This window comes from Variovorax sp. EL159, assembly GCF_900100965.1.
Classification (GTDB): Bacteria; Pseudomonadota; Gammaproteobacteria; order Burkholderiales; family Burkholderiaceae_C; genus Variovorax.
The window spans coordinates 222,025-333,279 of record NZ_FMUJ01000001.1 but is presented as its reverse complement, the minus strand read 5'-3'; the positions used below and the strand labels follow the sequence as shown (position 1 = coordinate 333,279).

Sequence of the window (111,255 nt, the reverse complement as noted above, 5' to 3'; positions counted from 1 at the left end):
TCAAGACCACGCTGCGCTCGAACGTGCAACGCGCTTCACAAGTCTGGAGCGGCATCGGCGCCCACGTCGTCACCATGACGCACGAAGAGCATGACGCCGCCTTCGCCGCCGTGAGCCACCTGCCGCACCTGCTGGCCTTCGCGTACACCAACGCCCTCAAGGCGCAGCCGCAGGGCGACCGCTTCCTGAGCCTCGCAGGGCCAGGCTTTCGCGATTTCTCTCGCATCGCGGCGAGCGATCCGGTCATGTGGCGCGACGTGCTGCTTGCCAATCGCGAACAGGTGCTGCTGCAATCGCGGGCCTTCCGCCAAGCGCTGGAAGACCTCGAAACCCTCATGACCGCTGGCGACCTGCAGGCACTGGAGCATTCCATCGCCGCCGCCAGCAAGGCCCGCGCCGCCTGGAAACCCAGCGCCGACGCAGCCTCGTCGCAGCAGGACGTCTGACATGTTCTCGACGGCCTTCCTCGACCTCCCTCCCCTCACGGGTGCCGCCGGCACGGTCCGGCTGCCTGGCTCCAAGAGCATTTCCAACCGCGTGCTGCTGCTGGCTGCGCTTGCCAGCGGCACCACCACCGTTCACGACCTGCTCGACTCCGACGACACCCGCGTGATGCTCGATGCCTTGCGCGCGCTCGGTTGCGGCATCGACCGCACCGGCGACACCCTGCGCGTGACCGGCCTCGGCGGACAGCTGAAACCCAATCCGGACGTGCTGCCGCTGTTCCTCGGCAACGCCGGCACCGCGATGCGTCCGCTGACGGCAGCCCTGTCGCTGCTCGGCGGCGAGTTCGAACTGAGCGGCGTGCCGCGCATGCACGAGCGGCCCATCGGCGACCTGGTCGATGCGCTGACCCAGCTCGGTTGTCAGATCGACTACCTCGGCAATCCCGGCTACCCGCCGCTGCGCATTCACCCCGTCGACCATGGCGACCTGGTGCTCGATACGCCGATCCGCGTGCGCGGCGACGTGTCGAGCCAGTTCCTGACCGCCCTGCTGCTGGCGCTGCCGCTCGCGGCCGGAGGTGCGGCCGCCGCTTCGCAGCCAAACGGCGTTGCAGCCGGGCGCGACATCGTGATCGAGGTGGTGGGCGAGCTGATCTCCAAACCCTACATCGAGATCACGCTGAACCTGCTGGCACGCTTCGGCATCGCCGTGCGACGCGATGGCTGGGAGCGCTTCACCATTCCCGCCGGGAGCCGCTACAGCTCGCCGGGCGACATCCACGTTGAAGCCGATGCATCTTCCGCTAGCTATTTCATAGCACTCGGCGCAGTGGCGACCGGTGTATCTGGCAAGAATGGCATCCGGATCGAAGGCGTGGGCGCCGACTCGATCCAGGGCGACATCCGCTTCGTCGATGCCGCACGGCAGATGGGTGCACAGGTCGACAGCGGCCCCAACTGGCTCGAAGTGCGTCGTGGCGCCTGGCCGCTCAAGGCCATCGACATCGACGCCAACCACATCCCCGATGCGGCCATGACGCTCGCCGTCATGGCGCTGTACGCCGACGGCCCGAGCACGTTGCGCAACATCGCCAGTTGGCGGGTCAAGGAAACCGACCGCATCGACGCGATGGCCAACGAGTTGAAGAAGCTGGGCGCCACGGTCGAGGCCGGCCCCGATTTCATCCGCGTGCACCCACTGGCGCAGGGCGACTGGCAACCCGCCAGCATCCGGACCTATGACGACCACCGCGTCGCCATGTGCTTCTCGCTCGCGGCCTTCAACGCCGCCGGGGTGCCAGTGCGCATCCTCGAGCCCCATTGCGTCGCCAAGACCTTCCCCGACTACTTCGAGACCCTGTTCTCGGTGGCCGAGGCCGCCGAGGTTCCGGTGATCTGCATCGACGGCCCGACCGCCTCGGGCAAGGGAACGCTCGCAGCCGAAGTGGGACGCCTGCTGGGCTACCACTACCTCGATTCGGGCTCGCTCTACCGCGTGACCGGCCTTGCCGCCCGGCGTGCCGGGCTGAACGCCGACGCCCAGCACGAGGCGCAGATCGCCGCGCTCGCCGCGGCCCTGCCCCTCCAGTTCACCGAAGGCAAGGTGCTGCTGGCCGGCGAAGACGTTAGCGACGAGATCCGCACCGAAGCCGCCGGCATGGACGCATCCCGCGTCTCCACGCTGCCGGCCGTGCGCGAGGCTCTTTTGGCCCTGCAGCAGCGGTTTCGCCAGCTGCCCGGCCTGGTGGCCGACGGGCGCGACATGGGCACCGTGATCTTTCCGGACGCCACCCTCAAGGTCTATCTCACCGCCAGCGCGGTCCAGCGCGCCGAACGGCGCCATAAGCAGTTGATTTCAAAGGGTATTTCGACTACACTCGACAGTCTTCGCTCCGACTTGGAAGCACGTGACGCCCGGGATTCATCCCGCAGCGTCGCCCCTCTCAAGCCAGCGCAGGATGCCCGCCACCTCGACAACTCCCAGCTGTCCATCGAGCAATCGATCGATCAGGTGTTGGACTGGTGGCAGCAAGTACAGCCCTTCAAGCTCGCTTGAAAGGCTCGCGCCAACCGGATGTTCCGGCTGGCGCATACCGCTCCAGCAGGCTCTTTTCGCGCGACAGCGCACCGGCCTTCTGGTTGTTCAACCAACCCGGGCACCAGCCCACAAAACCGCCGTCTCCAGACCCACAGCAGCCGCACGCAATTTCGCAAGAGCGCCTGCCAACCCTGCCTGACGGAAGGAACCATAAATGTCTGAATCTTTTGCCGACCTATTCGAAGAGTCCCTGAAGCGTTCCGAAATGCGCACCGGCGAGGTCATCACGGCCGAAGTCGTGCGCGTCGAGCACAACCACGTGGTGGTCAACGCCGGCCTGAAGTCCGAAGCGTATGTGCCGATCGAAGAGTTCAAGAACGACAAGGGCGAACTCGAAGTCCAGGCCGGCGATTTCGTTTCCGTTGCCATCGGCAGCGTTGAAAACGGCTACGGCGACACCATCCTCTCGCGCGACACCGCCAAGCGTCTGGCTTCGTGGCTCGCCCTCGAGAAGGCCCTGGAATCGGGCGACTTCGTCACCGGCACCACCAGCGGCAAGGTCAAGGGCGGCCTGACCGTCCTGGTCAACGGCATCCGCGCATTCCTGCCGGGCTCGCTGATCGACACGCGTCCGATCAAGGACCTGACCCCGTACGAGAACAAGACCCTCGAATTCAAGGTCATCAAGCTCGACCGCAAGCGCAACAACGTCGTGCTGTCGCGCCGTGCCGTGGTCGAAGCCAGCATGGGCGAAGAACGCGCCAAGCTGATGGAAACCCTGAAGGAAGGCGCTGTTGTCCGCGGCGTCGTCAAGAACATCACCGAATACGGTGCGTTCGTTGACCTCGGCGGCATCGACGGCCTGCTGCACATCACCGACATGGCATGGCGCCGTGTCCGCCACCCGAGCGAAGTCGTTCAGGCCGGCCAGGAAATCACCGCCAAGATCCTCAAGTTCGACACCGAAAAGAACCGTGTCTCGCTGGGTCTCAAGCAAATGGGCGACGACCCGTGGATGGGCGTTTCGCGCCGCTACCCGCAATCGACCCGCCTGTTCGGCAAGGTCACGAACATTGCCGACTACGGCGCGTTCGTCGAACTCGAACCCGGCATCGAAGGCCTGGTGCACGTCTCCGAAATGGACTGGACCAACAAGAACATCGCCCCGAACAAGATCGTCTCGCTGGGCGACGAAGTCGAAGTCATGGTCCTGGAAATCGACGAAGACAAGCGCCGCATCAGCCTGGGCATGAAGCAGTGCAAGGCCAACCCGTGGCAAGAGTTCGCTCAAAACACGAAGCGTGGCGACCGCGTCAAGGGCCCGATCAAGTCGATCACCGACTTCGGCGTGTTCGTGGGTCTGGCTGCCGGCATCGACGGCCTGGTTCACCTCTCGGACCTCTCGTGGAACGAAGCCGGCGAAACCGCCGTTCGCAACTACAAGAAGGGCCAGGAAGTCGAAGCGATCGTGCTGGCAGTCGACGTCGACCGCGAGCGCATCTCGCTGGGCATCAAGCAGCTCGACAGCGATCCGTTCACCACGTTCACCACCGTGAACGACAAGGGCCAGATCGTGACCGGCAAGGTCAAGACGGTTGACGCCCGCGGCGCTGAAATCGACCTGGGCGAAGACATCATCGGCTACCTGCGTGCTTCGGAAATCTCGCGCGACCGCGTCGAAGATGCCCGCAACGTGCTGAAGGAAGGCGACGAAGTCACCGCCATCGTCGTGAATGTGGATCGCAAGACCCGCAACATCCAGCTGTCGATCAAGCAGAAGGACATGGTCGACGAACAAGGCGCCATGGCCAGCCTGAGCCAGCAGTCGGCACGCGAAAACGCGGGCACGACGAGCCTGGGCGCCCTGCTGCGCGCCAAGCTCGACAACAACGACAGCAAGTAAGCTGAGTCCGAAGACAGAGCTGGCCTTGGGGCCGCTCTGTCTTTTTTTTCGTCTACGTTTTCTGCACTGGCCTCTTATGACCCGCTCTGACCTCGTCGAAGAACTCGCAGCGCGCTTTGCGCAACTCACGCACCGCGATGCCGAATACGCCGTCAAGACCATCCTCGACGCGATGAGCGACGCGCTGGTGCGCGGGCATCGCATCGAGATCCGTGGGTTCGGCAGCTTCTCGGTCAACCGGCGCCCGCCGCGCATCGGCCGCAATCCGCGGTCGGGCGAAAGCGTGCAGATTCCCGAGAAGCGAGTGCCCCACTTCAAGCCGGGCAAGGCCCTGCGCGAGGCCGTGGACGCAAAGACCGCCGAGCTCGACGCAGGCAAGGAAGCCAAGGCTCGCAAGGCCTGATCGACATGGGTACAAACGTAGAATGCTCCCGGCAACGGGAACGGCTATGAAATACCTCCTGTGGCTGCTCAAGGCAGCCATTTTTTTTACGCTCTTCGCTTTCGCGCTGAACAACCAGCACGACGCGACCGTCTATTTCTTCTTCGGTACCTACTGGCGTGCGCCGCTCGTGCTCGTCGTGCTCGCGGCCTTCGCCGGCGGGCTCGTGGTGGGCGCGCTCGGCATGCTGCCGGGCTGGTGGAAGCACCGCGCCGCAGCGGCGCAATTGCCTTCCGCATCCGAAGCCCCGACTCCCGCGGCACCGACGGCTGCTTCCGCCTCTGCGGCAGCGCCATCCATCACCGCCACCGACCTTCCCGCCGTACGTCAACATGGACTTTGATCCCAGCTGGCTGCTGATCGGCCTGCCCGTCGCCTTCGTGCTGGGCTGGCTCGCATCGCGCTTCGACATCCGCCAGCTCAAGCTCGAAAACAGGCAGGCGCCCAAGGCCTACTTCCGTGGCCTCAACTTCCTGCTCAACGAGCAGCAGGACCAGGCCATCGACGCCTTCATCGAGGCCGTGCAGAACGACCCCGACACGCAAGAGCTTCACTTCGCGCTCGGCAACCTGTTCCGCCGTCGTGGCGAGTACCAGCGTGCCGTGCGCGTGCACGAGCACCTGCTGGGCCGTGGCGACCTGAGCCGCAGCGACCGCGAGCGCGCCCAGCACGCACTGGCCCAGGACTTCTTGCGCGCCGGCCTGCTCGATCGCGCCGAAGCCGCACTGCAGAAGCTCGAAGGCACGCGCTACGAGAACGAGGCGCGCCTCTCGCTGCTGGCCATCTACGAACGTTCGCGCGAGTGGGCCCAGGCGGCCGACGTGGCACAGAAGCTCGATGAATCCGACCAGGCCAGCTACAGCACGCGACGCGCCCATCACCTGTGCGAACAGGCGACCGAGCGCGTGGCCGCCGGCGACGTTCCGGGCGCCACCAGGCTGCTCGCCCAGGCGGCCGAACTGGCACCGGAAGCCCCGCGCCCGGCCATCGACACCGCCACGCTTCAACTGCGCAACGGCGATGCCGCCGCGGCCTTCGACACCCTCGTCGCCCTGAGCGACACCGCCCCGCTCGCGTTGCCGCTGTACGCCGCCGCGCTGCAGCAGGCGGCCGTGGCCGCGCACCGCGAAGGCGAGGCACTCGCGCTGCTGCAGCGGCGCTATGTCGAGTCGCCATCGATCGACGTGCTCGAGGCCTTGATCGCCCTCGGCGGCACACCGACCGCCACCGCGCAAGACCCGGCCCCCACGCCGCGCGACGGCTACATCGCCCACCTGTCGCAGCAGCCGTCGCTGGTCGCGGCATCGCGCTGGCTGGCGGGCGAGCGCTTCGAGCACGAGCAGTTCCATCCGCAAGTGCAGCGCGCACTCGACCAGGCCACGCGGCCGCTGATGCGCTACCGCTGCGCGGCGTGCGGCTTCGAGGCGCACCAGTACTTCTGGCACTGCCCCGGCTGCCAGGCCTGGGACAGCTATCCGCCCCGCCGCGTCGAAGAACTCTGACCACGGTTCTGAACAATAGTCACGTGGGGGATCGTTCGCCTTTCAGGCGTCAACGCCCCGCTTCCCGAGCCCGTTGAGCCCGAGCCGACGCTTCTGTCGGCTATATCAACAATGAGGGAGTTCAAACAATGTTCAAGAAGATCCTGGCCGCCACGGCCCTGCTGTTCGCGGTCGCATCGTCGTTCGCTGCCGTCGACGTCAACAAGGGCACGGCCGCCGAGCTCGACGGCATCAAGGGCGTCGGCCCCGCGATGTCCAAGCGCATCCTCGATGCGCGCAAGGAAGGCGAATTCAAAGACTGGTCCGACTTCATGCAGCGCGTCAAGGGCGTGAAGGAAAAGAAGGCGGCCAAGCTGTCGACCGACGGCCTGACGGTCAATGGCCAGGCCTTCGGCGGCGCGCCCGCAGCAGCACCCGCCAAGGCGGCCAAGGCGCCTGCCAAGCAGTAAGGGCTCCCTCGGCCCGTCCAGTCATGGGGCGATGCCCGTGAAGGACACATGACCGGCTTGTTCAATCAAGCCAAACCCCAACGCCCGATGAGATCCATCGGGCGTTTTCAATGGTGGCCATGACTGACCGCCGTCGGGCAGGCAAGGCCATGGCGCGGAAGCCTAGTCCCCCTGGGTGAGCCACAACCTCTGGTTGGGATAGTCGACTATCAATCGGCAGCACGAGAAAAAATCCGTCCCGAGAATTCCATCGATGGATGTTCCTGCTGCGGTGCCGATGGAATCCATCGCATCCGAGATCGACACGAACTTCAATGCGCGACGGACGCCACCAAGCTCGACGGAGGCAGCACCCACGTCCACCTGCACAAGGCCCCCTGCCCCGCTCTGCACGCCCGCACCCGTCGCCGCGACCTGCGCACGCGCAGCGGCCGCGCGCGACAGCATGGTGCCGGAAGCGCCGGTATCGATCTCCAGCGTGAATGGCCCCGCGCCATTGACCATCGCCTCGACCAGAATCAGCGGCTTCTTCGCGGCAAGCATGAAGCGGATCGCTTCGGCATCGGGGCCCGCAGGCGCGGCCAGATCAATGGTTCGTGCCCGGTGGTCGATGGCGAACCTTCGCTCGCGCAGAAAGTGGTAGCCGACGATGGCATCGACACGTCGCCCCACGGCCATCCGGTCGATCATCGGGACGACGGCGATGTCGGTCGCGCCCAGCGTCACCAGGCCCAGTTCGAAGCGCGCGAGCTTCGCCGTCCGATAGCCTTGCCGGCGAGGCCCCACGGCGATGGAGTCCGCCGGCACGATCTCCTCCGACAAGGCCAGCGAGTGCCGCTTCGCCACGGCCTCGCTGACGAACACTGCGAAGGGGGCTGCAGCGCCCGTGTCCACGACCACCGCCATGTTGTCTCGACCGTCACCGCCCTTTGCCTGGACGACGATGAGCGGCGCTTGCGGCGAGGCGTAGTCGAAAGGGATGACGCTCGAAACACCCTGCGTTCCGGCATCGGCATTGCCGTGGACCCGAGCCCCCTGATCGCTAGCGCATGACGACAAGCCGACCACGGCAACCAGGGTCAGCGCAACAAGGCTCAGCCTTGGCGCAGTGCACTCGCTCACACGATTTTTCATCAACGTCGACGCCTCTCGGAATTTCGATTCAAGCAAGCAGCCCTTCAGGGCTTTCACCACGGACCACACGACCACCCGACATATTGACGCGCCGGAACCGATAGACAAATGCCGGCGGCAGATTCGCCACAACGAAGCCGATGCGCACCGCATGCAGCCCCATGCGCTCCAGCAGCGCCTGCGGCACCGGGCAACGCGGCAGATAGGTGAACTGATACAGCGCGCCATCTGCACGCAGATGCCGCAGGAACGCGCCCCGGATGATCGCCATCGCCTTCTCGACAGGCATGGCCAGCAAGGGGATGCCACTGACGATGGCGCTCGCCCTTTCGCGGCCGAAGAAAACGCCCGTCTGGCCCAGGTGTGCCGCGTCCATCTGAAGCACCCGCACGCCCGGAAACCGTTGCCCCAGCGATCTGGCGAATGCGGGGTCGGCCTCGACCAGCACCAGCCGCTCCCTGGGCACGCCGCGGGCCAGCAGCGCCTGGGTGAAGACGCCGGTGCCCGGCCCCAGTTCGATGACGGGCTCGTTCGACGACCGGATGTCCGAGGTGATGAGCGCCGCCAGTGCGCGGCTGGACGGCGCCACCGCCCCGACAAGCTGCGGGTCGCGCAACCAGGAACGCAGGAACAACATTTTTTCGGCAATCGACATGCTTGGACTTTCTTTCAGATGAATGTCACGGCGATTTCTTCCTGGCGCTCACTCGCGGCCGCCGGCGTCGTGCGTGCGAACCACACGACGCCACACCGCGAGCACCACGACCTCCGCAACCAATAAAACGATCAAGGTGCCGAAAGCCACGCCAGACGTGTTGCTGGCGCCGCTCCAGCGTGCCGCGACGTGGCCGGCGCAGATGAACAGCGCGTTCCAGAGCACGATGCCCGCCGCCGTTCCGGTGAAGAAGGGCAAGGGCTCGGCGCGGAACATGCCCGCGAGCCCCGGCGCGATCTCTCGCGCCAGCGGAACGAACTGCGCGGAGAACGCGAAGACGAACGCGCCTTCGCGGATGCGGCACTGCGCGACCATCCGCTCCCATCGCGCAGCCGGTATGCGCAAGAACGCCGACACGCGGCGCAGCCCCGCCAGCGACCGGCGAGGACCGACCCGAGACCCGGCCGCATGGATGCACAAGCAGCCGGCAAAACTCGCCAGCGCCGTGACGGCAATCGCTTGCGGCAACGGCCAGCGGCCCTGCGCGCAGGCCACGCCGATCGCAACCAGCAGGGCATGCGCCGGCACGATCGGCACCATGCGCTCGAACAGCGTCACGCCGACCAACCCCATCAACCCTTGCGTGGCAAGCCAGGCCATCGTCATGCCGAGTGGGTCCATGATGCGATCCCGTTCAGGCAGCATCGCGGCCGGAACGCGCACGCGGAAACGACAAGAAGACAGGGAGTTTGCGATCGGGGGTCATGGCGGTCCTTGTGTTGCCGGATGAGCACTGGCAAAAGGCATCTGCACATCCACGACCCGATTCTGTTGAGCGGCGGTTAAGAACTTTTTAATGGCCGTGCAGCATCCTTGCGGCTCCCGATCCGGGAGAAGAAAGAGTCACGATGCACATCCTGTTGGTGGAAGACGATGCAATGCTGGCCAGCGCCGTGGCCGCGGGCCTGAAGCAGAACGGCTGGAGCGTGGAATGCGCCGAAGATGCCGCCGCCGCGCGGCTGGCGCTGACCGATCACCACTTCACCGCGGTCCTGCTCGACCTGCAGTTGCCGGGCGCCTCGGGCCTGAGCGTGCTGACCTTCATGCGCGGCCGCTACGACGGCACCCCGGTGCTCATCGTCACCGCGCGCGACCAGCTCAGCGACCGCGTGCGCGGCCTGGATGCCGGCGCGGACGACTACCTCGTCAAGCCCTTTCAACTCGATGAGCTGTACGCGCGCCTGCGTGCGCTGACGCGCCGCAGCCAGGGCCGCGTGACCGAGGTGCTGACGGCCGGACAGGTCACGCTCGACCCCGCGCGGCGCGTGGTCACGCGGGCCAACGAGCCCGTGGCGCTCAGCGCCTACGAGTACCGCACGTTGCTGGCGCTGATGGAGCGCCAGCGCCGCGTCGTCACGCGCGACCAGCTCGAAGACATGATCTATGGCGACTCGGGAACCATCGAAAGCAACACCGTCGCGGTCTACGTCCACCAACTGCGGCGCAAGCTCGGCGAAGACCTCATCGCCACGGTGCACGGCTTCGGCTATCGCATCGGGGAGGCGCAGTCGTGAAGTCGTTGCGCACCCGTTTGCTGATCGCGCTGATGACTTCGATCCTGCTGTTCTGGTCCGGCTGGGGCCTGGTGATGTCGTGGACCATGTGGCGCGATCGCGTCGGCTTCGTCGACCGCACGCTGTCGGTCTCGGCGAACCTCGTGCTGTTGTCGATGCCGCCGAACATCGAGCTGCTGTTGGCCGCGCCGCCGGTCAAGCGCACGGTGGCGACGCCCCCGTCATTCGAGAGCGAGGTGGGCGTTGCATTCCAGGTCTGGGTGCGCGGGCGGAACGTGATGCGCAGCCCCGATGCGGCCGAGACACCGATGCGGGCCGACTTCACCGACGGCTATTCCCGCGAGCAGATCGGCGGAGAGAGCTTTCGCGTCTTTGCCGTCTCCGATCCCGCGCGCCACATCCATGTTCAAGTCAGTCGGCCGCTGACACGATGGCAGTCCGACCTGTGGAATGCCGTCCAGTTCGCCCTGCTCAATACGGCGGTGATGCTGACCCTGCTCGGCGCCACCATCTGGTGGGTCATCCGTTGGTCGTTCCGTCCGGTCATCGCGGTGCATGACGCGGTGCAGGCCAAGAAGGCGCTCGATTTCTCGCCACTGCCGCTGCAAGGGTTGCCGGTCGAGATGCGCCCGCTGATCGAGTCCTTCAACCGCCTGCTCGAGCGATTGCATCGCGCCGTCGAAGGCGAGCGCCGCTTCATCGCCGATGCCGCACACGAGCTGCGCACGCCGCTGGCGGCACTCGCCGCGCAGGCGCACGTCGCGCAGCGCGCGGGCAGCATCGCGGAGAAGAACGAGTCGCTGATGCAACTGGCCGCCGGCGTGGACCGCACCGCACGCCTGTCGGAGCAACTGCTCGCACTGGCACGGCTCGATGCCGCCACCGACACCGAGCGGCATGTGCCGCTGGAGCTGTCGCGACTGGTCGAGATCGTGGTGCGCGACTTCGAGAGTCTTGCGGCCCGCAAGGGCGTGCAGCTGTCGTTGATCGTCGAGCCCTGCACGGTCTGGGGCGATACCGACGAGATGGGCATCCTCTTGCGCAACCTCGTCGACAACGCGCTGCGCTTTACCTGCGACGGCGGAAGGATCGTCATCTCCTGCCGCCGCACGAACGCGAAGGGCGTGCGCGGCGTCTGCCTGCGCGTGGCCGACGACGGGCCCGGCATTCCCGCGTCCGAGCATGCGCGGATCTTCGAGCGCTTCTACCGGGTGCCGGGCGCGGGCCAGTCGGGCAGCGGCATCGGCCTTTCGCTGGTTGCGCGCATCGCCCAGACGCATGACGCGCGGATCGAGCTTGGCCAAGGCTTGCGCGGACGCGGCTTCGCCATCAGCGTCTGCTTTCCCGAATGGCTCGATCCGGCGGACGCGCTGGTCCGAAGCTGACAGCGCAGCCGCCCGCGCAGCCCGTGATGGAACTGCTGCTGGTCGCCGCGGCGGGTGCCCTGCAGACCATCGCTTTCGTGCACACGCAGGCCTGGTGGCTGCAGCTTGCGTGTTGCGGCTTTCTGGCGTGGCGTGTCTCGCGGCAGGCCAGCGCGGGCCGAGCTGGCCTGCTCGGTGCCGCCTATGGCGCTGCCTGGATGTGGGCGGGCGTGTGGTGGCTCCATGTCAGCATGCATCGCTACGGCGGCATGCCGGCGTGGCTGTCGGCGCTGTCCGTCGTGGCGTTCGGTGCTTTTCTATCGCTCTTCCTTGCGCTCGCGCTTGTGCTGTTTGCGCGCTGCCGAAGTGGCGAACCGCTACGCGACGCGCTGCGCTTCGGGGCGTTCTGGTTGCTCGCGGAACTGGGCCGGGGCGTGGCGCTCACCGGCTTCCCGTGGCTGGCCTCGGGCTACGCCCACGTGGACAGTCCCCTTGCCTCGCTCGCGCCGTGGGTGGGCGTGTATGGCGTCGGCGCCGTGGGCGCCACGCTCGCGGCGTGGAGCGTCTTTGCAACCATGCGGCGCCGGTCCCGCTGGCGTGGCGTGGCGACCGGCGCGCTCGTGCTCGGCGCGCTCGCGCTTCTCGGGCCTGCGCGTTTCACCGAGCCCACGGGCACATTGAGCGTGACCCTGCTTCAGGGCAACGTGGACCAGAGCGACAAGTTCTCCGCCAGAAAACAAGGCGGCGCACTCGCCTGGCACATGCATGCGTTGACGACGGCCCGCACCGACGTCGTGATCGCAGCCGAAACGGCGATCCCGTTCCTGCCGAAGGAGATGCCTGCCGACTTCTGGCCAGCGATCGACCAACGCTTCGCAACGGGCAGCACCCACGCCGTGTTCGGCCTGCCGCTGGGGGACGAAGGCACGGGCTATTCAAACTCGGCGATCGCATTGGCACCCGGCCGTCCGCACTACCGCTACGACAAGCACCACCTCGTGCCGCTGGGCGAGTTCACGCCGATCGGAATGCGCTGGTTCAAGCGCCTGCTCGACCTGCCCTTGGGTGAACTCAACGCAGGGCCCGCGCGTTCACCCGCCTTCGTCGTGCACGGCGAGCGCCTTGCCATGAGCATCTGCTACGAACAGCTGTTCGGCGAAGAACTCGCACTGCGCTTCGCCGATGCCGCCGATGAGCCGACGATGCTCGTCAACCTCGGCAACATCGCATGGTTTGGCGACACAGAGGCCATGCAGCAGGACCTGCAGATCGCCCGCATGCGGTCACTGGAGTTCGAGCGGCCGATGCTGCGCGCGGCCAACACGGGCGCCACCGTGGCCATCGATCACCGGGGCAAGGTTGCGTACGCGCTGCCCGCGCATGTGCAGGGGCAACTCGAAGCGAAGGTACAGGGGCGCACCGGAATAACGCCCTATGCGTGGTGGGCGAGCGCGTTCGGACTCTGGCCACTGTTCGCGCTGGCGTTGCTGCCAGTGCTGGCGCTGGTACCGTCGCTTCGGCCCGCGCGTGCGGCTGTCAGCGGCCGGTGAAGCCGAACACCCGCGCGATCCAGCATCTCTTCTTTCGAAAGAGCGTGATGCGCGGATGCAGGTCGGGCGGGTGCGGCGCGCCCGAAGCCGCCAGTGGCTGCTTCGCGTCGCGCCCGCCCACGGACGGCGATGTGCGGGTCCGGGTGCCGAGCCCTGCAAAAGGCATGGTCGGCGAAGGTATCTCTCGCATGGGGGTCTCCTGATGAGCCACTCGAGGCCCGTTGGTCCGGCCCGGTCGATCATCCGCTGTAGTTTTTATAAGTTCATTAAGGCGTCATGAAGCGCGCGGTGCCGCAGGCCGCCTCAAAAGCTGCGGCTGTACGTGAACAGCACCGCCGCGTTGCCGAGCGGCGCGATCTGTATCGAGTCCTGCTTCGTGATGCGGTAGCCCAGCGCCGGGATCACCAGCGGAGAGAAGCCGCCGAAGTTCAGCGGCACCTTTCTCTTGTACTGGCCCACGTAGCCATACATCAGGCCGGCGGTGAGCTTGGCGTAGAGCGACGGGTTGCCGAACAGGTTGTCCCAGCGATAGCCGTAGTAGGCATAGGCACTGGGCTGGCCGAAGGAGTTGCTGAAGAACCCGGCGCCCCAGAGCCAGTTGTCGGGCAGCCGGCGCTCGAGCCCGATCAGGTAGACGCTGCGGTGTTCCGGACTGCGGCTCCAGTGATAGGCATAGGGCGAGATCGTGAGCTCCCACTTGTCCGCGCTGTTGATGCCGCTCTCGGTGGGTGCGGGCGATGTCTGGGCGTGCACCTGCGAGGCCTGCAGCGCGATCAGGCCGATCAGCGCAAGCGAAGTCAGATGGCGGTGGCCCGCGGAAATTTTCATGTTGGGTTTCCTTGTTTCACCTCTCTCCCTGGTCGGCGGCCCACGCGTTTTTCTGGATCACGGCGCACCGAGGCGGCACCGTTCGAGGCCTGAAAGCGGAAGACCGCCCACAGCCACCCACAAACAGGAAAGCCCCTTTTCGGGGCTCTCGAACATGATCGGTAACCATGCCTTCTCGCACGGCGTGACGCGTTTGGCAGCCATGACTTTAGATGCCGAAGTGCGCGACTTCCTGAGTCGATCCTGAAGTTTTGCCCCGGAGTTTCTGCAACGGCGTTGCCACAAAAAGAAGCCACCGCCGCGGGCAAACCGGCATCGCGATGCGCGCGACCCTATGCCATCCGCCAACACCCAAGCACCTTTGCCGACCGGCGCGATGGCAGGGAAACACCTCAGCAAGTGGCCTGGAATTTGCTCTTACGCTTCCTTTCGTTTTGCTTTCAACACGTTCCGGAGCGCGCTCATGAATCACAAGTTCGGTATTGCCCTCGCGGGCCTCACCCTTGGTGCCGCGGCCTTCGCGCAGACCAAGTGGGACCTTCCCACCGCCTACCCGGCGACCAACTACCACACCGAAAACATCACGCAGTTCGCGAAAGACGTGGACGCCGCCACCGGCGGCAAAGTCAAGATCACGGTGCACGCCAACGCCTCGCTGTTCAAGGCGCCCGAGATCAAGCGCGCCGTGCAGAGCGGCCAGGCCCAGGCCGGCGAGATCCTCTTGGCCAACTACGCGAACGAGAACCCGATCTACGCGCTCGACGGCGTGCCCTTCCTGGCCACCACTTATCCCGAATCGAGAAAGCTCTACGACGCCTCGAAGCCCGCCATGGAAAAGCTGCTCGCGGCGCAGGGCATCAAGGTGCTGTTCGTGGTGCCATGGGCGCCGCAGGGCATCTATTCCAAGAAAGAGATCAGCTCGGTGGCCGACCTGCGCGGCATCAAGTGGCGCGCCTACAGTCCGGCCACCGCCAAGATCGCCGAACTCATCGGCGCGCAGCCGGTGCAGATCCAGCAGGCCGAACTCAGCGCGGCCATGGCCACCGGCGTGATCGAAAGCTACATGAGCTCGGGCTCGACCGGCTACGACACCAAGACCTACGAGCACATCAAGAACTTCTACGACACGCAGGCCTGGATTCCCAAGAACGCGATCCTGGTCAACGCCAAGGCCTTCGATGCGCTCGACGCCACCGCCAAGGCCGCCGTGACCAAGGCGGCCGCCGACGCCGAAGTGCGCGGCTGGAAGGTCGCGCAGGAAAAGAACGAAGAGTACAAGCGCCTCCTGGCCGAGCGCGGCATGAAGGTGCACAAGCCCTCGCCCAAGCTCGATGCCGACATGCGCCAGGTCGGCGGCATCATGCAGGTCGACTGGCTCAAGGCCGCCGGTGCCGATGGCGCAGCCATCGTCGACACCTACAAGAAAAAGTAGGCCATGCGCCGCTTCCTCGACCGCCTGTATGACGGTGCAGGCGCCTTGGGCGCGCTCTGCGTGTTCCTGATCTTCGTGCTGATGATCCTGGCCGGCGTGGGCCGGCAGATGAACTGGCATGTGAGCGGGCTCAACGACGTGGTGGCGTGGCTCTGCGCCGCCGCCGCGTTCTTCGCGATGGCGCATGCCTTCCGGCATGGCGACTTCGTGCGCGTGACGCTGCTGCTCGAAGCCGTGCCCCCCAAGACGCGGCGCGTGCTCGACGTGATGTGCCTGCTGGTCGCGGCGGTGTCGGTGTCGTACCTCACCTACTGGGCCACCAGCTTCACGTACGAGAGCTACGAGTTCGCCGAGATGGCGACGGGCCTGGTGGTCATTCCGATCTGGATTCCGCAGTCGACCTTCGTGATCGGCTGCTGGCTGCTGCTGATCGCCATGGTCGACGAGCTGGTCGGCGTGGTGCGCGGCGACAAGCCCAGCTACCAGCGCGCCATCGAGGAACGCCACGCAGCGGGCGACTTCTCCTCCGACGTCTGAGCCACGACCACCACTACAACAACAGCAACACAACAGCGACAAAGACACCCGATGTTCGAAAACCTCTGGATGGGCGCGCTGCTGCTCGGGATCATGCTGCTGCTCCTGGCGGGCGGCGTGTGGATCGCGATGACACTGGCCATCGTCGGCTGGGTCGGCCAGGCCTTCTTCACCAACACGCTGCCGGGCAAGAACCTGTTCTCTGCCTTCTGGGAAAGCAATGCGAGCTGGGAGCTCGCGGCGCTGCCGCTGTTCATCTGGATGGGCGAGATCCTTTTCAGGACCAAGCTCAGCGAGGAGATGTTCGAAGGTTTGCGCCCGTGGCTCAACCGCGTGCCGGGCCGGCTGATGCACACCACCATCCTCGGGTGCGGCGTGTTCGGCTCGGTCTCGGGCTCGTCGGCGGCCACCTGCGCGACCATCGCCAAGGTGGCGCTGCCCGAGCTCAAGCGCCGCGGCTACAACGAGAAGCTGGCCATCGGCTCGCTCGCTACGGCGGGCACGCTGGGCATCCTGATTCCGCCGTCGATCACGATGGTGGTGTACGCGGTGGCGGCCGACGCCTCGATCATCCGCATCTTCCTGGCCGGCTTCCTGCCGGGCTTTCTGCTGATGCTGCTGTTCTCGGGCTACATCGGCTGGTGGAGCCTGCGGCACCCCGACCAGGTGCCGCCGGCCGATCCGCCGACCACCTTCATGGAAAAGATCCGCCTCTCGGGCAACCTCATTCCGTGCGCGCTGCTGATCGTCTTCATCGTGTGGGTGCTGGTGGCGGGCTGGGCCACGGCCACCGAATGCGCGGCCTTCGGCGTGCTGGGCTCGCTGGCCATCGCGGCGTGGGGCCGCAGCCTCACGTGGAAGAACTTCAAGGACGGGATCATGGGCGCCACGCGCACCAGCTGCATGATCATGTTCATCCTGGCCGGCGCTGCGTTCCTCACCAAGACGATGGCCTTCACCGGCATTCCGCGCGAGCTGGCCGAGTGGGTCGACAGCATGCACCTGTCGCCCTATGCACTCATCGGCGCGCTGGTGCTGGTGTACCTGGTGCTGGGCACGGCGCTCGACGGTATCTCGATGATCGTGCTGACCAGCGCGGTGGTGCTGCCGATGATCCAGAAGGCGGGGTTCGACCTGATCTGGTTCGGCATCTTCATCGTGCTGCTGGTCGAGATCGCCGAGGTCACGCCGCCGGTGGGCTTCAACCTCTTCGTGCTGCAGAACATGACCGGGAAAGACAGCAACGTGATCGCCAGGGCGGCCATTCCGTTCTTCTTCTGCCTCGTGCTGTGCATTGCGCTCATCACGCTGTTCCCCAGCATCGTGACGATCCTGCCCGACCTCGTCATGGGCCGCGAGAAGTAGGCCCGGCGGGCTTCATCGGGCCGCTTGCGGATAATCGCGTCCCATGCTGCTGAACGCCCTCGTCATCTGCCTCGCCGCCTGCGTCGGCGCCCTCCTGCGCTGGGGTTTCGCGCTCTGGCTCAACCCGGGCAGCGTCATCCCCTGGGGCACGCTCGCGGTCAACCTGATCGGCGGCTACCTGATCGGGGTGGCCATCGGCTTCTTCAGCGGCCTGCCTGACATCAACCCTGCGTGGCGGCTCATGGTCATCACGGGCTTCCTGGGCACGCTCACCACCTTCTCCAGTTTCTCGGCGGAGGTGGTCGGCATGCTCGTCGGCGGCCGCTTCGGGCTGGCGCTGGGCACGATCGCGCTGCACCTGGGCGGCTCGCTCTGCATGACCTGGCTGGGCCTGCGCACCGTGCAGGCCTTCTCGGGTTGACCGCTTCATGAAAACCGCCTGATGTCCTGCGGTTATAGATAGAAGGCATATCAGGGTCGATCGATAGAATTAACCACAATGCCCCTGGTCTTTCTCGTCGCCCTCCCCTTCATTGCCAGCGTGCTGGCCGCGTTGATGCCGTCCAACGCGCGCAACAGGGAGTCGACCCTCGCGGGGCTCGTCGCACTCGGCTGCGCCATCCAGGCCGCATGGTTCTTTCCGCAGATCGCCCACGGCAAGGTGCTGCGGCAAGAGATCGAATGGCTGCCGGCCCTCGGCCTGAACCTCGTGTTCCGCATGGACGGCTTTGCATGGCTGTTCTGCATGCTGGTGCTGGGCATCGGCGCGCTGGTGGTGCTCTATGCGCGCTACTACATGTCGGCCTCCGACCCGGTGCCGCGCTTCTTCTCGTTCTTCCTCGCGTTCATGGGCGCGATGATGGGCGTGGTGCTCTCGGGCAACCTCATCCAGATGGTGCTGTTCTGGGAGCTCACCAGCCTGTTCTCCTTCTTGCTGATCGGCTACTGGCACCACCGGCGCGACGCGCGGCGCGGGGCGCGCATGGCGCTCACCGTCACCGGTGCGGGCGGGCTCTGCCTGCTGGCCGGCGTGCTGGTGCTGGGCCGCATCGTCGGCAGCTACGACCTCGACGTGGTGCTGGCCTCGGGCGACCTGATCCGCGCGCATGCGCTGTACCCGGTCGCGCTGGTGCTGGTGCTGCTCGGCGCCTTCACCAAGAGCGCGCAGTTCCCGTTCCACTTCTGGCTGCCGCGCGCCATGGCCGCGCCCACGCCGGTGTCGGCCTACCTGCACTCGGCCACCATGGTCAAGCTCGGCGTGTTCCTCATGGCGCGGCTGTGGCCCGTGCTGTCGGGCACCGAGCAGTGGTTCTGGATGGTCGGCGGCGCCGGCGCGATCACGCTGCTGCTCGGCGGCTTTGCCGCGATGTTCCAGCGCGACCTGAAAGCGCTGCTGGCCTACTCGACCATCTCGCACCTCGGGCTCATCACGCTGCTGCTGGGCCTGAACAGCCCGCTGGCGGCGGTGGCGGCGGTCTTCCACGTGATGAACCACGCGACCTTCAAGGCGTCGCTCTTCATGGCGGCCGGCATCATCGACCACGAGACCGGCACGCGCGACATCCGCAAGCTCAGCGGCCTGATGCGGCTCATGCCAATCACGGGCACGCTGGCCATCATCGCCAGCGCCTCGATGGCCGGCGTGCCCTTGCTCAACGGCTTTCTCTCGAAGGAAATGTTCTTCGCCGAAACGGTCTTCATCCAGGCCACGCCCTGGGTCGATTTCAGCCTGCCCGTCATCGCCACCCTCGCGGGCATCTTCAGCGTGGCGTATTCGGCGCGCTTCGTGTTCGACGTGTTCTTCGGCCCGCCCTGTGGCGACGACGTGCCCAAGCACCCGCACGAGCCGCCACACTGGATGCGCGTGCCGGTCGAGCTGCTGGTGCTGCTGTGCCTGGTGGTGGGCGTGGCGCCGGCCTGGTCCGTCGGCCCGATGCTGGCGGCCGCTGCCACGCCGGTGGTCGGCGGCACGCTGCCCGACTACAGCCTGGCCGTGTGGCACGGCTTCAACCTGCCGCTCCTGATGAGCTTCGTGGCGCTGGCGGGCGGCGCCGCGCTGTACCTGCTGCAGCGCCGCCGGCGCGCGGCGGGCGGCCTCGAGAACACGCCGCTGCTGCACCGCTTCGACGGCCAGGTGATCTTCGAGCACCTCATTGCGCTGCTGAGCGAGGCCGGCCGCCGCAGCCGCCGCCTCTTCGGCACCAAGCGCATGCAGTGGCAGTTGCTGCTGCTGGTGGTGGTGGCCATCGCGGGCGCGACCGCTTCCCTGTGGCTCACGCCCGCCGCGCCCGGCACGCGCGAGCTGCTGCCCTTCTCGCCGATGTTCGCCATGACCTGGCTCATCGGCGGCACCTGCGCGGTGGCGGCCGCGTGGCAGGCCAAGTTCCATCGGCTGGCGGCGCTGATGCTGGCGGCGGCCGCGGGCCTGGTCTCGTGCGTCACCTACATCTGGTTCTCGGCCCCCGACCTCGCGCTGACCCAACTGGTGGTCGAGGCCGTGACCACCGTGCTGATCCTGCTGGGCCTGCGCTGGCTGCCGATGCGCAGCAAGGACGTGGTGCAACCCGCTCGCGCACGGCTCAAGCCCTGGGGCCGCCGCGGCCGCGACCTGCTGATCGCCGCCATCGCAGGCAGCGGCATGGCCGCACTGGCCTGGGCCATGATGACGCGCACCTTCCCGCAAAGCATCTCGCCGTTCTTCCTCGAGCGCGCGCTCACCGAGGGCGGCGGCACCAACGTGGTCAACGTGATGCTGGTCGACTTCCGCGGCTTCGACACCTTCGGCGAGATCACCGTGCTGGGCATCGTGGCGCTCACGGTGTATGCGCTGCTGCGGCGCTTCCGCCCCGCCATCGAATCGATGGCGCTGCCGATCCAGCAGCGGCTGCAGGCCGACGACGGCAGCAGCGACCTGCTGAACCCGCGCCGCGCCAAGGACACGGCCGTCGGCTACCTGATGGTGCCGGCCGTGCTGGTGCGGCTGCTGCTGCCGATCTCGGTGCTGGTGTCGGTCTACTTCTTCATGCGCGGCCACAACGCGCCGGGCGGCGGCTTCGTCGCGGGGCTGGTGATGTCGGTCGCGCTGGTGCTGCAGTTCATCGTGTCGGGCACCGAATGGGTGGAAGAGCACCTTCGCATCTACCCGCGCCGCTGGATCGCCATCGGCCTGCTGCTGGCGCTGGCCACCGGTGGCGGGGCGGTGTTCTTCGGCTACCCGTTCCTCACCACGCACACCGCGCACCTGCACCTGCCATTGCTGGGCGACGTGCACGTGCCCAGCGCCCTCTTCTTCGACATCGGCGTGTTCGCGCTGGTGCTCGGCGCCACCATGCTGATCCTGACCGCGCTGGCTCACCAGTCGATCCGTAGCCACCGCTGGGCCGACGAGCAGGCCGAAAAAGAAGCCGAAGCCGCCGCCGCAGAGGGAGGAACCCGCTGATGGAAATCGTGCTCGCACTCGCCATCGGCGTGCTCACCGGCTCCGGCGTCTACATGCTGCTGCGCCCGCGCACCTTCCAGGTCATCATGGGCCTGACGCTGATCTCCTACGCGGTCAATCTCTTCATCTTCAGCATGGGGCGGCTCAAGGTCGACAGCGAGCCGGTGCTCATCAAGGGGCTGACCGCCACGCTGGCCAACACGGCCGACCCGATGCCGCAGGCACTGGTGCTCACCGCCATCGTGATCGGCTTCGCGATGACGGCGCTCTTCCTCGTCGTGATGCTCGCCTCGCGCGGCCTCACCGGCACCGACCACGTGGACGGTGAAGAACGGCAGGAGGCGGAGTGAAAGAAATCTTCCACCTGCTCGACCAGCTGCTCGAGTTCAGCATGCCGCATCTCGTGGCGGTGCCGATCCTCGTGCCCATGCTCACGGCCGCGCTCATGCTGCTGCTGGGCGAGAACCGCCGGCGCGCCAAGTCGGCCCTGAGCGTGGTCTCGGGCCTCGTCGGCCTGCTGGCCGCACTGGCGCTGCTGCGCTGGGTGAACGCGCCCGACACCGGCGGTGGCCCCGGCTCCATCGGCGTCTACCTGCCGGGCAACTGGCGCGCGCCCTTCGGCATCGTGCTGGTGGCCGACCGGCTCTCGACCATGATGGTGGCGCTCACCGGCGTGATCGCCTTTGCCGCATCGATCTACTCCACCTCGCGCTGGGACCGCGCGGGCGTGCATTTCCACCCGCTGCTGCAGCTGCAGCTCATGGGCCTGAACGGCGCCTTCCTCACAGGTGACCTGTTCAACCTGTTCGTGTTCTTCGAGGTGATGCTCGCGGCCTCCTACGGCCTGCTGCTGCACGGCTCGGGCCGGCTGCGCGTGCAGGCAGGGCTGCACTACATCGCGATCAACCTCGCGGCCTCCTCGCTGTTCCTGATCGGCGCGGCCATCCTGTACGGCGTGACCGGCACGCTCAACATGGCCGACCTGGGCATGCGCATCGCCGAGCTTGCGCCGGGCGACCGTGGCCTGGTGCACGCGGCCACGGCGATTCTCTTCACCGCCTTCTTCGCCAAGGCGGGCGCATGGCCGCTCAACTTCTGGCTGGTGCCGGCCTACAGCTCGGCGGTCTCGCCGGTCGGCGCGGTGTTCGCGCTGCTCACCAAGCTCGGCGTCTACACCGTGCTGCGACTGTGGACGGTGCTCTTCGCACCCGACACCGGCGCGTCGGCCGCCTTCGGCCAGCCGGTGCTGGTCGGCGCGGGCATCGCCACGCTGTTCGTGGCGGCCATGGGCATCGTCGGCACGCAGCGGCTGTCCAACCTCGCGGGCTTCAGCGTGCTGATCTCGGCCGGCACGCTGCTCGCCGCGGTGGGGCTGGGGCAGCCGGCCGTGTGGGCGGGCGCGCTCTTCTACATGCTGAGCTCCACCCTTGCGGTGAGCGCCTTCTTCCTGCTGATCGACATGATCGAGCGCTGGCGCAACGCCGGCATCAGCGTGGCGCCGCACGAGGCCGCGGGCAACGCGCCCTTCCTGGCCGAGGACCTGAGCGCGCTGAGCGACGTGAACCTCGACGACGATGCACAGGCGCTCTACGGCCGTGCGATCCCGGCCGGCGTCGCATTCCTCGGCCTGAGCTTCATGATCTGCACGCTGCTGCTGACCGGCCTGCCGCCGCTGTCGGGCTTCGTCGGCAAGTTCGCAATGCTCTCGGGCCTGATGGGCGGCAGCGGCGCGATCGGCGCGGCCGGCTGGACCTTCCTGGTGCTGCTGATCGCTTCCGGCTTCCTCGCCTTGATCGCACTGACCCGCACCGGCATCCGGCATTTCTGGACCCAGCCGCATGGCAACCTCCCTTCACTGCCCGCGCTCGAGGTGCTGCCGGTGGCCGGGCTGATCGTCGCCTGCATCGCGCTCACCGTCTGGGCCGAACCGGTGCTGCGCCACGCGATGGCCACGGCAGAGGGCCTGCGCACGCCCACAGCCTACCGTGCGGCAGTGATGGAGGCGCGGCAGGTGCCCAACCCTGCGCCTGCGGCCAAGACCGACGACAAGACCGAAGGAAAGGGCGGCACGCCATGAGACGCCTGATCCCCTCTCCGCCCCTGTCCCTGGCGCTGCTCGTCATCTGGCTGCTGCTCAACCAGTCGCTCGAGGCGAGCACGCTGCTGACGGGCGTGCTGCTCGCCATCGCCGTGCCGCTGCTGACCCAGAGCCTGCGGCCCGCCACGGTGCGCATGCGCCGCCCCGGCGTAGCGCTGCGGCTGGCGGCCGTCGTGCTCTACGACATGTCGGCGTCGGTGTTCGCGGTGGCGCGCGCGCTGCTCACGCGCCGCAGCGAACGCATCCAGGCGAGCTTCGTGCGCATACCGCTCGACATGCGCGACCCCAACGGGCTCGCGGTGCTCGCGATGATCATGTGCCTCACGCCCGGCACCGCCTGGGGCGAGCTGGCCTTCGACCGCAGCACCCTGCTGATCCACGTGTTCGACCTCGAGGACGAGGCGGCCTTCATCGCGCAGATCAAGACCCGCTACGAACGTCCGCTGATGGAGATCTTCGAATCATGACGCCCATCCTTTTCTGGTCGCTCAAGTTCGCGCTGTTCCTGCTGGCGGTGGCCATGCTCTGCGCCGTCGCGCGCCTGTTGATCGGCCCCTCGGCGCAAGACCGCGTGATGGCGCTGGACTGCCTCTACATCAACGGCATGCTGATGATGCTGGTGCTGGGCATCGTCTACGCGAGCGACGTGTACTTTGCCGCCGCCATGCTGATCGCGCTGTTCGGCTTCGTGAGCTCGACGGCCATGGCCAAGTTCCTGCTGCGCGGGGAGGTGATCGAATGAGCGCCGCGCCAGGCCGCCCCATGCGGGCTCGCACCGCGGTGCGAAGCACGGAGGTATTCCGATGAACGACTTCATCGCGGGCCCGCTGCCGCTGTGGGCCCAGATCGTCACCGCCGTCTTCGCGGTGCTGGGGGCGGCGTTCGCCGCCATCGGCTCCTTCGGCCTTGTGCGGCTGCCGACCTTCTTCAGCCGCATCCATGCGCCCACGCTGGGGGCCACCGGAGGCGTGTGGTCGATGACGGTCGCCACCATCGTGTACTTCTCGGCGCAGGGCCACAGCCTCTCGCTGCACGGGGTGCTGATCGTGCTGTTCGTGGCGCTCACCACGCCGGTCACCACCATCTTCCTGATGCGCGCCGCCTTGTTCCGCGAACGGCAGAAGAACAGCGACGTGCCGCCGCCCTCGCCTTCGGACCAGGGCCCGATCCCGCCCTACGAGGGCTGACCGAAAGAAGGCTGCCGCGAAATCACGCGGCCAGCAGCCGCGCCTTGGCCTGCGCCACTTCCACCTCGCGCGGCAGCGTCACCGCGTTCTTCACCGCCAGGATCTCGGCCATCACGCTCACCGCGATCTCCGGCGGCGTCTTGCTGCCGATGTAGATGCCGATCGGCCCGCGCAACCGTGCGAGCGACTCGTCGGTCTGGTCGAAGTGCTCGATCATCCGCTCGCGCCGTGCATCGGCATTGCGCCGCGAGCCGATGGCACCGACGTAGAAGGCCTCGCTCTGCAACGCTTCGAGCAGTGCCAGATCGTCGAGCTTCGGGTCGTGCGTGAGCGCGACCACGCAGCTGCGGCGGTCGGGCTTGAAGGCCAGCACCGCGTCGTCGGGCATCTCGGTCGTGATGTGCACGCCGGACAACGACCATGCGGTGCGGTACTCGGCGCGCGGGTCGCACAGCGTCACGGCAAAGCCGCTGAACTTGGCCATGGTCGCGAGGTACTCGGCGAGCTGGCCGGCACCGATCAGCAGCATGCGGTACTCGGGGCCGAAGGTGTTGGTCAGTTCGGTGTCGTTCACCGTGAGTTCGTCGGGTGCCGTCGCTTCCGCGAGTTCGACGACCCCGCTGGCCAACGCGACCGTGCGCCGCATGAGCCGGCCCTGTTCGAGCTGCGTCACCAGCGTGTCGAGCGCATCGGCGTCGGGCGCGTATTCGAGCAGCAGCTCCAGCGTGCCGCCGCAGGGCAGGCCGAAGCGGTGCGCCTCGTCGGCCGTGATGCCGTACTTCACGAGCGCGGGCGGCGCGCCCAGCGGCACGTCTTCGCCCTTGCCATGGGCATGGCTGTAGCGCGCGATCAGGTCGTCTTCGATGCAACCGCCCGAGACCGAGCCGACCACCGCGCCGTCTTCGGCCAGCGCCATGATCGAGCCGACCGGCCGCGGCGACGAGCCCCAGGTGCGCACCACGGTGGCCAGCAGCGCACGCTTGCCGGCGCGCCGCCAGTCGCGCAGCGTGCGCAGCACCATGACGTCGAGGTTTTCCATGGCGCGACCTGTGCGGCTAGCTGGCGTCGCCCGGCGTGGCGGGCGCGTCCTTGTCGTCTTTCTTGCCCAGGCCGATCTTCTTCATCAGGCCCGACATGACGCCGGTTTTTTCCGCCGGTGCCTCGGCCGCTTCTGCGGCAGGCGCGGGTGGCGGGCCGTAGCGGCTTTGCATCTCGGCCTCGAAGCGCTTGAAGAAGTCGTCGGCCGTGGACTTGGCCGCACCGTCGATCAGGCGCTGGCCGAGCTGGGCGATCTTGCCGCCGACCTGGGCCTGCACGGTGTAGTCGAGCTCGCAACCGGCCGGGGGCGAAGCGGCCCCGGCTTCATGGGCGATGGCGGCGTCGGCCTGCACGTCAGCCGCGACGGCCGCAGGAGCGGCTGCACCGGCCAGCGGCTTCAGCGTGACGCTCGACGAGCCCTTGGCAAAGCCGGCCACGCCGCCCTGCCCCTCGAAGGTGAGCTTGTAGCCATCGGGCGCCACGATGTCCGACAGCATCACCTTGCCGTTGAATTTGGCCGACACCGGGCCGATCTTGACCGCGAGCGCGACGCTGTAGGTGTTGTCGCCCGTCAGTTCGAACTTGTCGCAGCCGGGAATGCACTTCTTCAGCGTTTCAGGGTCGTTGAGCGCTTCCCAGGCCTGTTGTTGCGTGACGCCGAGATGGCGGTTTCCGAGCATTTCCATCGTGTCTTCCTTGGTTCTTTCTGGCTGGCGTTGCGGGTGTGGCTGGCCTGGCTGGCCCGGCTATCGGCCAGACCGCATGAGGGCCGCGAGGCTGGCGGCCAGCTGTTCGAGCGCACTGAGATTGTGGACCGCCAGCATCGCGTCCGCTTGCCGGTGCAGCACGCTGGCCCCACGCGCCAGAGGGGCGTAGCCCTCGAAGCGCAGCAGCGGGTTGAGCCACAGCAGGCGGCGCGAATGGCGCTTGAGCCACAGCAGTTCGTCTTCGAGCATGGCGGGCTCGCCGGTGTCCAGCCCGTCGCTGATCACCAGCACCAGCGTGCGGCGGCCGATCAGGCGGCGGGCGTGAGAACGGCGCAGCTCGGCCAGCGAACTGCCCAGCCGCGTGCCACCCGCGAAATCGTCGATGGCGAGGCTCGCGGCACCGAGCATGGCGTCGGTGTCGGCCAGCCGGAAGGCCGGCGTCAGGTCGGTCAGCCGGGTGCCGAAGGCGAACACGTCGCGCCGACCAGCCCGCCGCGTGGCCGCGTGAAGAAACGCGAGCAGCAGCCGCGCATAGCGCTCCATCGAGCCCGACACATCGACCAGCACCAGCAGCGGCAAGGGCTGCTCGCGCCGGGCCAGCCGTGGCAGGCGCAGGATCTCGCCGCCGGTGCGCGCGGCTTCGTGCAGCACGCCGGGCCAGTGCATGCGCGCATGCTGCTGGCCCGCATCGCTGGCCACGCGCAGGCGGCGCGAAGGCAGCGCGGGAATGGGTAGGCGGATGTCGCGCGCCAGCCGCTCGACCAGCCGGTACTCGGAAGCGCCGAGCGCGTTGAAGTCCGCATGCTGCAGGCGCTGGCGGTCGCTCGATGTCATGGCGGCATCGAACTCGACCTCCTTGTCGGGCTTGGCCGCGAGCGCGGGCCTGGCCGGGTCGCGCGGTGCGGTGAGGGCCTCGCGCACGCGCGGCCGCCGCTTCGAAGGCTCGGCCTTGCCCTCGGCGCTGGGCAGCATCTGGGCGAGCAGCTTGTTGGCCAGTTCGGGGTCGCGAAACCACGCGTCGAACAGCTCGCGGAACACCATGCGGTCTTGCTCGCGGCTCACCATGACGGCTTCCATCGCAGCACTCAAATCGAGCTTGTCTTCGACGCCGATCAGCGTGGCGGCCTCGGCGGCGAGCGCGATGCGCATGGCGTCGGTGCGCACGCCCGCGCGGCGCAAGGCACGGCCGAAGGCGGTGATGTTGCCGGCGAGCTTGCCGCTGCGGACGTCGCCGAGTTGCTGGATGCCGGTCATGCGATGGATGGCGCCGCCGCGGTTCAGCGCGCGGCGGGCTCCTCGGGTCGCAGCAGGTCGGACGCCAGCTCTTGCGTGAGCGCGGCCACGTCGTCGCGCTGCTTGAACAGGATGCCAGCGGTGTCGACCACCACTTCGGGGTCGAGCTCGACGGTGTCGAGCGCGATCAGCGCCCTCGCCCACTCGACGCTTTCGGCAATGCCCGGCGCGCGCTGGAAGGCATTGACGAACGGCGCCTCGCGCAGCCGGGCGACAAAGGCCGACACCTGGGCCGAGAGCTTCTCGCCGGCCTGCGGCACCTGGGCGCGCACGATGGCCAGCTCGCGTTCGCGTTCGGGGTAGTCGAGCCAGTGATAGAGGCAGCGCCGCTTGACCGCATCGTTGAGCTCGCGCGTGCGGTTGCTGGTGAGGATGGTGACGGGTGGCACCACCGCGCGCACCGTGCCCAGCTCGGGAATGCTGACCTGGTACTCGCCGAGGTATTCGAGCAGGAAGGCCTCGAAAGGCTCGTCGGCACGGTCCACTTCGTCGATCAGCAGCACGGCGCCGGGTGCTGGCGTCTGCAAGGCTTGCAGCAGCGGGCGGCGGATCAGGTAGTGCGGCTGGTAGACCTCGGCTTCCACATCGCGCGCCGCGCCCGTGGCCTCGGCCGCACGCATGTGCAGCAACTGCGCCGCGTAGTTCCACTCATAGAGGGCTTCGCGCTGCTCCAGGCCGTCGTAGCACTGAAGGCGCAGCAACTCGCGGTTGAGCGCCTTCGACAGCGCCTTGGCCAGCTCGGTCTTGCCGACGCCGGGCTCGCCTTCGAGCAGCAGCGGGCGCTGCAGCTTGAGCGCCAGGAACACGGCCGTGGCCAGGCGGCGGTCGGCGAAGTAGCCGGCCTGCACCAACCCGTCGGAGAGGGAATCGATGGTCGGAAAGATCATGGCGAAGCGTAGCGGAAGACGCGAGCTTTTCGCGCCTTCCGGCTCCTGTAGGGCCGCCCTGGCTTCTTCAGCCCAGCGCCTTGGTCACTGCCCGTTGCGTGAGCACGCTGATCAGGTTGGCGCGGTACGCCGCCGAGGCATGCAGGTCGCTGTTGAGGTCGCTGGCGTCGATCTTCACCGCCGCGGCCGCAGCCGCCGTGAAGCTCTTGTTCAGCGCGTCTTCGAGCCCCGTGTGGCGGAACACGCCGTTGCCCGCGCCGGTGACGGCCACGCGCACGCCGCCGTCGTACTGCGCAAGGAAGATGCCCACGAGCGGAAAGTTCGATGCCTTCTGGCGCAGCTTTTCATACACGGCGCGCTTGGGGATCGGAAAGCGGATCGCGGTGATCAGCTCGTCTTCTTCGAGTGCCGTGGTGAACAGGCCCTGGAAGAAATCGTCGGCGGCGATCTCGCGCTTCGACGTGACAACGGTGGCACCCGACCCCAGCACCGCGCTCGGGTAGCACGCGGCCGGATCGTTGTTGGCGACCGAGCCGCCGATGGTGCCCATCGCACGCACCTGCCGGTCGCCGATGCGCGAAGCAAGGTCGGCCAGCGCCGGGTAGGCGGCCTTGACGTCGGCGTTGTTCGCCACGTCGAGGTGACGCGACATCGCGCCGATGGTGATGTTGCCGCCGTCTTTCTTGATGCCTGTGAGTTCCTTGATGCCGCTCAGGTCCACGAGCTTTTCGGGCGCCGAGAGCCGCAGCTTCATCGACGCCAGCAGCGTCTGCCCGCCCGCCAGCGGCTTGGCACCGGCGGCGATGAGTTTGGCCGCATCGGCCACGGTGGAAGGCCGTTCGAGTGTGAAGGCATACATGGTGTGATTCCTTCTTTGTTTTAGTGAGTGGCGGCCGCCTGCATCGCTTCCCAGACGCGGCTGGGCGATGCAGGCATATCGAAATCCTTGACGCCCAGCGGCGCCAGCGCGTCGAGCACGGCATTGATGACGGCCGGCGGCGAGCCGATGGCCCCCGCTTCGCCGCAGCCCTTGGTGCCCAGCGGGTTGTGCGTGCACGGGGTGCACACGGTGTCGAGCTTGAACTGGGGAAAGTCGCCTGCCCTTGGCATGGCGTAGTCCATGAAGCTGCCGGTGAGCAGCTGGCCGGTTTCGTTGTCGTACACGCAGTTCTCGAGCAGCGCCTGGCCGATGCCCTGCACCAGCCCGCCGTGCACCTGGCCCTCGACGATCATCGGGTTGATGATGGTGCCGAAGTCGTCCACGGCGGTGAAGCGGTCGATCTTGACCTCGCCGGTCTGCTTGTCGACCTCGACCTCGCAGATGTAGGTGCCTCCCGGAAAGGTGAAGTTGGTCGGGTCGTAGAAGGCGGTTTCGTTCAGGCCCGGTTCGAGCTTGTCGAGCGGGTAGTTGTGCGGCACGTAGGCCGTGAGCGCCACCTGCCCGAACGGGATCTTCTTGTCGGTGCCCTTGACAGTGAATTCGCCGTTGGCGAACTCGATGTCGGCGTCGCTCGCCTCCATCAGGTGCGCGGCGATCTTCTTGGCCTTGGTCTCGATCTTGTCGAGCGCCTTCATGATGGCCGCGCCGCCCACCGAGATGGAGCGCGAGCCGTAGGTGCCCATGCCGAAGGGCACGCGGCCGGTGTCGCCGTGCACCACGTCGACGTTCTCGACCGGAATGCCCAGCCGCGCCGCCACGACCTGCGCGAAGGTGGTTTCATGGCCCTGGCCGTGGCTGTGCGAGCCGGTGAACACCGTCACGCTGCCGGTCGGGTGCACGCGGATCTCGCCACACTCGAACAGGCCGGCCCGCGCGCCGAGCGCACCCGCGATGTTCGACGGCGCGATGCCGCAGGCCTCGATGTAGCTCGAATAGCCCATGCCGCGCAGCTTGCCCTTGGCTTCGGTCGCGGCCTTGCGTTGCGCGTAACCATCGACCTCGGCCAGCACGCGCGCCTTGTCCATGCATGCATGGAAGTCGCCCGTGTCGTACTGCAGCGCCACTGGCGTCTGGTACGGAAAGCTGGTGATGAAGTTGCGCTTGCGGATCTCGTCCTGGCCCAGCTTCATGTCCCACGCGCAGCGCGACACCAGCCGCTCCAGCAGGTAGGTGGCCTCGGGCCGCCCGGCCCCGCGGTAGGCATCGACGGGCGAGGTGTTGGTGAACCACGCATCGACCTCGACGTAGATCTGCGGCGTGGTGTACTGGCCCGCGAGCAGCGTGGCGTAGAGGATGGTCGGTACCGCCGTCGAGAAGGTCGAGAGGTACGCGCCGAGGTTGGCGTCGGTGTGCACCCGCATGGCCAGGAACTTGCCGTCCTTGTCCATGGCCATTTCGGCGTGGCTCACGTGGTCGCGGCCGTGCGCATCGGACAGGAAGCACTCCGAACGCTCCGCCGTCCACTTGATGTTGCGGTTGAGCTGCTTGGCGGCCCAGGTCAGGCACACGTCTTCGGCGTACAGGAAGATCTTGGAGCCGAAGCCGCCGCCCACGTCGGGCGCGATCACGCGCACCTTGTGCTCGGGCAGGCCCAGCACGAAGGCCGTCATGAGCAGGCGTTCGACGTGCGGGTTCTGGTTCGACACATAGAGCGTGTAGTCGTCGGTGCCCCGGCTGTAGCTGCCGATGGCCACGCGCGGCTCGATCGGGTTGGGAATCAGCCGGTTGTTGACGAGGTCGAGCTTGGTCACGTGCGCGGCGGTGGCAAACACCGCATCGACCGCCGCCTTGTCGCCCAGCGCCCACTTGTAGCACTGGTTGTCGGGCGCCTCGTCGTGCAGGGTGACGGCGCCGGCCTTCTTTGCCGCATCGGCCACGCTCACGAGCGCGGGCAGCACGTCGTAGTCGACCACCACCGCCTCGGCGGCGTTCTTGGCCTGCTCGACCGTTTCGGCCACCACCATGGCCACGTGGTCGCCCACGTAGCGCACCTTCTTGATCGCCAGGATCGGGTGCATCGGCTCCTTCATGGGGGTGCCGTCGGGGTTGTTGATGAGCCAGCCGCAGGGCAGCCCACCCATTTTTCCTTCGATGTCCTTGCCGCTGAAGATGCCGACCACGCCGGGCATCTTCATGGCCTCGGCGATGTCGATGGACTTGATGACGGCGTGCGCGTGCGGCGAGCGAACGAAGACGGCGTGGCTCTGGTTGGCCAGCGTGATGTCGTCGGTGTAGTTGCCGGCACCGGTCAGAAAACGATAGTCTTCCTTGCGTCGCAGGGCTTCGCCGATGTGCGGCAGGTTGGAGAAGTCGGAAGCACCCATGATGCGGCTCCCTTCAGGCGGTGACGGCGGCTTTGACCGGGGTGCCCGAGGCCATCGCCTCGCCGCCCATCTTCACGGCCTTCACGATGTTCTGGTAGCCGGTGCAGCGGCACAGGTTGCCGTCGAGCAGCTCGCGGATCTCGGCTTCGCTCGACTTCGGGTGATGGGTGCACAGGTCGATGGCGCTCATGACCATGCCCGGCGTGCAGAAACCGCACTGCAGGCCGTGGCACTCCTTGAAGGCCGCCTGCATGGGGTGCATGGTGCCGTCGGCTTCGGCAATGCCCTCGATGGTGGTGATGTCGGCACCGGCCGCCTGGGCGACCAAAACATTGCATGATTTGATGGCTCGGCCGTTGACATGGACGGTGCATGCGCCGCATTGGGCGGTGTCGCAGCCGACGTGGGTGCCAGTCAGGTGAAGGTGCTCGCGGATCGCGTGCACAAGAAAGGTGTTGGGAGGAGCGTCGACCGTGACCGGGCGGCCGTTGACCTTGAAAGCGACCTGCATGTGGCTGTCTCCGTGAAAGGTGATGGCTGATTCAGCAAAAAGCATCTTGGATGCCCACCTTTCGCACTATCCTAGGCAAAACCCTTGACACTTGCACAGACCGCGTGAAATTCTCAAAATGAAACAACTTGCCATTCGGCAAGCCGGGAAAAGACGCCCCACACGCGCGAATTCACACGATGCCTTCCCCTATCGTTTCGCCACTGCCTGAGCGCTCCCTGGCCATCGCCCAAGCGCGCCGCGAGCTGATCCACGGCGAGGCCTCCCGTGCGCGCAGCAACGCCTGCGTCGATTCATGGATCACCCGTTCGTGGCAGCGCTGCCTCGAATCCGGCCGGCGCCCCCAGCAACGCGTGAGCTTCGACCCGGTGAGCCAGTCCATCAGCCGCGATACCGCCGAGTGCAACCGGGCATTGGTGTCGGCGGCCCGCCCCGTCATCGAACGGCTGTCGCGCGCCATCGCCGACACCCGTTATTTCGCGATCCTGACCAACGCCGACGGCATCGTGGTCGACGTGGGCACGCTGCCCGACGGCACCGATGCCGCCAGCCGCTATGCGCGCGACATCGGGCGCATCGGCGTCGACCTGTCCGAGCGCGCCATCGGCACCTCGGCCATCGGCACGGCGCTGGCCGAGCAGGAATCGGTGTGGCTGCACCGGGGCGAGCACTTCTTCGACGACACCAGCGTCTACAGCTGCGCCGGCGCACCGCTCTTCGGTCCCCGGGGCGACTGCATCGGCATGCTCGACCTGACGGGCGTCCAGGTGGTCGAGCGGCCCGAGCTGCGGCACCTGGCCACGCTGTCGGCGCGCAGCATCGAGAACATGCTGGTGATGCGCGAACCCTGCGAACTGCTGCTGCATCTTGCGTGGCCCGGCAGCGCGGGCAGCGAAGCTACGGAGGGCCTGCTGTGCATCGATGCCGGCGGCAGCGTCACCGGCGCCAATGCCGCCGCGCGGCAGATGCTGCACCAGCCGTTGGCGCGCAGCCAGCATGCGCTGAATTTCAACGACCTGTTCGCCCTGCCCCTGCACATGATGTTCGACGCTGCCCGACGGGGCGATGCGGTGCTCGAAGTGCCGCTCTGGTCGGGCCTGCGGGTGCAGGTGCGGCCCCAGCGCGGTGGCAACGGCGACACGGGCGCCCCGGTTCCCGATGCCCGGCCAAGGCTGCGCGATGTGGAAACCGCGCTCATCCGCAAAGCGGTGGCCGATGCCCGCGGCAACGTCGCCGAGGCGGCGCGTGCGTTGGGCATCAGCCGGGCGACGGTCTATCGCAAGCTATGGCGCGGGCGGCCGGCAGGCGCGCCAGACTGAATACCTGAAACACCACGGAACCGGTTTCGCCGGCCCGCTGGTGTTGCCCCCGGCAAGGGACGGTACGCAGTGCGTAAAGCCGGGGAGCACACATGCTCAAGCGCCAACCGGCACCTTGTCGAGAAAGCCCGTCACCGAGCGCAGCTTGCCCGCATCGAGCTGGACGAAATCGGTCCCCTGGATCAGGTCTTCGGCACCGCTCGGGCCCAGCGTCCACGAAAAGCGCAGGTGATCGCCATGCGCGTCGGCCTTGCCCAGCAGGTTGAAGCGAAAGCCCGGGTAACGCTGGTGCACCGCACCGACCAGCGCGCTGATCTGCTCGCGGCCGCTGGCCTGCGCCAGTGGATCGACGTAGTGCGCGTTGGCGGTCCAGCCGGCCTCGATCAGTTCGGCGCGGCGTGCAGCGTCGGTTTCGTTCCAGACGGCAATGTAGCCATGGGCAATGGTGGTGGCATCGTGTGCGGCGGTGTTCATGGTGACGATTCCTTTCGGGGGTTGAACCCGCAACATCGCGGGGTGAAGGAATGGTCGCGTCGCACGCGCCGAACGTCGATGACGTCTCAGGTCATGGAATCCGGCTGCCGTAGCGGATGCTCTTGAGCGCGCCGTTCTGGAACAGCAGCATGGTCTCGAACTGGCCCGAGCCCGGCCGGTAGGTCCACTCCTCGCTCTGGTCGCAGGTGCTGTTGTTGTTCACGATGACGGTCCTGTCCCCCGTCGAGGACGAGGGCGGCACGATCACCTGCGGATTCGGATCGGGCTTGGCGCAGAAGCTGTCCTTGAACACCGGCTCGCCGCACTTCTGCAGGATGGTGAACTTGGAATCGCCCCTCTGCGCGAAGTCGCGGTTGCAGTTGAGGGTCTGTGCCTGCGCCGGCGCAACGAACGACAGCGCCAGCAAGGCGGCGGGAATGAACAGAGATCGCTTCACGGTGTTTCCTGTGTTTGGCGCAAGCGATGGTAGTGACATTCCAGCCCCGAAGCTGAAGCCGGAATCCGATCAGACCGCGTCGAGCGGATACACCGGCCGGCGCACCTTGCTGAACGGAAACAGGCTGTAGTCCGAACTGGTGACACCCGGGCTGTCGCACTCCACCAGCGCCGCCGACAGCGGCTCGAACACCGGCCGGCAGTACATGCGCGACTTGAGCAGAAGAAAGCGCTCCTTTCGCGGATCGAGCCCCGCGCACTCGAACACGCCGATGTCCCACGGCTCCTGCGTGCGCTCGGTCACCACGATGCGCGCCGTGCCGATGTCGAACAGCACCGTGCGGCCCATGCTGCTGCGCTGGCCGGTGTAGGTGGGGCCGGTGATCACGTACTCGCCGTCGCTGATGGTGCGCACCGTGCCGGTCAGCCGCACCGGTGTCTTCGCAAGGCCGATGCCTTCGAGCGAGACCTTGTTGCCGAGCGCGACCGTCACCTGCGCGCCCTCGCCCGCCGCGATCATCTCGCGCACCGCCTCGGGGTCGCACAGCGGGCCCACGCCAATGCCGTGCAGCCCTTGCGCCAGCGCCTCCTGCAGCACGTCCATGGTGTCGCAGCTGCCGCCCGACATGCAGTTGTCGCCATGGTCGAGCAGCAGCACCGGGCGCGTAGCGCCGCTGGCGATGAGCTTCGCACGCGCAACCGATTCGGCCAGCGGCTCGCTGCGGTAGATGAAGGCCTCGCGCTCGCTCCACATCTGGCCAGCGATGCGGTCGGCCGTGGCCTGTGCGCGCTCGGGCGATTGCGCATCGACCACGATCACGCTCATGCACGGCGCCTCGATGTCCGAGAGCGAGAAACCCGCGAGGATCGACACCGCCAGCGACTCCGATTTCTCGGCCTCGCGCGCGGCTTCGATGGCCCGCTGCATCGCACCGGTGAACGACGCGCTGCGCAGCGTGTGCGCCATCAACGGCAACCGGTGCCAGCGCATCGCGGGCTTGCTGCGGCCGGCCAGCATGTCGAACAGCAGGCGGCCGGCGTGCTCGCCGGTCTCGTACATGTCGATGTGCGGATAGGTCTTGAAGCCGACGACCACGTCGGCGTTCTGCACCATGGCCGGCGTGACGTTGGCATGCAGGTCGAGCGCCACGCCAATGGGCACGCCGGGCGCCGCGGCACGCAGCCGCACCAGCAGGTCGCCTTCGCCATCGACGCTGTTCTGCGCCACCATCGCGCCGTGCAGGTCGAGCAGGATCGCGTCGCAGCCCGGCGCCGCATCGACGATGCATTGCGTGAGCGTGGTGTAGGCCTGCGCATCGACCGGCCCGCTCGGGTTGGCCGAGGCCGACACCGGCGTGACCAGCGTGGCACCGGCCTGCTCGGCCAGGTCGATGAAGGCCGACATCGCGGTGCGCATGCCCTTGTTGTCCTTGTAGGCCTGCGCGCCGAAGGTCGGGCCATCGGGCCCGAAGGCCGCGAGCGGCGTGGGCACGGGCGAGAAGGTGTTGGTCTCGTGGTTGAGACGGGCGATCAGAACTTTCATTGTGCAAACCTTCCACCGCTTGCCAGCATCGTGATGTCACCGAAATTCGAACCGTTGCGGTTGTCGGGCTTGAACGCCAGCATGTAGCCACCCAGGTTCATGGGCGGCGAATTCTCGATGCTTCGCCTGAGCGATTCCGTGGTGATCGGCCCCTTGACGCGCTGCAGCGCTTCCGCAAAGGCCTTGGCCGTGATGTAGCCCTCGAGCCCGAGGTAAGAGCCTTCGCCCTCGCTGCCCGCACTCTTTCGCGCACGCTGGTACTCGTCGACGATCGGAAAGCGGGTCTTCCAGAACGGCGGCATCACCTGCGACAGCACGATGCCCCGGCTCTTCTCGCCAAGCTCCTTGTAAAGCAGGAAAGAGCTGGCCACCGAGTTCGTGTAGATCTGCGGATGGATCGGCGCGGCGACCAGCGCCCGGATCATGTTGATCGCCGGCATGCCCGCCGCGATGACGTAGACGGCCTGCGCACCGCTGGCAATGACCTGCTGCGCCGCGCGCGAAGGCTCCTTGTCCTGCGGATCGAAGCGCAGCGCCAGCACCTGGGACAGTCCGTTCTTGCGCAGCGCGTCCACGGCGTCTTTCTCGATGCCCTTGCCGTACGCGTCGTCGCTCGAGACGATGGCGATGCGCGTCAGGCCCACCGTCGTCAGGTGGGTCATCACGCGCAGCACTTCGTCGGCATACGACTCCCGCACGTGGTAGATCGGCACCTTCGGCCCGTGCAGCACCGCCGCACCGGTCAATCCGCCGAAGATGAAGCTGTCGTACTTCACCGCCACGGGCACCATGGCCGCGCCGATGCCCGTGCCCATGGTGCCGAAGAGGCAGACCACGTGGTCGGTGCCGAGCAGTTTCTCCGCATTGGCCGCGGCCTTGTCGGGGACGTACACATCGTCGTACGTGATCATCTTGACGGGTCGCCCGCCGATGCCGCCAGCCTTGTTCAACTGGTCGAACAGCAACGTCTGGCCTTCCATGAACGCGAGGCTGTTGGGCGCCAGCGGCCCCGTGAGCACAGCGGACTGGCCCACCAGGATCGGATCGGCGGCACTCGCCGGCACGGCGGCCCACGCCAGGGCCAGCGCCATCAGGGCGCCGCGCCACGCCTTCACGACACGACTCCCGCGCTTTGCAGCATGGCCTGCAGCAGCACATTGCAACCTGCCTCCAGGTGCTCGGGCTGCGCGTCTTCGATCTCGTTGTGGCTGATGCCGTCGAGGCAGGGCACGAAGATCATCGCGGTGGGGCACACGCGCGCGAGGTACACCGCGTCGTGGCCAGCGCCGCTGATCACGTTCATCCACGTCAGGCCCTGTGCCTGCGCCGCCTCCCGCACCGCAGACACCAGCTTCGGCGTGAAGGGTTGCGGCGGGAAGTACACGACCTGCTCCACCGTCATCTCGACCTTGCTCCTGGCGGCGATGCGTTGCACCGCTTCCTTCAGCGCCGCGTCCATGGCCGACAGCACCACGTCGTCCGCCGCGCGCAGATCGACGCTGAGCCGCACGCGGCCCGGAATCACGTTGCGCGAGTTCGGGTAGTTCTCGATCCAGCCGACCGTGCCGCGCGCGTGCGGCGCATGGGCCAGTGCGATGCGGTTCACCTCGATCACCAGTTCGGAGGCCGGCAGCAGCGCGTCTTTTCGCAACTCCATCGGCGTCGGGCCGGCATGCGCTTCCATGCCCTGCACCACCACGTCGTACCAGCGCTGGCCGAGCGCGCCTTCGACCACGCCGATCACGCGCTCGTTGGCTTCGAGCACCGGGCCTTGTTCGATGTGCGCTTCAAAGTACGCGCCCACCGGCGACATCGCGGCAGACGCCGGCGTGCTGCCGGCATAGCCGATGGCCGCAAGTGCTTCGGACACGCTGATGCCGTCGTTGTCGCGCTGCGCCAGCGCATGCTCGAGCGTGAAGGCGTCGACGAAGACGCCCGAGCCCATCATCACGGGCACGAAGCGCGAGCCTTCCTCGTTGGTCCACACCGCCACTTCGATCGGTGCCTCGGTGACGACGCCCGCATCGTTCAGCGCGCGCACCACTTCGAGCCCCGCGAGCACACCGTAGTTGCCGTCGAACTTGCCGCCGGTCGGTTGCGTGTCGATGTGGCTGCCGGTCGTGACGGGCGGTAGCGCGTTGTTGCGGCCCGCGCGGCGCGCAAAGATGTTGCCGATGGCGTCCACGCGCAGTGCGCAGCCGGCCTCGCGCGCCCAGCGCGAAAACAGGTCGCGGCCCTGGCGGTCGAGATCGGTCAACGCCAGGCGGCAGACGCCGCCCTTCTCGGTGCCGCCGACCTGGGCCAGCTGCATCAGCGAATCCCAGAGGCGCTGGCCGTCGATGCGAAGGCCGCGCACGTCGGGTGCGGAAGAGATTTCGATGGTTGTCGTCATGGTTCTGCGAATGAGATTTGGGGGGTGCGCATGCCCGCGTTCAGGCAAGACCGACGCCGAGGTAGCGGTCTTTCACTTCGTGGTCGGCCATGAAGGCGGCGTTGTCGGCCTCGTGCACGATCACGCCCTGCTCCACGATGTAGTGGCGGTCGGCGAGCTGCACGCACACCTCGAGGTTCTGTTCGACCAGCAGGATGGCGACGCCGGCGGCCTTGATGGTCTTGAGCTGCGCGACGATCTCTTCGACGATCACCGGCGCAAGGCCCTCCACCGGCTCGTCGAGGATCAGCAGGCGCGGGTGGTTCATGAGCGCGCGGCCGATGGCCAGCATCTGCTGCTCGCCACCCGAGAGTTGCCCGCCGCCGTTGCGGTGCCGCTCCTTCAGGCGCGGGAAGATGCGGTAGATGTCTTCGAGCTGCCAGGGCGATTCGCGGCGCTGGCCGAGCAGCAGGTTTTCTTCCACCGTCAGCAGCTTGAAGATGCCGCGATGCTCGGGCACCAGGCACACGCCGCGCGTGGCGATGCGGTGCGGCGGCAGGCCGGCGATGTCGGCCCCCTGAAAGCGCACGCGGCCGCCAGTCGGCGTGACGGCACCGGCAATGCTTTTCAGCGTCGTCGACTTGCCCGCGCCGTTGCGCCCCAGCAGCGTGACCAGCTCGGCCTCGCCCACGGTCATCGACACGCCCTGCAGCACGTGGCTCTTGCCGTAGTGCGCGTGCAGCGCCTCGACTTCGAGGATGTTCCTTGTCCCGCTCATGCCTTGCCTCCGGTGATCATGTTCCCCAGGTAGGCCGTTCGCACGCGCGCATCGGCGCGGATGTCGCCCGGCAGGCCTTCAGCCAGCACGCGCCCCAGTTGCATGACGGTCACGGTGTCGGAGATGTCCATCACGATGTTCATGTTGTGTTCGATCAGCACCACGGTGTGCCGGTCGCGCAGGCTGCGGATGAGCTGCTTCATGTCGTCGAGGTCGTCGATGCCCATGCCCGAGGTCGGCTCGTCCAGGAAGATGGCCTTGGGCTTCGCGGCCAGCGCCATGCCCACTTCGAGCCGGCGTTGCTGGCCGTGCGACAGCACGTTGGCCGGCGTGTCGGCCAGCCGTTCGAGGCCGACGCGTGCCAGCACTTCGGCCACCGTCTCGGCGCAGGCGCGGTCGCCGACGGGTGCGCGCCAGCAGTTCATGGCCTGCCGCGGCGCGATGCCCTGCGCCGCCACGCGCAGGTTCTCGCGCACCGACAGGCTCGCGAACAGGCTCGTGACCTGGAACGAGCGCGCCATGCCGCGCTGCACGCGCTTGTAGTCGGGCTCGGCCGTCACGTCGTGGCCGTCGAACAGAATGCGCCCGCCGGTGGTGGTGCCGGTGCCCGTGAGCATGTGGAACAGCGTGGTCTTGCCGGCGCCGTTCGGGCCGATCACCGAGTGCACGGTGTTGGGCTTGATCTTCAGGTCCACGCCGCCGAGCGCCGCGAACTTGCCGTAGTGCTTGGTGACGCCGATGGCTTCGATGAGGACGGGTTGCGTCATGCTTTTTCTCCCTGCGCTTCGGGCGCCTTGCCCACGGGCAGTGCCTGCGTCTTGCGGAACACGCGCCGCCATGCGGCTTCGCCCAGGCCCCACAGGCCGCGCTGCATGCCGATGCTCACGCCGATCAGCAGCAGGCCCAGCAACAGCAGCCATCGCGGCCACAAGGTGGAGAGCCAGTCGGCCAGCAGCACATAGAAGGCCGAGCCCAGCACCGAGGCGAAGAGGTTGCCGGTGCCACCGATCACGGTGATGACCAGGATCATCTCGCTCGTGTGGTACTCGGCATTCGACAGCGGCGCGATGCCGGTCATCATCGCGTGCAGCCCGCCGGCCAGGCCGGTGACGGCACCCGAAATGACGAAGGCCAGCAGCTTGAAGCGCTTGAGGTTGTAGCCCACGGCGGCGGCGCGGTCCTCGTTGTCGCGGATGGCGAGCAGCGTGCGGCCGAAGACCGAATCGGTCACCTTCAGCAGCAGTGCGAACGCGATCAGGAAGATCACCGCCACGAAGGCGTAGTACTTCCAGGGCGTGTCCATGAAGGCGGGGCGCGGCACGTCGAGCAGGCCGTTGTCGCCGCCGGTGAGGCCCGACGCGGTGTAGGCCACGAAATAGAACATCTGCGCAAAGGCCAGCGTGAGCATCACGAAGTAGGTGCCGCGCTGGCGGATGGCGACCCAGCCGACCAGCGCCGCGCCCAGCGCGCCCATGGCGATGGCCGCGAGCAATGCGAGCGGCATCGGCAGTTGCAGGCGCGTGAGCAGAATGGCGATGGTGTAGCTGCCCAGCCCGAAGAAGATGCCCTGCCCGAACGACAGCAGGCCCGTGTAGCCCAGCAGCAGGTTGCAGCCCAGGGCGGCCAGCGCATAGATCAGCACCTCGCTCGCAAGCGAGCCCGAGCGCAGCACCAGCGGCAGGCCCAGCGCGACGATCAGCGCCAGCAGGAATGTGTATTTTCTCGGCATGGCCATCATCCTTTGCGGCCGAGCAGGCCATGCGGGCGCAACAGCAGCACGGCCGCCATCGCGATGTAGATCATCAGGCTCGCCCCCGGCGGCCAGATGGTGCTCATGAGGCTTTGCACGATGCCGATGAGCAGCCCGCCGACCAGCGCGCCGCCGAAGCTGCCGAGCCCGCCGATCACCACCACCACGAAGGCCACGCCGAGCGCCTCGACGCCCATGAAGGGCTCCGCGCCGCGGATCGGTGCGGCCAGCACGCCGGCCAGCGCGGCCGTGGCCGCGCCGAGCGCGAACACCAGGCTGAACACGCGGAACACGTTGATGCCGAGCAGCGAGACCATCTCGGTCGATTCGCTGCCCGCGCGCACCGCGCTGCCCAGGCGCGTGCCTTCGAGCACCCACCACAGCAGCACCGCGAGCACGGCGGTGAAGCCGATCACGAAGAGCCGGTACTTGGGATAGACGAAGGCGCCCCACATGACCACGCCCTGCAGCAGGTCGGGCGTGGGCACGCTGTTGCCCAGCGGGCCCCAGAACACGATGACGATCTCTTGCACCGCGAGCGCAAGGCCCACCGTCACGAGGATGTGGAACTCGTGCGCCTTGGCGTACACGCGGCGCAGCAGCAGCTTTTCAGCCAGCCAGCCGAGTGCGCCGACGAACAGCGGCACCAGCACCAGCGCGGCCCAGAAATCGAGGCCCCATTGCATGGCCTGATAGCAGAGGTAAGCGCCCAGCAGATAGAAAGCGCCGTGCGCGAAGTTCACGAAGCGCAGCAGGCCGAACACGATGGACAAGCCAACGGCCAGCAGGAAATACAGCATGCCGATGCCGATTCCGTTGATGGTCTGGAGCAGGTAGACGGTCATAGGGGTGAGTGGTGGTGGCGCGGCCCTCTTCCTTTCCAGGAACACCGCGGAACCGGCTTTGCCGGGCCGCTGGTGTTGCCCCCTGCAAGGGGGTTGGAGGCCACACGAAGTGGGCAAGCCTGGGGGTTAGCCCAATTTGCAGCCGGTCTTGTCGACGGGCAGGAACGACTTGCCGGAACTCACGACGTCGACATAGTCGGCCGGGTTCTTCATCTTCGACTTGGCCTTGCCCTTGAGCAGGTAGTAGTCCTTGATGACCTGGTGGTCGGCCTTGCGGATTTCTTCGGTGCCGGTGAGCCCGTCGAACTTCATGCCTTCGAGCGCCGCGATCACGGCCTTCTGGTCGACCGAGCCCGCCTTGACGATGCCGTCGATCAGGATCTTGGTGCAGATGTACGAGCCCGCCAGGCTGTAGTTGGGCACGATCTTCAGCTTGTCGGCCGTGCGCTTGACCAGGTCCTTGTTGAGCGGCGTGTCGGCCGTGTGCCAGTACTGCGCACCGAAGTAGACGCCGTCGCACAGGTCGGCGCCCAGTTCGTCGAACTGCTCCAGGCCCGAGGCCCAGGCCATGAGGATCGTCATGTTCTTGTGCATGCCGAAGCTCACGGCCTGCCGCAGCGCGGCCGATGACTGCGCGCCGAAGTTCAGCAGCAGCAGCACGTCGGGCTTGGCAGCCATGGCGTTGGTGAGGTAGCCGCTGAACTCCTTCTCGTTGAGCGAGTGGTAGCTGTTGCCCACGTGCTCGATGCCTTTCTCCTGGAAGATGTTCTTGGCCGCGCTCAGCAGGCCGTCGCCGAACACGTACTGCGGCGTGATGGTGTACCAGCGCTTGGCCTTGGGCATGCTGGCGATCAGCGGGCGCACCGTCTGCTCGATCGCACCGAAGGTGGGCACCGACCAGCGGAAGGTGGCGGGGTTGCAGTCCTTGCCGGTGATCTCGTCGGCGCCGGCGGTGGTGATGAACAGGCCGCCGGCCTTCTCGGCCTCCTTGCCCATGGCCAGCGCTTCCGACGACAGAATGCCGCCGGCGAAGAACTTCGCGCCCTGCTGCTGCGAGGCTTCCTGCACCTTGCGCACGGCCGTGGCCGGCTTGCCTTCGGTGTCGAGCACCGTGTAGGCCAGCGGGCGCTTCAGCACGCTGCCGTACTGCTCGATGGCCAGCTTCATGCCCAGGTCGGCGTACTTGCCGTTGGCCGCGAACGCACCCGACATCGGGACCGGGCAGCCGAAGCGGATCGCCTCGGCCGACTGGGCAAAGGCGGCGCGGCCGGCCAGCAGGGAAGCGGGGGCGGCCGACAGGGCGGCAAGCTGAAGGAGGTGTCTGCGATGCATGGGAATCTCCGGTCGTGGTGTGGAAGTAAGTGAAAGGGGTGCCTGCGATTGCCGGCGAATTTAAGCGGATAAATAGGATTAATATGCTGGTAAAAACCCGCTAGCAATCCTTGTGCCCAAAACCAACCAGGCCCTCTTCATGACGCCGTTTAAGATCGCGCGCTGTTGCGCATCCCGCGCATCTCCCGATGGGCATGGAGCGTGTGCATGACAGTGGGGCAACACCGCCCAAGGCGGCAAAAGCTCTCGGACGTCATCGTCGAAGACGTCAAGCGATGGATCGTGGCGGAGCGCAAGCAGCCCGGCGACCGGCTACCGAACGAGAAAGAACTGATCGAGCTTTTCGGCTACTCGAAGAGCACGGTGCGCGAGGCATTGAAGGCGCTGGAAGTGCGCGGCCTCATCGCCATCCGCACCGGCCCCGGCGGCGGGGCGTACCTGCAGCAGGTGTCGGTCGACCATGCGTCGGAGCCGCTGCGCAACTTCCTGCACTTCCATCACCTGGACGGGCACCACATCTACCAGCTGCGCAAGGCGCTCGAACCCGAGCTGGCCGTGAGCGTGGTCGGCCGGCTCACGCCCGAGCAGTTCGAGCGGCTCGAAGACAACGTGCGCCTGTGCACCCACGAGCCCACGAACGAGGACGAGTTGCGCATGCAGCGCGAGGCCGAACTCGCTTTTCACACCATGTTGGCCGAAGCCTGCCCCAATCCGGTGCTGTCCTTCATGTGCCGCTTTCTCAACGACCTGTTGCGCGACCTCGTGGTCTACAAGAAGGCGCTGGACCATCACCACTTCGGCGAGACCAACGTCGACTACCACACGCAGCTGCTGGCGGCCTACCGCAAGGAAGACGCGGACGAGGTGCGCCGGCTGATGGCCGAGCACATGGTCGATGCCGAGGCGCACATGCACGAGATGGAAGCGCACATCGGGGCCAAGCACCTGCTGCTGCCCAGCGGACAGCGCTAGCGCCACCCGGGTCTAAAAGACCCTGCGAAACCGCTCGGCCCTGCCGAAGCGCACAGCAACGGTGCCGTTCGCCTCGAATCCGCAGCGAAGGTAGAACGACCCGGCGTGCGGGTTGCCCGTGACATGGAGTGCCGACGCACCCTGGCGCCGCGAAAGCTCGACACAGTGCGCGACCAATGCCTTGCCGATGCCCCGACGCCACGCCTCAGGCTCGATGAACAATCCATCGAGTTCGGCGCTGCCGTCGTCGTTGGGCAGCACGACAGCGAATCCGGCCACCGCGCCATGGATCTCCGCCACGAACACCCGGCCATCGACGATCTGGGCAAGCGGCAGCTCGATGGCGCCCGGGTCGGCCTGGATCGCCTCGCGATCGCCAGGGTTCGCGAGCGACGCGCGCCGCTGCAAGTCTTCGAGTGCCCGGTGTTCCGACGCACATGCCGCACGAATAAGAAGTGGTGTTTCAGTCATCTGGGGTAGCTCCAGTGCCGTCAGGGCTTCTTTGCGGCGCCATGCGCCTGCTCCAGGCACGCCTGAAACGCCAGCACCGCGCGTGAAGGCTTCGGCGACCGCCGCAACAGGCTCACGAACCGGCACGCATAGTTGAAGCGCGCGGGCAGCACCGCCTTCATCAGGCCGCGCTGCTCGAACACCTGCGCGTAGTGGTCGGGCAGAAAGCCCAAAAAGCGCCCCGAAAGAATCAGCGTGGCAATCGCCTCCTGGTCGAAGCCCGTCGCCTTGCGCGACAGCCTCGCGCGGTGGCTCAGCTCCATGTTGGGCGAGTGATAGCCCAGGCCCGCGAAGTGATGTTCGCCCAGCTTCGACCACGTGAGCTTGGCGTGCGGGCTGTCGAACAGCGGATGCCCCTTGCCGCAGTACAGCAGCATCGTCTCGTCGAACAGGTCGGCGTACACCAGGCTCTTCGAGGCGCGGTGCGCCGGGATGATGCCGATCTGGAAGTTGCCCTCCAGCACGCCCTGCTCGATGGCGTTGATCGAGCCCACGTGCACCGCCAGGTTCACCTCGGGCGCCATCTCGGTGAAGCGCGCGATGGCCTCGCCGATGCGCGCCTTCGGGTTGGTCGCCGTCTTGTCGAAGAGCGCCACCTCGAGCTGCCCGCCCATCCGGTTGTGGATGTCGTCGATGCTGCCGCGAAAGGCATCGACCGAGGCCAGCAGCCGCAGCGTCTCGTCGTACACGCGCTGGCCTTCGGTGGTGAGCGCAAAGCCGGCCCGGCCGCGCCGGCACAGCACGAGGCCCAGCCGCGTTTCCAGATCCTTGACGTGCCGGCTCACGGTGGAGGTGCCGATGTTCAGCTCCAGCTCGGCCGCCGCCATGCCGCCGCAGTCGACCACGCTCTTGAACACCTTGAGCAGGCGCAGGTCCATGTCGCTGAGCTGCCCCAGCACGGCGCGGTTGCGGGTGCCCAGGGCGGTGTTTTCGGCTTCGGCCTTTACTTGCATGAATCGTCAAGTGAACATTGATATTGCGCCATTCTCCACACTGAAGGGTCTGCGAACAATCGGCGCATCCCATCACCCTCCGGAGCCCGCCTTGCGCGGGAAGCGCCATGACCCTTGCAGCCCCCGCCATCGAACCGACGCCCGCCCTGCGCACCGACGCCGCCTGGCTCGACGCGCACTGGATGCCCTACACCGGCAACCGCAACTTCAAGGCCGATCCGCGGATCATCGTGGAGGCCAAGGGCGCCTACTTCACCGACAGCGACGGCCGCAAGATCTTCGACGGCCTCTCGGGCCTGTGGTGCTCGGGCCTGGGCCATGGCCGCCCCGAAATCACCGAAGCGGTGAGCCGCCAGATCGCCAAGCTCGACTACTCGCCGGCCTTCCAGTTCGGCCACCCGCTCTCGTTCGAACTGGCCAACAAGATCAAGGAACTGACGCCCGCCGGCCTCGACTACGTGTTCTTCACCGGCTCGGGCTCCGAAGCCGCCGACACCTCGCTGAAGATGGCGCGCGCCTACTGGCGCACCAAGGGCCAGGCGAGCAAGACGCGCCTGATCGGCCGCGAGAAGGGCTACCACGGCGTCAACTACGGTGGCATCTCGGTGGGCGGCATCGCGGCCAACCGCAAGCTGTTCGGCCAGGGCGTCGAAGCCGACCACCTGCCGCACACGCAGATCGCCGCCAACGCCTTCACGCGCGGCATGGCCGAGACCGGCGCCGAGCTGGCCGACCGCCTGCTCGACCTGATCGCGCTGCACGATGCATCGAACATCGCCGCCGTGATCGTGGAGCCCTTCGCCGGTTCGGCCGGCGTGGTGATCCCGCCCAAGGGCTATCTCAAGCGTCTGCGCGACATCTGCACCGCCAACAACATCCTGCTGATTTTTGATGAAGTGATCACCGGTTTCGGCCGCTGCGGCGCGCTCACCGGCGCGGAAGCCTTCGGCGTGACGCCCGACATCATGAACATCGCCAAGCAGGTCACCAACGGCGCGCAGCCGCTGGGCGCCGTGGTTGCCAGCAAGGACATCTACGACACCTTCATGGCGGCAGGCGGCCCCGACTACATGCTCGAATTCCCGCACGGCTACACCTACGGCGCGCACCCGGTGGCCTGCGCCGCCGGCGTCGCCGCGCTCGACGTGCTGCAGAAGGAAGACATGATCGGCCGCGTGAAAACGCTGGCCCCGCACTTCGAGAACGCCGTGCACAGCCTCAAGGGCAGCAAGCACGTGACCGACATCCGCAACTTCGGCCTTGCCGCCGGCCTCACGATCGCCGCGCTGCCCGGCGAGCCTGCACGCCGCCCCTACGAGATCGCGATGAACTGCTGGAAGAAGGGCTTCTACGTGCGCTACGGTGGCGACACCATCCAGCTCGCGCCGCCCTTCATCGCGGAAAAGGCCGAGATCGACCGCATGGTCAACGCGCTGGCCGACGCCCTCGCCGAAACCAACTGATCCAGCGGGTACCACGATGCAACACGACAAGAACGTCACGACCACCATCGGCCACTTCATCGACGGCCAGCGCGTCAGCGGCGGCACCCGCGTGCAGCCGGTGTTCGACCCGGCCACGGGCTTCTCGGACAAGAGCGTCGCGCTCGCCGACAAGCTCACCGTCGAGCAGGCCATCGCCTCGGCGCAGGCGGCCTTTCCGGCCTGGCGCAACACGCCACCGCTGAAGCGCGCGCGGGTCATGAGCAAGCTCAAGACGCTGCTCGAAGCCAATGCCGACCGCATCGCCGCGCTCATCACGGCCGAGCACGGCAAGGTGCTGTCGGACGCGCACGGCGAGCTGCAGCGCGGCATCGAGAACGTCGAGTACGCAAGCTACGCGCCCGAGCTGCTCAAGGGCGAGCACAGCAAGAACGTCGGCCCGGCCATCGATTCGTGGAGCGAGTTCCAGGCGATGGGCGTCACGGCCGGCATCACGCCGTTCAACTTCCCGGTGATGGTGCCGCTGTGGATGTGGCCGATGGCCGTGGCCTGCGGCAACACCTTCGTGCTGAAGCCGTCGGAGCGCACGCCCTCCTCCACCTTGCTGGTGGCCGAGCTGGCGCTCGAAGCCGGCCTGCCGCCAGGCGTGCTGAACGTGGTCAACGGCGACAAGGAAGCCGTCGACACGCTGCTGACCGATCCGCGCGTGAAGGCCGTGAGCTTCGTCGGCTCCACCGCCATCGCCGAATACATCTACACCACCGGCTGCGCGCACGGCAAGCGCGTGCAGGCCCTGGGCGGCGCGAAGAACTTCGCCGTGGTCATGCCCGACGCCGACATCGGCAACGCCGTGAGCGCGCTGATGGGCGCGGCCTACGGCTCGTGCGGCGAACGCTGCATGGCGATCCCGCTGGTCGTGGCCATCGGCGACGACACGGGCGACGCCGTGGTGGCGGGCCTTTCGGCCGAGATCGCGAAGATGAAGGTCGGCCCCGGCAACGACAACGGCAACGACATGGGCCCGCTGGTCACCAAGCCGCACTTCGAGAAGGTCAAGGCCTTTGTCGATGCGGGCGTGGCGGCAGGTGCCAAGCTCGTGGTCGACGGCCGCGGCGTCAAGGTCGACGGCCATGACGGCGGCTACTACCTCGGCCCGTGCCTCTTCGACGGCGTGAAGCCCGGCATGACGATCTACCAGGAAGAAATCTTCGGCCCGGTGCTCGGCGTGGTCCGCGTGAAGACGCTCGAAGAAGCCATGGCCATGATCGACGCCCACGAGTACGGCAACGGCACCTGCATCTTCACGCGCGACGGCGAGGCCGCGCGCTGGTTCAGCGACAACATCCAGGTCGGCATGGTCGGCATCAACGTGCCGCTGCCGGTGCCCGTGGCGTACCACTCGTTCGGCGGCTGGAAGCGCTCGCTGTTCGGCGACCTGCACGCCTACGGCCCCGACGCCGTGCGCTTCTATACCAAGCGCAAGACCATCACGCAGCGCTGGCCCTCGGCCGGTGTGCGCGAAGGTGCGGTGTTCGCGTTTCCGTCGAACCGCTGATCCGGCCCCCGCGGGTCAGGCCTTGTCGGCCTTGCCCGCGGCGTTGGCCAGCTTGCTGAGCATGCGGTCCACCAGCCACGGCTGGCGGTTCTCGTCCTCCGCCAGCTCCTTGCGGCGGATCGCATTGCGCACGACGATCGATCCCACGTAGCGCACCGGCTCCGGCGGAAAGTGGCCGAGCGGCCCGTTCGTGATCGGGCTGCGCGTCCATTCGTTGTCCTGGTCGAGCACCAGCGACGACAGGATCTGCCCACCCATGTAGGTCGGCCCCACGCCGTTGCCCGAGTAGCCGAAGCCGTAGTAGATGTGCGGCGCGCCATCGAGCTTGCCGAAGAACGGAAAGCCCGTGACCGAGCGGTCCGACGGGCCGTTCCAGCTCGCGGTGATCGGCGTCTCGCGCAACGCCGGAAAGAAGGAATGCAGCGCCTGCGTGAGCTCGGCCTCGTACGGCGAGCGCTCGTCGAACACCTTGGCCATGCGGCCGCCCCATGCGAAGGTGTTGCCGCCCTTGCCCAGCATGATGCGGCCGTCGACCGTGCGGCGGTAGTAGTACACGAAGGTGCGCGAGTCGAGCACCGAGACGCCGTCGGTCAGGCCGATCTGCTGCAGCAATTCGGGGCATCGCTCGGTGATGACCATGTCGCTCGACACGATGGCGATGGTCCGCTCGAACTGCGGGAAAGTGCTGGCCATCCAGGCGTTCATCGCGAGCACCAGCTTCTTCGCGCGCACGCTGCCGGTGGGCGTGCGCACGACCACCGGGTGGTCGGTGCTGAAGTCCAGCATCGGCGTGCGCTCGTGAATGCGGATGCCCATGGCCAGCGCGACGCGCCGGAGCCCGCGCACCAGCTTGCCCGGATGCACGGTCGCCGCAATCGGCGAATACACGCCCGCCAGGTTGCGCGCGGAGCCCGAGCGCCGCGCCACTTCTTCGGGCGGCAGTGTGCGGTAGGAATGGATGCCGCGCGCCTCGAGCGCCTGCATCATCGGGTCGAGCGTGCCGATCTGCGCCTGCGAGGTCGCGGTGTAGAGCGTGCCGTCCTGCCGCAGTTCGGCGTCGATGCCGTGCGCGGCGCAGAAGTCGGCGATGTGCTGCACCGCCGCCTCGGATGCCTTCACGAGCCGCACGGCCTCGTGTTCGCCGAACAGCCGGCGCAGCGTGAGGAACTTGGCCGACCACGTCAGCAGGCAGCCGCCGTTGCGCCCGCTCGCACCAGCGCCGCAGAGGTCGCTTTCGATGATGACGATGTCGAGCGCGGGCGCCTTCAGCTTGGCTTGAATGGCCGTCCACAAGCCGGTGAAACCACCGCCGACGATGCAGACATCGGCGCTGTGTTCGCCCTGCAGTGCGGGTGCGAGGTCGCCGTCGTTGAAGAGAGCCTGTTCGATCCAGAAAGGGCGCATGTCGGGCTCGCAGGTTTCAGGGCTTGCGCCGCATCTCGAAAGAAAACTCGGACTCGCGCTCGACGAAGAACCCGAAGCGCTCGTACAGCGCCTTCGCCGGATTCGCCTTCAGCACGCTGAGTGTGAGGTCGACGCCGGCGCGCGCGGCCTCGTCGATGACTTCGGCCAGCAGAGCGGAACCAACGCCGCCGCCCTGGTAGCCGGGTGCCAGCTGGATCTGGATGAGCACCCACTCGTGCGGATCGCGCGACACCTTGAGCAGGCCGACCGGCGCGCCTTCGTGCAGCAGGATTTCGGCGCACTCGAAGCGATGCATCAGCCGCGCCATGTGATGCGCGTCGCTGACTTCGCCGCCGGACGCCAGCACGTGGCCGTTCATCGTTCGCTGCCGCAGGTCGAGCAGGAAGGGAATGTCTTCCGGCGTCGCCTGGCGGCGCTGCATGGCGAATGCGCGCGTGGCGCTCATGCCTGGGCTGCTGCAGCGACAGGCTTCGACGCGAGCGCCAAATGCCGCGCGTAATACGCGAGGTCGGGCGTCTTCGCATCGGCCAGCTTGGCCATGTCGTCCCAGCGCCGCAGGCGCACCGCGTCCATCGCATAGGGCAAGGCCTCGAAAGCGCTGGCCTGCGCCGAGTCGAACACGCCGCCCTGCAACTGCAGGCTGCGTTTCGAGTCGGGCGACAGCGCTTCCAGGTAGCCCGGCACGCGCGCGCACAGGAAGCGCTTGGCGTCCACGTGCAATCTGATCGGTTCCAGCGTGGCCGGGCCGAACAGCGCGCGAAGAAACGGCAGGCAGCGGTACTGGTGCAGGTCGTCGAGCCCCTGCTGCGTCGGCGTGCCGCCGAAGTCGTGCAGCAGGTGGCCCAGGTCGTGCAGCAGCGAGGCGGCGATCAGCGCGCTGTCCGCGCCCTCCTGCTCGGCCAGATGCGCCGATTGCAGCGCGTGCTCCAGCTGCGTGACGGGCTCGCCGTCGTACTGCGCGTGGCCCTTGGTTTCGAAGAGGCCGACGATATCGGGAATGCTCAGGCTCATGGTTACCAGGGCAGCGAATAGGTCTTGGTGTTGGTGAAGCTCTTCATCGCCTCGAGCACGCCTTCCTTGTAGCCCAGGCCCGAGTCCTTGATGCCGCCGAAGGGCGTGAGCTCCAGCCGGTAACCGGGCACCTCGCGCACGTTGACGCTGCCCACGTTCAGTTCGCGGATGAAGCGCGTGATGTAGTCCAGCCGGTTGGTGCAGACCGCCGACGAGAGGCCGTAGGCCGTGCCGTTGGAAATGCGGATCGCCTCGTCGATGTTCTTGAAGCGGATCACCGGCGACACGGGTCCGAAGGTCTCGTGCTTGGCCACCGTCATTTCCGGGCTCACGTGGTCGAGCACCGTCGGCGAGTAGAGCGCACCGCGGCGCTCGTTGCCGTAGCGCAGCTTCGCGCCGGCGGCAATGGCTTCATTGACCACGGCCTCGAATTGCTTGGCGGCGGCTTCGTCGATGACGGTGCCCATGTCGGTGTCGGGGTCCATCGGGTCGCCGTACTTCAGCGCGCGGGTCTTGGCGACCAGCAGCTCGACGAACTGGTCGGCCACCGACTCGTGCACCAGCATGCGTTTGACGGCTGTGCAGCGCTGGCCCGAGTTCTTGTACGAGCCGTTGGCCGCGAGCGTGGCCGCCTCCTCGACGTCGGCGTCTTCCATCACGATGATCGGATCGTTGCCGCCCAGCTCCAGGATCTGGCGCTTGTAGACCGCCTTGCCCGCGATGTACTTGCCGATGGGCACGCCGCCGGTGAAGGTGACGAGGTCGACGTCGGCGTTGGTGAGCAGCTCGTCGGCGATCTCCTTCGGGTCGCCGGTGAGCACCGACAGCATCTGCGGCGGCAGGCCCGCTTCGTACAGGATGTCGGCCAGCAGGAACGCCGTGAGCGGCGTCTTCTCGCTGGGCTTGAGCACGATGCGGTTGTTGGTGGCAATGGCCGGCGCCACCTTGTGGATCACCTGGTTCAGCGGATGGTTGAACGGCGTGATGGCGGTGATGGCGCCTTGCAGGGGCTCCCGCATCGTGTAGACCTTGCGGCTCTTGCCGTGGTGCGTGAGGTCGCACGAGAACACCTGGCCGTCGTCCACCAGCGCCTGGTTGGCGGCGAACAGCAGCACGTCGGACGCGCGGCCCACTTCGTACAGCGAGTCCTTGCGCGAGAGGCCCGACTCGAGCGTGATGGTGCGCGACATCTCGTCCAGGCGCGAGGCAATGATCTCGCCCGCGCGCATCAGGATCTTGTAGCGCTCGTAGCGGGTGAGCGTGGGCTTGTAGTCGCGCGCGATGCGCAGCGCATGGCGCACGTCGTCGAGCGTGGCCTTGGGCACGGTGGCGATCACTTCGCCGGTGTACGGATAGGTGACCTCGATCGTGCGGTCGCGATGAACGCGCTCACCGGCGATGCGCAGCGCCTCGCGGTGAACGATGCCTGGCTTCAGGATGGCTTGGCTCATGGGGTGCTCCAGAAGGCGTTGTCGCGGTTGTCGTTATTGAGCGTGGTTCAGTGCGATGTCCAGCGCATCGAAGTTGCGAAGGCGCCGGCTCGCGGCGATGCCCGTCACCGGACGGTTGCAGATGAGCGGCACGCGCTGCTCCGACACGCCGCCGTGCGAGCGCAGCGGCACTTCGAGCGCCGACAGGTCGTGGCGGCTCGCCGCGGTGCCGATCACGGTGTTGCGCTCGCTCACCACCACGATGTCGCCGATGCGGTCGGGCGGCAGCTCGAAGCGCTGCGCGGCGTCCTTGCGCGAGAGCACGAGCTCCATGCCCGGCACCTGCTTGATGCGCTCGATCCAGCCGGGAACGCTGGCCTCGTCGGGCGCATAGACGGTGGCGAACGAGCCGAGCGCACCGTGGTGCACCACGTACGGGTCGGTGATCGGCAGGATCACGCGGGCCGTGCCGGCGCCGTACCAGCCGTCGAGCACGTCCTGCAGGTAGATGACGTTGGGCGAGCCGTCGGCGCCGTGCTTGTCGTTCATGCCGTGGTCGGCGGTGACCACGATGGTGGCGCCCAGCGCGTCGAGCTGCGCGAGGTAGCCGTCCATCATGGCGTAGAAGGCATTGGCCGCGGGGCTGCCCGGCGCGGCCTTGTGCTGCACGTAGTCGGTGGTCGAGAGGTACATCAGGTCGGGGCGGCGCGACTCCATCAGCTTCACGCCCGACGCGAACACGAACTCCGACAGCTCCGCGCTGTAGACCGAGGGCACGGGCATGCCGACCATGCCGAGCACGTCGTCGATGCCGTTCTCTTCCACCGTCACCTGGTCCGACTTCTCCGACGAGAAGCAGATGCCCTTCATGCGATGGCCCAGGAGCTTGCGCAGCTTGTCCTTGGCCGTGACCACCGCCACCTTGGCGCCCGCATCGGCGAACGCCGCCAGCACAGTGCCGGTGCGCAGGTACTTGGGGTCGTTCATCATCACTTCCTGCCCCAGCTCGCGGTCGAAGAAGTAGTTGCCGCAGATGCCGTGCACCGCGGGCGGCACGCCGGTCACGATCGACAGGTTGTTCGGGTTGGTGAACGAAGGCACCACGCAATCGCCCAGCAGGTTGGCGCCCGACCTGATCATGCGATCGAAGTACGGAGCGACGCCGGCCGCAATGGCCGCATCCAGGTAGGCCGGCTCGCTGCCGTCCACGCACACGACCACGACGGGGCGCGCCATCCAGCGATAGCTCCTGGCATTGACTTCGAGTGTCTCCGGTGTCATTTCAGACTTCCTTTTGGGGTGGGTTGTTCGATGCCACGGCCGCGTCGGAATCGGCGCGGCCGAAGGCCTTGTGCATGCGTGCGCGGCTGCCGGCCACGTGCTCGCGCAGCGCGCGCCCCGCCGTCTCGGGGTTGCCGCTGGCAATCGCGTCGACGATGTGGCTGTGCTCGTCGGCCGAGACCTTGAGGCCCCCGCCGCTGTCGAGCGCGCGCATTCTGAAAAGGTGCAGCTCCTTGACCAGGCGCTTGTAGGTTTCGGTGAGCTTCTTGCTGCCGGCGGTGTCGAGCAGGATCTCGTGGAACTGCAGGTTGAGCTGCGCGTATTGCTCCACGTCCTGCGCCTGGGCGGCCGAACGCATCGCGTCGACCATGGCGCGCAGCCGCTCGATCGCGTCGGGCGCAATGGCCAGCGCCACGCGGCGGCCGATGATTTCTTCGAGCGCCTCGCGCAGTTCGTAGATTTCGTCGGCTTCCTCGAAAGCGATTTCGCGCACGAAGACGCCGCGGTTCTTTTCGTTGCGCACGAGGCCAGCTTCTTCCAGCGCCCGCAGCGCTTCCCGGATGGGGCCGCGGCTGGTGTTGAAGCGCTGCGAGAGCTCGCTCTCGTTGATGCGGCTACCGACGGGAAGCTCGCCCGTCATGATCAAACGCTCGATTTCTTCCTGCATCAGCATCGGCAACGAGCTGGACTGGAGGAATGCGAGGGCGGCGGAGTGATTGCTGGTGACCATGGGGCGTATTTTCCCGAAGAATTGAAAACTGTCAACAATCTTTTATTGACAGTCATCAATCGTCAATCTACATTTCGCTCGCCGGAGCTTGGCACGCCAGCAGCCGGAGCCCGCCACTCACCTCTTCCAGTGACAGCCAGCCCTCTCAGGAGAAACAGATGACGATGAAACAAAGCACGCGCCGTCTCACGGCGGTTCTGTGTGCGGCGACGCTCGGCCTTGCGGCCAGCGGCGCCGCATGGGCGCAAAAGACCTCGCTCCTGGTCTACACGGCGCTCGAAACCGATGCCATGAAGCTCTACAAGGACGCCTTCGAGAAAGCCAACCCGGACATCGAGGTGAAGTGGGTGCGCGACTCCACCGGCATCGTCACCGCCAAGCTGCTGGCCGAGAAAGCCAATCCGCAGGCCGACGTGGTGGCCGGCCTGGCCGCCAGCAGCCTCGCCCTGCTGGGACAGGAAGGCATGCTGCTGCCCTACGAGCCCAAGGGCTTCAAGGAACTGAACCCCGCGTACTCCGACGCCGCACGCCCGCCGGCCTGGGTCGGCATGGACGTCTGGGCCGCGACCATCTGCTTCAACCGCGTCGAGGCGCAGAAGCTCGGCCTTCCAAAGCCCGAGACCTGGAAAGACCTGGCCAAGCCCGTCTACAAGGGAACGATCTCGATGCCGCACCCGGCCTCCAGCGGCACCGGTTATCTCGACGTGTCCTCGTGGCTGCAGAACATGGGCGACGCCGAAGGCTGGAAGTACATGGACGCGCTGCACCAGAACATCGCGCAGTACGTGCACTCGGGCTCCAAGCCCTGCAAGCAGGCCGGCGCGGGCGAGTTCCCCATCGGCATTTCCTTCGAGTTCCGCGCGCACCAGGTCAAGAAGTCGGGCGCACCGGTCGACCTGATCTTCCCGAAGGAAGGCCTGGGCTGGGACATCGAAGCCACCAGCCTCATGAAGACCAGCACGAAGCTGCCGCAAGCCAAGCGCTTCGCCGACTGGATGGCCAGCAAGGAGGCCAACCAGATCACCTCCACCTGGTGGGCCGTGGTGGCCTACCCCGGCGTGGCCTCGAAGCTGGAAGGCATTCCGGACAACTACGAAAAGCTGCTGGCCAGGAACGACATCAACTGGGCCGCGAAGAACCGCGAACGCATCCTGGCGGAGTGGAGCAAGCGCTACGAAGGCAAGGCTGAACCCAAGTAAGCCCCGCGGCATTCCCGACTTTCAATCCGCGGGCGCCGCCGCAGTGGTGACGCCCGCCAACGACGAGTGCGAAAAATGGATATGACCGACACCAAGTTCATTGCCACCCCGGTGCCTGCGAGCGCGCCCGCCGCGCTCGAGATCGTCGGCGTGCGCAAGGACTTCGAATCCTTCAGCGCGTTGCGCGACGTGCACCTGCGCGTGAATCCGGGCGAGATGCTGTGCTTTCTCGGCCCCTCGGGCTGCGGCAAGACCACGCTGCTGCGCATCATCGCGGGACTGGAAACGCAGACCTCCGGGCAGATCCTGCAGAACGGCAAGGACGTCTCGTGGCTCTCGCCGGACAAGCGCGACTACGGCATCGTGTTCCAGTCGTATGCGCTCTTTCCCAATCTCTCGATTGCCGACAACATCGGCTACGGCCTGGTCAACAGCCGCACCCGGCGCGGCGACATCAAGGCACGCGTCGAAGAGTTGCTGAAGCTCGTCGGCCTGCCCACCTCGGGCAACAAGTACCCGAGCCAGCTCTCCGGTGGGCAGCAACAGCGCGTGGCGCTGGCGCGCGCCCTTGCCACGCGCCCCGGCCTCCTGCTGCTCGACGAGCCGCTGTCTGCGCTCGATGCGCTGGAGCGCATCCGCCTGCGCGGTGAAATCCGCCGGCTGCAAAGGCAGGTCGGCATCACGACCATCATGGTCACGCACGACCAGGAAGAAGCGCTGTCGATGGCCGACCGCATCGTGGTCATGAACCACGGCGTGATCGAGCAGGTCGGCACGCCGATGGAAGTCTATGAACAGCCGGCCACGCCCTTCGTGGCCGATTTCGTGGGCAAGGTCAACGTGCTGCGCTCGGTGGCGCTGGGCAACCACCGCTTCCAGGTCGGCGACATGGAACTGCAGTGCGACGCCTGCGACGGCGCCTTCGAACCCGGCGAGGCCGTCAACCTCTACCTGCGCCCCGAAGACCGCGCGGTCGAGCACCTGGCCGACGACACGGCCAACCGCCTGCGGGCGCGGGTCAGCAAGGTCGAATTTCTCGGCGGCCTGTGCATTGCGGAAGTCACGGCCGATGCGCTGCATGGGCAGACGCTGGGCCTGCACTTTTCGCTCAACCAGTTGCACGACCTGGACATCCGCGAAGGCAACACCATCGACATCGCGCTGCGCGCGAACCGCATCCGCGCCTTCTCCGCCCGCACGCCGAAGCCATGAACACGCTCGCCCGTCCTCGCACCGCGTTCGCCGCCTTCAGCGCGCGCCCCGTCATGCGCTGGAGCCGCGACGAAACCATCGCCCGCGCCATCCTGCTCGTGGTGATGGCGATGCTGTTCGTGTTCCTGATCGCGCCGCTGCTGACCATCCTGGCGCACGCGGTGCAGGACCGGGAAGGCCGCTTCGTCGGCCTGACCCATTTCATCACCTACTTCCAGACACCCAGCCTGCTGCGCGCGGCGTGGAACTCGATCTGGGTGTCTGCGGCGGTGGTGATGATCTCGGTGCCCACGGCCTTCGTCTTCGCCTATGCGCTCACGCGCAGTTGCATGCCGACGCCGCTCAAGGCGGTGTTTCGCCTCGTCGCGCTGATTCCGCTGCTGGCGCCCTCGCTGCTGTCGGCCATTTCGTTCGTGCAGTGGTTCGGCAACCAGGGGGCGCTCAAGTTCCTCCTGGGCGGCGTGTCGATCTACGGTGCGCCGGGGATCATCATGGCGGAGGTCTACAACACCTTTCCGCATGCGCTGATGATCCTGATCACCGCCCTGTCGCTGGCCGACGGACGGCTGTACGAGGCCGCCACCGCGCTGCGCACCCGGCCCTTGCGGCAGTTCATGACCATCACGCTGCCGTCGTGCAAGTACGGCCTGATCAGCGCGGCCACCGTGGTCTTCACCTACGTGGTGAGCGACTTCGGCGCACCCAAGGTGATCGGCGGCAACTTCAACGTGCTGTCGGTCGATGTCTTCAAGCAGGTGGTGGGACAGCACAACTTCTCGATCGGCGCGGTGGTAGGCATGCTGCTGCTGATTCCGTCGATCATTTCCTTCGTCATCGACTACGTGGTGCGGCGCAAGCTGAAGGCGCAGCTCACGGCCCGCTCGGTGCCCTACAGCCCCAAGCGCCGCAAGCTCGCCGATCTGCTGCTGATGCTGTTCTGTACGGTGGTGTGCGGCCTGCTGCTGGCCACCATCGGCATGGCGATCTACACCTCGCTGATCTCGCTGTGGCCCTATGACCTTTCGCTCACGCTCAAGCACTATCACTTCGTGCTGGTCGAAAGCGACATGGCCGCGGCCTACGGCAACAGCCTGATCGTCGCCATGGCCACCGCCGTGGCCGGCTCGCTCATCGTGTTCGTGGGCGCCTACCTGATCGAGAAGACGCGCAACCTCGGCCTGATGCGCCGCGGCATGCACCTGATGGCGGTGCTGTCGATGGCGGTGCCGGGGCTGGTGCTCGGGCTGGGCTACGTGATGTTCTTCAACCATCCGGCCAACCCGCTGAACTTTCTCTACCAGACGATGGCGATCCTGATCATCTCGATGGTGGTGCACTACTACACGTCGAGCCATCTCACGGCCGTCACCGCGCTCAAGCAGATCGACAACGAGTTCGAGGCCGTGTCGGCCTCGCTCAAGGTGCCGTTCTTCAAGACCTTCCTGCGCGTGACGGTACCGGTGTGCCTGCCGGCCATCCTGGACATCGGGCGCTACTTCTTCGTGGTGTCGATGGCCAGCCTGTCGTGCGCCATCTTTCTCTACACGCCCGAGACCATCCTGGCCTCGGTCGCGATCATGCATCTGGACGACGCCGGCGACATCGGCCCGGCCGCGGCGCTGGCCAGCCTGATCGTCGTGACCTCGACCCTCGTGTGCATCGCCTATTCGCTGCTCACGCGCGTGCTGCTGTCGCGCACGCAGGCCTGGCGCAACCTGAGCCGCGGCTGAACACGCATCGCACCTCTCTCATTTCCTTTCCCCGCCTGGAGACATCATGAGTCAAACGCCCCACCCCAGCTACCCTATCCTGCTCACGCCCGGCCCCCTGACCACCTCGGACCGCACACGCCAAGCGATGCTGCGCGACTGGGGTTCATGGGACGCGGACTTCAACCAGATCACCGCACGCATCCGCAAGGAAGTGTTGAACATCGTGCACGGCACGGGCACGCACGAATGCGTTCCGCTGCAGGGCAGCGGCACCTTCTCGGTGGAAGCGGCCATCGGCACCGTCGTTCCGCGCAACGGCCATGTGCTGGTGCCGAGCAACGGCGCTTACTGCCAGCGCCTCGCGAAGATCTGCAAGGTGCTGGGCCGCAGGCTGACCACCATCGACTACACCGAAGAAAAGCAGGTGTCACCGGCCGACGTCGACCGCGCATTGGCTGCGGACCCGAGCATCACCCATGTCGCGGTGGTGCATTGCGAAACCGGCGCCGGCGTGCTCAACCCGCTGCACGAGATCGCGCTGGTGGTTACAAAGCATGGCCGTGGCCTGATCATCGACGCCATGAGTTCCTTCGGCGCGCTGGAGATCGATGCGCGCAGGACACCCTTCGACGCGGTCGTCGCTGCTTCGGGCAAGTGCCTCGAAGGCGTACCGGGCATGGGCTTCGTGGTCATCAAGCGCAGCACGCTCGAGAAATGCGAAGGCAACTGCCACTCGCTAAGCATGGACCTGTACGACCAGTGGGTGTACATGGAAAAGACCACGCAATGGCGCTTCACGCCGCCCACGCATGTGGTCGCGGCACTCGACACCGCCATTGCGCAGTACGTCGAGGAAGGCGGCCTGAAGGCACGCGGCGCACGCTATGCGCGCAACTGCAAGGGACTCATCGACGGGCTGGCTGCACTGGGCTTCAGGAGCTTTCTCGACCCGGCCATCCAGGCGCCGATCATCATCACCTTCCACGCGCCGGACGACGCCAACTACAACTTCAAGACCTTCTATCAAGAGGTCAAGAAGCGCGGCTACATCCTCTACCCCGGCAAGCTCACCCAGGTGGAGACCTTCCGCGTCGGCTGCATGGGGCACTTCGGCGAGGCGGGCATTCCTGGCGCGGTCGCGGCGATTGCGGACACGCTGAAAGCCATGGGGATCCGGCAGGTGTCGGCGACCGCCACAGCCTGAGCGGCGCGCACGGACGGACGGCCCCTACAACGCGCAGGTCCGGAAGCCGAAGAAGCCGTCGTCGCGCTCTGGCAGCGCGAAGCTGCGGCGCTTGAGCGAACGCAGGCGCGCACGCGTCGCGAACGAGGCACCGCGCAGCACGCGCGCACGGCCGAAGGCGGCCTCGGGGTCGAACTCGCCGCCGGCGCTCCACGGGTCGGCGCGATAGCCGGGCCATGGCTGCAGCGTGCCCGCCGTCCATTCGTGCACGTCGGCCCAGCGAAAGCCGCGCCGCGCGGCCACATGCGCCGCGATTTCCCATTCGACCTCGGTCGCAACGCGTCGCCCCGCCCAGCGGGCCCAGGCATCGGCCTCCCACCAGCTCAGGTGCACGGCGCTGTGGTGCCCCGCCGCGCGCACCGTCGCACCGAAGCGCTGCTGCAGCACCGAGCCGCCCGTGCCGTTGCGCGCCACGCCGATCTGCTCGACATGGCGCGGCCCGCGCCGTCCCTCGACCTGCGCGGCCAGCCAGCGCCAGCCCTCGGCGTGCCACAGCTCCTCGCGGTCGTAGCCGCCGTCGTCGACGAACTCGATGTACTGGTTCCAGGTGACGGGTTGCGCATCGATCTCGAACTCGGGCACGTCGACCCGGTGCGCACTGCGCTCCTGCGCAAAGGCGAAGCCGCTCTCGGACGACCCCAGCTCCCAGCGCGTGGCCGGCAGCAACAGCGGCGGGTGCGTGACGGCAATGGGCGCCTGCTCGATGCCCAGGGGCAGCCCCAGCGTCTGCGCCATCACAACGAACTGCTCGCCGCGCAGGTCTTCATGGAACAGCGCGAGGCGATAGAAGTACAGCCCCGCATCGGTCTCGGCCGCATGCTCCAGCAGCTCGAGCGTGCTCTCCAGCGTTTCGAGCAGGTAGGCGCGGGTCTGGCCAAGGTCGGGCAGGTCCGCGGGCCAGCGGCGATGGCTGGGTGCGTGCGGCATCGGGCTCCACCAGTCGTCGGCGCCGGGCTCGATCGCCGCGAGCCGCGTGGGTCGCACCGGGCAGTCGGGGCCAAAGGCGCGCTGCGTGTTGCGGCCGATCCACCACTCGGCAAACCAGCCGATGTGGCCAGCCAGCCAGGCCGCCGGCACCACGCCTTCTTCTTCCGGCGCGGGTGGCCGCACGAGCGCATCGGCGCCCATGGCTTCTTCATAGAGCGACAGCAGGTGCAGCGTCTGGTTGCGCGCGTCGATCAGTGCCAGCGACAGCAGCTCGCGGCCGGCACGGCACATGTCCGTCGAGTCGATCGAATGGGGCAGGCCCTGGGCTCCGGAAGGGGTCGAGGAAGGCGGCAGGCGCGAAGACATCGCCGATTATGAGGACCGCCCAAGGGCCTCGAAACATGCCCCGGATTCCGGGTAAACCCGCCCAGTGAAACGGCGCAATACAAAGGTATGCGCGGGTAACATTCCGGGCTTTTGCGCAGCCCCCACAACGGGCCCGCGTTTTTTCTGGGCTTCGTGGGAGACACCCCTTGTCTGCATTCCTCAAATTCGCGACCGGCATGGACTGGGTCAGCGAAAAACTCGGCAAGATCGCCGGCTACGCCGTACTGGGTGCCTCGCTGATCTCCGCCGGCAATGCCCTCATCCGCTATGGCCTCGACTTCAGCAAGAACTCGTGGCTCGAGATCCAGTGGTACCTGTTCGCCGCCACCGTGATGCTCGGCGCGCCCGTGGTGCTTCGCTTCAACGAGCATGTGCGCGTGGACATCATCTACGGCAAGCTCAAGGGCTACGGGCCGGTGTACGTCGACTTGTTCGGGCTCATCTTCTTCCTGCTGCCGGTGATGGCTCTCTTCACGTACCTCACATGGCCCTTCTTCTGGAACATGTGGGTCACCGGCGAGATGTCGGGCAACATCGGCGGCCTGATCCGCTGGCCCGCCGCGCTGCTGATGCCCGTGGGCTTCGCGGCGATGTTCCTGCAGGGCGTTTCGGAAATCATCAAGCGCATTGCCTACCTGCGCGGCCTGATCCAGATGGACACGCACTACGAGAAGCCGGTGCAGTGACGGGCGCCCCTTGCGCGCCCCTCCTTCGCACTCTTTCAGGCCCCGCCCTTTCTCGCACCGCAGGTAAGTAGCAATGCACATGGAAAACTTTGCCCCGATCATGTTCGCGGGGCTCATCGTGATCATGCTGATCGGGTTCCCGGTCGCGTTTTCGCTTTCGGCCCTGGGCCTGATCTGCGGCTTCTTCGCCATCGAGATGGGCTGGTTCCCGGCCGGCTTCATGGCCAACCTGCCGCTCAACGTGTTCGGCATTCTGTCGAACGAGACGCTGCTCGCCATTCCGTTCTTCACCCTGATGGGAGCCGTACTGGAGAAGTGCGGCTTGGCGGAGGACATGCTCGACTCCATGGGCCAGCTCTTCGGCCCGGTGCGCGGCGGCCTGGGCTACTCGGTGATCATCGTGGGCTTCATCCTCGGCGCCATCACCGGCACGGTGGCCGGCCAGGTGATCGCGATGGCGATGATCTCGCTGCCGATCATGATGCGCTACGGCTACGACATGCGCTACTCGACCGGCGTGCTCGCCGCCTCGGGCACGATCACGCAGCTGGTGCCGCCCTCGCTGGTGCTCATCGTCATGGCCGACCAGCTCGGTACCGACGTCGGCCAGATGTACAAGGGCGCCTGGGGTCCGTCGATCCTGCAGGTGATCATCTTCGCGATCTACACCTTCCTGGTGGGCCGGCTGCGCCCGCACTACGTGCCGGGCCTGCCCGTCACCGCACGCACGCTGAACGGCTGGGCACTGTGGGGCAAGTGCCTGCGCGGCATCATCCCCTCGGCCATCCTGATCTTCGCGGTGCTGGGCTCGATGGGCGGCCTGCCCTTCATGGACAACGCCATCGCCACGCCGACCGAAGCCGGCGCGATGGGCGCGGTGGGCTCGCTGATCCTGGCGCTCATCCATCGCCGCCTGAACTGGTCGCTGCTGAAGGGCGCGATGGAAGGCACGATGCGCCTGACGGCCATGGTGGTGTTCATCCTGATCGGCTCGCGCGTGTTCTCGCTGGTGTTCCAGGGCGTCGATGGCGCCAAGTGGATCGAGCACATGCTGTCGGGCCTGCCGGGCGGGCAGGTCGGCTTCCTGATCGCGGTCAACATCTTCGTCTTCTTCCTCGCGTTCTTCCTCGACTTCTTCGAGATCGCGTTCATCATCCTGCCGCTGCTGGGGCCCGTCGCGCACAAGCTGGGCATCGACATGGTGTGGTTCGGCGTGCTGCTGTGCGTGAACATGCAGACCTCGTTCATGCACCCGCCCTTCGGCTTTGCGCTGTTCTATTTGCGGGGCATCGCAGACACCCTCTTCAAGAACGGGGCGTTGCCCAAGAAGGTGGAGTCGCGCGACATCTACCTGGGCGCCATCCCGTGGGTGGCGATGCAGCTGCTGCTAGTGGCCATCGTGATCTTCTTCCCGCAGACGGTGACCGTGTTCCTCGAGAAGGAAAAGGTCGTCGACATCGACAAGGTCAACCTCGACATGCCGGCCGACGCCGAGCCGCCACCCGCGCCCGACAGCAACGGCGTGAACATGGAAGACCCGTTCGGCAACGGCAAGAAGGATGAAACGGCCGCACCGGCCGAAGCACCGCCGGCGTCCAGCGAGGCCGCCAAGCCGTGAGCGACCACGGCCCAGGCACTGCGCAAGAACAACAAGACAACGACAACAACATCGACGGCCCTCGCACCCCGCCCCTCGAAAGCGCGGCCTTCCCGCCGCTCTTGCGCACCCTGGCGGTGGTGCTCGTGGTGGACATCTTCGCCTTCGCGCTCTGGAGCCTGCCTTCGCTGCGCACCACCACCTGGTCGACCAGCGCCCTGGTGGTGTTCGGCATCGCGGCCCTGTGCGTGGTGTGGGTGGGCTACTGGATCGTGTACAGCCGCACCCGCCTCGAAGGCGACGTGCTGACGCAGACCTGGCTCTGGGACAAGCGTGTGAGCGCGCAGGACGTGGCGCAGCTCAAGCTGGTGCACATCCGCATGCTCGAACGCCTGATCGCACCGCGGCTGCTGGTGCGGCGGCGCTACGGCGGCATGACGTGGTTCCACGCGGCCGACGCTAGCGTGCTCGTGGCCTTCGGCGAGCAGGTGGCGAAGCGCTCGATTCCGCAGAAGCCGGACAACGGCGAGCCCTGAGCGAGGCGCCTCGGGGCGCTTTCATCTTCTATCGCTGGAGCAGGTGCTCGAGCGATTCGCGGATGGCGCGCGGCTTGTCGATGCCATCGCCATCGGCCGGACAACTTGCCGCCTGCACCCGCTCCACGCCCTTCGGCCCGACCTGGGCATGAAGCCGTTCGCAATCGCAGCGCAGCCGGCCTTTCAACGCTCGGGTGTGTGCATTGCGCACCTCGGCCACCCAGCACGAATCGCCGCAGCCGCACGAACGGTATTCGAGCACCTCGCCGCGCGTGTTCCATGGCAGCGTGTAGCTGCCCATGCCGGCCGCGGCCTGCGCGCCCGAGGTGAACGCCATCGCGAGAAGCGCCATCGCAAGGGACGACATTCGAAGCATGCGAAGAAGACCTGGAAGATGGAGAAAGAGACGCACGATAACCGCAGCGAACGGGCGAAAAAAAGCCCCGCCTGGATCGGCAGGGCTTCTTGCTCGAGACAAGGCGCCACGATGGCGCCTGCCTTTTCTTCTTACAGCTTCTGCTGCTGCATGAAGCGGTCGAACGTGCCTTCGGTGTAGCGGAACCAGGCGTTCTGGTCGGCCAGGAATTTCGACCAGTCGCCGTAGATCTTCTTCCACTCGGGGTTGCTGTTGTTCAGGTCCGAGTAGATCTGCTGGGCCGACTTGAAGGCGGCGTTCATCACGTCCTGCGAGAACGGGCGCAGCTTGGTGCCCGAGCCCACGAGCTGCTTGAGCGCGACCGGGTTCTTGGCGTCGTACTTGGCGGTCATGGTGATGTTGGCGTGCGCGGCGGCCGCCTCGACGATGGCCTTGTACTCGCCCGACAGGCCTTCCCAGGCCTTGGTGTTGATGTAGAAGTCGAGCTCGGGGCCGCCTTCCCACCAGCCGGGGTAGTAGTAGAACGGGGCGATCTTGTTGAAGCCCAGCTTCTGGTCGTCGTACGGGCCGACCCATTCCAGGCCGTCGAGCGTGCCCTTTTCGAGCGCCGGGTACAGGTCGGCACCAGGGATCGATTGCGGGATCACGCCGAAGGGTTCGAGCACCTTGCCGGCGAACGGGTTGGTGCGGAACTTCAGGCCCTTCAGGTCGGCGACCGACTTGATTTCCTTGCGGAACCAGCCGCCCATCTGCGCGCCCGTGTTGCCGCCCGGCAGATTGATGATGTTGTACTTGGCATAGAACGCGCGCATCAGCTTCAGGCCGTTGCCTTCGTACATCCATGCGTTCTGCTGGCGGGTGTTCATGCCGAAGGGCACCGCGCAGCCCAGGCAGAAGGTCGGGTCCTTGCCGTAGAAGTAGTACGGCGCCGTGTGGGCCATCTCGACCGATGCGTTCTGCACGCCGTCCACCACGCCGAACGCGGGCATCAGCTCGCCACCGGCATGCACGGAGATCTGGAACTTGCCGCCCGTCATGTCGCTGACGCTCTTGGCGAACACCTCGGCGGTGCCGAAGATGGTGTCCAGCGACTTGGGAAAACTCGACGCCAGGCGCCAGCGAACGGTTGCCTGCGCATGAACCGCGGGTGCGATGCCGGCAGCCAGAACGCCGGCGATGCCGGCGTTTTTGATGAGGGAACGACGATCCATTGATAGCTCTCCGAGTTCTTTGAATAAAACAAAACGCGGCTTGTGGCCGCGTTGGGGACTTTGGTGTAAGCCGGGGCGATTGTAAAAACGCGCTTACAGGTGCCCGGCGGGGGTTTACCCTGCGGCATTCGGGCGGGACGCATGCGATGCGGAAGGTGTTGCAGGCGAGGCATAAAATGTTACTTCGCCTTCATCACTCAAAACCACCGAGGCATCCAACAGATGATCCGCTCCATTCCCTTCAAACCCGCTCTCTTCGCACTCGTTGCCGCCACCGCATTCGGTAGCGCGCAGGCCGCCGACATCAAGATCGGCGTGGCCGCTGCCCTGTCGGGCGGCGCTGCCCAATATGGCTCCGCCATCCGCAACGGCTTCCAACTGGCAGCCGACGAGATCAACGCCGCCGGCGGCATCAACGGCGACAAGATCGTGCTGGCCATCGAGGACGAGCAGGGCAAGAAGGAAGACGCCATCAACGTCTTCAAGAAACTGATCTTCCAGGACAAGGTCCTGATGACCTTCGGCCCCACGCTGTCGAACTCGGCACAGGCTGCAGACCCGATCGCCCAGGCCGCCAAGACCGTGGCCTTCGGCACCTCGAACACGGCCGACGGCATCACCTCGATCGGCGACTACATCTTCCGCAACTCGGTGACCGAAGCCGACGTGCTGCCCGAAACGCTGCGCGTGGCCATCAAGCACGCCAACGTGAAGAAGGTCGCCGTGCTGTACGGCAACGACGACGTGTTCACCAAGAGCGGCTACGACAACTTCAAGAAGGCCCTCGAAGACCTGAAGCTGCCCGTGACCACCACCGAGACCTTCGCCAAGGGCGACGTGGACTTCAAGGCCCAGCTGACCAAGATCAAGGCCACCAACCCCGACGCCATCGTGCTGTCCGCACTGCTGGCCGAAGGCGCACCGGTGATGGTGCAGGCCCGCCAGCTCGGCCTGAACGTGCCGATCATCGGCGGCAACGGCATGAACTCCACGAAGATCTTCGAGTTGGCCAAGGGCAGCTCGGACAACCTCTACGTCGGCAGCCCCTGGTCGGCCAGCAACGCCACGCCCGAGAACACCAAGTTCCAGAAGGCCTACAACGACAAGTTCAAGATCGCGCCCGACCAGTTCGCGGCACAGGCCTACGACGGCCTGTACGTGGTCGCGCAGGCGCTCAAGGGCGTGAAGCTGACGGGCAACCTGGCATCGGACCGCAGCGCGCTGCGCGATGCCCTGCCCAACGTGAAGTGGACCGGTGCCACCGGCGCCTTCACCTTCGCGCGCGCCAAGGACAAGGCCGGCAAGCCCGCCGGCTACGACGCCCAGCAGCAGGCCATCGTGAGCGTCACGAAGGGCACTGCGTTCGTGATCGAGAAGTAAGCACCGCCGTGGCGGGACCGCGTCGCGCGGCCCGCCGGTGCCCTTCGCATGGCGCAGGCCTCCTGCGCCGTTTTCTTTTTTGATTTGCCGCAACGCCCTCTACGGTTGCGGCCTGACGGAAGCCCATCGTGCTCGATCAGCAGCTTGTCAACGCCTTGTCGCTGGGGTGCGTCTACGCACTCTTCGCGCTCGGCTTCACACTCATCTTCGGCGTGCTCGGCGTCATCAACCTGTCGCATGGCGCGGTCTTCATGGTCGGCGCCTATTCGGCGGCCGAGTTCATGCGCGTGCTGCACCTGCCCCTGTGGGTCGGCCTGCCCTTCGCGTTCGCCTTCTGCGGCGTGCTCGGCCTGCTGATCGACGTGCTGGTGCTCAAGCCGCTGCGCAAACGCAACGCGCCCCACCTGATTCCGATGATCGCCACCATCGGCGTGGCCATCATCCTGAACAACGGCATCCAGGGCATCTTCGGCGCGGAGAACCTGCGCTTTCCGGCCGGCACCATTCCCGACGACGCACTGGTGATCGCGGGCATCCACGTCACCGTGCTCGAACTGGGCATCGTGCTGGCGTCGTTCCTGCTCATGGGCCTGCTGATGCTGTCGCTGCAGCGCACGCAACTGGGCCGCGCGCTGCGCGCCATTGCCGAGTCGCCCAAGGCGGCGTACCTCGTCGGCGTGAACGTCGAGGGCCTGTTCTACCTGACCTCGTTCGTGGCCGCCGGCCTGGGCGGCGTGGCGGGCGTGCTGATCGGCCTGTATTCGAACGCCCTCTTCCCGCTGATGGGCCAGCCGATGCTCGAGAAGGGCATCGCGGTGATCATCCTGGGCGGCATGGGCGACATCCGCGGCGCGCTGCTCGGCGGCCTGTTCCTCGGCTTTGCCGAGGTGCTGTCGGTGGCGTACGTGGGCTCCAACATGCGCGACGCGGTGGCCTTTGGCCTGCTGTTCCTCGTGCTGCTGGTGCGCCCGAAGGGCCTGTTCGGCTCGCTGAAGGAGCGCAAGGTCTAAATGGAAGCCCTCGACAATTTCTGGTCGGTCTACAGCAACCTGGTGCTCTCGCTGGGCATCAATGGCCTGCTGGCACTCTCGATCTGGCTCACCCTCGCTTGCGGCATGCTGGCGCTGGCCAATGCCGCCTTCATGGGCATCGGCGCGTACACCGCGTCGATCCTCACGCTGAACTACGGCGCGCCGTTCCCGGTCGCCATTGCCGCCGGCATGGCCGCGCCGGCGCTGGTCGCCTTCATCATCGGGAAGCCGACGCTGCGGCTGTCGGGCGTGTACCTGGCGATGGCCACGCTGGCCTTCGGCGAGGTGGTGCGCATCGCCATCCTCAACGCCGAGTCGCTCACGGGCGGCGCGCTGGGCCTGAACGGCATTCCGCAATCGACCGAGTGGTGGCATGTGGCGCTGGCGCTGGTGCTCGTGCTGCTGGTGCTGTGGCGCATCCGCCGCTCCAAGGTGGGCCGCGCCTTCGAGGCCATCAAGGAAGACGAAACCGCCGCTGGCCTGATGGGCATCGACGTGGCGGGCCACAAGATGCTGGCCTTCGTGCTGGGAGGCGCCATCGCCGGCCTGGCGGGCACGCTCAATGCGCACCTGACCTTCTTCATCGGCCCGGCCGAGTACGGCTTCAACCGCGCGGTCGACATCCTGACGATGGCCATTCTTGGCGGTATCGGCAGCCTCACCGGCCCGGTGCTGGGCGGCACCATCCTCACGCTGCTGCCCGAGATGCTGCGTGGCCTGGGTGCCTTCCGCCTCGTGGTCAATGGCTTCATCCTCGTGCTGATCGTGCTGTTCCTGCCCAAGGGCATCTGGGACCCGGCGCGCATCCGCCAGTGGTTCGCACGCAAGGGGAGCGCGGCATGAGCGAAAACACGCTTCTCACACTCAAGAACGTGTCGCGCCACTTCGGTGGTCTCAAGGTCCTGCAGGACGTCAACCTCGACATTCCCAAGGGCGGCGTGTTCGGGCTCATCGGCCCCAACGGCGCCGGCAAGACGACGGTGTTCAACCTGATCACCGGCCTGTTGCCGACCACCAGCGGCACCATCCATTTCGAAGGCCAGGACCTGGCGGGCCGCAAGCCCTTCCAGATCACCCGTGGCGGCATTGCGCGCACCTTCCAGAACATCCGCATCTTCAAGGAGATGTCGCTGCTGGAGAACGTCACTGTCGGCATGGACGCCAAGCTGCGCTACGGCCCCCTCGGCCTGCTGGCCGGCTCGGGCCTGTTCCGCAGCGAGGAAAAGCGCGCGCGCGACCGTGCGCGCGAACTGCTCAGCTGGGTCAAGCTCGACCACAAGGCGAACGACGTGGCCGACAACCTCTCGTACGGCGACCAGCGCAAGCTGGAGCTGGCGCGCGCGCTGGCCACCGAGCCCACGCTGCTGCTGCTCGACGAGCCGGTCGCCGGCATGAACAGCACCGAGAAAAGCGAGCTGATGGTCGAGATCGAGAACATCGCGGCGCGCGGCTACACCGTGTTCATGATCGAGCACGACATGCGCTTCGTGATGGGCCTGTGCCAGCAGATCGCGGTGCTCAACTTCGGCCGCATCATCGCGCGCGGCGGACCCGAGCAGATCCGCAACGACCCGCAGGTGATCGAGGCCTACCTCGGCCGCGAAGACGACGAAGCCACGAACGACCAGGAGGCCGCTGCATGAGCGCCGCGACGAGCAACCCCTTGCTGCAGGTGCAGGACCTGAAGGTGGACTTCGGGCACGTGCAGGCCGTGAAGGGCATCGACTTCGAGCTGCACGAAGGGCAGATCACCACGCTGGTCGGTGCCAATGGCGCGGGCAAGTCGACGACGCTGCTGGCGCTGTCGGGCCTGGTGAAGAAGGCCTCGGGTCGCGTGACTTTCGCGGGCCAGGACATCACGGAGCTGTCGCCGCACAAGATCGTGGCCGGCGGCGTGGTGCAGGTGGCCGAAGGCCGCGCCACGCTGACGACGCTGACGGTGCGCGAGAACCTCGAGCTGGGCGCCTACACGCGGCGCGACGGTGCGGCCGCGCGCGCGGCCGACCTGGAGCGCATCTACGCGCTGTTCCCGGTGCTGAAGGACCGGGCCGACGGCCTGGCCGGCAACCTCTCGGGCGGCGAGCAGCAGATGCTGGCGATCGGCCGGGCCCTGATGGCCAAGCCGCGCGTGCTGCTGCTGGACGAACCCTCGATGGGCCTGGCGCCGATCATCGTGCAGGACATCTTCCGCACGCTGCGCGAGATCAACAAGCAAGGTTTGACGATCTTCCTGGTGGAACAGAACGTGCGCCAGGCACTGAAGATTGCCGACCGGGCGTATGTGATCGAGACGGGATCGATCGTGTTGTCGGGCACCGGACGCGAGTTGCTGGGCAACCCGAAGGTGCAGGACGCGTACCTGGGCAGCTGATCCTGGCTTCCCTCCCTCCCCCGCTGGGGGAGGGTCGGGGTGGGGGCACTGCGGCCTTTGAACCGCGGCAGCGTCACAAGCGCCGCTTGCCCCCATCCCAGCCTTCCCCCAGCGGGGGAAGGAGCAATACCCCTGAACTCAGGCGCGGCCGAAGCGGTCGGCGATGGACTTCTCGATGCCCGCTGCGTCGAGCCCAATGCCCGCCAGCAGCTTCGCCGGATCGCCGTGTTCGATGAAGCGGTCGGGCAAGCCCAGCAGCAGCACCGGCTTCAGCAGATTCGCGGCCTGAAGCGCTTCGAGCACCGCACTGCCCGCACCGCCCATCGTGGCGCCCTCTTCGAGGGTGACGATGGCGTCGTGCGTGCGCGCGACCTGCAGCAGCAGATCGACATCGAGCGGCTTGGCCCAGCGCATGTTGACCACCGTGGCATCGAGCGACTCGGCCGCCGTGAGCGCCGGGTACAACAGCGTGCCAAAGGCCAGGATCGCGATGCGCTTGCCTTCGCGGCGCACTTCGCCCTTGCCGAAAGGCAGCGCGTCGAGCGTGAGGTTCGGCGTCACGCCGGCACCCGCGCCGCGCGGATAGCGCACCGCCACCGGATGGCTCTGCTCGTAGGCGCTGGTCAGCAATTGCCGGCACTCGCGCTCGTCGGCCGGGCAGGCGATGCTCATGTTCGGAATGCAGCGCAGGAACGGGATGTCGTACGCACCCGCGTGCGTGGCGCCGTCGGCACCCACGAGGCCCGCGCGGTCGAGCGCGAACACCACCGGCAGGTTCTGGATCGCCACGTCGTGGATCAACTGGTCGTAGGCGCGCTGCAGGAAGGTCGAGTAGATCGCCACCACCGGCTTCAGGCCTTCGCAGGCAAGGCCGGCCGCGAAGGTCACGGCGTGCTGCTCGGCGATGCCGACGTCGTAGTAACGGTCGGGGAAGCGCTGCTCGAACTCGACGAGCCCCGAGCCTTCGCGCATCGCGGGCGTGATGCCCACGAGCCGGCCGTCATGCGCGGCCGTGTCGCACAGCCAGTGGCTGAACACCTGCGTGAAGGTCTGCTTGGCCACCGCGGTGGACTTGACCAGCCCGACCTGCGGATCGAACTTGCCGGGGCCGTGGTAGGCCACCGGATCGGCCTCGGCCAGCTTGTAGCCCTGGCCTTTTTTGGTGACCACGTGCAGGAACTGCGGGCCGTCGAGGTGCTTGAGGTTTTCGAGCGTGGGCACCAGCGACTCGAGGTCGTGGCCGTCGATCGGGCCCACGTAGTTGAAGCCGAACTGCTCGAACAGCGTGGCCGGCACGACCATGCCCTTGGCATGCTGCTCGAAGCGCTTGGCCAGCTCGAACAGCGGCGGCGCGGCGCGCAGCACGCTCTTGCCGACGTTCTTGGCGGCGGCGTAGAAGTTGCCGCTCATCAGTTGCGCGAGGTAGCGGTTGAGCGCGCCCACGGGCGGGCTGATCGACATGTCGTTGTCGTTCAGGATCACCAGCAGCTTGCAGTCGCACACGCCCGCGTTGTTCAGCGCCTCGAAGGCCATGCCGGCCGTGAGCGCGCCGTCGCCGATGATGGCCACGGTGTGGCGGTCTTCGCCCTTCTGCTTGGCGGCCATGGCCATACCGAGCGCGGCCGAGATGCTGGTCGACGAATGGGCGGTGCCGAAGGTGTCGTACTCGCTCTCGGTGCGCTGCGGAAAGCCCGAGATGCCGCCGATCTGCCGCAGCGTGGGCATGCGCTCGCGCCGGCCCGTGAGGATCTTGTGCGGGTAGGTCTGGTGGCCCACGTCCCACACCAGCCGGTCGTGCGGGGTGTTGAACACGTGGTGCAGCGCGACCGTCAGCTCGACCGTGCCGAGGTTGGAGCTCAGGTGGCCGCCGGTGCGCGAGACGTTGTCGAGCACGCAGGCGCGCACTTCATCGGACAGTTGCCGGAGCTGGGCCCGGTCGTACTTGCGGATCGGCGAGGGGTCGTGGAGTGTGGGAAGCAGCGGAGCCATGGGGAGGTTTTGTTCTTTTCTCAGCGGTCGCGGTCGACCACCATGTGGGCCAGGGCGCGCAATGCGGCGGTGTCGGCCAGGCCGCTGCGCGCCAGTGCGGCGAGCGCGTCGGCCAGCAACTGGCGCGCCTGCGCGCGCGCGCCGTCGAGGCCCAGCAGCGACACGTAGGTGGGCTTGTCGGCCGCGGCGTCCTTGCCGGCGGTCTTGCCCAGGGTCTGCGAATCGGCGGTGACGTCGAGGATGTCGTCGACCACCTGGAACGCCAGGCCGATGGCCGCGCCGTAGTCGCGCAGGGCCGCCAAGGCCGTCGGCGTGACGTGGCCGCAGGCGGCGCCCATCTCGACGCTGCCCTGCAGCAGCGCACCGGTCTTCAGGCGGTGCATTTCGCGCAGTTGCGCTTCGTTCAGGGCAATGCCGACGCTGGCCAGGTCGATCGCCTGGCCGCCGGCCATGCCCTGGCTGCCCGCGGCGCGGGCCAGCAGGCGGCACAGCATGGCTTGCGTGGAGGACGGCACTTCATCGCCCTCGGGCGTGAGCAGTTCGAAGGCCAGGGCCTGCAGCGCGTCGCCGGCCAGCAAGGCATCGGCTTCACCGAACTTCACGTGCACGGTGGGCTTGCCGCGCCGCAGCACGTCGTTGTCCATGCACGGCAGGTCGTCGTGCACCAGCGAATAGGCGTGGATCAGTTCGGTGGCGCAGGCGGCGCGCAGCGCGGCGGCCTTGTTGCCACCGACTGCCTCGCTGGCCGCGAGCACCAGCAGGGGCCGCAGGCGCTTGCCGCCGTCGAGCACGGCATAGCGCATGGCGTCGCCCAGCAGCACGGGGGCATCGACGCCGACCCAGCGCGACAGCGCGGCTTCGACGTTCGCCAGGTGCGGCTCGCTCCAGCCGGACAGGCGGGCGGCATCCCAATCGATGGCGGGCGTGGTGGTGGTCATGGCGACGGCGCTCATTCGGCGGTCCAGGTCTTCAGGCTGCCCGCATCGAGCACCTTGATCTGGTCTTCGACCGCCTGCAGCTTGTCGCGGCAAAAAGCCAGCAGCGCGGCGCCGCGCTGGTAGCTGCCGAGCAGTTGGTCGAGCGGCAACTGGCCCGATTCGAGCTCGGCAACCAGTTGTTCCAGTTCCTGGAGCCCGGCTTCGTAACTGGCGGGCAGCGGGCCTGTGTCGGGCGTTGCCGCCGGGCTGGACGTGGAAGGGGAAGGCACCTTGGGCATGCAACGAAACGTGGGTGAAACCGGGCATTTTAGGGCGGGGCCCGAAATGAACGGCGGCCGCCGCCGGGCCGCCCCGAGGCGGGCCGCGCCGCCCCCTCGGAGGGGGATGAATTACAGGCTTCGGAGCGGTCTGAAAAGCCAGGGGGGCAAAAAAAGTGCCCCCGGGTACAATGCGAACTTCTCTCGTTGGCGACACACCAACACCCCTCTCGGGCCGTCGACCCTTCCAGACGGCGCCTTCCGTTCTTTCTCTTTCTCTCCCTGTGGGGAGCTTGGTCAGGTCCTCCATGTCTGATTTAAGTCTTCAACTGCAGCAGGCCGCGAGCCAACTTCCAGTTTCAGCGTATTTCGACGAAGCGCTCTACGCGCGCGAAATGCAAAACCTTTTTGCGCGAGGGCCCCGCTATGTCGGCCATCGCCTCTCCGTGCCCGAGATGGGCAACTTCCACACCCTGCCGCAAGAACACCAGGGCCGCGCGCTGGTCCACACGCCCAAGGGCGTGGAGCTGATCTCGAACGTCTGCCGCCACCGCCAGGCGCTGATCCTGCAGGGCCGGGGCCAGCTCGACAACCAGACGGGCGGCAACATCGTCTGCCCGCTGCACCGCTGGACCTACGCCGCGAGCGACCCGCGCACCACCGGCACGCTGATCGGCGCCCCGCATTTCGACCAGGACCCCTGCCTCAACCTGCACAACTACCCGCTCACCGAGTGGAACGGTCTTCTGTTCGAGAAGAACGCCGACGGTTCGGGCCCCGACGTGGCGGCCGACATGGCCGGCCTTGGCCCGCAGGCCGACCTCGACTTCAGCGGCTACGCGCTCGACCGCGTCGAGCTGCACGAGTGCAACTACAACTGGAAGACCTTCATCGAGGTCTACCTCGAGGACTACCACGTGGGCCCGTTCCATCCGGGCCTGGGCAGCTTCGTCACCTGCGACGACCTGCGCTGGGAGTTCAAGCCCCGCTATTCGGTGCAGACGGTGGGCGTGGCCAACCGCCTGGGCCGCGCGGGCAGCCCGGTGTACCAGAAGTGGCAGGAGCAGTTGCTCAAGTACCGCGACGGCAAGCCGCCCAAGTACGGCGCCATCTGGCTGACCTACTACCCGCACGTGATGGTCGAGTGGTACCCGCACGTGCTCACGGTGTCGACGCTGCATCCGGTGAGCCCGACCAAGACACTCAACATGGTCGAGTTCTTCTACCCCGAGGAAATCGTCGCCTTCGAGCGCGAGTTCGTCGAGGCCCAGCAGGCCGCCTACATGGAAACCTGCGTGGAAGACGACGAGATCGCCGAGCGCATGGACGCCGGCCGCCGCGCGCTCATGCTGCGCGGCGACAACGAGACCGGCCCCTACCAGAGCCCGATGGAAGACGGCATGCAGCAGTTTCACGAGTGGTATCGCCAAGCCATGGAATGACCTGCGCACTTCGTGCCGCTTGCCGCTCCCACGCCTGCGCCCCGGCAAAGCCGGTTTCGCGGTGTTCCACGCAAAGTACCCTTCTTCCTTTTTGATCGCGTAGAAAAATAATGCAAGCGCTGTGGATGGTGCTCGGGGCTTTTCTGTTCGCCACCATGAGCGTGGTCGTCAAGATCGCTTCGGCGTGGTTCAACAGCGGCGAGATGGTGCTGGGGCGCGGCCTGATCGGCATCGTGTTCCTGTGGCTGCTGGCACGCAACCGCGGCGTGTCGCTCGCCACCCGGTACCCCGGCATGCACGCATGGCGCAGCACCATCGGCGTGGTGTCGCTCGGTGCATGGTTCTACGCGATCGCCCACATGCCGCTGGCCACCGCCGTCACGCTCAACTACATGAGCAGCGTGTGGGTCGCGGCCTTCCTCATCGGCGGCACGCTGCTGGCCTGGGTGCCGGTGCCCGGCCGCGACGGCCGCGTGCAGCGCCCGCCGCTGCAAGGCGCGCTGGCGCTGACCGTGCTCGCGGGCTTCGTGGGCGTGGTGCTGATGCTCAAGCCCACCGTCAACGGCAACGAAGGCTTCGCGGGCATGCTGGGCCTGCTGTCGGGCCTGACGGCCGCCTTCGCCTACATGCAGGTGGTGGCGCTGTCGCGCATCGGCGAGCCCGAGTTGCGCACGGTGTTCTATTTCGCGGTCGGCTCGGCCGTGGCCGGTGCGTTCGCCACCGCCGCCACCGGCTTTTCGGGCGGCAGTTCGTGGACCTGGCAGCATGCGTTGTGGCTGCTGCCGATCGGCCTGCTGGCCGCTCTCGGACAGCTTTGCATGACGCGCGCCTACGCCACCGCCAAGACCCAGGCCGGCACACTGGTGGTGGCCAACCTGCAATATTCGGGCATTGTCTTTGCGGCCTTCTACAGCGTGGTGCTGTTCGACGACCGCATCGACGCCGCGGGCTGGGGCGGCATGGCGCTCATCATCGCGAGCGGCATCGCGGCCACCGTGCTGCGGCAGCGGGCGGTGCCCAAGGCGCCGGCCGAGGAACACTGAAACACACGCAACAACGTCATTTCGAAGGAGCACACGCCATGTACACCACCCTCATCTCCGTCGAACAACTCCAGCAGCTGCAGCAAGGCGACACGCCCTTCATGGTGTTCGACTGCAGCTTCGAACTCATGAAGCCCGAAGCCGGCCCGCAGCACTATGCCGCCGCGCACATCCCGGGCGCGCTCTACGCCAACCTGGACACCGACCTCAGCGCCAAGCATGGCGCACCCGGCGCCCATGGCGAGGTCGTGGTGGCGCAAGACGACGGCCCGCCCGCCTCGGGCGGGCGCCACCCGCTGCCCAGCTGCGAAAAGTTCGCGACGTGGCTCTCCAGCATCGGCTTTGCCAACGACATGCAGGCCGTGGTGTACGACCGCAACGGCGCCAACTACTGCGGGCGCCTGTGGTGGATGCTCAAGTGGATGGGCCACGACGCAGTGGCCGTGCTCGACGGCGGCCTGCAGGCCTGGCAGGCCGCGGGCGGCGAAGTCACCAACCGCGAAGAGCCCGCGCGCTTCCAGTCGAACTTCGTGCCGGGCGAGCCGATCGCGAAGCTCGTCACCACCGACACCGTGCTGCGCCGGCTCGGCCAGCCTGACCAGAACCTGATCGACGCGCGCGCCGGTGCCCGTTACCGTGGCGAGGTGGAACCTCTGGACCCGATTGCCGGTCACATCCCCGGGGCTCTGAACCGGCCCTTCGCCGACAACCTCGGCCCCGACGGCAAATTCAAGCCGGCATCGCAATTGCATGCCGAGTTCGAGTCGCTGCTCGCGGGACGCGATCCGGCGACCGTCGTCCACCAATGCGGCAGCGGCGTCAGCGCCGTGCCCAACCTGCTTGCGATGCAGATCGCCGGCTTCGGGACGACCGCGCTCTATGCCGGCAGCTGGAGCGAATGGAGCAACACGCCGGGGCTGCCGACCCGGCAAGGCGCTGAACCATGACATTGACCCGACGACTCCGACGCACTTGCGGTCTTGCAAGCGTTGCCGCGCTCCTTGCGGCCACCCCGTTCCTCGCGGCGCAGGCACAGCAGCAGCACGCACACGTGCACGGCCAGCTCAAGCTCGACGTGGCCGTCGATGGCCCCACCGTGGTGATCGACATGGAATCCCCGCTCGACAACATCGTCGGCTTCGAGCGCGCCCCCAAGACCGATGCCGAAAAGAAGACCGTCGAGGAAGCCGTGGCCCAGCTGCGCGCGGCCGACAAGCTCTTCGTCATCGACCCGGCCGCCAACTGCAAGCTCGGCCCCGTCGACCTGCGCTCCGGCGCGCTCGGCCTGGGCAACCCCGATCCGAACGAGCCCGTGGGCCACGCCGACCTCGACGCCACCTTCTCCTTCAACTGCACCAACGCGGCCGCCGCGAAGTTCATCGACGTGAACCTGTTCGGCGTGTTCAAGGGGCTGCGCCAGATCGATTCGCAGATCGCCTCCGCACAAGGCCAGTTCAAGCGCCAGCTCAAGCGCCCGAGCGGCGCGGCGGCCGCCCAGCCGGTTCGCCTGGGCTGGGGCAAGTGACGCTGTGAGCACTCCCCTGCAGGACGAGACATCGGCGCTGCGCGTCGTGCTCGCCGCCGAAGCGCTGTGTTTTTCGTGGCCCGGCGTCAAGACCCCATGCATCGACATCGAGGCGTTTCGCATCACCGCCGGCGAATCGGTGTTCTTGCATGGCCCGAGCGGCTGCGGCAAGAGCACGCTGCTGTCGCTGCTGGCCGGCGTGCTGGTGGCCGACGAAGGCCGCGTCACGCTGCTGGGGCACGACTGGTCGAAGCTCTCGGGCGCCGCGCGCGACCGCAGCCGCGTGGCCCACGTGGGCTACATCTTCCAGCAGTTCAACCTGCTGCCCTACCTGAGCGTGCTCGACAACGTGCTGCTGCCCTGCCGCTTCTCGGCGCGGCGCGAAGCACAGGCCGCGCGCAACGGCAGCTCGCGCGCCGAAGCCGAGCACCTGCTCGACCAGATGGGCCTGGACCGCAACCTCTGGAAGCGCCAGGCACTGCAGCTCTCGGTCGGCCAGCAACAGCGCGTGGCCGCCGCGCGCGCGCTCATCGGCCAGCCCGAGGTGGTGATTGCCGACGAGCCCACCTCCGCGCTCGACGAAGACCGGCGCGAGGCCTTCCTCGACGTGCTGCTGACGGCCTGCGCCATGAACCACAGCGCGCTGGTGTTCGTGAGCCACGACCAGCGCATCGCGCAGCGCTTTGCGCGGCACGTGCTGCTGCCCGAGATCAACCGCGCGGCATCGAGCGCGATGGCGGTGGACGCATGAGCGCGACAACGCCCCGCCGCATCGGGCAACCCGGGCAAGTTCGCTTCGCAGCGCGAAGCACGAAGGCATTCCGATGAAGGCGCTTTTCTCCATTGCCTGGCGCAGTGCCTGGAACCGCCGCTTCACGCTCGCGCTCACCGTGTTCTCGATCGCGCTGTCGACCTTCCTGCTGCTCGGCGTCGAGCGCATCCGCACCGAGCTGCGCGAGAACTTCGCGTCTTCGGTCTCGGGCACCGACCTGATCGTCGGCGCGCGCACCGGCTCCACGCAGTTGCTGCTGTACTCGGTGTTCCGCATCGGCGCGGCCACTAACAACATCTCGTGGAAGAGCGTGCAGGCGCTGGCCGAGCACCCGGGCGTCGACTGGGTCGTGCCGCTGTCGCTGGGCGACTCGCACCGCGGCTTCGCGGTGCTGGCCACGTCGCCCGAGTACTTCACGCGCTTTCGCTATGGCGACAAGCAGCTGCTGAAGATGCGCGAAGGCAAGCCCTTCAGCGAACTCTTCGATGCGGTGGTGGGCGCCGAGGTGGCCGACAAGCTCGGCTACCACGTGGGCCAGAAGATCACGCTGGCGCACGGCAGCGGCGAACTCAACGTGGCCGAGCATGCCGACAAGCCCTTCACGGTGGTGGGCGTGCTCGCGCGCACCGGCACGCCGGTCGATCGCACGGTGCACATCGGCCTTGCGGCCATGGAAGCCATTCACCTCGAATGGGTCGGCGGCGCGCCGATGCCCGGCGTGCACATTCCGGCCGAGCAGGTGCGCAAGTTCGACCTCACGCCCAAGACCGTGACGGCCGCGCTGGTGGGCCTGAAGAACCGCGCCGCCGTGTTCGGCGTGCAGCGCTGGATCTCGACCTACACCGGCGAGCCGCTCATGGCCATCCTGCCCGGCGTGGCGCTCGACGAACTGTGGAGCGTGATCGGCATCGGCGAAAACGCATTGCTGCTGATGTCCGCACTGGTCGCGCTCGTGAGCCTCGCGGGCCTGGTGTCGGTGGTGATGGCCGGGCTCAACGAGCGCCGGCGCGAGCTTGCCGTGCTGCGCGCGGTGGGCGCGGGCCTGCGCCACGTGCTGGCGCTGCTGGCACTCGAAGGCGCGATGGTCACCGTGCTGGGCGTGGCCTTCGGCGTGGTCATGGCGGTGCTGGGCATCGCCCTGCTCTCGCCATGGCTGCAGGCGCAGTTCGGGCTGACATTGAGCCTTTCCGAACCTACACTGAACGAGTGGTTGCTGATGGCGAGCCTGCTGGTCGCGGGCTGGCTGGCAAGCCTCTTGCCCGGCATCCGTGCCTACCGACTCTCCCTGGCAGACGGCCTCTCACCGAGGATTTGAACCATGCGCATCGCAAAGAAAATTTCCACGCCCAAGGCTTTCATTCGCCTTTCAATGTTGCTGGCCGGTGCCGGCCTCGCGGCGGCCACCTGGGCCGCCGAGCCCGCACCCAAGGACACCACCGCGTCGAACCCGCTCGGCGGCAAGGCCGCACCCGCTGCCGCCGCCGCCAAGGGCACGCCGGGCCAGCCGAGGCAGATCACGTGGGAAGAACTCGTGCCCAAGGACTGGGACCCGGCCAAGGAGTTCAAGGGCATGGATCTGAGCGCGCTCGACGATGGCGACCCGCGCGCCAACGAACTGCTCATGAAGATGCAGGAGGTGTCGAACAACGCGCCGACCAATCCCGCGATGAACGGCACTGAAGTCAAGATCCCCGGCTTCATCGTGCCGCTCGAAGAAGCCAAGGGCGAGGTCACCGAATTCCTGCTGGTGCCCTACTTCGGCGCCTGCATCCACACGCCGCCGCCGCCGGCCAACCAGATCCTGCACGTCGTGCCGCAAAAGGGCGCCAAGTTCCGCGCCATGGACACCGTGTGGGTCACCGGCAAGCTGCAGACGCTGCGCAACGACTCGATGATGGGCGTGAGTGGTTACCACGTGAGCGCCACCAGCGTCACAAAGTATTCGGGCGGCGCCAAGTAGGCCTTCCTGCCGTCTGTGGTTCTGCGCCGACAGGGTTGGCGGCGCACGACCGACACAGTCGGTTGCATCCATGAAGCAGGCTTTGTCATCGCCTGCCTGCGCGCGCCGTTGAAACAGTTCCGGGCACGACGCCGGCGCCTTCATGGAACTACAGATGACAACAACCCATCGCCCCACGGTCCCGCGGCTCCTGACGATCTCGCTGTGCATCGGCGCCCTCGCCATCGCAGGCTGCGACAACAAGACCAACTCCACCCCCGCGGCCGACCCCGCGCTGTCGATTCCCGCGCCCTCGGTGCCGCAGACACCCGCGGCCCCGACGCCCGTGGCCTACACGCCACCCACGGCCGAACAGCTCTACCAGATGGTCGCGCCCATCGCGCTGTACCCCGACAAGCTGATCGCGCAGATCCTGGCCGGCGCCACCTACCCCGAGCAGATCACCGCCGCGCACGACTGGCTCGCGCAGAACCGCGCGCTCAAGGCCGGCCCGCTGGCCGATGCGGCCAACCAGCAGCCCTGGGACCCGAGCGTCAAGTCGCTCACGGCCTTTCGCAGCGTGCTCGACCAGATGGCCGGCAACATCCCGTGGACCGAATCGCTCGGCAAGGCCTACTACAACGACCCGACCGACGTGATGAACGCGATCCAGGTCATGCGCCAACGGGCCTCGAAGGCAGGCCGCCTCAAGAACAACGACAAGCTGCGCGTGGCGAGCGCCGCCACGCCGCAGAACTATGCGCCGGCACCCGACATGCAGCCGGTGTATGCGGGCCCCGCCGTGATCGAGCCGCCGCCGCAACTCATCACCATCGAGCCCGTGCAGCCCGACGTGGTGTACGTGCCGAGCTACGACCCGGAGGTGATCTACGGCGCGCCCGTGCCCGTGTACCCCGGCTACGCCTACGCCCCGCCCGTCGTGGTGGCGCCCGGCTACAGCGGCGGCCAGCTCGCCGCAGCCAGTGCGCTGGCATTCGGCGCCGGCGTGATCGTCGGTGCCGCACTGGAGCGGCACGACTGGGGCTGGCATGCATGGAACATGAACTGGGGCGCACCGCGCTGGCAAGGCCGCGACCGCGGGCCCGACGTGCAACCGGCCTACGCGCGGCCGGCGGTGGTCTACAACAACAGCACCTACATCTCGCGCTCGACCACGGTGGTCAACAACGTGAACAACGTCAACGTGCGCAATGTCTATAACAACGGCGGCGGTGGCCCGCGCGGCAACCTGCCGCCTGGCGTGGCGCCCAACTTCGCGGGCGGCCCCGGCTTTGCGCCACAGCAGCAACAACTGCAGCAGCAGGCCTTGCTGGCCCAGCAGCAACAACAGCAGCGCCAACAACAACAGGCGGCGATGGCCCAGCAACAGCAGCAACAACAAGTCCGCCAGCAACAGGCGTTAATGCAGCAGCAAGCCCAGCAGCGCTCGCAACAGCAGGCCCAACAGCTGCAGGCGCAGCAGCAACAGCAAGCGCGTGAGCAACAACAGCAGGCACGCCAAGCCCGGTTCCAGCAACAGCAGCAGGACGCGCTGCACAGGCAGCCGCCGCAGCAACAGGCCTTGCTGCCCCAGCAGCAGCACCCCGGCGGCAACCCGCAAGCGCAGCAGCAGCTCTTGCAGCAGCAGCAGCAGCAGGCCCAGCAAGACCAGAAGCGGCAGCAACAACAGCAACAGGCCCAGTTGCAAGAGCAGTCGCGGCGCCAGCAGATGCAACAGCAACAGCAGGCGCAACAGCAAGCCCGTGCGCAGCAGCAGGCTCAACAACAGCAGCAGATCCAGCGCGAGCAGGCGCAGCAGCGGCAACAGGCCCAGGCACAAGCCCAGCAAGCCCAGAACCAGGCCCGCCAACAGCAGCAGGCACAGCAGCAACAAGCCGCACACCAGCAGCAGTTGCAGGCGATGCAACAGCAACAGCAGCGCCAGCAACAACAGATGCAGCAACAGCAGGCGCGTCAAGCCGAGATGCGGCAGCAGCAACAGGCTCAACAACAGCAGCAACAGCGCGTGGCCGCCGCGGCGGCTGCTGCAGCCCATCGCCAGCCCCACCCGGGGGACCCGCAACAGCAGCACCCCTGAGCGGCCGGGGCCGAACGCCGCCCGTCAACGGCGCGGCGCTGGCGCTGTGAGGTGTGCCGGCGGAACGAATCAGAGAAAGACGCCGCGCAACAGCGCCACGGGGCGCATCAAGCGCCCCGTGCAAACGATCGTGGTGAAGATCAGTTCTTGCCGATCTCAGTCAGCAGGCGCGTGACGAGATAGATGCGCGGCACGATCGAATCGGCTTCGATGTACTCGTCGCGTGCGTGGTAACCGAAGCCCGCGAGGCCGAAGCTCTCGACCACCGTGGCCTTGCCCGAACGGCCCGCATAGCCCGCATCGGTGCCGCCGCCGGTCATCGGCGCCAGCGCGAGGTCGCGATCGATTTCCTTGTAGATCGCTTGCGCCTTCTCGCCCAGCGCGCGGCCCTTCTCACCCGCGATGAAGGCCGGGCGGCCCACTTCCACCTTGACCGTGGTCTCGGTGTCGGGAATCAGCTTGCCGGCACCGATCTTGGCCTGCAGCGCCGCGTCGAGCTTCTTCTCGGCGCCGGGCTGCGTGATGCGCACGTCGCCCAGTGCCTGCGCCTTCTCGGTGATCTGGTTGAGCGGGCCGGTGGCGCGTGCCACGGTCCAGTTGAGCGTCACGCCGGGGATGTCCTTGGCGATGTCCCTGGTCTGCAGCATCTGGTACGACAGCTCATACAGCGCGTTGCGGCCCAGCTCCGGCGCGGCTCCCGCGTGCGCCGCGCGGCCCTTCACCTCCAGCGTGGCGGTGGCGATACCGGCTGCGCCGAGCAGCAGCGATTCGCCCTTGACCACCGACTTGGCCACCGTGGGCTCGAACGACAGCACCGTGTCGTGCTGGTCGGCCATGGTGGCGATGAGTTCGCCGGAGCCGACCGAGCCCACTTCCTCGTCGGGGTTCATCAGCACGGTCAGGGTGTCGTAGTCGCGCCAGCCGGCGTCGGCCAGGATCTTCAGCGACGCCATCATCACGGCCAGCCCGCCCTTGTCGTCGGCAATGCCGGGGCCGTAGATGCGGTTGCCATCGACCTTGTACGGCTGGCCATTGAGGATGCCCGCCGGGTACACCGTGTCCATGTGACCCTGCAGCATGATCTTGCGCTTGCCCGTGCCCTTGAGCGTGCCGATCACGATGTCGGCGCCCGCGCCGGCCGTGGCCTTGCGGCGCTCGGTCTTGAAACCGATGGCCTTCAGCCGCCCTTCCACCACGTCGGCCATCTTCAGCAGGCCATCGACATTCAGGCTCCCCGATTCGATGAGCACCATTTCCTTGAGGTTGTCGATCACCGCCGGTTGCGCCTTCTCGGCAGCGGCGAGCAGCTTGGCGTCGGGCGCGGCTTGCACGCTCGCGGCGGCGCCAAGGGCCAGGCCGCAGGCCAGGGCAACGGAACGGACGGCGAAGAAGGAAGAGCGGAATGTCATGGTTGTAGTTTCCGGAGTGAATGGCGGGCAACAGCATAGCGGCCCGCCGGCCGATCCCCAGCAAATCGGCGACAGCGCTCCACCGCCACGCACAGGCCCCCGGACGCCGCTGTGCGGCCTACAGGCCCAGCCGCGTGAGAGACCAGGCCACGGCGCCGAGCTGCGCCACGTTGAGGACCATCCCCGCAATGTGGAGCCGGTGAAACCCGGAGATCGAGGCGCCGACCGCAGGGATCGTGTGGCGCAGCATGTCCATGCGCGGAATGATGATCCAGCGGCGCAGAGCGAACGCCAGCGCCGCGATGAAGGCCATGCCGAAGGCGAAGGCAGGCTTGCCGCACCAGGCATAGCTGAGTGCCGCCGCGCTCGCCGTCAGCATCACGGCAAGGTAGTAGACGTTGAACAGGCCCCGGATGAAGCGCGAGTCGAGCGGCGTGTCGTGCTTGAGGATCAGCAACGGCAGCGAGCCCATCATGAAGAACCCCATCCACACGAGCAGAATGACGGTCGCGATGAGTGCAATGACGGTGGGAAGCATCTGGTGAACCCTCCTCGGTCTCGAAGCACTGGGCGCGGGCCGCGTCGTTGCGTCCTCGCGCCGTTCAGCCCTTGCGACCGCGCGCGGCCGGCGCGGTCTTTTTCGCGGGCACGGTCTTGCGCGCCGGCTTCAGCGCCGGCGCCTCGCGCGCGGACTTCATGTGCCCGCTCTCGCCCGAGGTCATGCCCACGATCTTCGCGAGCTGGCGGCTCACGCTCACGTAGGCATGCCCGAGGCGGCTGTCGAAGTAGAGCGAGTCGCCGCGCGCCAGGCGCACCACCTCGCCGTTGTCGAAGTGCACGTCGATCTCGCCCGACAGCACATAGGCGAACTCCTCACCGGCGTGCCGCACGAAGTCTTCGGGGCCGTTGATGCGGCGCGCGTGCACCGTGCCGACGATGGGGCTCATCTGCTTGCCGGCCGCCGTGGTGCCCAGGAATTCATAGGCGATGGCCAGCCCACGGTACACCACGCCCTTGCCGGCGCGCGTGACCACCGGCCCGTCGAACTGCTCGGGCTTGACGCCGGCGCCCGCGAACATCGCGTTCATGTCCATCTCGAGCGCACGGCCCAGCGCGGTGAAGTTCTCGTAGCCCAGTGCGAGCTGCCCGCGCTCCGCGCGCGAGATGGTGGTGATCGACACGCCCGAGCGCTCGGCCAGTTGCGCCAGCGTCCAGCCGAAACGCTTGCGCGCAGTGCGCAGGCGATGACCGAAAGTGGTGCGGTCCAGCGTGAGCGGCTCGTCCTTCGGCCTCGTCGCCGGCTTGGTCCTTGGGTGTGGATTCACGCTTGGCCTTGTCTATGTAGTGCGCTGCAATTCTGCCAGTGCAACGCCGCGCCATCCATGCCAACCCGCATGACGCGGGCCTGGAAGTTGCGTATATGCAAATTGCATTGACGCAAATTTCACCATTCAGGTGCCCCATGGTTTCCCCTTGGTTGGCTCTATTTAATTTGCGTATCCGCAAATTTATTCCTACACTTTTGGCCGATGACCTCCAGCACACCAGCGCCCATCGTGGCCGACTACCTCGTGATTGGCGGCGGCATTGCCGGGGCTTCGGTAGCCCACTGGCTCGCACCGCATGCCCGCGTGATCCTTCTCGAACGCGAAGCCCAGCCGGGCTATCACTCCACCGGCCGCTCGGCCGCCCTCTTCATGGAAAGCTACGGCACGCCGCAGGTGCGCGCGCTCACCATGGCCAGCCGCGCCTTCCTCGAGCATCCGCCCGAAGGCTTTTCCGAGCACCCGCTGCTCACGCCGCGCGGCGCGATGATGGTCGCGGGCGAAGAACACATGGCCGAGCTCGAAGCCCACTGGGACGTGCTGCGCGCCATGGACACCGGCGCCACGCGCCTGAGCGGCGAACAGGCGCGCGAGATGGTGCCCGCCCTGCGCCCCGAGCAGGTGGCCGGCGCCGTGTATGAACCCGACGCGGCCGACATGGACGTGCACGCCATCCACCAGGGCTACCTGCGCGGCATGCGGCAGGCCGGCGGCAAGCTGGTGTGCGATGCGGAAGTGACCGCCATCGAACGCACCGGCAACCAATGGCGCGTGACGGCCGGCGGCAACGTCTACGAGGCGCCCGTGGTGCTCAACGCGGCCGGCGCGTGGGTCGACACCATCGCGCAACTGGCCGGCGTGACGCCCATCGGCATCGAGCCGCGCCGGCGCTCGGCCTTCATCTTCGCGCCGCCCGAAGGCGAGAGCGTCACGCACTGGCCCATGGTCTTCGGTGCCGACGAAGGCTGGTACATCAAGCCCGACGCCGGCATGCTGCTGGGCTCGCCGGCCAATGCCGATCCGGTCGATCCGCAGGACGTGCAGCCCGAAGAGCTGGACATCGCTTTCGCCATCCACCGCATCGAGGAAGCGACCACGCTGACCATCCGCCGCCCCACCCGCACCTGGGCCGGCCTGCGCTCCTTCGTGGCCGACGGCGACCTCGTCGGCGGCTTCGAGCCCGGCGCGCCCGGCTTCTTCTGGGTCGCGGCGCAAGGCGGCTACGGCATCCAGACCTCGGCCGCCATGGGCGAAGCCTGCGCCGCGCTGGCACGCGGACTGCCGCTGCCGGAGCGCATCGCGGCCTTCGGCCTCACGGCCGAGATGCTCGGCCCGCAGCGGCTGCGCGCCGCCGCTGCCGCCTGACCCCAACAACCCACAACCACAAGAGACCATCCCATGCGTGTCTTCAGTGCCTCCCTCGCCACCGAAACCAACACCTTCGGCCCGATGCCGACCGGCATCGCGTCCTTCAAGGACCGTGGCTACTTCCCCGCCGGGCAGCATCCCGATGCGCTGACGATCTACTCGGGCCCGCTGTGGGCCGCGCGCATCCGCGGCAAGGAAAAGGGCTGGACGCTGCTCGAAGGCATGGTGGCGGGCGCGCAGCCCAGCGGCATCACCACGCGCCACGCGTACGAAACGCTGCGCGACGAAATGCTGAACGACCTGCGCGCCGCATTGCCGGTGGACATGGTGCTGCTCGGCCTGCACGGCGCGATGGTGGCCGACGGCTACGACGACTGCGAAGGCGACATGCTGCAGCGCGTGCGGCAGATCGTCGGGCCCGACATCGTCATCGGCGCCGAACTCGACCCACACAACCACCTCACGCCCGCGATGGTCGACAACGCGAACGTGATGGTCTCGTTCAAGGAGTACCCGCACACCGACGTGCTCGAACGCGGGCTGGAGCTGGTGGACATCTGCGCAGCAGCGGTCGAAGGCAAGGTCAAGCCGGTGCACGCGATGGTCGACTGCGACATCATCGTGACCGTCCACACCTCGCGCGAACCGGCGCGCAGTTTTGTCGAGCGCATGCAGGCACTCGAAGGCAAGGACGGCGTGCTCTCGGTCTCGCTCACGCACGGCTTCTCGTGGGGCGACGTGCCCGAGATGGGCACCAAGGTGCTGGTCTACACCGATGGCGACCAGGCCAAGGCGAACGCGCTGGCGCGCCAGCTCGCCGATGAAGTCATCGCCATGCGCGACGGCCTCACCGTCAACTACCCCACCATCGACGCCTCGCTCGACGAGGCACTGGCCTTCGACGGCGGCCCTGTGGTGCTGGCCGACGGTGCCGACAACCCCGGCGGCGGCGCGGCGAGCGATTCCACCTTCATCCTGCGCCGCATGCTGGAGCGCGGCATCACCAACGCGGCCCTCGGCCCGATGTGGGACCCGATCGCGGTGCGCATCGCCTTCGACGCGGGCGTGGGCGCCAAGCTGCAAATGCGCATCGGCGGCAAGATCAGCCCGCTGTCGGGCGACCCGCTGGACCTCGACTGCACCGTGAAGGCGCTCATGCACGACCTGGTGATGACTGGCCTGTCGAACACGCCCACGGCGATGGGCGACTGCGCGCTGGTCGAGGTCAACGGCATCGAGATCGTGCTCATCACGCGGCGCAACCAGGCCATGGGCACCGACCTGTTCACGCAACTGGGCTGCGACCTGGCCGCCAAGAAGATCGTGGTCGTGAAGTCTTCGCAGCACTTCTATGCGTCGTACTCCAAGGTGGCCAGGCACGTGATCTACGCGGGCGCACCGGGCGCCGTGACGCTCGACCTCACGACCCTGCCCTACCGCAAGGCGCGCCTGCCCAAGTGGCCGATCGGCGTCACGGCTTAACCGATTTTTTTCTTTCGCCCCCACCGACCGGAGAACCGACGATGAAACGACGAACGCTTGCCGCCCTCGCTGCCCTGGCCCTTTCTGCGGCTTCCGCCGTGAGCCTTCCGGCGCTCGCCCAGACACCGCCCAAGACCTTGAAGGTGGTGGCGCATGCCGACCTGAAGATCCTCGACCCGACCTTCACCACGGCCTACATTTCGCGCAACTTCGGCCACATGGTGTACGACACCCTGTTCGCGCAAGATGCCACCGGCAAGCCGCAACCGCAGATGGTCGAGAAGTACACGACCTCGAAAGATGGCAAGCAGTGGAGCTTCACGCTGCGCCCCGGCCTGAAGTTTTCCGACGGTGCCGCCGTGACCTCGGCCGACGCCGTGGCCTCGCTGCAGCGCTGGGCCGCACGCGACAGCCTGGGCCGCGCCATGACGGCGGTCGGCGCCGAATGGAAGGCCACCGACGCGCGCAACTTCACGCTCACGCTCAACGAGCCCTTCGGCATGGTGCTCGACGCGCTGGCCAAGCCCTCGGGCTTTCCGCCGGTGATCCTGCCCGAGCGCATCGCCAAGCTGCCGGCCACCGCGCCGCTCACCGAGGTGGTCGGCTCGGGGCCCTTCATCTTCAAGCGCGACGAATGGGTGCCAGGCAACAAGACGGTGTTCGTGCGCAACCCGAACTACGTGGCGCGCAGCGAGCCGCCGAGCGGCCTGGCCGGCAGCAAGAAGACCAGCTTCGACCGCGTCGAATGGCTCTACCTGCCTGACGCCAACAGCGCCGTATCGGCGCTCAAGCGCGGCGAGGTCGACATCATCGAACAGCTGCCACCCGATTACATCGCGCCGCTGCGCACCGACAGCAGCATCAAGATCGGCTCGGGCGGCGCCTACCAGGGCTTCCTGGTCATGAACCAGCTGCACCCGCCCTTCGACAACCCGAAGGTACGCCAGGCGCTGCTGCAGGCCGTGAACCAGGAACGCTTCGTCGCGGCCATGGGCTTCCCGCTGGACATGCGCATGGCCTACTGCGCCACCTACTTCATCTGCGGCAGCCCGAACGACACCTCGGCCGGCGCCGAGCCCTTCCGCAAGGCCGACGTTGCCAAGGCGAAGAAGATGCTGGCCGACGCCGGCTACAAGGGCGAGAAGGTCGTGCTGATGGTGCCGAGCGACGTGCCCTACCTCAACGCCGAGGCGCTGATGGCCGCGCAGACCATGAAGAGCATCGGCATGAACGTCGACGCGCAGAGCATGGACTGGGCGTCCATCGGTGCGCGCCGCGCCAAGCGCGATGCGGCCGACGCGGGCGGCTGGAACATGTACGTCACGGTGGCCGGCGAGTTCGACGTCAACTCGCCCATCGCCAATGCCTACCTGGGCGCGGCCTGCGGCAACACCCTGCCCGGTTGGCCCTGCGACAAGAAGCTGGACGAACTGCGCACCGCATGGCTGAAGGAAACCGTGCCGGCCAAGCGCAAGGAATTGCTCGACGCCTTCCAGGTCCGCGCGTACGAGGCCGTGCCGTACATCAACGCGGGCCAGTACTCGGCCGCGTTCGCGGCGCGCGCCAACATCAAGGGCCTCGACAAGCTCTGGGCCGGCATGCCGACCGTCTGGATGCTCGACAAGTAAGCCGCCCCGCGCAGCGCCTTCCCCGCCAGTCAGCCAGCACACCGCCAGCCACACCAGTTCAAGGGCAACGCCATGGGCTACATCGTTCGACGCTTTCTCTCGACACTCCCCGTCATGGCGGTGGTGGCGGTGGTGGTGTTCCTGCTGATCCATCTGTCGCCGGGCGATCCGGCCGCGCTCATCGCGGGCGACCTCGCCACGACGGAAGACATCGAGAAGCTGCGCGCCGCGCTCGGCCTGAACCTGCCGCTGTGGCAGCAGTTCGCGCTGTGGGTCGGCAAGCTCTTCACCGGCGACCTCGGCACCTCGATCTTCACGCAGATGCCGGTCACGCAACTGCTCGGGCAGCGGCTGGAGCCCACGGTGTCGATCGCGGCGCTCACCATGCTCATCACGCTGGTGGTGTCGGTGCCGCTGGGCACGCTCGCGGCCTACCGCGCGGGCAGCTGGATCGACCGGCTGGTGATGCTGTTCGCGGTGCTCGCCTTCTCGGTGCCGGTCTTCCTGGTGGGCTACCTGCTGGTCTACAGCTTCGCGGTGCAGCTGCCGTGGTTTCCGGTGCAGGGCTATGCGCGCTTTGCCGACGGCCCCGTCGAGTGGCTGCACTCGCTGGTGCTGCCCTGCGTGAACCTGGCGCTGGTGTACATCGCACTGGTGACCCGCATGACGCGCGCCACCGTGCTCGAAGTGCTGCATGAAGACTACATCCGCACCGCGCGCGCCAAGGGACTGGGCGTGCTCCCGGTGCTGGGGCATGCACTGCGCAACGCGGCCATTCCCATCGCCACGACCATCGGCGCGGGCATCGCGCTGCTGATCGGCGGCGTGGTCGTCACCGAGACGGTGTTCGCCATTCCGGGCGTGGGCCGGCTCGTCATCGACTCGGTGCAGCGCCACGACTATCCCGTCATCCAGAGCGTGCTGCTGCTGTCGGCGGGCGTGTATGTGCTGATCAACCTGCTGATCGACCTGAGCTATCGCCTCTTCGATCCGCGCATCCAGTACTGAAGAACACAACCCATGTCCACGGTCCTCCCCATGAGCGAGATCGATGCGCCAGTCTCTGTTGCACCCACGGCGCCAGCCGCGCCTGAAGACGCGCCCTTCGTACCCCCGCGCTTTCGCTGGGTGCGCAAGCACCCGACACTGATCATCGGCGCGCTGCTGCTGATCGCAATCGCCATCCTGTCCATTGCCGCGCCCTGGATCGCCACGCACGACCCGCAAGACATCGACCCGCTCGCGCGCATGCAGCCGCCGTCGGCCGAACACTGGTTCGGCACCGACGCGCTGGGCCGCGACGTGTTCAGCCGCGCGGTCTGGGGCGGCCGCGTGTCGATGATCGTGGGGTTCTCGGTGGCGGTGCTGGCCACCTTCTTCGGCATCCTGCTGGGGTTGGTGTCGGGCTTCGTGCGCTGGGCCGACGGCTTCATCATGCGGGTGATGGACGGGCTGATGGCCATTCCCGGCATCCTGCTGGCCATCGCGCTGATGGCCGTGACGCGCGCCAGCCTGACGACGGTCATCATCGCCATCACCGTGCCCGAGATTCCGCGCGTGGTGCGGCTGGTGCGCTCGCTGGCGCTCACGCTGCGCGAGCAGTTGTTCGTCGAGGCCGCGCATGCGGTGGGTACGCGGCTGCCGACCATCCTTGTGCGCCATGTGCTGCCGAACATCGTGGCGCCGCTGGTCGTGCAATCGACCTTCGTGGCTGCTGCGGCGGTGCTGACCGAAGCGGCGCTTTCCTTCCTCGGCGTGGGCGTGCCCGCGCAGACGCCGAGCTGGGGCAACATGATGGCCGAGGGCCGCAACTTCGTGACGGTGGCTTTCCACATCATCCTGTACCCGGGCCTGCTGCTGGCGGCCACGGTGCTTGCGATCAACCTGCTCGGCGACGGCCTGCGCGATGCGCTCGACCCGCGCCTGGCACGGCAACTGTGAGGGCGCCATGACGACAACGACCCCGATGTCCCACACCGCCCTCGCCCCCGGCGAGCCGCTGCTCGAAGTCGACAACCTGCGCACCCACTTCCACACGCTGGCCGGCGTGGTGCGCTCGGTCGATGGCGTCTCGTACACGGTGCGCGCGGGCCGCACGCTCGGCGTGGTCGGTGAATCCGGCTGCGGCAAGAGCGTGACCGCGCTGTCGATCCTGCGGCTGGTGCCCACGCCGCCCGGCCATCACATGGGCGCCGTGCGGCTGCGCGGCACCGACCTGATGCAGCTGAGCGAACGCGAGATGCGGCAGATTCGCGGCAACCGCATCTCGATGATCTTCCAGGAGCCGATGACCTCGCTGAACCCGGTGCTCACCGTGGGCCGGCAGATCGCCGAGACGGTGCAACTGCACCAGAAGGCCAGCCGCGCCGATGCGCTCAAGCGCGCCGTCGAGATGCTGCGCGTGGTGCAGATCCCCGAGCCCGAGCGCCGCGTGAATGAGTACCCGCACCAGCTGTCGGGCGGCATGCGCCAGCGCGTGATGATCGCGCTGGCCCTGGCCTGCAACCCCGAGGTGCTGATCGCCGACGAGCCCACCACCGCGCTCGACGTAACCATCCAGGCACAGATCCTCGATCTCATCAAGCGGCTGCAGAAAGAGCTGGGCATGGGCGTGGTGATGATCACGCACGACCTGGGCGTGGTGGCCGAGAGCTGCGACCGCGTGGTGGTGATGTATGCCGGCAAGAAGGTGGAAGAAGCCGACGTGATCGACCTGTTCGACCGGCCGCTGCACCCGTACACCCGCGCGCTGATGGCCTCGATGCCCGCGATGAACACCGCGAGCACGCGCCTCACGGAAATTCCGGGGCTGGTGCCGGCCGCCCACGAGTTGGGGCGCGGCTGTGCCTTTGCGGCGCGCTGCAGCCATGCGCGCGCCCGCTGCCGCACCGAAACGCCGCAGCTCACGCAGCAAGGCGGCGACCACGTGGTGGCCTGCTTCGCCATCGAAGAACAATGGGAAGACGCCGCCGAGGTGACCGCATGACGGAAACGACCGCAGCCCCGCTGCTGCAGGTGCGCAACCTGCGCAAGCACTACATCTCGCCCAAGCGCTGGTTGCGGCCCGCGAAGCCGTCGATCCAGGCGGTCGATGGCGTGTCTTTCTCGGTCGCGCGCGGCGAAACGCTGTCGCTGGTCGGCGAGTCGGGCTGCGGCAAGACGACGACGGCCAAGTCGGTGATGCGGCTGGTGGAGCCGACCTCGGGCTCGGTCGAGCTGGAAGGCGAAGAGCTGCTGACGCTGTCGCCGCACGAGATGCGGATGCGCCGGCGCCAGCTGCAGATCATTTTTCAGGACCCGTACGCTTCGCTCAACCCACGCCTGACGGCCGGCGACATCGTGGCCGAGCCGCTGCGCAATTTCGACATGGGCGCCGCGGCCGAGCGGCGCGAGCGGGTGCAGTGGTTGTTCTCGCGCGTGGGGCTGCGGCCCGAGGCGGCGAAGAAGTTTCCGCACGAGTTCTCGGGCGGGCAGCGCCAGCGGCTGGGCATTGCGCGCGCGCTGGCGCTCAACCCCAAGCTGATCGTGTGCGACGAGCCGGTGTCGGCGCTTGACGTGTCGGTGCAGGCACAGGTGGTGAACCTGCTGATGGACCTGCAGGCCGAGTTCGGCATCGCCTACCTCTTCGTGGCGCACGACCTTGCGGTGGTCCGCCACATCAGCCACCGCGTGGCGGTGATGTACCTGGGCCACATCGTGGAGATTGCCGACCGCGACACGCTGTTCTCGGCCCCGCTGCATCCGTACACCGAGATCCTGCTGTCGGCGGTGCCGGTGCCGAACCCGCGCACGCCCGCACGCCGGTTGCTGCTGCAGGGCGATCCGCCGAGCCCGGCCAATCCGCCTTCGGGCTGCCGCTTCCACACGCGCTGCCCGATGGCGCAGGCTGTGTGCAAGGAGAAGGCACCCGAGCTGACGGAACGGCCTTCGTCATCCAGCGGTGGCCATTGGGTTGCCTGCCACTTCCGTTGAGATGGCAGCCTGCTTTTCTGTTCGCGACATTGCTTGCTCTGGGCTTCGTTGTTCAGGGCGGCGCCCACGCCGACGGCGTACTCCCCTCCGCGAATGTCCCCCGGGGCTGCGCCCCTCCTCCTTTATTTCGCTGCGGGGAGCACACCGCCGGCGTGAGCGTTGCGCAGAGCCGTTGTTGATCGGCAATGCACCCGCAGCGCGCCCGGTGCGCATGGCACCGGGTGGTCCCCGCAGCGAAATAAAGGAGGAGGCCGCAGGCCGGGGGACATTCGCGGAGGGGACCACCCGGTGTCATTCGCACGCACCCCGAATGACCCCGCCTTGAACAACAGCGCCAAAAATCCCCAAACAAGGAAAGGATCGAGATGAACACCCCAGTCACCCACTACGACCTGCTGATCCGCGGTGGCACCGTGATCGACGGCACCAAGGCCCCGCGCTTCCATGCCGACGTCGGCATCGTGAACGGCCGCATCGCCGCCATCGGCCAGCTCGCCGGCCACACCGCCGAGAAGACGCTCGACGCCACCGGCCGCATCGTCGCGCCCGGCTTCATCGATTCGCACACGCACGACGACCAGGCCGTGCTGTCGCAGGCGCAGATGCCCTTCAAGGTGTCGCAGGGCGTGACCACGGTGGTGGCGGGCAACTGCGGCATCAGCGCTGCGCCATTGCGCGTCGACATGGATCTGCCGATGCCGCTGAGCCTGCTCGAATCGCCGGCCGAAGGCCGCTTCACGACCTTCGCGGCGTACCTCGATGCGCTGCGCGCCACGCCTTCATCGGTGAACGTGGCCGCGATGGTGGGCCATTCGACCTTGCGCGCCGTGGTCATGTCCGACCTCGACCGGCCCGCCAACGACACCGAGATCGCGGCCATGCAGGCGCTGGTCGAAGAAGCCATGCAGGCCGGCGCGATCGGCCTTTCGACCGGCACCTTCTACCCGCCGGCCGTGAAGGCCACGACTGAGGAAATCATCGAGGTCGGCCGCCCGCTCACTTCGCGCAAGGCGCTCTACGTGACGCACATGCGCGACGAGAGCGATCGCGTGATGGAGTCGCTCGAAGAAACCTTCCAGATCGGCCGCGCGCTCGACATTCCGGTGGTGGTGTCCCACCACAAGGTGCAGAACACGCACAACTTCGGCAAGACCAAGGTCACGCTGCCCTTCATCAAGGAGGCGATGCAGCACCAGTGCATCGGACTCGACTGCTACCCCTACACCGCCGGCTCGACCATGATCCGCACCGACCGCGGAATGATGGAAGGCCGCGTGCTGATCGCGTCGAGCGTGCCGCACCCCGAGTGCGCCGGGCGCGACCTGAAGGACATCGCGGCCGAATGGGGCGTGTCGGGCGAAGTGGCAGCGCAGCGGCTGCAGCCGGGCAGCGCGATCTATTTCATGATGGACGAGGACGACGTGCAGCGCATCCTGGCCTTCGACGAAACCATGATCGGCTCCGACGGCATTCCGCTGGGCGACAAGCCGCATCCGCGGCTGTGGGGCACCTTCCCGCGCGTGCTGGGCCACTACAGCCGCGACGTCGGCCTGTTCCCGCTGGAGACGGCGGTGTGGAAGATGACGGGGCTCACGGCACGCAACTTCGGCCTGCACGAGCGCGGCGCGCTCAAGCCCGGCTACCACGCCGACGTGGTGATCTTCAACGCGGCCACGGTGCGCGACACCGCGAACTACGAAACGCCGACACAGCCGGCCGAAGGCATCGACGCGGTGATCGTGAACGGTGAAGTGACCTGGCAGCACGGCGTGCACAGCGGGGCGCGCAATGGGCAGGTGATCACGCGGCGCGAATCGCAGCAGGCGCACTGAACGCGCGCGGGGATCATTCGGCGGGCCGGGCGGACCGGGCTTGCCGGGCCGCTGGCATCGCCTCTTGCACCTCTTCTTGCAAAGGGAAGGATGGGCGGAGCCTGGGGAGGGATCGGATCAGTCCGGCGCGTTCATGACGCGGTCGAACTCTTCGTCGGCCGGCACGTTGTCGGCATCGAGTTCGCTCGCATCGGTGAGATCGATGCCCGTTTCATCCGACAGGTCGTCGGAGTCTTCGTTCTCGGGTTCTTCGAAATCGTCGGCAGGCGTGTTGTCGTCGTCATCGTCTTCGGATGGCGAAGCGGAACGCGCGGTGGCGTCGACGTGATTCATGATCGGCTCCTCGGCTGAATGCTGAACGGCCCCCTATGGTGCGCCTGTTTCGGCCGTTCCGGCTCATCCCACTGGCAGCGTCAGTGTCGGAAAGTTTCCTGTGCCGACGAAGCCGATCGCGCTGCCGGCCGTGCCGTCAGTCCTTGTGCACGTGGCCGTGCTCCCCGTGGCCGGGGTCGTCATGGCCATGGTCGTGCCCGTGCTCGCCATGCGCCAGCCGGCTCACCAGCGTGACCAGCACGATGCCGGCGACCAGCCAGAGGATCTGCGCGGCGGTCTGCCGTGCGGGCAGGCGCTTTTGCAGCTGCGGGATCAGGTCGGCCAGCGCCACATAGACGAAGCTGCTGCCGGCCAGCACCAGGAAGTAAGGCAGCCAGCCATGCAGCTGGTCGACCAGCCACCAGCCCGCGATGCCGCCGAGCATGGTCATGGTGCCCGCGAGCGAGACCTTCACCAGCGCCGCGCGCTGGTTGGCCGAACTCTGGCGCAGCACGACGAGATCGCCGATGTGGTGCGGCACCTCGTGCGCCAGCACGGCGATGGCGGCCACGAGGCCCAGGCGGATGTCGGCGACGAAGGCCGAGGCGATCAGGATGCCGTCGCCGAAGCAATGCACGCTGTCGCCGGTGAGCACGGCCCAGCCGCCCGCGCGGGGTTCCGCGTGGTTGTGGGCGTGGCCATGCGCATACCCATGGTCATGGCCGTGCGCGTGATCGTGCCCTTCGTGCCCGCTCGCCTCGCCGCCATGGTGATGCTCGTGCCCGTGGTGCCACAGCTCGGCCTTGTCGAGCAGGAAGAAGAAGACCAGCCCGAACAGCAGCACGCCGAACAGCAGCGCAGGCTCGATGCGGCTTTCGAAGGCCTCGGGCAACAGGTGCATGAAGGCGGTGGCGAGCAGCGCGCCGGCCGCCAGGCTCAACAGGTGCTGGGGGTTCACGCCGCCGGAATCGTTGCGCACGCCCACGCGCAACAACAGGGCCGCCAGCCAGACGCTTCCGATACCGGCAACCAGGGTTGCCAAGATGATGACTATCAAATTCATAGCTGCTTGCGCAAGAGAGACGGCCATTGAAACAGTTTCAGGGCCGGGTCCGATCATAAAAAGAGAAAAGGCCGTCATCGGACGGCCTTCGGCGGGGAGTGGCTACGGGGCGCCGTCTTCAGGCGACGCCATTGGCTTTGAACCAGGCCGTGGCGCGCCGCCATCCGTCGTCCGCCGCGCTCTTGGCGTAGCTGGGGCGGTCGTCGGCATGGAATGCGTGGCCTGCTTCGGGGTACACGACGAAGCTCGATGCCTTGGCCGCCGGAGTTCCAGTGGCCAGAGCTGCTTTCATCTTATCAACCGTGTCAAGGGGGATGCCCTGGTCTTTTTTTCGCCGTAGCGGCCGAGCACCGGCGCATGCAGGCGAAACCGCCCTGCCCCCTCGATGACCGGAAATTCAGTGGGGTTGGCGCGGCATGCCGTAGGCCCGACGCGCCAGGGCGTCGGCGAGCACCTGCGCCGGGTCGATCAGGTCCAGCCCGGCCACGGCGGCCGAGCCCTGCAAGCCCAGCGGCACCTCGGTGCAGCCCATGATGATGGTCACGGGGCCGTGCCGTTCGGCCAGCCGCAGCGCCACCTCGGAAAAGCACCGCTCGGCCAGCGGCATGTTGCCGGCCTTCACGCCATCGAAGATGCCGCGCATGATGGTCTGGCGCTCGTCGGCCAGCGGCACGTGGCAGCCCAGCCCGGCCTCGGCCAGCGCCTGCTCGTAGAGCCGCACGCGGTACGTGCCTTCGGTGGCCATCAGCGCCACGCCCGTTGCGCCCTGTACGGCCAGTTGCCGCGCGGTCTCGCGCGCCATGTGCAGTAGCTCGACCTGCGGAAAACGCTCCTGCAGGCTGCCGTGCCAGGCATGCGCGGTGTTGCAGGCAATGGCCACGGCCCGGCTTCCGAGCGCGGCCAGCCGGCCGAGCGCCTGCAGCATCGGCTCCAGCGGCTGGTGCGCGCCGTTCTCGGCCGAGGCCAGCGCGTCGGTGCGATCGGGCACCGGCACTTGCGCAAGCCAATGCTCGGGAAAAGACTGGTCGCGCACCGGCTCGCCGCGTGCGCGCATCTGCTGCGCGCAGGCCTGCACGAAGAGCCGGACGAAGTCGGCGCCCGCCGCGGGGCCCATGCCCCCCAAGATACCAACTACGTTCGTCGAAGCCATGGTTTTCTCTGTTTCAGGAATACCGCGGAACCGGCTTTGCCGGGCCGCTGGTATTGCCCCCGGTAGGGGGTTGGCGAAGCGACACGAAGTGCGCGCAGCCTGGGGGCGAGCTCAAGTCGCGGGCTTGTCGCTGAAGGCTTTCAGGTTGTCCTTCAGTTGCGGGCTCATCGGCAGGTTCAGCGGCACGCCCTTCGGCGGGATCGGCTGCATGAACCACTTGGTGTAGAGCTTCTCGAACTCGCCGCTCTTCATCATGCCGATGAAGGTGTCGTCCACCAGCTTCTTGAAGGCCGGGTCGTCCTTGGGCAGCATGCAGGCATAGGGCTCGACCTGCAGCGACTCGCCCACCACTTCGTAGTCGGCCGGCGTCTTGGCGTTGGCGATCAGGCCGAACAGCAGGATGTCGTCCATCGCGAAAGCCACGGCACGATCGCTCTCGACCAGCAGGAATGCGTCGGCGTGGTCCTTGCCGAGCACGATGTTCATGTCGAGGTTTTTCTCAGCGTTGTACTTGCGCATGACCAGCGCGTTGGTGGTGCCGGTGGTGCTGGCCACGGTCTTCTTGGCCAGGTCGGCGTAGTCCTTGATGTGCGAAGACTTCTTCACCAGCAGGCGCGTGCCCGTGTAGAAGTGATTGACGGCAAAGGCCACGTCCTTGCCGCGCGCGGTGTTGTTGGTGGTGGAGCCGCACTCCAGGTCGACCGTGCCGTTGGTGATGAGTGGAATGCGGTTCTGCGAGGTGACCGGCATCAGCGCGACCTGCAGGTTCGGCTTGTTCAGCTTCTTCTTCACCGCCTCGACCACGGCGTTCGACAGTTCCACCGAAAACCCGACCGGCTTGTTGGGGCCGTCGAGGTAACTGAAGGGCACCGACGACTCCCGGTAGGCGAGCGTGATCTTGCCGGACTCGGCGATCTTGGCCAGCGTGTCGGCGGCCTGCGCCCCGGTGGCGGTGAAGAGCACCGCGGCAGCCATGGATGCCATCAAGACGGAGAGTTTCATTCGAGCCTTCATTCGGTTGGATTGAACAGGCGGCCAGTGTAGGAAGGAGTGACTCATTGCGACAATTCCAATTGAAGCCTGGGCCATACCCAAAGGTTATGGGTGAACCCCTTCGGCACCGCAGGGCATGCGCTTTGGCTATGGGCCACGGCGCTTTTGGCATTTCCGGCCGGTGCGAGGCGCCCCTAAAGTCAGGGTTACCTCTTATCTACTCCCGGAAAGTTGCCCCATGCATGTGTGTGTGCTCGGCGCCGGCATCGTGGGCCTGGCCACCGCCTGGCAGCTCGAACGCCAGGGCCACCAGGTCACCGTGATCGACCGCGCAACGCCCGGCGCGGGTGCCAGCGGCGGCAACGGTGCGCAGCTGAGCTATTCGTACGTGCAGCCGCTGGCCGATCCGTCGATCTGGAAGCAGTTGCCCAAGCTGCTGCTGTCGCCCACCTCCCCGCTCAAGCTGCGGCCGCAGCTCGACCCGCTGCAGTGGCGCTGGGGGCTGGCTTTTCTGGGCGCCTGCAACGCACAGACCTCGCGCGACACCACGGCGCGGCTGCTGGCGCTGGCGGCATCGAGCCGCACCGAGTTCGAGGCGATGCAGGCCGACATCGCACCCGACTGCGATTTCTCGGCCACGGGCAAGCTGGTGCTGTATTCAAGCGCCGCGTCGCTCGAAGGCGCACGCGCCCAGGTCGAATTGCAGCGCACCATGGGCAGCGAGCAGCGCATCGTCACGCCCGACGAATGCATCGCCATCGAGCCCGCACTGGCCGGCTACCGCGGCCAGATGGCGGGCGCGGTCCACACGCCGAGCGAATGCGCGGCCGATTGCCTGAAGGTGTGCGCCGAGCTGATGCGCGCACTGAGCGCGCGTGGCGTGCGCTTCATGCTCGGCACCGACGTGCACGGCTTTGCGCGCAGCGAAGGCCGCATCGCCGCCGTGCAGACCAGCGACGGCGACGTGCAGGCCGATGCCTTCGTGATGGCGCTGGGCTCGGCCTCGCACAAGCTGGGGCGCACGCTCGGCGCCTACCTGCCGGTGTACCCGCTCAAGGGCTACAGCATCACGGTCGAGGTCGACCCCACGCCCGACGCCGCGCCGCGCGTGAACGTGACGGACAGCGCGCGCAAGGTGGTGTTCGCGCGCATCGGCTCGCGGCTGCGGGTGGCGGGCATGGCCGAACTCGTGGGGCACGACGCGAGCATTCCGGCCACGCGCATCGAAACGCTGGCGGCCGCCACGCGCGCCCTCTTCCCGCATGCGAGCCGGCTGGAAGAACTGCACCCGTGGACCGGCATGCGGCCGGCCACGCCGAAGGGCCTGCCGATCATCGGGCGGCTGCCGGGCGCGCCTTCGAACATGCTGTTCAACACCGGGCACGGTGCGCTCGGTTTCACGCTGGCTTTCGGTTCGGCGCGGCAGATCGCTCTGGCACTGGCGCCTTCCGCATCGACGTCCTGAGCTTGCGGCCCACGCGCCGCCAGCCGATCACCACGCCGGTCAGGCTCAGCGCCGCACCGCCGAGGCTCGTCACGACGAGCAGCACGTCCCACAGCGGGCGATGGTCGAGCAGCGGCAGCCAGTCCCAGCTGTGCAGCATCGCGAACAGCCAGCGGCTCAGGCGGCGCGCGCTGTCGGTGTGGCCGAGCACGGCGCCGGTCTGCGGATCGACGTGCACCCAGGTCGCGTGGGCATCGCCGAACACCACGCGCCAGATGGGCAAGGGCTTGTCGGTACCGCCGGTCATGGTGTGCGGCTCGCGCGTGTAGTAGTGGCTGTCGTAGGCGGTCAGTATGTCGATACGCTGCACCGCGTCGGGCAGCAGACGCGCGACAGCTGTTCTCAATGCGTCGGGGTCGAACTGGTATGGCTGCGCGCTGATGGCATCGCGCACTTGCGGCCGGCCGTTGGCGGTGCTGGCGAGCACCAGCGTCTGGCCCGCTGCGCGCACCCAGCGCAATTCACGCACGTCGCCGCTGGTCGAGGCCAGCAAGGTCGCCGGCGACGCATCCTGCGCGGAGACTGTGAGCGCACCGCCATTCATCGCCTCGATGCGCAATGCCGGCGCACCGCTGTCGAACACGCGCCATGGGTTCATCGACATCAACCCGCTGAAGATCCACGTCAGTGTGATCAACGCGAACAGCAGGCCGGTGATGTGATGCCAGCGCATCATGAAACCCTGATACGGCGAATGTGAGCCGCTCTTGTAGGTGCGGCCGAAGCGCCAGCGCATCACGCCGACCACGGTGCCGGTCAGCGTGACGGCGATGCCGATGATCGAGAGCCAGTTGACGATATCGGCCCAGTAGCGGTCGAGGCCGCCGCCGCGCAGCGGGTACAGCCAGTGGATCCAGGCCCCGGCATAGTTCCAGAGCCGCTCGGCGCGCGGCGCATCGCGCACCACCTCGCCGGTCTTGCCCGACACGTAGAGCCGCGTGGCGCCGGCATCGGCCAGTTCGACCACATGCAGCGGGCGGTGCGCATCGAGCCCGCGTGAATGGGTGAACGCGTCTTCGTCGATGGTGCCCCGGTAGTCGAGCGGAACGCCCTCGCCGGCATAGGCCCGTGCACTGGCAAGCACGCGGGCCTGATCGACTTCACGCAACACGGTGCCGGTCGTGGCATCGATGACGATCGTGCCGCTGCCCGGTGGAGCGCGCCGCTGTCCCGGTGCCGGCTCGCGCACCGGCGTCGCAAGGTACACCACGCGCCCACCGCTGGCCATGGCCAGCCGCAGCGCCTGCAGCGGCCCTGCGATGCCGGCCGCATCGAGCGCCTGCCCCGGCCCCAGCAGCGGCGCCGAAGCGTCGAGCCGCGGCAGGTGCTGCAGCCGCTCGGCCTCGGTGAGCTTGGGGTAGCCCACGTACATCATCACCACGCCCGAGACGAACCACATCGCGAAGAAGGCGCAGACGATCACGCCCAGCCAGCGATGGACCAGGAACAACCAACGTTTGGCATGCACGGCAAATCTCCCGGGCTAGAAGGTCACGCGCAGCGACACATCGGCCGTGCGCGGCGCGCCGAGGTAGGCGAAGGTGCTGCCGACGTTCGCCGCGTAGACGCGGTTGGTGGCGTTGCGGATGCGGCCCACCACGGTGACGGAGCGGTTCACCTTCCAGCTCAGCCCGAGGTCGAGCAAGGTGTAGCCCGGCCAGTTGATCGTGTTGGCCGCATCGGCATACACCTTGCCGACATGCCTCACGCCCACGGTGGCCTGCAGGCTCGGCGTGAAGGCGTACGACGTCCACAGGTTGGCCACCACGGCCGGCGTGTTGGTCGGCGTGCGACCCGCGAGCGACACGCCGCCCTGCATGAAGCGCTCGTAGCGCGCATCCACGTACGTGAGATTGCCCTGCAGCGACCACTGTGGCGTGGGCTGCAGCCCGAGCGCCAGCTCCACGCCCTTCGACGACTGCTCGCCCACCAGCACCGTGAGCGCGCTGTTGTTCGGGTCTTGCGTGGCGATGTTCTTGCGGCGGATGCTGTAGGCCGCGAGCGTGGCCGTGCCCTTGCCCTGCCAGAAGTCCAGCTTGCTGCCGACCTCCACCTGCCGGCCCGTGGTCAGCTCGCTGTTGTTGCGCACGTCGGCGAACGATGCGGTCGACAGCACGCCCGAAGGCGGATCGGCCGCCGTCGCGTACTGCGCATACAGGTTGGCACCGGGCGCGAAGTCCCACACCAGGCCGATGCGGCCCGTCGTCGGCTTGTAGCCGCGATGGAAGGTGGCGGGGTTCGAAGCGTCCACCGTGCGCCGATTCACAAGGTCCAGGTCGATGCGCTCGTGGCGCAGCGCCGACACGAGGTGCAGCGACGGCATCAGCGCCGTGCGGTTTTCAAGATAGAGCGCGGTGGTCGTGACCTTGTTGTTCCTGTCGGGCCGAAAGCCCGGCGTCATGCCCGGCACCGCGAAGAACTGCTCCGTGGCGAACACATAAGGGTTGACGGTGCTCACCGTGCCGGAAAGGCTGTTGGGAAAGCGCGTCTGCCGGTTCACGCTGTAGTCGAGGCCGAAAGACCAGTCGCTCTTCAGGCCCGCAAGCTGCCCCTTGTAGATGCCCTCGACGCGGTTGCCCCACACATCCTGGTCGTGCCGTTGCAGCAGGGCACTGGAGCGGATGACCGCCGTGTTGGCCGGGTTGTAGCGATAGCTCTCGACGTTGCGGTAGTCGCGCAGCGCGTCGTAGGCATAGAAGGTGTTCTTGAACTGCAAAGCATCGCTCGCCTGCCATTCCGTGACCGAGCGCAGCCACTGCACGCGCTGCGCGTAGAGGCCGTCGCTGCTGTTGTAGTTCTTGAAGCGGATGCCGCGGTCGATGCGCATGGTGCCGGCCACCGGGTTGAGCACCGGCGTGCCCCAGTAGGGCCGGTCGACGTTCTCGTCCTGGTACTCGTAGGCCAGCGTGTGCTTCAGCCCGCCCCCAAAGTCGGAGAGCAGCGACGCCGCCAGCTGCGTGGACTTCGACTTCGTCCCGTCGGTCCAGCCATTGGCATCGCGATGGTTCACGTCAATGCGCGCGTAGTGGCTGCCCGCGCCGCCATCGCCCGCGATGCGGCGGTTCAGCCCGAACGAGGCTTCCTTGAGGTTCTGCGTGCCCAGCCGCAGTTGCGCCTCCGCGAAGTCGCCGCGCTCGGCCGTCTTGGTGATGTAGTTGATCGACCCGCCCAGCGCCCCCGAGCCGAACAGAAAACTCGACGGCCCGCCGATGGCCTCGACGCGGTCGTAGATCCAGCTGTCCACCGGCCGCGCCGCGATCGCGTATTGCACGTTGATGCCATTGAAGAGCTGGCTGATCGAGCCACTGCCGAAGCCCCGGTAACTCACGCCGATGTTGCCCGGCGCATCGTGCGCGGTCACGCCCGGAATGGCGCGCAGGACTTCTTGCGTGTTCTGCGCGCCGCGCGCGTCGATCACTGAGCGGTTCACCACCGTGACCGATGCCGGCGTCTCGCGCGGCGTGAGGCCCAGGCGGCTGGCGGTGTCCGAGGGCGTGTCGAGGTCGAGGCGGCCGTTGGCGCTGGGCGCGTCGTCGGCCACCTCGATCTGCGGCAGCGAGTGTGCAGTTGCCTGTTCGGCATGGGCAGGCGCGCAAGCGGCGCCGAGCAAGGCCAGGAGCCCCAGCGTGGGGGAGGAAGGAATACGGGACATGGCATCTCTCATGCGGCGGCGCGTGCGGCAAAAGCAAAAGGCGGCGCCAGCCGCGGAACGACCGGAAACCCACCGCGCAGCCGTGTCAGGCCGCGTGCGATGGAAGAAGAACGGGGTTCAGGAGAGCGAGGGTGGCCCGCGCGCCGGCAGCGGCGAGGCCGTGGCCGCCGCGATGCGGGCAGCCGGAATCGATTGCAGCGCGCGGCCCAGCGGCAGCGGCGTGGGCAGCGTCACCTGCGCGGCGGCGGGCGGTGGTCCGGAGACCAGGCACAACGGGCAGTCCATCGCGGTAGCGCCCATCTCGGTCGGGCCATCGTCGCCCTGCACGATGACCTTGATGGAACCGCTGGCGGAGCACACCAGTTCCATCGACTGCGGATTCACGAGGGGCGACGCCCCCGCGACGAGCAGCGACGCCATGAACCACGCCAGCACCAGACGGTGCAACAGGCGGAAGGTTCGTGGAAAGTGCATGGCCGCGGATTATCGCGTGCGGCGAATGTCCGTGGCACTCGGGCGGCGCTCAGGCGGCGCACGGGCAACGCTCAGCCGGCCTGCTCTATCGCTTCGCGCATGCAGCGCGTGATGCCGCGCACCGCCACCGAATCGGGCCGGCCCGCAAAACGCAGCGCGCGGATCGGCACCGGAATGTGCGGCTCCAGCGTGAGCACGTCGACCTTGTCGCGGTCGGCCGAACGTGCGGTGCAGCCATCGACCAGCGCCACGCCGATCCCGTGGTGCGCCATGGCCAGCGCCGCGTGGTAGGTCTGCACCGTCACCACCGCCTGCTGGAAACCCACGCCGGCCTGCCGGCAGGCCTGGCTCAGGCTGGTGCCCACGGGGTCGCGGCTGTCCAGCCCAATCACCGGCCGGTCGATGAGGTCGTGCAGCGCGACCGAGCCGTTGCGCACCAGCGTGCGCGGCAGCATGCCCTTGGGCGCGATGCACACCATGCGGCTGTCGGCCAGCGTCTCTTGCGTGAGCGAAGGGTGCACCGCGGGGCTGAACGCGAAGCCCACGTCGGCCTCCTGCAGCAGCAGCGCCGACATGATCTGCGGCGAATGCAGCGACTCGACCGTGATTGCGTAGCCTGGGTGCTTTTCGCGAAAGGCCTTGAGCGCGCGCGGCAGCACGTCGTAGCTGAGCGCCAGCACGCTGAGGATGCGCAGCTCGCCCGTGTCGCCCGCCGTGCGCAGGTTGGCGGCCAGCCGCTGCACCTCGTCGAGCTGCGCGAACAGCCGCTCGATGTGCGGGTACAGCGTGAGCGCCTCGGTGGTTGCCGTGAGCCGCCCCTTGGCGCGCTGGAACAGCGGAAAGCCCAGTTGCTGCTCGGCATGCTGCAGCGTGCGGCTCACCGCCGGCTGCGTGATGTTGATGAGCCGCGCCGCCGCGCTCACGCTGCCCGTGAGCATGATCGCGTTGAAGACCTCGATGTGGCGCAGGCGCATAGGCGAAACCGAAGGCCGATCGGTCAGTTGGTCAGTTGCCGCCGCTGGCGGTCTTGCCGTGCGCGATGTCCATGATCATCCGCACGCCCAGGTACAGGCGCGGCTCGATGGAATCGACCAGCACGTACTCGGCGTCGGCCGAGTGCGCGCCGAAGCCCTGCAGGCCGAAGCGCTCGATGACGGGCGCCTTGGTCTTGAGCGCCGCGAAGGCCGCGTCGGTGCCGCCGCCGGCGGCCTTGTCGTCGGCGCCCAGCGAACGGCCCAGCTCGTCCTTGTAGATCTGCTGCGCGTGCTTCGCGAGTGCGCGCGATGCATCGGTGGCTTCGAGCGGCGGACGGCGGCGCTCGAACTTCAGATCGACCTTGGCTTCGGGAATGAGCTGCTTCTTCACGCGCTCGTTCACCTGCTGCTCGATGCGGTCGTAGTCGCTGACCTTCAGCACGCGCACGTCGGCACCGGCAGTGGCGCTGGCCGGAATCACGTTGCGGTTGCTGCCCGACTTGGAGATGGTCCAGTTCATCTTCAGGCCCGTGGCCGGGTCGGACAGGTCGCGCATCTGCAGGATCTGGTGCGACAGCTCGTACAGCGCGTTCACGCCCAGCTCGGGCGCCGAGCCCGCGTGCGAGGCCTTGCCGGTGACGTGCAGCGTGACCGAGGCAATGCCTGCGGTGGCCAGCGAGAGCTTGTCGTCCTTCACGTAGGCGCCCTCGAAGGACAGCACGGCGTCGTGCTCGCTGCCCATGCGCGTGATGAGCGCGCGTGCGCCGGGCGAGCTGATTTCTTCGTCGCCATTGATCAGCACGGTGAGCGTGCCGTAGTCCTTGAACTTCATCGACTGCAACATCGACACGATGTGCGTGATGACCGCCACGCCCTGCTTGTCGTCGGCAATGCCCAGGCCGTAGGCCCTGTCGCCTTCGATGCGGAACGGCTGCTTGTTGAGCATGCCGATCGTGTAGACCGTGTCCATGTGCGCGATCAGCAGGATCTTCTTGGTGCCCGTGCCCTTGAAGGTGGCGCGCACGACGCGGCCGATTTTCTCGGGCGTGTCTTCCATGCGGTAGGCATCGGCGCTCGGGTCGATCAGCTCGACCTCGCCGCCCAGCGCCTTGAACTTCGCGGCGATGAGGTCGGAGATTTTCTCGAGGCCGTCCAGATCGCGGCTGCCCGACTCGATGGAGACCAGCTCCTTGAGCGTGTCGAGCAGCGCGGGCTTTTCCTTGGCTGCGAGCGAGGCGATGCGGGCATCGGGGGCGGCGAAGGCGGTGCCGAGGCAGGCGGCACAGACGGCGGCCAGCAGGAATTGGCGGGGCTGGAATTTCATGGGTGAGCGTTCTTCTTTCTTTCGTTCGTTGTCTCTTCGATCGACGCGTCGGACCCATGCAGGGTCCATGCAGATCAATGCGGAATCGGCGGTGCAGGGTCAGTGCGGGGTCAGTGGGCCTTGTCCCAGTTCGGGCCAACGCCGATCTCGGCGAGCAGCGGCACCTTCAGGTCCGCCACGCCGGCCATCAGGCGCGGGATTTCGGTGCGCACCCATTCGATCTCGGCCTCGGGCACTTCGAACACCAGTTCGTCGTGCACCTGCATGATCATTTTGGTGGCGCGCTTTTCTTCATCAAGCACGTTCTGTACCTTGACCATGCTGAGCTTGATCAGGTCGGCCGCCGTGCCCTGCATGGGCGCGTTGATGGCCGCGCGCTCGGCGCCGCCGCGGCGCGGGCCGTTGGGCGAATTGATCTCGGGCAGGTACAAGCGCCGGCCGAACACGGTCTCGACGTAGCCCGTTTCCTTGGCGCTCGCCTTGGTCTCGTCCATGTAGGCCTTCACGCCCGGATAGCGCGCGAAGTAGCGTTCGATGTACGAGGCCGCGGCCTTGTTCTCGATGCCCAGGTTCTTCGCCAGGCCGAAGCTGCTCATGCCGTAGATCAACCCGAAGTTGATGACCTTGGCATAGCGACGCTGCTCGCTCGACACCTGGTCGGGCGTGGTGCCGAACACTTCGGCGGCCGTGGCGCGGTGCACGTCGATGCCTTCACGGAAGGCGCGCAGCAACGATTCGTCACCACTGATGTGGGCCATGATGCGCAGCTCGATCTGCGAATAGTCGGCGCTGGCGATCACGCTGCCGGCCGGTGCCACGAAGGCCTCGCGCACGCGGCGGCCTTCGGGCGTGCGGATCGGAATGTTCTGCAGGTTCGGGTCGTTGCTGCTCAGGCGCCCGGTGACGGCCACCGCCTGCGCGTAGTGCGTGTGCACGCGGCCCGAGCGCGGGTTGGCCAGTTGGCCGAGCTTGTCGGTGTAGGTGCCCTTGAGCTTCGAGAGGCCACGGTGCTCCAGGATCTTGGCGGGCAGCGGGTAGTCTTCGGCGAGTTTTTCCAGCACTTCTTCGTCGGTACTCGGTGCGCCACTCGGCGTCTTCTTGACCACCGGCAGGCCCAGCTTGGTGAAGAAGATTTCGCCGATCTGCTTGGGCGAGCCCAGGTTGAAGGGCTGGCCGGCAATGTCGTAGGCCTCCTGCTCCAGCTCCATGATGCGCGTGCCGAGTTCGTGGCTTTGCGCGGCGAGCGTGGCGCTGTCGATCAGCACGCCGTTGCGCTCGATGCGGTAGAGCGCCTCGCTCGAATCCATTTCCAGCTGGTAGATGAAGCCCAGCTTTTCGTCGGCCTGCAGGCGCGGCCACAGCGTGTTGTGCACGTCGAGGGTCAGGTCGCTGTCTTCGCAGGAGTATTCGGCGGCCTTGGCGATGTCGACCTGGCTGAACGGAATCTGGTGCGCGCCCTTGCCGCACAGGTCTTCGTAAGAGATGCCGCTGCGGCCCAGGTGGCGCTCGGCCAGGCTCGACAGGCCGTGCGGCTTGTTCACTTCGAGCACATAGCTCTGCAGCATGGTGTCGTGCGCGTAGCCCTGCACCTCGATGCCGTGGTTGGCGAACACATGGCGGTCGTACTTGATGTGCTGGCCGAGCTTTTTCTTCGTGCCGTTTTCCAGCCATGGCTTGAGCTTGGCCAGCACCTCGTCGATGGGCAACTGCTCGGGCGCGTCGGGGTAGTTGTGCGTGAGCGGAATGTAGGCCGCTTCGCCGGGCGTGACGCTGAAGCTCACGCCGACGATCTGCGCGACCATTTCGTCGAGCGACGTCGTTTCCGTGTCGATGGCCGTCAGCTCGGCGGCTTCGAGCCTGGCGAGCCAAGTGTCGAACTGCGCCCAGGTGAAGATGGTGTCGTACTTGAGGTTGCTGGCGGGCGCGGCGGCTTCGAGCGCGCTCATGTCGGCGGGCTCGTCGAACAGGCCACCCTGGTCGGTGTTGGCCTTGGTGGCCTTCTTCTTGGCGCCTTCCTCGATCAGCTCGGGCGGCACTTCCTGCGCTTCGAGCGTCTTCACGAGGCTTTTGAAGCCGAACTTCTCGTAGAAGGGTTTCAGCTCGGCGGTTTGCGGCGCGCCGACCGGCAGGTTCTCGAGCGACGGCAGGCCCGCGACGTAGCCGTCGAGATCGCAATCGGTGCGGATGGTGACGAGCTTCTTGCTCAGCGGCAGCTTGTCGAGCGCCTTGCGCAGGTTCTCGCCGGCGGCGCCCTTCACTTCGGCCGCGCGTTCGACCAGCGCATCGAGCGAGCCGTATTCGAGCAGCCATTTGGCGGCGGTCTTGGGGCCGACCTTCTCGACGCCGGGCACGTTGTCGACCGAATCGCCCACCAGCGTCTGGTAGTCGACCATGAGGTTGGGCGGCACGCCGAATTCGGCCGTGACGCCGGCCACGTCGCGCTTCTTGCCGTTCATCGTGTCGATGATGGTGATGTGCTCGTCGACCAGCTGGCTCAGGTCCTTGTCGCCGCTGGAGACGATCACCTCGATGCCCTGCGCGGCGGCGATCTTGGCGAGCGTGCCGATGACGTCGTCGGCCTCGACGTCGGGCACGCTGAGCACCGGCCAGCCCAGCATCTTCACCACTTCGTGGATGGGGTCGATCTGGCTGCGCAGGTCGTCGGGCATCGGCGAGCGGTTGGCCTTGTATTCGGGATACCAGTCGTCGCGGAAGGTCTTGCCGGGCGCATCGAAGATGCAGGCCGCGTAGTCGGCGCGAACCTCGCGGCGCAGGGCGGTCATCATGTTGATCATTCCGCGAATGGCGCCGGTCGCCGGGCTCTTCGGGTCGCCGGGCACGGCGCGCAGATCGGGCATCGCATGGAAGGCTCGGTAGAGGTAGCTCGAGCCATCGACGAGCAGCAGCGTTTTCTTGTCGGTCATCGGGCCATTTTGCCGTGCCCGGACCGGCCTGCAGAACCACGATGAAGCGGCCTGCAGGCCGACACCCCGAAACCGGACGCACGCCTACAATCGGCGCATGCCTAGCTCCACACTCCTGGTCGCCCGCCGCATCCTGCTGGCGCTGGCTTTCGCAGCCCCCTTTGCCGCCGTTCAGGCGCAGTCCGCACAGCCCGCGCCCGCCCAACCCGCGGCAACGCCGGCACCGGCCGACACGCTACAAAATCAGGAGCAGGCAGACGGCCGCCGCAACCAGAAGGTCGAGAACCTCCACACCGAAGACAGCGGTGCCTCGGTCGACGAAGTCCGCTACGGCGGGCGCACGCAAAGCATCAACGTCAAGCCCAAGTCCAACATGCCGGGCTACGAAGTGCTGCCGGCCGACGCAGGCACGGGCCGCCAGGGTTCGACCGAGACCGGCGCCAACGGCCCCCGCGTCTGGAACGTGATGAAGTTCTGACCGTGCGAGCCGCCCGCCTCTTCCCATCTTTCGCATCCTCGGCCCGGCGCTGAGCACCGCCATGGCAGTTTTTACCGAAGTCCAGTTCGGCGAGGCAGACGCGCTCGTGCAGCGCCTCGGCGTGGGCCGCCTGCGCGACCTGCGCGGCATCCAGGGTGGCATCGAAAACACCAACTACTTCGCGACCACCGAGTCCGGGGAGTTCGTGCTGACGCTGTTCGAGCGCCTGAGCGCCGAGCAGCTGCCCTACTACCTTTGCCTCATGAAGCACCTGGCGGCCGCCGGCCTGCCAGTGCCCGCGCCGGTGGCCGCATCGGCCGAGCCCGTTGCCGACAAGCAGCAGCAGAAAAAAGGCCAGCCGCCGGTGCCCGCTGCGATTGACAACACCACGTGCGACCTGCTTCACACGGTCGCCGGCAAGCCTGCCGCGCTGGTCCAGAAGCTGTCGGGCCACAGCGAGCTTTCTCCCGGCCCGGCCCATTGCGCCGAACTGGGCGCGATGCTGGCGCGCATGCACCTGGCCGGCCGCGACTACCCCCGCATCCAGCCGAACCTGCGCGGCCTGGCCTGGTGGAACGAGACCGTGCCGGTGGTGCTGCCCTACATCGAGGAATCGCAATCCGCCCTGCTGCGCGCCGAGCTGGCCTACCAGAACCACGTGGCAGAGTCGTCGGCCTATGCGGCCCTGCCGCGCGGCCCGGTGCACGCCGACATGTTCCGCGACAACGTGATGTTCGCGACCGGCGACGACGCAGGCGCCACGCCGCGCCTGACCGGCGTGTTCGACTTCTACTTCGCCGGCACCGACACCTGGCTGTTCGACCTGGCCGTGTGCCTGAACGACTGGGCCATCGACCTGCCTACCGGCCGCCACCATGCCGAACGCGCTGACGCGCTGCTGTCGGCCTACGAGTCGGTGCGCCCGCTGAACGCAGCCGAGCGCGCCCTGCTGCCCGCGATGCTGCGCGCCGCGGCGCTGCGCTTCTGGATCTCGCGCCTCTGGGACTTCTACCTGCCGCGCGAGGCGAGCCTGCTCAAGCCCCACGACCCGTCGCACTTCGAGCGCGTGCTGCGCGAGCGCGCCACCCACCCGCATGCCATGGCCCCGGCCCTCGAGCCGCTGCTGGCTGCATGACCCACCCCCCATGAAACTCAACCTCGTGCCGGCGCGAACCGGCGCCGAATGGGTCCGCCTCGGACTCAAGACCTTCTGGCGACAGCCGCTGGCCTTCGTCTCGCTGTTCTTCCTGCTGATGGCGATGATCTCGACGGTGTCGATCCTGCCGGTGCTGGGCAGCCTGCTCGCGCCGGCCCTGGTGCCGTTCATGACGCTGGGCCTGATGGTCGCGACCTCGGTGGCCTACACCGACAACGCCGAAGGCGTCGGCCGGGCCGGCGACGCACAGCGGCCCACGGGTTCGGCGATGTTCGTGGCGGTGTTCAGCGCCATGCGCTCGGAATGGCGCTCGCTGCTGGTGCTGGGCGTCATTTCGGCGATCTACTTCGTGCTGGCGGTGCTGGTGACGACGCTGGTCGACGGCGGCCAGCTCGCGCGTGCCTACCTGCTCGACGACCCGCTAACGCCTGAAGTGATCGCGAGCAGCGACTTCCAGGTGGCGCGCATGCTGCTGATGTGCCTGAACCTGCCGCTGTCGCTGGCCATGTGGCATGCACCGGCGCTGGTGCACTGGCACCGCGTG

At 67.2% G+C, this 111,255-nt stretch carries 105 protein-coding genes and 1 pseudogene (2 of these 106 cut by a window edge); 56 read left to right on the top strand and 50 right to left on the bottom strand.

The genetic code is table 11. The annotated features are described in order from the left end of the window. The 7 genes from BLQ28_RS01560 to BLQ28_RS01530 all read left to right on the top strand — a co-directional run. Window positions 1-446: the 3' portion of a prephenate dehydrogenase gene (locus tag BLQ28_RS01560; RefSeq protein WP_093236805.1), read on the top strand. Its footprint begins 445 nt before the window's first position; the window shows 446 of its 891 coding nt (coding positions 446-891); the start codon falls outside the window, past its left edge; its stop codon occupies window positions 444-446. 1 nt (window position 447) lies between these two features. Continuing rightward, entirely contained in the window at window positions 448-2,502 is a 2,055-nt protein-coding gene (locus tag BLQ28_RS01555) for a bifunctional 3-phosphoshikimate 1-carboxyvinyltransferase/cytidylate kinase (protein ID WP_093236804.1), read from the top strand. 196 nt (window positions 2,503-2,698) lie between these two features. Then, on the top strand, window positions 2,699-4,387 hold the full coding sequence (gene rpsA, locus BLQ28_RS01550; protein ID WP_007829366.1) for a 30S ribosomal protein S1: 1,689 nt from the start codon (window positions 2,699-2,701) through the stop codon (window positions 4,385-4,387). Between the two features lie 76 nt (window positions 4,388-4,463). Beyond that, window positions 4,464-4,790 carry an integration host factor subunit beta gene (locus BLQ28_RS01545; protein ID WP_093236803.1) on the top strand — a complete coding sequence of 109 codons (327 nt, stop codon included), beginning with the start codon at window positions 4,464-4,466 and terminating at the stop codon, window positions 4,788-4,790. 46 nt (window positions 4,791-4,836) lie between these two features. Beyond that, on the top strand, window positions 4,837-5,172 hold the full coding sequence (locus BLQ28_RS01540; RefSeq protein WP_093236802.1) for a LapA family protein: 336 nt from the start codon (window positions 4,837-4,839) through the stop codon (window positions 5,170-5,172). Continuing rightward, a complete protein-coding gene (lapB, locus tag BLQ28_RS01535) occupies window positions 5,162-6,331 on the top strand; it encodes a lipopolysaccharide assembly protein LapB (RefSeq protein WP_093236801.1) in 1,170 nt (389 codons plus the stop codon). Before BLQ28_RS01540 ends, lapB begins: the two co-directional genes overlap by 11 nt. 128 nt (window positions 6,332-6,459) lie before the next feature. Next, complete coding sequence (locus BLQ28_RS01530) at window positions 6,460-6,780, top strand: ComEA family DNA-binding protein (protein ID WP_093236800.1); 321 nt, start codon at window positions 6,460-6,462, stop codon at window positions 6,778-6,780. 162 nt (window positions 6,781-6,942) lie between these two features. On the opposite strand, the gene BLQ28_RS01525 is transcribed toward BLQ28_RS01530, so the two are convergent. From BLQ28_RS01525 to BLQ28_RS01515, 3 genes are read right to left on the bottom strand one after another with little or no spacing between them, the layout of a single operon-like run. Continuing rightward, complete coding sequence (locus BLQ28_RS01525) at window positions 6,943-7,950, bottom strand: aspartyl protease family protein (RefSeq protein WP_176800984.1); 1,008 nt, start codon at window positions 7,948-7,950, stop codon at window positions 6,943-6,945. Then, window positions 7,943-8,569, bottom strand: coding sequence for a class I SAM-dependent methyltransferase (locus BLQ28_RS01520; protein ID WP_093236798.1), 627 nt, complete (start codon window positions 8,567-8,569; stop codon window positions 7,943-7,945). Before BLQ28_RS01520 ends, BLQ28_RS01525 begins: the two co-directional genes overlap by 8 nt. A 48-nt stretch (window positions 8,570-8,617) precedes the next feature. Continuing rightward, window positions 8,618-9,250, bottom strand: coding sequence for a DedA family protein (locus tag BLQ28_RS01515; RefSeq protein ID WP_176800983.1), 633 nt, complete (start codon window positions 9,248-9,250; stop codon window positions 8,618-8,620). A 227-nt stretch (window positions 9,251-9,477) separates the two neighbouring features. Between BLQ28_RS01515 and BLQ28_RS01510 the strand changes: the two genes are divergently transcribed. From BLQ28_RS01510 to lnt, 3 genes are read left to right on the top strand one after another with little or no spacing between them, the layout of a single operon-like run. Continuing rightward, entirely contained in the window at window positions 9,478-10,143 is a 666-nt protein-coding gene (locus BLQ28_RS01510) for a response regulator transcription factor (RefSeq protein ID WP_093236796.1), read from the top strand. Continuing rightward, window positions 10,140-11,528, top strand: a complete 1,389-nt coding sequence (locus BLQ28_RS01505) for an ATP-binding protein (RefSeq protein ID WP_093236795.1) — start codon at window positions 10,140-10,142, stop codon at window positions 11,526-11,528. The genes BLQ28_RS01510 and BLQ28_RS01505 overlap by 4 nt, the downstream gene beginning before the upstream one ends. Beyond that, window positions 11,492-13,057: an apolipoprotein N-acyltransferase gene (gene lnt, locus BLQ28_RS01500; RefSeq protein ID WP_093236794.1), complete on the top strand. Its 1,566-nt coding sequence runs from the start codon at window positions 11,492-11,494 to the stop codon at window positions 13,055-13,057. The genes BLQ28_RS01505 and lnt overlap by 37 nt, the downstream gene beginning before the upstream one ends. Here the strand turns inward: lnt and BLQ28_RS01495 are convergent. Both BLQ28_RS01495 and BLQ28_RS01490 read right to left on the bottom strand, forming a co-directional pair. Beyond that, window positions 13,044-13,247, bottom strand: a complete 204-nt coding sequence (locus BLQ28_RS01495) for a hypothetical protein (protein WP_143012396.1) — start codon at window positions 13,245-13,247, stop codon at window positions 13,044-13,046. The two genes, lnt and BLQ28_RS01495, sit on opposite strands and share 14 nt — an antisense overlap. Window positions 13,248-13,360: 113 nt before the next feature. After that, window positions 13,361-13,885, bottom strand: a complete 525-nt coding sequence (locus BLQ28_RS01490) for a hypothetical protein (protein WP_093236792.1) — start codon at window positions 13,883-13,885, stop codon at window positions 13,361-13,363. Window positions 13,886-14,348: 463 nt separating this feature from the next. Here BLQ28_RS01490 and BLQ28_RS01485 point away from each other — a divergent pair, with 463 nt between their 5' ends. From BLQ28_RS01485 to mnhG, 10 genes are all read left to right on the top strand, one after another. Next, on the top strand, window positions 14,349-15,317 hold the full coding sequence (locus tag BLQ28_RS01485; protein ID WP_093236791.1) for a TRAP transporter substrate-binding protein: 969 nt from the start codon (window positions 14,349-14,351) through the stop codon (window positions 15,315-15,317). A 3-nt stretch (window positions 15,318-15,320) separates the two neighbouring features. Then, complete coding sequence (locus BLQ28_RS01480; RefSeq protein ID WP_093236790.1) at window positions 15,321-15,854, top strand: TRAP transporter small permease; 534 nt, start codon at window positions 15,321-15,323, stop codon at window positions 15,852-15,854. Between the two features lie 51 nt (window positions 15,855-15,905). Then, window positions 15,906-17,219, top strand: coding sequence for a TRAP transporter large permease (locus BLQ28_RS01475; protein ID WP_176800982.1), 1,314 nt, complete (start codon window positions 15,906-15,908; stop codon window positions 17,217-17,219). 43 nt (window positions 17,220-17,262) lie between these two features. Beyond that, entirely contained in the window at window positions 17,263-17,640 is a 378-nt protein-coding gene (gene crcB / locus BLQ28_RS01470; protein WP_093236789.1) for a fluoride efflux transporter CrcB, read from the top strand. Window positions 17,641-17,718: 78 nt separating this feature from the next. After that, entirely contained in the window at window positions 17,719-20,658 is a 2,940-nt protein-coding gene (locus BLQ28_RS01465; RefSeq protein WP_093236788.1) for a monovalent cation/H+ antiporter subunit A, read from the top strand. Then, window positions 20,658-21,008, top strand: a complete 351-nt coding sequence (locus tag BLQ28_RS01460; protein ID WP_093236787.1) for a Na+/H+ antiporter subunit C — start codon at window positions 20,658-20,660, stop codon at window positions 21,006-21,008. The genes BLQ28_RS01465 and BLQ28_RS01460 overlap by 1 nt, the downstream gene beginning before the upstream one ends. A gap of 41 nt (window positions 21,009-21,049) precedes the next feature. Continuing rightward, the gene (locus BLQ28_RS01455) at window positions 21,050-22,735 is read left to right on the top strand and encodes a monovalent cation/H+ antiporter subunit D (protein ID WP_093237646.1); all 1,686 of its coding nucleotides are present in this window, start codon (window positions 21,050-21,052) and stop codon (window positions 22,733-22,735) included. Next, entirely contained in the window at window positions 22,732-23,223 is a 492-nt protein-coding gene (locus tag BLQ28_RS01450; protein WP_093236786.1) for a Na+/H+ antiporter subunit E, read from the top strand. The genes BLQ28_RS01455 and BLQ28_RS01450 overlap by 4 nt, the downstream gene beginning before the upstream one ends. Further along, window positions 23,220-23,498, top strand: a complete 279-nt coding sequence (locus tag BLQ28_RS01445; protein WP_019654754.1) for a K+/H+ antiporter subunit F — start codon at window positions 23,220-23,222, stop codon at window positions 23,496-23,498. The genes BLQ28_RS01450 and BLQ28_RS01445 overlap by 4 nt, the downstream gene beginning before the upstream one ends. 61 nt (window positions 23,499-23,559) lie before the next feature. Further along, window positions 23,560-23,943, top strand: coding sequence for a monovalent cation/H(+) antiporter subunit G (gene mnhG, locus BLQ28_RS01440; RefSeq protein WP_093236785.1), 384 nt, complete (start codon window positions 23,560-23,562; stop codon window positions 23,941-23,943). 22 nt (window positions 23,944-23,965) lie between these two features. Here mnhG and BLQ28_RS01435 read toward each other — a convergent pair whose 3' ends face one another. The 7 genes from BLQ28_RS01435 to BLQ28_RS01405 form a co-directional block, all read right to left on the bottom strand. Next, entirely contained in the window at window positions 23,966-24,982 is a 1,017-nt protein-coding gene (locus tag BLQ28_RS01435) for an XdhC family protein (RefSeq protein WP_093236784.1), read from the bottom strand. A 16-nt stretch (window positions 24,983-24,998) separates the two neighbouring features. After that, entirely contained in the window at window positions 24,999-25,667 is a 669-nt protein-coding gene (locus BLQ28_RS01430) for an SRPBCC family protein (protein WP_093236783.1), read from the bottom strand. Between the two features lie 60 nt (window positions 25,668-25,727). Then, the gene (locus tag BLQ28_RS01425; protein WP_093236782.1) at window positions 25,728-26,942 is read right to left on the bottom strand and encodes a vWA domain-containing protein; all 1,215 of its coding nucleotides are present in this window, start codon (window positions 26,940-26,942) and stop codon (window positions 25,728-25,730) included. 23 nt (window positions 26,943-26,965) lie between these two features. Continuing rightward, the gene (locus BLQ28_RS01420) at window positions 26,966-27,868 is read right to left on the bottom strand and encodes an AAA family ATPase (protein WP_093236781.1); all 903 of its coding nucleotides are present in this window, start codon (window positions 27,866-27,868) and stop codon (window positions 26,966-26,968) included. A gap of 67 nt (window positions 27,869-27,935) precedes the next feature. After that, on the bottom strand, window positions 27,936-28,727 hold the full coding sequence (locus tag BLQ28_RS01415) for an FAD binding domain-containing protein (RefSeq protein ID WP_093236780.1): 792 nt from the start codon (window positions 28,725-28,727) through the stop codon (window positions 27,936-27,938). A 20-nt stretch (window positions 28,728-28,747) separates the two neighbouring features. Beyond that, a complete protein-coding gene (locus BLQ28_RS01410; protein ID WP_093236779.1) occupies window positions 28,748-31,132 on the bottom strand; it encodes a xanthine dehydrogenase family protein molybdopterin-binding subunit in 2,385 nt (794 codons plus the stop codon). A gap of 13 nt (window positions 31,133-31,145) precedes the next feature. Continuing rightward, the gene (locus tag BLQ28_RS01405; RefSeq protein ID WP_093236778.1) at window positions 31,146-31,643 is read right to left on the bottom strand and encodes a (2Fe-2S)-binding protein; all 498 of its coding nucleotides are present in this window, start codon (window positions 31,641-31,643) and stop codon (window positions 31,146-31,148) included. 179 nt (window positions 31,644-31,822) lie between these two features. Here BLQ28_RS01405 and BLQ28_RS01400 point away from each other — a divergent pair, with 179 nt between their 5' ends. Beyond that, on the top strand, window positions 31,823-32,962 hold the full coding sequence (locus tag BLQ28_RS01400; RefSeq protein ID WP_093236777.1) for a helix-turn-helix domain-containing protein: 1,140 nt from the start codon (window positions 31,823-31,825) through the stop codon (window positions 32,960-32,962). Between the two features lie 96 nt (window positions 32,963-33,058). On the opposite strand, the gene BLQ28_RS01395 is transcribed toward BLQ28_RS01400, so the two are convergent. The 10 genes from BLQ28_RS01395 to BLQ28_RS01350 all read right to left on the bottom strand — a co-directional run bounded on the left by BLQ28_RS01395 (window position 33,059) and on the right by BLQ28_RS01350 (window position 42,511). Further along, window positions 33,059-33,436: a nuclear transport factor 2 family protein gene (locus BLQ28_RS01395; protein ID WP_093236776.1), complete on the bottom strand. Its 378-nt coding sequence runs from the start codon at window positions 33,434-33,436 to the stop codon at window positions 33,059-33,061. 91 nt (window positions 33,437-33,527) lie between these two features. Then, the gene (locus BLQ28_RS01390) at window positions 33,528-33,893 is read right to left on the bottom strand and encodes a DUF2845 domain-containing protein (protein WP_176800980.1); all 366 of its coding nucleotides are present in this window, start codon (window positions 33,891-33,893) and stop codon (window positions 33,528-33,530) included. Window positions 33,894-33,962: 69 nt separating this feature from the next. Continuing rightward, on the bottom strand, window positions 33,963-35,435 hold the full coding sequence (locus tag BLQ28_RS01385; RefSeq protein WP_093236774.1) for a M81 family metallopeptidase: 1,473 nt from the start codon (window positions 35,433-35,435) through the stop codon (window positions 33,963-33,965). Continuing rightward, the gene (locus BLQ28_RS01380) at window positions 35,432-36,550 is read right to left on the bottom strand and encodes an ABC transporter substrate-binding protein (protein ID WP_093236773.1); all 1,119 of its coding nucleotides are present in this window, start codon (window positions 36,548-36,550) and stop codon (window positions 35,432-35,434) included. The genes BLQ28_RS01385 and BLQ28_RS01380 overlap by 4 nt, the downstream gene beginning before the upstream one ends. After that, window positions 36,547-37,827, bottom strand: coding sequence for a Zn-dependent hydrolase (locus BLQ28_RS01375; RefSeq protein ID WP_093236772.1), 1,281 nt, complete (start codon window positions 37,825-37,827; stop codon window positions 36,547-36,549). The genes BLQ28_RS01380 and BLQ28_RS01375 overlap by 4 nt, the downstream gene beginning before the upstream one ends. Window positions 37,828-37,867: 40 nt before the next feature. Then, window positions 37,868-38,584: an ABC transporter ATP-binding protein gene (locus BLQ28_RS01370; protein WP_093236771.1), complete on the bottom strand. Its 717-nt coding sequence runs from the start codon at window positions 38,582-38,584 to the stop codon at window positions 37,868-37,870. Then, complete coding sequence (locus BLQ28_RS01365; protein WP_093236770.1) at window positions 38,581-39,351, bottom strand: ABC transporter ATP-binding protein; 771 nt, start codon at window positions 39,349-39,351, stop codon at window positions 38,581-38,583. The genes BLQ28_RS01370 and BLQ28_RS01365 overlap by 4 nt, the downstream gene beginning before the upstream one ends. Next, window positions 39,348-40,313, bottom strand: a complete 966-nt coding sequence (locus BLQ28_RS01360) for a branched-chain amino acid ABC transporter permease (protein ID WP_093237644.1) — start codon at window positions 40,311-40,313, stop codon at window positions 39,348-39,350. The genes BLQ28_RS01365 and BLQ28_RS01360 overlap by 4 nt, the downstream gene beginning before the upstream one ends. 5 nt (window positions 40,314-40,318) lie before the next feature. Then, window positions 40,319-41,179 carry a branched-chain amino acid ABC transporter permease gene (locus tag BLQ28_RS01355; RefSeq protein WP_093236769.1) on the bottom strand — a complete coding sequence of 287 codons (861 nt, stop codon included), beginning with the start codon at window positions 41,177-41,179 and terminating at the stop codon, window positions 40,319-40,321. Window positions 41,180-41,305: 126 nt separating this feature from the next. Continuing rightward, complete coding sequence (locus BLQ28_RS01350; protein WP_093236768.1) at window positions 41,306-42,511, bottom strand: ABC transporter substrate-binding protein; 1,206 nt, start codon at window positions 42,509-42,511, stop codon at window positions 41,306-41,308. A 207-nt stretch (window positions 42,512-42,718) separates the two neighbouring features. Between BLQ28_RS01350 and BLQ28_RS01345 the strand changes: the two genes are divergently transcribed. Next, entirely contained in the window at window positions 42,719-43,483 is a 765-nt protein-coding gene (locus BLQ28_RS01345) for a FadR/GntR family transcriptional regulator (protein ID WP_093236767.1), read from the top strand. Window positions 43,484-43,495: 12 nt separating this feature from the next. Here BLQ28_RS01345 and BLQ28_RS01340 read toward each other — a convergent pair whose 3' ends face one another. After that, window positions 43,496-43,954 (bottom strand): GNAT family N-acetyltransferase, encoded by a 459-nt coding sequence (locus BLQ28_RS01340; RefSeq protein WP_093236766.1) that lies wholly within the window; start codon window positions 43,952-43,954, stop codon window positions 43,496-43,498. 20 nt (window positions 43,955-43,974) lie between these two features. After that, the gene (locus BLQ28_RS01335; RefSeq protein WP_093236765.1) at window positions 43,975-44,946 is read right to left on the bottom strand and encodes a LysR family transcriptional regulator; all 972 of its coding nucleotides are present in this window, start codon (window positions 44,944-44,946) and stop codon (window positions 43,975-43,977) included. 107 nt (window positions 44,947-45,053) lie between these two features. Here BLQ28_RS01335 and BLQ28_RS01330 point away from each other — a divergent pair, with 107 nt between their 5' ends. Continuing rightward, entirely contained in the window at window positions 45,054-46,409 is a 1,356-nt protein-coding gene (locus tag BLQ28_RS01330) for an omega-aminotransferase AptA (RefSeq protein ID WP_093236764.1), read from the top strand. Between the two features lie 16 nt (window positions 46,410-46,425). Continuing rightward, entirely contained in the window at window positions 46,426-47,943 is a 1,518-nt protein-coding gene (locus BLQ28_RS01325) for a CoA-acylating methylmalonate-semialdehyde dehydrogenase (RefSeq protein WP_093236763.1), read from the top strand. Between the two features lie 15 nt (window positions 47,944-47,958). Here BLQ28_RS01325 and BLQ28_RS01320 read toward each other — a convergent pair whose 3' ends face one another. The 6 genes from BLQ28_RS01320 to BLQ28_RS01295 are packed head-to-tail and all read right to left on the bottom strand — an operon-like array spanning window position 47,959 to window position 53,820. Next, window positions 47,959-49,347: an FAD-dependent oxidoreductase gene (locus BLQ28_RS01320; protein WP_093236762.1), complete on the bottom strand. Its 1,389-nt coding sequence runs from the start codon at window positions 49,345-49,347 to the stop codon at window positions 47,959-47,961. 16 nt (window positions 49,348-49,363) lie between these two features. Beyond that, the gene (locus BLQ28_RS01315) at window positions 49,364-49,813 is read right to left on the bottom strand and encodes a GNAT family N-acetyltransferase (RefSeq protein ID WP_093236761.1); all 450 of its coding nucleotides are present in this window, start codon (window positions 49,811-49,813) and stop codon (window positions 49,364-49,366) included. Further along, window positions 49,810-50,379, bottom strand: a complete 570-nt coding sequence (locus BLQ28_RS01310; RefSeq protein ID WP_093236760.1) for a phosphonate degradation HD-domain oxygenase — start codon at window positions 50,377-50,379, stop codon at window positions 49,810-49,812. The genes BLQ28_RS01315 and BLQ28_RS01310 overlap by 4 nt, the downstream gene beginning before the upstream one ends. Before the next feature lie 2 nt (window positions 50,380-50,381). Beyond that, complete coding sequence (gene phnY, locus BLQ28_RS01305; protein ID WP_093236759.1) at window positions 50,382-51,830, bottom strand: phosphonoacetaldehyde dehydrogenase; 1,449 nt, start codon at window positions 51,828-51,830, stop codon at window positions 50,382-50,384. Window positions 51,831-51,863: 33 nt separating this feature from the next. After that, window positions 51,864-53,090, bottom strand: a complete 1,227-nt coding sequence (phnA, locus tag BLQ28_RS01300) for a phosphonoacetate hydrolase (protein ID WP_093236758.1) — start codon at window positions 53,088-53,090, stop codon at window positions 51,864-51,866. A gap of 1 nt (window position 53,091) precedes the next feature. After that, window positions 53,092-53,820, bottom strand: a complete 729-nt coding sequence (locus tag BLQ28_RS01295; RefSeq protein ID WP_093236757.1) for a phosphonate utilization associated transcriptional regulator — start codon at window positions 53,818-53,820, stop codon at window positions 53,092-53,094. 158 nt (window positions 53,821-53,978) lie between these two features. On the opposite strand from BLQ28_RS01295, the gene BLQ28_RS01290 reads away from it, so the two are divergent. From BLQ28_RS01290 to BLQ28_RS01275, 4 genes are all read left to right on the top strand, one after another. Beyond that, window positions 53,979-55,019 carry a putative 2-aminoethylphosphonate ABC transporter substrate-binding protein gene (locus BLQ28_RS01290; protein ID WP_093236756.1) on the top strand — a complete coding sequence of 347 codons (1,041 nt, stop codon included), beginning with the start codon at window positions 53,979-53,981 and terminating at the stop codon, window positions 55,017-55,019. Window positions 55,020-55,094: 75 nt separating this feature from the next. Then, window positions 55,095-56,231, top strand: a complete 1,137-nt coding sequence (locus tag BLQ28_RS01285; RefSeq protein WP_093236755.1) for a putative 2-aminoethylphosphonate ABC transporter ATP-binding protein — start codon at window positions 55,095-55,097, stop codon at window positions 56,229-56,231. Then, window positions 56,228-57,961 (top strand): putative 2-aminoethylphosphonate ABC transporter permease subunit, encoded by a 1,734-nt coding sequence (locus tag BLQ28_RS01280; protein ID WP_093236754.1) that lies wholly within the window; start codon window positions 56,228-56,230, stop codon window positions 57,959-57,961. The genes BLQ28_RS01285 and BLQ28_RS01280 overlap by 4 nt, the downstream gene beginning before the upstream one ends. 46 nt (window positions 57,962-58,007) lie before the next feature. Further along, window positions 58,008-59,147, top strand: coding sequence for a 2-aminoethylphosphonate--pyruvate transaminase (locus tag BLQ28_RS01275; protein ID WP_093236753.1), 1,140 nt, complete (start codon window positions 58,008-58,010; stop codon window positions 59,145-59,147). Window positions 59,148-59,171: 24 nt separating this feature from the next. Here the strand turns inward: BLQ28_RS01275 and BLQ28_RS01270 are convergent, their stop codons facing one another. Beyond that, window positions 59,172-60,479, bottom strand: a complete 1,308-nt coding sequence (locus BLQ28_RS01270) for an SUMF1/EgtB/PvdO family nonheme iron enzyme (protein ID WP_093236752.1) — start codon at window positions 60,477-60,479, stop codon at window positions 59,172-59,174. 167 nt (window positions 60,480-60,646) lie between these two features. Here BLQ28_RS01270 and BLQ28_RS01265 point away from each other — a divergent pair, with 167 nt between their 5' ends. The 3 genes from BLQ28_RS01265 (at window position 60,647) to BLQ28_RS01255 (ending at window position 63,319) form a co-directional block, all read left to right on the top strand. Continuing rightward, window positions 60,647-61,186, top strand: coding sequence for a TRAP transporter small permease subunit (locus BLQ28_RS01265; RefSeq protein WP_093236751.1), 540 nt, complete (start codon window positions 60,647-60,649; stop codon window positions 61,184-61,186). Between the two features lie 73 nt (window positions 61,187-61,259). Beyond that, entirely contained in the window at window positions 61,260-62,804 is a 1,545-nt protein-coding gene (locus BLQ28_RS01260) for a TRAP transporter large permease (protein WP_093236750.1), read from the top strand. After that, window positions 62,801-63,319, top strand: coding sequence for a hypothetical protein (locus tag BLQ28_RS01255; RefSeq protein WP_093236749.1), 519 nt, complete (start codon window positions 62,801-62,803; stop codon window positions 63,317-63,319). Before BLQ28_RS01260 ends, BLQ28_RS01255 begins: the two co-directional genes overlap by 4 nt. Before the next feature lie 28 nt (window positions 63,320-63,347). Here the strand turns inward: BLQ28_RS01255 and BLQ28_RS01250 are convergent, their stop codons facing one another. Beyond that, window positions 63,348-63,686 carry a hypothetical protein gene (locus BLQ28_RS01250; RefSeq protein WP_256327134.1) on the bottom strand — a complete coding sequence of 113 codons (339 nt, stop codon included), beginning with the start codon at window positions 63,684-63,686 and terminating at the stop codon, window positions 63,348-63,350. Window positions 63,687-63,826: 140 nt separating this feature from the next. Beyond that, window positions 63,827-64,906, bottom strand: coding sequence for a TRAP transporter substrate-binding protein (locus tag BLQ28_RS01245; protein ID WP_093236747.1), 1,080 nt, complete (start codon window positions 64,904-64,906; stop codon window positions 63,827-63,829). A 222-nt stretch (window positions 64,907-65,128) separates the two neighbouring features. Between BLQ28_RS01245 and BLQ28_RS01240 the strand changes: the two genes are divergently transcribed. The 5 genes from BLQ28_RS01240 to BLQ28_RS01220 all read left to right on the top strand — a co-directional run bounded on the left by BLQ28_RS01240 (window position 65,129) and on the right by BLQ28_RS01220 (window position 69,688). Then, window positions 65,129-66,286: an ABC transporter substrate-binding protein gene (locus tag BLQ28_RS01240; RefSeq protein ID WP_176800979.1), complete on the top strand. Its 1,158-nt coding sequence runs from the start codon at window positions 65,129-65,131 to the stop codon at window positions 66,284-66,286. Between the two features lie 128 nt (window positions 66,287-66,414). Next, the gene (locus BLQ28_RS01235; protein ID WP_093236746.1) at window positions 66,415-67,296 is read left to right on the top strand and encodes a branched-chain amino acid ABC transporter permease; all 882 of its coding nucleotides are present in this window, start codon (window positions 66,415-66,417) and stop codon (window positions 67,294-67,296) included. Continuing rightward, window positions 67,297-68,160 (top strand): branched-chain amino acid ABC transporter permease, encoded by an 864-nt coding sequence (locus tag BLQ28_RS01230; RefSeq protein ID WP_093236745.1) that lies wholly within the window; start codon window positions 67,297-67,299, stop codon window positions 68,158-68,160. It abuts the gene before it with no gap. Continuing rightward, window positions 68,157-68,960, top strand: a complete 804-nt coding sequence (locus BLQ28_RS01225) for an ABC transporter ATP-binding protein (RefSeq protein ID WP_093236744.1) — start codon at window positions 68,157-68,159, stop codon at window positions 68,958-68,960. The genes BLQ28_RS01230 and BLQ28_RS01225 overlap by 4 nt, the downstream gene beginning before the upstream one ends. Beyond that, window positions 68,957-69,688, top strand: a complete 732-nt coding sequence (locus tag BLQ28_RS01220; RefSeq protein ID WP_093236743.1) for an ABC transporter ATP-binding protein — start codon at window positions 68,957-68,959, stop codon at window positions 69,686-69,688. The genes BLQ28_RS01225 and BLQ28_RS01220 overlap by 4 nt, the downstream gene beginning before the upstream one ends. Before the next feature lie 138 nt (window positions 69,689-69,826). Here BLQ28_RS01220 and dxs read toward each other — a convergent pair whose 3' ends face one another. The 3 genes from dxs to xseB are packed head-to-tail and all read right to left on the bottom strand — an operon-like array spanning window position 69,827 to window position 72,893. Next, window positions 69,827-71,677 carry a 1-deoxy-D-xylulose-5-phosphate synthase gene (dxs, locus tag BLQ28_RS01215; RefSeq protein WP_093236742.1) on the bottom strand — a complete coding sequence of 617 codons (1,851 nt, stop codon included), beginning with the start codon at window positions 71,675-71,677 and terminating at the stop codon, window positions 69,827-69,829. A 20-nt stretch (window positions 71,678-71,697) separates the two neighbouring features. Next, window positions 71,698-72,630, bottom strand: a complete 933-nt coding sequence (locus tag BLQ28_RS01210; protein ID WP_093236741.1) for a polyprenyl synthetase family protein — start codon at window positions 72,628-72,630, stop codon at window positions 71,698-71,700. After that, the gene (gene xseB / locus BLQ28_RS01205; RefSeq protein ID WP_093236740.1) at window positions 72,627-72,893 is read right to left on the bottom strand and encodes an exodeoxyribonuclease VII small subunit; all 267 of its coding nucleotides are present in this window, start codon (window positions 72,891-72,893) and stop codon (window positions 72,627-72,629) included. Before xseB ends, BLQ28_RS01210 begins: the two co-directional genes overlap by 4 nt. 287 nt (window positions 72,894-73,180) lie before the next feature. On the opposite strand from xseB, the gene BLQ28_RS01200 reads away from it, so the two are divergent. From BLQ28_RS01200 to BLQ28_RS01165, 8 genes are all read left to right on the top strand, one after another. Continuing rightward, a complete protein-coding gene (locus BLQ28_RS01200) occupies window positions 73,181-74,314 on the top strand; it encodes an aromatic ring-hydroxylating oxygenase subunit alpha (protein WP_093236739.1) in 1,134 nt (377 codons plus the stop codon). Window positions 74,315-74,424: 110 nt separating this feature from the next. After that, window positions 74,425-75,357, top strand: a complete 933-nt coding sequence (locus BLQ28_RS01195) for a DMT family transporter (RefSeq protein WP_256327133.1) — start codon at window positions 74,425-74,427, stop codon at window positions 75,355-75,357. A gap of 38 nt (window positions 75,358-75,395) precedes the next feature. Then, window positions 75,396-76,304 carry a sulfurtransferase gene (locus tag BLQ28_RS01190; RefSeq protein ID WP_093236738.1) on the top strand — a complete coding sequence of 303 codons (909 nt, stop codon included), beginning with the start codon at window positions 75,396-75,398 and terminating at the stop codon, window positions 76,302-76,304. Then, entirely contained in the window at window positions 76,301-76,882 is a 582-nt protein-coding gene (locus tag BLQ28_RS01185) for a DUF2796 domain-containing protein (RefSeq protein WP_093236737.1), read from the top strand. Before BLQ28_RS01190 ends, BLQ28_RS01185 begins: the two co-directional genes overlap by 4 nt. A 4-nt stretch (window positions 76,883-76,886) precedes the next feature. Next, a complete protein-coding gene (locus BLQ28_RS01180; RefSeq protein WP_093236736.1) occupies window positions 76,887-77,633 on the top strand; it encodes an ABC transporter ATP-binding protein in 747 nt (248 codons plus the stop codon). A gap of 73 nt (window positions 77,634-77,706) precedes the next feature. Beyond that, a complete protein-coding gene (locus BLQ28_RS01175) occupies window positions 77,707-78,969 on the top strand; it encodes an ABC transporter permease (RefSeq protein WP_093236735.1) in 1,263 nt (420 codons plus the stop codon). A 3-nt stretch (window positions 78,970-78,972) separates the two neighbouring features. Beyond that, on the top strand, window positions 78,973-79,614 hold the full coding sequence (locus BLQ28_RS01170; RefSeq protein ID WP_093236734.1) for a DUF3299 domain-containing protein: 642 nt from the start codon (window positions 78,973-78,975) through the stop codon (window positions 79,612-79,614). A gap of 154 nt (window positions 79,615-79,768) precedes the next feature. Then, window positions 79,769-81,691, top strand: coding sequence for a DUF3300 domain-containing protein (locus BLQ28_RS01165; RefSeq protein WP_093236733.1), 1,923 nt, complete (start codon window positions 79,769-79,771; stop codon window positions 81,689-81,691). Window positions 81,692-81,831: 140 nt separating this feature from the next. Here BLQ28_RS01165 and BLQ28_RS01160 read toward each other — a convergent pair whose 3' ends face one another. From BLQ28_RS01160 to BLQ28_RS01150, 3 genes are all read right to left on the bottom strand, one after another. Next, window positions 81,832-83,100 carry a M20/M25/M40 family metallo-hydrolase gene (locus tag BLQ28_RS01160; RefSeq protein WP_093236732.1) on the bottom strand — a complete coding sequence of 423 codons (1,269 nt, stop codon included), beginning with the start codon at window positions 83,098-83,100 and terminating at the stop codon, window positions 81,832-81,834. A gap of 118 nt (window positions 83,101-83,218) precedes the next feature. Continuing rightward, window positions 83,219-83,638: a hypothetical protein gene (locus tag BLQ28_RS01155; protein ID WP_093236731.1), complete on the bottom strand. Its 420-nt coding sequence runs from the start codon at window positions 83,636-83,638 to the stop codon at window positions 83,219-83,221. A gap of 64 nt (window positions 83,639-83,702) precedes the next feature. Next, on the bottom strand, window positions 83,703-84,425 hold the full coding sequence (locus BLQ28_RS01150; RefSeq protein WP_093236730.1) for a helix-turn-helix domain-containing protein: 723 nt from the start codon (window positions 84,423-84,425) through the stop codon (window positions 83,703-83,705). 204 nt (window positions 84,426-84,629) lie between these two features. Between BLQ28_RS01150 and BLQ28_RS01145 the strand changes: the two genes are divergently transcribed. The 8 genes from BLQ28_RS01145 to BLQ28_RS01110 all read left to right on the top strand — a co-directional run bounded on the left by BLQ28_RS01145 (window position 84,630) and on the right by BLQ28_RS01110 (window position 94,707). After that, entirely contained in the window at window positions 84,630-85,790 is a 1,161-nt protein-coding gene (locus BLQ28_RS01145; protein ID WP_093236729.1) for an NAD(P)/FAD-dependent oxidoreductase, read from the top strand. Between the two features lie 33 nt (window positions 85,791-85,823). Then, window positions 85,824-87,275, top strand: a complete 1,452-nt coding sequence (locus BLQ28_RS01140; RefSeq protein WP_093236728.1) for a M81 family metallopeptidase — start codon at window positions 85,824-85,826, stop codon at window positions 87,273-87,275. Window positions 87,276-87,316: 41 nt separating this feature from the next. Then, window positions 87,317-88,903: an ABC transporter substrate-binding protein gene (locus BLQ28_RS01135; RefSeq protein WP_093236727.1), complete on the top strand. Its 1,587-nt coding sequence runs from the start codon at window positions 87,317-87,319 to the stop codon at window positions 88,901-88,903. Between the two features lie 72 nt (window positions 88,904-88,975). After that, window positions 88,976-89,911, top strand: coding sequence for an ABC transporter permease (locus tag BLQ28_RS01130; protein WP_093236726.1), 936 nt, complete (start codon window positions 88,976-88,978; stop codon window positions 89,909-89,911). A gap of 30 nt (window positions 89,912-89,941) precedes the next feature. Further along, window positions 89,942-90,844, top strand: a complete 903-nt coding sequence (locus BLQ28_RS01125; RefSeq protein ID WP_093236725.1) for an ABC transporter permease — start codon at window positions 89,942-89,944, stop codon at window positions 90,842-90,844. A 25-nt stretch (window positions 90,845-90,869) separates the two neighbouring features. Next, window positions 90,870-91,889 carry an ABC transporter ATP-binding protein gene (locus BLQ28_RS01120; protein ID WP_256327132.1) on the top strand — a complete coding sequence of 340 codons (1,020 nt, stop codon included), beginning with the start codon at window positions 90,870-90,872 and terminating at the stop codon, window positions 91,887-91,889. Continuing rightward, a complete protein-coding gene (locus tag BLQ28_RS01115; protein ID WP_093236724.1) occupies window positions 91,886-92,875 on the top strand; it encodes an ABC transporter ATP-binding protein in 990 nt (329 codons plus the stop codon). Before BLQ28_RS01120 ends, BLQ28_RS01115 begins: the two co-directional genes overlap by 4 nt. A 365-nt stretch (window positions 92,876-93,240) precedes the next feature. Then, window positions 93,241-94,707: an N-acyl-D-amino-acid deacylase family protein gene (locus tag BLQ28_RS01110; protein ID WP_093236723.1), complete on the top strand. Its 1,467-nt coding sequence runs from the start codon at window positions 93,241-93,243 to the stop codon at window positions 94,705-94,707. A 117-nt stretch (window positions 94,708-94,824) separates the two neighbouring features. On the opposite strand, the gene BLQ28_RS01105 is transcribed toward BLQ28_RS01110, so the two are convergent. From BLQ28_RS01105 to BLQ28_RS01085, 5 genes and pseudogenes are all read right to left on the bottom strand, one after another. Continuing rightward, window positions 94,825-95,040: a hypothetical protein gene (locus BLQ28_RS01105; protein ID WP_093236722.1), complete on the bottom strand. Its 216-nt coding sequence runs from the start codon at window positions 95,038-95,040 to the stop codon at window positions 94,825-94,827. Between the two features lie 136 nt (window positions 95,041-95,176). Beyond that, window positions 95,177-96,082 (bottom strand): ZIP family metal transporter, encoded by a 906-nt coding sequence (locus BLQ28_RS01100; protein WP_176800978.1) that lies wholly within the window; start codon window positions 96,080-96,082, stop codon window positions 95,177-95,179. Window positions 96,083-96,200: 118 nt separating this feature from the next. Then, window positions 96,201-96,445: pseudogene (locus BLQ28_RS01095) on the bottom strand (dienelactone hydrolase family protein); the annotation flags it as partial. Between the two features lie 34 nt (window positions 96,446-96,479). After that, window positions 96,480-97,232: an aspartate/glutamate racemase family protein gene (locus tag BLQ28_RS01090; protein WP_093236720.1), complete on the bottom strand. Its 753-nt coding sequence runs from the start codon at window positions 97,230-97,232 to the stop codon at window positions 96,480-96,482. Between the two features lie 111 nt (window positions 97,233-97,343). Continuing rightward, window positions 97,344-98,234 (bottom strand): transporter substrate-binding domain-containing protein, encoded by an 891-nt coding sequence (locus tag BLQ28_RS01085; RefSeq protein ID WP_093236719.1) that lies wholly within the window; start codon window positions 98,232-98,234, stop codon window positions 97,344-97,346. Window positions 98,235-98,463: 229 nt separating this feature from the next. On the opposite strand from BLQ28_RS01085, the gene BLQ28_RS01080 reads away from it, so the two are divergent. Then, window positions 98,464-99,690, top strand: coding sequence for a D-amino acid dehydrogenase (locus BLQ28_RS01080; protein ID WP_093236718.1), 1,227 nt, complete (start codon window positions 98,464-98,466; stop codon window positions 99,688-99,690). Here the strand turns inward: BLQ28_RS01080 and BLQ28_RS01075 are convergent. The 6 genes from BLQ28_RS01075 to polA form a co-directional block, all read right to left on the bottom strand. Next, the gene (locus tag BLQ28_RS01075) at window positions 99,623-101,197 is read right to left on the bottom strand and encodes a PepSY domain-containing protein (protein WP_093236717.1); all 1,575 of its coding nucleotides are present in this window, start codon (window positions 101,195-101,197) and stop codon (window positions 99,623-99,625) included. The genes BLQ28_RS01080 and BLQ28_RS01075 overlap by 68 nt on opposite strands. Before the next feature lie 15 nt (window positions 101,198-101,212). Then, window positions 101,213-103,381: a TonB-dependent receptor gene (locus BLQ28_RS01070; protein ID WP_093236716.1), complete on the bottom strand. Its 2,169-nt coding sequence runs from the start codon at window positions 103,379-103,381 to the stop codon at window positions 101,213-101,215. Window positions 103,382-103,498: 117 nt separating this feature from the next. After that, window positions 103,499-103,855, bottom strand: coding sequence for a DUF2946 family protein (locus tag BLQ28_RS01065; protein WP_093236715.1), 357 nt, complete (start codon window positions 103,853-103,855; stop codon window positions 103,499-103,501). A gap of 71 nt (window positions 103,856-103,926) precedes the next feature. Beyond that, the gene (locus BLQ28_RS01060; RefSeq protein ID WP_093236714.1) at window positions 103,927-104,829 is read right to left on the bottom strand and encodes a LysR family transcriptional regulator; all 903 of its coding nucleotides are present in this window, start codon (window positions 104,827-104,829) and stop codon (window positions 103,927-103,929) included. 31 nt (window positions 104,830-104,860) lie between these two features. Further along, window positions 104,861-106,153 carry a M20/M25/M40 family metallo-hydrolase gene (locus BLQ28_RS01055; RefSeq protein ID WP_093236713.1) on the bottom strand — a complete coding sequence of 431 codons (1,293 nt, stop codon included), beginning with the start codon at window positions 106,151-106,153 and terminating at the stop codon, window positions 104,861-104,863. Between the two features lie 110 nt (window positions 106,154-106,263). Further along, entirely contained in the window at window positions 106,264-109,077 is a 2,814-nt protein-coding gene (gene polA / locus BLQ28_RS01050; protein ID WP_093236712.1) for a DNA polymerase I, read from the bottom strand. A 97-nt stretch (window positions 109,078-109,174) separates the two neighbouring features. On the opposite strand from polA, the gene BLQ28_RS01045 reads away from it, so the two are divergent. From BLQ28_RS01045 to BLQ28_RS01035, 3 genes are all read left to right on the top strand, one after another. After that, entirely contained in the window at window positions 109,175-109,555 is a 381-nt protein-coding gene (locus BLQ28_RS01045; RefSeq protein WP_093236711.1) for a hypothetical protein, read from the top strand. A 61-nt stretch (window positions 109,556-109,616) separates the two neighbouring features. Continuing rightward, window positions 109,617-110,690: a homoserine kinase gene (locus BLQ28_RS01040; RefSeq protein WP_093236710.1), complete on the top strand. Its 1,074-nt coding sequence runs from the start codon at window positions 109,617-109,619 to the stop codon at window positions 110,688-110,690. 10 nt (window positions 110,691-110,700) lie between these two features. Beyond that, on the top strand, window positions 110,701-111,255 hold the 5' portion of the coding sequence (locus BLQ28_RS01035; RefSeq protein WP_093236709.1) for a BPSS1780 family membrane protein. The gene runs 276 nt beyond the window's last position; 555 of the gene's 831 nt are visible here — the first part of the coding sequence; it begins with the start codon at window positions 110,701-110,703; its stop codon lies beyond the right edge, outside the window.

Excerpts from the sequence above, each read along its gene's own strand:
- BLQ28_RS01555 (WP_093236804.1), top strand. The coding sequence starts at position 448 with ATGTTCTCGACGGCCTTCCTCGACCTCCCTCCCCTCACGGGTGCCGCC.
- rpsA (WP_007829366.1), top strand. The coding sequence starts at position 2,699 with ATGTCTGAATCTTTTGCCGACCTATTCGAAGAGTCCCTGAAGCGTTCC.
- BLQ28_RS01545 (WP_093236803.1), top strand. The coding sequence starts at position 4,464 with ATGACCCGCTCTGACCTCGTCGAAGAACTCGCAGCGCGCTTTGCGCAA.
- BLQ28_RS01540 (WP_093236802.1), top strand. The coding sequence starts at position 4,837 with ATGAAATACCTCCTGTGGCTGCTCAAGGCAGCCATTTTTTTTACGCTC.
- lapB (WP_093236801.1), top strand. The coding sequence starts at position 5,162 with ATGGACTTTGATCCCAGCTGGCTGCTGATCGGCCTGCCCGTCGCCTTC.
- BLQ28_RS01530 (WP_093236800.1), top strand. The coding sequence starts at position 6,460 with ATGTTCAAGAAGATCCTGGCCGCCACGGCCCTGCTGTTCGCGGTCGCA.
- BLQ28_RS01520 (WP_093236798.1), bottom strand. The coding sequence starts at position 8,569 with ATGTCGATTGCCGAAAAAATGTTGTTCCTGCGTTCCTGGTTGCGCGAC.
- BLQ28_RS01515 (WP_176800983.1), bottom strand. The coding sequence starts at position 9,250 with ATGGACCCACTCGGCATGACGATGGCCTGGCTTGCCACGCAAGGGTTG.
- BLQ28_RS01510 (WP_093236796.1), top strand. The coding sequence starts at position 9,478 with ATGCACATCCTGTTGGTGGAAGACGATGCAATGCTGGCCAGCGCCGTG.
- lnt (WP_093236794.1), top strand. The coding sequence starts at position 11,492 with ATGGCTCGATCCGGCGGACGCGCTGGTCCGAAGCTGACAGCGCAGCCG.
- BLQ28_RS01495 (WP_143012396.1), bottom strand. The coding sequence starts at position 13,247 with ATGCGAGAGATACCTTCGCCGACCATGCCTTTTGCAGGGCTCGGCACC.
- BLQ28_RS01490 (WP_093236792.1), bottom strand. The coding sequence starts at position 13,885 with ATGAAAATTTCCGCGGGCCACCGCCATCTGACTTCGCTTGCGCTGATC.
- BLQ28_RS01485 (WP_093236791.1), top strand. The coding sequence starts at position 14,349 with ATGAATCACAAGTTCGGTATTGCCCTCGCGGGCCTCACCCTTGGTGCC.
- BLQ28_RS01480 (WP_093236790.1), top strand. The coding sequence starts at position 15,321 with ATGCGCCGCTTCCTCGACCGCCTGTATGACGGTGCAGGCGCCTTGGGC.
- BLQ28_RS01475 (WP_176800982.1), top strand. The coding sequence starts at position 15,906 with ATGTTCGAAAACCTCTGGATGGGCGCGCTGCTGCTCGGGATCATGCTG.
- crcB (WP_093236789.1), top strand. The coding sequence starts at position 17,263 with ATGCTGCTGAACGCCCTCGTCATCTGCCTCGCCGCCTGCGTCGGCGCC.
- BLQ28_RS01465 (WP_093236788.1), top strand. The coding sequence starts at position 17,719 with ATGCCCCTGGTCTTTCTCGTCGCCCTCCCCTTCATTGCCAGCGTGCTG.
- BLQ28_RS01460 (WP_093236787.1), top strand. The coding sequence starts at position 20,658 with ATGGAAATCGTGCTCGCACTCGCCATCGGCGTGCTCACCGGCTCCGGC.
- BLQ28_RS01455 (WP_093237646.1), top strand. The coding sequence starts at position 21,050 with ATGCCGCATCTCGTGGCGGTGCCGATCCTCGTGCCCATGCTCACGGCC.
- BLQ28_RS01450 (WP_093236786.1), top strand. The coding sequence starts at position 22,732 with ATGAGACGCCTGATCCCCTCTCCGCCCCTGTCCCTGGCGCTGCTCGTC.
- BLQ28_RS01445 (WP_019654754.1), top strand. The coding sequence starts at position 23,220 with ATGACGCCCATCCTTTTCTGGTCGCTCAAGTTCGCGCTGTTCCTGCTG.
- mnhG (WP_093236785.1), top strand. The coding sequence starts at position 23,560 with ATGAACGACTTCATCGCGGGCCCGCTGCCGCTGTGGGCCCAGATCGTC.
- BLQ28_RS01435 (WP_093236784.1), bottom strand. The coding sequence starts at position 24,982 with ATGGAAAACCTCGACGTCATGGTGCTGCGCACGCTGCGCGACTGGCGG.
- BLQ28_RS01430 (WP_093236783.1), bottom strand. The coding sequence starts at position 25,667 with ATGGAAATGCTCGGAAACCGCCATCTCGGCGTCACGCAACAACAGGCC.
- BLQ28_RS01425 (WP_093236782.1), bottom strand. The coding sequence starts at position 26,942 with ATGACCGGCATCCAGCAACTCGGCGACGTCCGCAGCGGCAAGCTCGCC.
- BLQ28_RS01420 (WP_093236781.1), bottom strand. The coding sequence starts at position 27,868 with ATGATCTTTCCGACCATCGATTCCCTCTCCGACGGGTTGGTGCAGGCC.
- BLQ28_RS01415 (WP_093236780.1), bottom strand. The coding sequence starts at position 28,727 with ATGTATGCCTTCACACTCGAACGGCCTTCCACCGTGGCCGATGCGGCC.
- BLQ28_RS01410 (WP_093236779.1), bottom strand. The coding sequence starts at position 31,132 with ATGGGTGCTTCCGACTTCTCCAACCTGCCGCACATCGGCGAAGCCCTG.
- BLQ28_RS01405 (WP_093236778.1), bottom strand. The coding sequence starts at position 31,643 with ATGCAGGTCGCTTTCAAGGTCAACGGCCGCCCGGTCACGGTCGACGCT.
- BLQ28_RS01400 (WP_093236777.1), top strand. The coding sequence starts at position 31,823 with ATGCCTTCCCCTATCGTTTCGCCACTGCCTGAGCGCTCCCTGGCCATC.
- BLQ28_RS01395 (WP_093236776.1), bottom strand. The coding sequence starts at position 33,436 with ATGAACACCGCCGCACACGATGCCACCACCATTGCCCATGGCTACATT.
- BLQ28_RS01385 (WP_093236774.1), bottom strand. The coding sequence starts at position 35,435 with ATGAAAGTTCTGATCGCCCGTCTCAACCACGAGACCAACACCTTCTCG.
- BLQ28_RS01375 (WP_093236772.1), bottom strand. The coding sequence starts at position 37,827 with ATGACGACAACCATCGAAATCTCTTCCGCACCCGACGTGCGCGGCCTT.
- BLQ28_RS01370 (WP_093236771.1), bottom strand. The coding sequence starts at position 38,584 with ATGAGCGGGACAAGGAACATCCTCGAAGTCGAGGCGCTGCACGCGCAC.
- BLQ28_RS01365 (WP_093236770.1), bottom strand. The coding sequence starts at position 39,351 with ATGACGCAACCCGTCCTCATCGAAGCCATCGGCGTCACCAAGCACTAC.
- BLQ28_RS01360 (WP_093237644.1), bottom strand. The coding sequence starts at position 40,313 with ATGCCGAGAAAATACACATTCCTGCTGGCGCTGATCGTCGCGCTGGGC.
- BLQ28_RS01355 (WP_093236769.1), bottom strand. The coding sequence starts at position 41,179 with ATGACCGTCTACCTGCTCCAGACCATCAACGGAATCGGCATCGGCATG.
- BLQ28_RS01350 (WP_093236768.1), bottom strand. The coding sequence starts at position 42,511 with ATGCATCGCAGACACCTCCTTCAGCTTGCCGCCCTGTCGGCCGCCCCC.
- BLQ28_RS01345 (WP_093236767.1), top strand. The coding sequence starts at position 42,719 with ATGACAGTGGGGCAACACCGCCCAAGGCGGCAAAAGCTCTCGGACGTC.
- BLQ28_RS01340 (WP_093236766.1), bottom strand. The coding sequence starts at position 43,954 with ATGACTGAAACACCACTTCTTATTCGTGCGGCATGTGCGTCGGAACAC.
- BLQ28_RS01335 (WP_093236765.1), bottom strand. The coding sequence starts at position 44,946 with ATGCAAGTAAAGGCCGAAGCCGAAAACACCGCCCTGGGCACCCGCAAC.
- BLQ28_RS01330 (WP_093236764.1), top strand. The coding sequence starts at position 45,054 with ATGACCCTTGCAGCCCCCGCCATCGAACCGACGCCCGCCCTGCGCACC.
- BLQ28_RS01325 (WP_093236763.1), top strand. The coding sequence starts at position 46,426 with ATGCAACACGACAAGAACGTCACGACCACCATCGGCCACTTCATCGAC.
- BLQ28_RS01320 (WP_093236762.1), bottom strand. The coding sequence starts at position 49,347 with ATGCGCCCTTTCTGGATCGAACAGGCTCTCTTCAACGACGGCGACCTC.
- BLQ28_RS01315 (WP_093236761.1), bottom strand. The coding sequence starts at position 49,813 with ATGAGCGCCACGCGCGCATTCGCCATGCAGCGCCGCCAGGCGACGCCG.
- BLQ28_RS01310 (WP_093236760.1), bottom strand. The coding sequence starts at position 50,379 with ATGAGCCTGAGCATTCCCGATATCGTCGGCCTCTTCGAAACCAAGGGC.
- phnY (WP_093236759.1), bottom strand. The coding sequence starts at position 51,830 with ATGAGCCAAGCCATCCTGAAGCCAGGCATCGTTCACCGCGAGGCGCTG.
- phnA (WP_093236758.1), bottom strand. The coding sequence starts at position 53,090 with ATGACACCGGAGACACTCGAAGTCAATGCCAGGAGCTATCGCTGGATG.
- BLQ28_RS01295 (WP_093236757.1), bottom strand. The coding sequence starts at position 53,820 with ATGGTCACCAGCAATCACTCCGCCGCCCTCGCATTCCTCCAGTCCAGC.
- BLQ28_RS01290 (WP_093236756.1), top strand. The coding sequence starts at position 53,979 with ATGACGATGAAACAAAGCACGCGCCGTCTCACGGCGGTTCTGTGTGCG.
- BLQ28_RS01285 (WP_093236755.1), top strand. The coding sequence starts at position 55,095 with ATGGATATGACCGACACCAAGTTCATTGCCACCCCGGTGCCTGCGAGC.
- BLQ28_RS01280 (WP_093236754.1), top strand. The coding sequence starts at position 56,228 with ATGAACACGCTCGCCCGTCCTCGCACCGCGTTCGCCGCCTTCAGCGCG.
- BLQ28_RS01275 (WP_093236753.1), top strand. The coding sequence starts at position 58,008 with ATGAGTCAAACGCCCCACCCCAGCTACCCTATCCTGCTCACGCCCGGC.
- BLQ28_RS01270 (WP_093236752.1), bottom strand. The coding sequence starts at position 60,479 with ATGTCTTCGCGCCTGCCGCCTTCCTCGACCCCTTCCGGAGCCCAGGGC.
- BLQ28_RS01260 (WP_093236750.1), top strand. The coding sequence starts at position 61,260 with ATGCACATGGAAAACTTTGCCCCGATCATGTTCGCGGGGCTCATCGTG.
- BLQ28_RS01250 (WP_256327134.1), bottom strand. The coding sequence starts at position 63,686 with ATGTCGTCCCTTGCGATGGCGCTTCTCGCGATGGCGTTCACCTCGGGC.
- BLQ28_RS01245 (WP_093236747.1), bottom strand. The coding sequence starts at position 64,906 with ATGGATCGTCGTTCCCTCATCAAAAACGCCGGCATCGCCGGCGTTCTG.
- BLQ28_RS01240 (WP_176800979.1), top strand. The coding sequence starts at position 65,129 with ATGATCCGCTCCATTCCCTTCAAACCCGCTCTCTTCGCACTCGTTGCC.
- BLQ28_RS01230 (WP_093236745.1), top strand. The coding sequence starts at position 67,297 with ATGGAAGCCCTCGACAATTTCTGGTCGGTCTACAGCAACCTGGTGCTC.
- BLQ28_RS01225 (WP_093236744.1), top strand. The coding sequence starts at position 68,157 with ATGAGCGAAAACACGCTTCTCACACTCAAGAACGTGTCGCGCCACTTC.
- BLQ28_RS01220 (WP_093236743.1), top strand. The coding sequence starts at position 68,957 with ATGAGCGCCGCGACGAGCAACCCCTTGCTGCAGGTGCAGGACCTGAAG.
- dxs (WP_093236742.1), bottom strand. The coding sequence starts at position 71,677 with ATGGCTCCGCTGCTTCCCACACTCCACGACCCCTCGCCGATCCGCAAG.
- BLQ28_RS01210 (WP_093236741.1), bottom strand. The coding sequence starts at position 72,630 with ATGAGCGCCGTCGCCATGACCACCACCACGCCCGCCATCGATTGGGAT.
- xseB (WP_093236740.1), bottom strand. The coding sequence starts at position 72,893 with ATGCCCAAGGTGCCTTCCCCTTCCACGTCCAGCCCGGCGGCAACGCCC.
- BLQ28_RS01200 (WP_093236739.1), top strand. The coding sequence starts at position 73,181 with ATGTCTGATTTAAGTCTTCAACTGCAGCAGGCCGCGAGCCAACTTCCA.
- BLQ28_RS01195 (WP_256327133.1), top strand. The coding sequence starts at position 74,425 with ATGCAAGCGCTGTGGATGGTGCTCGGGGCTTTTCTGTTCGCCACCATG.
- BLQ28_RS01190 (WP_093236738.1), top strand. The coding sequence starts at position 75,396 with ATGTACACCACCCTCATCTCCGTCGAACAACTCCAGCAGCTGCAGCAA.
- BLQ28_RS01185 (WP_093236737.1), top strand. The coding sequence starts at position 76,301 with ATGACATTGACCCGACGACTCCGACGCACTTGCGGTCTTGCAAGCGTT.
- BLQ28_RS01175 (WP_093236735.1), top strand. The coding sequence starts at position 77,707 with ATGAAGGCGCTTTTCTCCATTGCCTGGCGCAGTGCCTGGAACCGCCGC.
- BLQ28_RS01170 (WP_093236734.1), top strand. The coding sequence starts at position 78,973 with ATGCGCATCGCAAAGAAAATTTCCACGCCCAAGGCTTTCATTCGCCTT.
- BLQ28_RS01165 (WP_093236733.1), top strand. The coding sequence starts at position 79,769 with ATGACAACAACCCATCGCCCCACGGTCCCGCGGCTCCTGACGATCTCG.
- BLQ28_RS01160 (WP_093236732.1), bottom strand. The coding sequence starts at position 83,100 with ATGACATTCCGCTCTTCCTTCTTCGCCGTCCGTTCCGTTGCCCTGGCC.
- BLQ28_RS01155 (WP_093236731.1), bottom strand. The coding sequence starts at position 83,638 with ATGCTTCCCACCGTCATTGCACTCATCGCGACCGTCATTCTGCTCGTG.
- BLQ28_RS01145 (WP_093236729.1), top strand. The coding sequence starts at position 84,630 with ATGACCTCCAGCACACCAGCGCCCATCGTGGCCGACTACCTCGTGATT.
- BLQ28_RS01140 (WP_093236728.1), top strand. The coding sequence starts at position 85,824 with ATGCGTGTCTTCAGTGCCTCCCTCGCCACCGAAACCAACACCTTCGGC.
- BLQ28_RS01135 (WP_093236727.1), top strand. The coding sequence starts at position 87,317 with ATGAAACGACGAACGCTTGCCGCCCTCGCTGCCCTGGCCCTTTCTGCG.
- BLQ28_RS01130 (WP_093236726.1), top strand. The coding sequence starts at position 88,976 with ATGGGCTACATCGTTCGACGCTTTCTCTCGACACTCCCCGTCATGGCG.
- BLQ28_RS01125 (WP_093236725.1), top strand. The coding sequence starts at position 89,942 with ATGAGCGAGATCGATGCGCCAGTCTCTGTTGCACCCACGGCGCCAGCC.
- BLQ28_RS01120 (WP_256327132.1), top strand. The coding sequence starts at position 90,870 with ATGTCCCACACCGCCCTCGCCCCCGGCGAGCCGCTGCTCGAAGTCGAC.
- BLQ28_RS01115 (WP_093236724.1), top strand. The coding sequence starts at position 91,886 with ATGACGGAAACGACCGCAGCCCCGCTGCTGCAGGTGCGCAACCTGCGC.
- BLQ28_RS01110 (WP_093236723.1), top strand. The coding sequence starts at position 93,241 with ATGAACACCCCAGTCACCCACTACGACCTGCTGATCCGCGGTGGCACC.
- BLQ28_RS01105 (WP_093236722.1), bottom strand. The coding sequence starts at position 95,040 with ATGAATCACGTCGACGCCACCGCGCGTTCCGCTTCGCCATCCGAAGAC.
- BLQ28_RS01100 (WP_176800978.1), bottom strand. The coding sequence starts at position 96,082 with ATGAATTTGATAGTCATCATCTTGGCAACCCTGGTTGCCGGTATCGGA.
- BLQ28_RS01090 (WP_093236720.1), bottom strand. The coding sequence starts at position 97,232 with ATGGCTTCGACGAACGTAGTTGGTATCTTGGGGGGCATGGGCCCCGCG.
- BLQ28_RS01085 (WP_093236719.1), bottom strand. The coding sequence starts at position 98,234 with ATGAAACTCTCCGTCTTGATGGCATCCATGGCTGCCGCGGTGCTCTTC.
- BLQ28_RS01080 (WP_093236718.1), top strand. The coding sequence starts at position 98,464 with ATGCATGTGTGTGTGCTCGGCGCCGGCATCGTGGGCCTGGCCACCGCC.
- BLQ28_RS01070 (WP_093236716.1), bottom strand. The coding sequence starts at position 103,381 with ATGTCCCGTATTCCTTCCTCCCCCACGCTGGGGCTCCTGGCCTTGCTC.
- BLQ28_RS01065 (WP_093236715.1), bottom strand. The coding sequence starts at position 103,855 with ATGCACTTTCCACGAACCTTCCGCCTGTTGCACCGTCTGGTGCTGGCG.
- BLQ28_RS01060 (WP_093236714.1), bottom strand. The coding sequence starts at position 104,829 with ATGCGCCTGCGCCACATCGAGGTCTTCAACGCGATCATGCTCACGGGC.
- BLQ28_RS01055 (WP_093236713.1), bottom strand. The coding sequence starts at position 106,153 with ATGAAATTCCAGCCCCGCCAATTCCTGCTGGCCGCCGTCTGTGCCGCC.
- polA (WP_093236712.1), bottom strand. The coding sequence starts at position 109,077 with ATGACCGACAAGAAAACGCTGCTGCTCGTCGATGGCTCGAGCTACCTC.
- BLQ28_RS01045 (WP_093236711.1), top strand. The coding sequence starts at position 109,175 with ATGCCTAGCTCCACACTCCTGGTCGCCCGCCGCATCCTGCTGGCGCTG.
- BLQ28_RS01040 (WP_093236710.1), top strand. The coding sequence starts at position 109,617 with ATGGCAGTTTTTACCGAAGTCCAGTTCGGCGAGGCAGACGCGCTCGTG.